Source organism: Streptomyces sp. NPDC051243 (genome assembly GCF_044455405.1).
Taxonomy (GTDB): Bacteria; Actinomycetota; Actinomycetes; order Streptomycetales; family Streptomycetaceae; genus Streptomyces.
Map to the genome: position 1 here is coordinate 1 of NZ_JBITES010000002.1, position 109314 is coordinate 109314.

Annotated in this window: 117 protein-coding genes, 1 rRNA gene and 1 pseudogene (2 of these 119 cut by a window edge); 64 read left to right on the forward strand and 55 right to left on the reverse strand. The window is 69.7% G+C overall.

The window, feature by feature from the left end:
* Positions 1-149 precede the first annotated feature (149 nt).
* Together rrf and ACIBAG_RS03705 are read left to right on the forward strand one after the other, a co-directional pair.
* Positions 150-266: ribosomal RNA gene (gene rrf / locus ACIBAG_RS03700) — 5S ribosomal RNA — on the forward strand.
* Between the two features lie 70 nt (positions 267-336).
* On the forward strand, positions 337-882 hold the full coding sequence (locus tag ACIBAG_RS03705) for a GNAT family N-acetyltransferase (RefSeq protein ID WP_399100592.1): 546 nt from the start codon (positions 337-339) through the stop codon (positions 880-882).
* A 9-nt stretch (positions 883-891) separates the two neighbouring features.
* Here ACIBAG_RS03705 and ACIBAG_RS03710 read toward each other — a convergent pair whose 3' ends face one another.
* From ACIBAG_RS03710 to ACIBAG_RS03735, 6 genes are all read right to left on the reverse strand, one after another.
* Positions 892-2388: a TraM recognition domain-containing protein gene (locus ACIBAG_RS03710; RefSeq protein WP_399100594.1), complete on the reverse strand. Its 1497-nt coding sequence runs from the start codon at positions 2386-2388 to the stop codon at positions 892-894.
* A gap of 18 nt (positions 2389-2406) precedes the next feature.
* On the reverse strand, positions 2407-3816 hold the full coding sequence (locus tag ACIBAG_RS03715) for an ATP-binding protein (RefSeq protein WP_399100596.1): 1410 nt from the start codon (positions 3814-3816) through the stop codon (positions 2407-2409).
* Between the two features lie 6 nt (positions 3817-3822).
* Complete coding sequence (locus ACIBAG_RS03720; RefSeq protein ID WP_399100598.1) at positions 3823-5379, reverse strand: SCO6880 family protein; 1557 nt, start codon at positions 5377-5379, stop codon at positions 3823-3825.
* On the reverse strand, positions 5376-6704 hold the full coding sequence (locus ACIBAG_RS03725) for a hypothetical protein (protein ID WP_399100600.1): 1329 nt from the start codon (positions 6702-6704) through the stop codon (positions 5376-5378). Before ACIBAG_RS03725 ends, ACIBAG_RS03720 begins: the two co-directional genes overlap by 4 nt.
* Positions 6694-7524, reverse strand: a complete 831-nt coding sequence (locus ACIBAG_RS03730; RefSeq protein WP_399100602.1) for a hypothetical protein — start codon at positions 7522-7524, stop codon at positions 6694-6696. Before ACIBAG_RS03730 ends, ACIBAG_RS03725 begins: the two co-directional genes overlap by 11 nt.
* A gap of 209 nt (positions 7525-7733) precedes the next feature.
* On the reverse strand, positions 7734-8042 hold the full coding sequence (locus ACIBAG_RS03735; RefSeq protein WP_004000049.1) for a hypothetical protein: 309 nt from the start codon (positions 8040-8042) through the stop codon (positions 7734-7736).
* Between the two features lie 826 nt (positions 8043-8868).
* Between ACIBAG_RS03735 and ACIBAG_RS03740 the strand changes: the two genes are divergently transcribed.
* The 9 genes and pseudogenes from ACIBAG_RS03740 to ACIBAG_RS03780 all read left to right on the forward strand — a co-directional run.
* A complete protein-coding gene (locus ACIBAG_RS03740) occupies positions 8869-10350 on the forward strand; it encodes a xanthine dehydrogenase small subunit (protein ID WP_399100605.1) in 1482 nt (493 codons plus the stop codon).
* Positions 10347-12734, forward strand: a complete 2388-nt coding sequence (xdhB, locus tag ACIBAG_RS03745; protein WP_399100608.1) for a xanthine dehydrogenase molybdopterin binding subunit — start codon at positions 10347-10349, stop codon at positions 12732-12734. The genes ACIBAG_RS03740 and xdhB overlap by 4 nt, the downstream gene beginning before the upstream one ends.
* 1 nt (position 12735) lies before the next feature.
* Positions 12736-13545 carry a xanthine dehydrogenase accessory protein XdhC gene (gene xdhC, locus ACIBAG_RS03750; RefSeq protein ID WP_399100610.1) on the forward strand — a complete coding sequence of 270 codons (810 nt, stop codon included), beginning with the start codon at positions 12736-12738 and terminating at the stop codon, positions 13543-13545.
* 173 nt (positions 13546-13718) lie between these two features.
* Positions 13719-14222 (forward strand): nucleoside deaminase, encoded by a 504-nt coding sequence (locus tag ACIBAG_RS03755; RefSeq protein ID WP_399100612.1) that lies wholly within the window; start codon positions 13719-13721, stop codon positions 14220-14222.
* 252 nt (positions 14223-14474) lie between these two features.
* Positions 14475-15440, forward strand: coding sequence for a hypothetical protein (locus ACIBAG_RS03760; RefSeq protein ID WP_399100614.1), 966 nt, complete (start codon positions 14475-14477; stop codon positions 15438-15440).
* Positions 15437-16483, forward strand: coding sequence for an NAD(P)/FAD-dependent oxidoreductase (locus ACIBAG_RS03765; protein ID WP_399100616.1), 1047 nt, complete (start codon positions 15437-15439; stop codon positions 16481-16483). Before ACIBAG_RS03760 ends, ACIBAG_RS03765 begins: the two co-directional genes overlap by 4 nt.
* Before the next feature lie 57 nt (positions 16484-16540).
* On the forward strand, positions 16541-18361 hold the full coding sequence (locus ACIBAG_RS03770; protein ID WP_399100618.1) for a carbamoyltransferase: 1821 nt from the start codon (positions 16541-16543) through the stop codon (positions 18359-18361).
* Positions 18362-18370: 9 nt separating this feature from the next.
* Positions 18371-18856 carry an SRPBCC family protein gene (locus ACIBAG_RS03775; protein ID WP_399100620.1) on the forward strand — a complete coding sequence of 162 codons (486 nt, stop codon included), beginning with the start codon at positions 18371-18373 and terminating at the stop codon, positions 18854-18856.
* Between the two features lie 8 nt (positions 18857-18864).
* Positions 18865-19479: pseudogene (locus ACIBAG_RS03780) on the forward strand (histidine phosphatase family protein); the annotation flags it as partial.
* Between the two features lie 69 nt (positions 19480-19548).
* Here the strand turns inward: ACIBAG_RS03780 and ACIBAG_RS03785 are convergent.
* Positions 19549-20160, reverse strand: coding sequence for a TetR/AcrR family transcriptional regulator (locus ACIBAG_RS03785; protein ID WP_399100622.1), 612 nt, complete (start codon positions 20158-20160; stop codon positions 19549-19551).
* A 71-nt stretch (positions 20161-20231) separates the two neighbouring features.
* Here ACIBAG_RS03785 and ACIBAG_RS03790 point away from each other — a divergent pair, with 71 nt between their 5' ends.
* The gene (locus ACIBAG_RS03790; RefSeq protein ID WP_399100624.1) at positions 20232-21170 is read left to right on the forward strand and encodes an oxidoreductase; all 939 of its coding nucleotides are present in this window, start codon (positions 20232-20234) and stop codon (positions 21168-21170) included.
* Between the two features lie 34 nt (positions 21171-21204).
* Here the strand turns inward: ACIBAG_RS03790 and ACIBAG_RS03795 are convergent, their stop codons facing one another.
* Positions 21205-21621, reverse strand: coding sequence for a hypothetical protein (locus ACIBAG_RS03795; protein ID WP_399100626.1), 417 nt, complete (start codon positions 21619-21621; stop codon positions 21205-21207).
* 161 nt (positions 21622-21782) lie between these two features.
* Here ACIBAG_RS03795 and ACIBAG_RS03800 point away from each other — a divergent pair, with 161 nt between their 5' ends.
* On the forward strand, positions 21783-22559 hold the full coding sequence (locus ACIBAG_RS03800) for a PIG-L family deacetylase (RefSeq protein ID WP_399100628.1): 777 nt from the start codon (positions 21783-21785) through the stop codon (positions 22557-22559).
* 40 nt (positions 22560-22599) lie between these two features.
* Here the strand turns inward: ACIBAG_RS03800 and ACIBAG_RS03805 are convergent, their stop codons facing one another.
* Entirely contained in the window at positions 22600-22947 is a 348-nt protein-coding gene (locus ACIBAG_RS03805) for a DUF1330 domain-containing protein (RefSeq protein WP_399100631.1), read from the reverse strand.
* 391 nt (positions 22948-23338) lie between these two features.
* On the opposite strand from ACIBAG_RS03805, the gene ACIBAG_RS03810 reads away from it, so the two are divergent.
* Positions 23339-23566 (forward strand): DUF397 domain-containing protein, encoded by a 228-nt coding sequence (locus tag ACIBAG_RS03810; RefSeq protein WP_399100633.1) that lies wholly within the window; start codon positions 23339-23341, stop codon positions 23564-23566.
* 200 nt (positions 23567-23766) lie between these two features.
* Here the strand turns inward: ACIBAG_RS03810 and ACIBAG_RS03815 are convergent, their stop codons facing one another.
* The 5 genes from ACIBAG_RS03815 to ACIBAG_RS03835 all read right to left on the reverse strand — a co-directional run bounded on the left by ACIBAG_RS03815 (position 23767) and on the right by ACIBAG_RS03835 (position 26697).
* A complete protein-coding gene (locus ACIBAG_RS03815; RefSeq protein ID WP_399100635.1) occupies positions 23767-24114 on the reverse strand; it encodes a hypothetical protein in 348 nt (115 codons plus the stop codon).
* Positions 24115-24254: 140 nt separating this feature from the next.
* Positions 24255-25115 carry a helix-turn-helix domain-containing protein gene (locus ACIBAG_RS03820; RefSeq protein WP_399100637.1) on the reverse strand — a complete coding sequence of 287 codons (861 nt, stop codon included), beginning with the start codon at positions 25113-25115 and terminating at the stop codon, positions 24255-24257.
* A gap of 278 nt (positions 25116-25393) precedes the next feature.
* Positions 25394-25663: a DUF397 domain-containing protein gene (locus tag ACIBAG_RS03825; protein ID WP_399100639.1), complete on the reverse strand. Its 270-nt coding sequence runs from the start codon at positions 25661-25663 to the stop codon at positions 25394-25396.
* Positions 25656-25841 carry a DUF397 domain-containing protein gene (locus ACIBAG_RS03830; protein ID WP_399100641.1) on the reverse strand — a complete coding sequence of 62 codons (186 nt, stop codon included), beginning with the start codon at positions 25839-25841 and terminating at the stop codon, positions 25656-25658. The genes ACIBAG_RS03825 and ACIBAG_RS03830 overlap by 8 nt, the downstream gene beginning before the upstream one ends.
* Positions 25842-25851: 10 nt before the next feature.
* A complete protein-coding gene (locus tag ACIBAG_RS03835; RefSeq protein ID WP_399100643.1) occupies positions 25852-26697 on the reverse strand; it encodes a helix-turn-helix domain-containing protein in 846 nt (281 codons plus the stop codon).
* Between the two features lie 210 nt (positions 26698-26907).
* Here ACIBAG_RS03835 and ACIBAG_RS03840 point away from each other — a divergent pair, with 210 nt between their 5' ends.
* The 6 genes from ACIBAG_RS03840 to ACIBAG_RS03865 all read left to right on the forward strand — a co-directional run bounded on the left by ACIBAG_RS03840 (position 26908) and on the right by ACIBAG_RS03865 (position 32654).
* Entirely contained in the window at positions 26908-27351 is a 444-nt protein-coding gene (locus tag ACIBAG_RS03840; RefSeq protein WP_399100645.1) for an ATP-binding protein, read from the forward strand.
* A gap of 177 nt (positions 27352-27528) precedes the next feature.
* Positions 27529-28164, forward strand: a complete 636-nt coding sequence (locus ACIBAG_RS03845) for a Uma2 family endonuclease (protein WP_399100647.1) — start codon at positions 27529-27531, stop codon at positions 28162-28164.
* Between the two features lie 36 nt (positions 28165-28200).
* Complete coding sequence (locus tag ACIBAG_RS03850; RefSeq protein WP_399100649.1) at positions 28201-28962, forward strand: trypsin-like peptidase domain-containing protein; 762 nt, start codon at positions 28201-28203, stop codon at positions 28960-28962.
* Between the two features lie 22 nt (positions 28963-28984).
* On the forward strand, positions 28985-30682 hold the full coding sequence (locus tag ACIBAG_RS03855; protein ID WP_399100652.1) for a serine/threonine-protein kinase: 1698 nt from the start codon (positions 28985-28987) through the stop codon (positions 30680-30682).
* A 113-nt stretch (positions 30683-30795) separates the two neighbouring features.
* The gene (locus ACIBAG_RS03860; RefSeq protein ID WP_399101915.1) at positions 30796-31740 is read left to right on the forward strand and encodes an NlpC/P60 family protein; all 945 of its coding nucleotides are present in this window, start codon (positions 30796-30798) and stop codon (positions 31738-31740) included.
* Between the two features lie 197 nt (positions 31741-31937).
* A complete protein-coding gene (locus ACIBAG_RS03865; RefSeq protein WP_399100654.1) occupies positions 31938-32654 on the forward strand; it encodes a phosphatase PAP2 family protein in 717 nt (238 codons plus the stop codon).
* Positions 32655-32700: 46 nt separating this feature from the next.
* Here the strand turns inward: ACIBAG_RS03865 and ACIBAG_RS03870 are convergent, their stop codons facing one another.
* Positions 32701-34272: an FAD-binding oxidoreductase gene (locus tag ACIBAG_RS03870; protein WP_399100656.1), complete on the reverse strand. Its 1572-nt coding sequence runs from the start codon at positions 34270-34272 to the stop codon at positions 32701-32703.
* A 262-nt stretch (positions 34273-34534) separates the two neighbouring features.
* Here ACIBAG_RS03870 and ACIBAG_RS03875 point away from each other — a divergent pair, with 262 nt between their 5' ends.
* From ACIBAG_RS03875 to ACIBAG_RS03885, 3 genes are all read left to right on the forward strand, one after another.
* Complete coding sequence (locus ACIBAG_RS03875) at positions 34535-34999, forward strand: SRPBCC domain-containing protein (RefSeq protein WP_399100658.1); 465 nt, start codon at positions 34535-34537, stop codon at positions 34997-34999.
* Positions 34996-35334: an ArsR/SmtB family transcription factor gene (locus ACIBAG_RS03880; RefSeq protein ID WP_399100660.1), complete on the forward strand. Its 339-nt coding sequence runs from the start codon at positions 34996-34998 to the stop codon at positions 35332-35334. The genes ACIBAG_RS03875 and ACIBAG_RS03880 overlap by 4 nt, the downstream gene beginning before the upstream one ends.
* A gap of 77 nt (positions 35335-35411) precedes the next feature.
* Positions 35412-35852 carry an SRPBCC domain-containing protein gene (locus ACIBAG_RS03885; protein ID WP_399100662.1) on the forward strand — a complete coding sequence of 147 codons (441 nt, stop codon included), beginning with the start codon at positions 35412-35414 and terminating at the stop codon, positions 35850-35852.
* A gap of 78 nt (positions 35853-35930) precedes the next feature.
* Here the strand turns inward: ACIBAG_RS03885 and ACIBAG_RS03890 are convergent, their stop codons facing one another.
* Entirely contained in the window at positions 35931-36110 is a 180-nt protein-coding gene (locus tag ACIBAG_RS03890; RefSeq protein WP_399100664.1) for a hypothetical protein, read from the reverse strand.
* A gap of 126 nt (positions 36111-36236) precedes the next feature.
* Between ACIBAG_RS03890 and ACIBAG_RS03895 the strand changes: the two genes are divergently transcribed.
* Entirely contained in the window at positions 36237-37076 is an 840-nt protein-coding gene (locus ACIBAG_RS03895) for a hypothetical protein (RefSeq protein WP_399100666.1), read from the forward strand.
* A 109-nt stretch (positions 37077-37185) separates the two neighbouring features.
* Entirely contained in the window at positions 37186-37377 is a 192-nt protein-coding gene (locus tag ACIBAG_RS03900; RefSeq protein WP_399100668.1) for a hypothetical protein, read from the forward strand.
* Between the two features lie 24 nt (positions 37378-37401).
* On the opposite strand, the gene ACIBAG_RS03905 is transcribed toward ACIBAG_RS03900, so the two are convergent.
* Positions 37402-37758: a metal-sensitive transcriptional regulator gene (locus tag ACIBAG_RS03905; RefSeq protein WP_399100670.1), complete on the reverse strand. Its 357-nt coding sequence runs from the start codon at positions 37756-37758 to the stop codon at positions 37402-37404.
* 236 nt (positions 37759-37994) lie between these two features.
* On the opposite strand from ACIBAG_RS03905, the gene ACIBAG_RS03910 reads away from it, so the two are divergent.
* Entirely contained in the window at positions 37995-38615 is a 621-nt protein-coding gene (locus ACIBAG_RS03910; RefSeq protein ID WP_031479208.1) for a DUF47 domain-containing protein, read from the forward strand.
* A gap of 9 nt (positions 38616-38624) precedes the next feature.
* Positions 38625-39623 carry an anion permease gene (locus ACIBAG_RS03915; protein ID WP_399100672.1) on the forward strand — a complete coding sequence of 333 codons (999 nt, stop codon included), beginning with the start codon at positions 38625-38627 and terminating at the stop codon, positions 39621-39623.
* A gap of 409 nt (positions 39624-40032) precedes the next feature.
* Here the strand turns inward: ACIBAG_RS03915 and pstB are convergent, their stop codons facing one another.
* The 11 genes from pstB to ACIBAG_RS03970 form a co-directional block, all read right to left on the reverse strand.
* Positions 40033-40809 (reverse strand): phosphate ABC transporter ATP-binding protein PstB, encoded by a 777-nt coding sequence (pstB, locus tag ACIBAG_RS03920; RefSeq protein WP_399100674.1) that lies wholly within the window; start codon positions 40807-40809, stop codon positions 40033-40035.
* 44 nt (positions 40810-40853) lie between these two features.
* Entirely contained in the window at positions 40854-41915 is a 1062-nt protein-coding gene (gene pstA, locus ACIBAG_RS03925; RefSeq protein ID WP_399100676.1) for a phosphate ABC transporter permease PstA, read from the reverse strand.
* Positions 41912-42916, reverse strand: a complete 1005-nt coding sequence (pstC, locus tag ACIBAG_RS03930; protein ID WP_399100678.1) for a phosphate ABC transporter permease subunit PstC — start codon at positions 42914-42916, stop codon at positions 41912-41914. Before pstC ends, pstA begins: the two co-directional genes overlap by 4 nt.
* 141 nt (positions 42917-43057) lie before the next feature.
* The gene (pstS, locus tag ACIBAG_RS03935) at positions 43058-44185 is read right to left on the reverse strand and encodes a phosphate ABC transporter substrate-binding protein PstS (protein ID WP_399100680.1); all 1128 of its coding nucleotides are present in this window, start codon (positions 44183-44185) and stop codon (positions 43058-43060) included.
* Between the two features lie 316 nt (positions 44186-44501).
* Positions 44502-44924, reverse strand: coding sequence for an NUDIX hydrolase (locus ACIBAG_RS03940; RefSeq protein WP_399100682.1), 423 nt, complete (start codon positions 44922-44924; stop codon positions 44502-44504).
* 41 nt (positions 44925-44965) lie between these two features.
* Complete coding sequence (locus ACIBAG_RS03945; protein ID WP_399100684.1) at positions 44966-46204, reverse strand: CHAD domain-containing protein; 1239 nt, start codon at positions 46202-46204, stop codon at positions 44966-44968.
* Positions 46185-48425 (reverse strand): RNA degradosome polyphosphate kinase, encoded by a 2241-nt coding sequence (locus ACIBAG_RS03950; protein WP_399100686.1) that lies wholly within the window; start codon positions 48423-48425, stop codon positions 46185-46187. The genes ACIBAG_RS03945 and ACIBAG_RS03950 overlap by 20 nt, the downstream gene beginning before the upstream one ends.
* 338 nt (positions 48426-48763) lie before the next feature.
* Positions 48764-49690, reverse strand: coding sequence for a hypothetical protein (locus ACIBAG_RS03955; RefSeq protein ID WP_399100688.1), 927 nt, complete (start codon positions 49688-49690; stop codon positions 48764-48766).
* Positions 49687-50691: an ABC transporter permease gene (locus ACIBAG_RS03960; protein WP_399100690.1), complete on the reverse strand. Its 1005-nt coding sequence runs from the start codon at positions 50689-50691 to the stop codon at positions 49687-49689. Before ACIBAG_RS03960 ends, ACIBAG_RS03955 begins: the two co-directional genes overlap by 4 nt.
* Positions 50688-51578, reverse strand: coding sequence for an ABC transporter ATP-binding protein (locus tag ACIBAG_RS03965; RefSeq protein WP_399100692.1), 891 nt, complete (start codon positions 51576-51578; stop codon positions 50688-50690). Before ACIBAG_RS03965 ends, ACIBAG_RS03960 begins: the two co-directional genes overlap by 4 nt.
* Entirely contained in the window at positions 51578-51961 is a 384-nt protein-coding gene (locus tag ACIBAG_RS03970) for a GntR family transcriptional regulator (RefSeq protein ID WP_399100695.1), read from the reverse strand. The genes ACIBAG_RS03965 and ACIBAG_RS03970 overlap by 1 nt, the downstream gene beginning before the upstream one ends.
* Before the next feature lie 287 nt (positions 51962-52248).
* On the opposite strand from ACIBAG_RS03970, the gene ACIBAG_RS03975 reads away from it, so the two are divergent.
* The 4 genes from ACIBAG_RS03975 (at position 52249) to ACIBAG_RS03990 (ending at position 58800) form a co-directional block, all read left to right on the forward strand.
* Positions 52249-56919, forward strand: coding sequence for a DUF6531 domain-containing protein (locus tag ACIBAG_RS03975; RefSeq protein ID WP_399100697.1), 4671 nt, complete (start codon positions 52249-52251; stop codon positions 56917-56919).
* 78 nt (positions 56920-56997) lie between these two features.
* Positions 56998-57510 carry a hypothetical protein gene (locus tag ACIBAG_RS03980; protein ID WP_399100699.1) on the forward strand — a complete coding sequence of 171 codons (513 nt, stop codon included), beginning with the start codon at positions 56998-57000 and terminating at the stop codon, positions 57508-57510.
* Between the two features lie 68 nt (positions 57511-57578).
* Positions 57579-58184, forward strand: a complete 606-nt coding sequence (locus ACIBAG_RS03985) for a hypothetical protein (protein WP_399100702.1) — start codon at positions 57579-57581, stop codon at positions 58182-58184.
* Between the two features lie 202 nt (positions 58185-58386).
* Complete coding sequence (locus ACIBAG_RS03990) at positions 58387-58800, forward strand: hypothetical protein (protein WP_399100705.1); 414 nt, start codon at positions 58387-58389, stop codon at positions 58798-58800.
* Positions 58801-58936: 136 nt separating this feature from the next.
* On the opposite strand, the gene ACIBAG_RS03995 is transcribed toward ACIBAG_RS03990, so the two are convergent.
* From ACIBAG_RS03995 to ACIBAG_RS04015, 5 genes are read right to left on the reverse strand one after another with little or no spacing between them, the layout of a single operon-like run.
* Positions 58937-59374 (reverse strand): SMI1/KNR4 family protein, encoded by a 438-nt coding sequence (locus tag ACIBAG_RS03995; RefSeq protein ID WP_399100707.1) that lies wholly within the window; start codon positions 59372-59374, stop codon positions 58937-58939.
* 10 nt (positions 59375-59384) lie between these two features.
* Positions 59385-60221: an IS5 family transposase gene (locus tag ACIBAG_RS04000; protein WP_399100709.1), complete on the reverse strand. Its 837-nt coding sequence runs from the start codon at positions 60219-60221 to the stop codon at positions 59385-59387.
* On the reverse strand, positions 60170-60379 hold the full coding sequence (locus ACIBAG_RS04005; protein WP_399100711.1) for a DUF397 domain-containing protein: 210 nt from the start codon (positions 60377-60379) through the stop codon (positions 60170-60172). The genes ACIBAG_RS04000 and ACIBAG_RS04005 overlap by 52 nt, the downstream gene beginning before the upstream one ends.
* A complete protein-coding gene (locus ACIBAG_RS04010; RefSeq protein WP_399100714.1) occupies positions 60376-60579 on the reverse strand; it encodes a DUF397 domain-containing protein in 204 nt (67 codons plus the stop codon). Before ACIBAG_RS04010 ends, ACIBAG_RS04005 begins: the two co-directional genes overlap by 4 nt.
* The gene (locus tag ACIBAG_RS04015; protein ID WP_399101917.1) at positions 60563-61414 is read right to left on the reverse strand and encodes a helix-turn-helix domain-containing protein; all 852 of its coding nucleotides are present in this window, start codon (positions 61412-61414) and stop codon (positions 60563-60565) included. The genes ACIBAG_RS04010 and ACIBAG_RS04015 overlap by 17 nt, the downstream gene beginning before the upstream one ends.
* A gap of 442 nt (positions 61415-61856) precedes the next feature.
* Here ACIBAG_RS04015 and ACIBAG_RS04020 point away from each other — a divergent pair, with 442 nt between their 5' ends.
* Both ACIBAG_RS04020 and ACIBAG_RS04025 read left to right on the forward strand, forming a co-directional pair.
* A complete protein-coding gene (locus tag ACIBAG_RS04020) occupies positions 61857-62180 on the forward strand; it encodes a hypothetical protein (RefSeq protein ID WP_399100716.1) in 324 nt (107 codons plus the stop codon).
* Positions 62181-62272: 92 nt separating this feature from the next.
* Entirely contained in the window at positions 62273-62968 is a 696-nt protein-coding gene (locus tag ACIBAG_RS04025) for a hypothetical protein (protein ID WP_399100718.1), read from the forward strand.
* 51 nt (positions 62969-63019) lie between these two features.
* On the opposite strand, the gene mshD is transcribed toward ACIBAG_RS04025, so the two are convergent.
* Positions 63020-63946: a mycothiol synthase gene (gene mshD, locus ACIBAG_RS04030; RefSeq protein ID WP_399100720.1), complete on the reverse strand. Its 927-nt coding sequence runs from the start codon at positions 63944-63946 to the stop codon at positions 63020-63022.
* A 225-nt stretch (positions 63947-64171) separates the two neighbouring features.
* On the opposite strand from mshD, the gene ACIBAG_RS04035 reads away from it, so the two are divergent.
* Positions 64172-65995 carry a bifunctional metallophosphatase/5'-nucleotidase gene (locus ACIBAG_RS04035; protein ID WP_399100723.1) on the forward strand — a complete coding sequence of 608 codons (1824 nt, stop codon included), beginning with the start codon at positions 64172-64174 and terminating at the stop codon, positions 65993-65995.
* Between the two features lie 115 nt (positions 65996-66110).
* Positions 66111-67349: a DUF2993 domain-containing protein gene (locus ACIBAG_RS04040; protein WP_399100725.1), complete on the forward strand. Its 1239-nt coding sequence runs from the start codon at positions 66111-66113 to the stop codon at positions 67347-67349.
* A gap of 213 nt (positions 67350-67562) precedes the next feature.
* Here the strand turns inward: ACIBAG_RS04040 and ACIBAG_RS04045 are convergent, their stop codons facing one another.
* Positions 67563-68324 carry a carbonic anhydrase gene (locus ACIBAG_RS04045; RefSeq protein ID WP_399100727.1) on the reverse strand — a complete coding sequence of 254 codons (762 nt, stop codon included), beginning with the start codon at positions 68322-68324 and terminating at the stop codon, positions 67563-67565.
* 291 nt (positions 68325-68615) lie between these two features.
* Between ACIBAG_RS04045 and ACIBAG_RS04050 the strand changes: the two genes are divergently transcribed.
* Positions 68616-70379: an RICIN domain-containing protein gene (locus ACIBAG_RS04050; RefSeq protein ID WP_399100729.1), complete on the forward strand. Its 1764-nt coding sequence runs from the start codon at positions 68616-68618 to the stop codon at positions 70377-70379.
* A 156-nt stretch (positions 70380-70535) separates the two neighbouring features.
* Positions 70536-70850, forward strand: a complete 315-nt coding sequence (locus tag ACIBAG_RS04055; protein WP_399100731.1) for an ABC transporter permease — start codon at positions 70536-70538, stop codon at positions 70848-70850.
* Positions 70851-71016: 166 nt separating this feature from the next.
* Here the strand turns inward: ACIBAG_RS04055 and ACIBAG_RS04060 are convergent, their stop codons facing one another.
* The 9 genes from ACIBAG_RS04060 to ACIBAG_RS04100 all read right to left on the reverse strand — a co-directional run bounded on the left by ACIBAG_RS04060 (position 71017) and on the right by ACIBAG_RS04100 (position 78931).
* The gene (locus ACIBAG_RS04060; RefSeq protein ID WP_399100733.1) at positions 71017-71547 is read right to left on the reverse strand and encodes an SUKH-4 family immunity protein; all 531 of its coding nucleotides are present in this window, start codon (positions 71545-71547) and stop codon (positions 71017-71019) included.
* Positions 71548-71578: 31 nt separating this feature from the next.
* Positions 71579-72133, reverse strand: a complete 555-nt coding sequence (locus tag ACIBAG_RS04065) for a hypothetical protein (protein WP_399100735.1) — start codon at positions 72131-72133, stop codon at positions 71579-71581.
* A 49-nt stretch (positions 72134-72182) separates the two neighbouring features.
* A complete protein-coding gene (locus ACIBAG_RS04070; protein WP_399100737.1) occupies positions 72183-73634 on the reverse strand; it encodes an ATP-binding protein in 1452 nt (483 codons plus the stop codon).
* Positions 73631-74368: a response regulator transcription factor gene (locus tag ACIBAG_RS04075; RefSeq protein WP_399100739.1), complete on the reverse strand. Its 738-nt coding sequence runs from the start codon at positions 74366-74368 to the stop codon at positions 73631-73633. Before ACIBAG_RS04075 ends, ACIBAG_RS04070 begins: the two co-directional genes overlap by 4 nt.
* A gap of 81 nt (positions 74369-74449) precedes the next feature.
* Positions 74450-74638, reverse strand: a complete 189-nt coding sequence (locus ACIBAG_RS04080; RefSeq protein WP_399100741.1) for a hypothetical protein — start codon at positions 74636-74638, stop codon at positions 74450-74452.
* 11 nt (positions 74639-74649) lie between these two features.
* Positions 74650-75717: a S1C family serine protease gene (locus tag ACIBAG_RS04085; RefSeq protein ID WP_399100743.1), complete on the reverse strand. Its 1068-nt coding sequence runs from the start codon at positions 75715-75717 to the stop codon at positions 74650-74652.
* A gap of 156 nt (positions 75718-75873) precedes the next feature.
* On the reverse strand, positions 75874-76833 hold the full coding sequence (locus ACIBAG_RS04090) for a serine hydrolase (protein ID WP_399100745.1): 960 nt from the start codon (positions 76831-76833) through the stop codon (positions 75874-75876).
* 169 nt (positions 76834-77002) lie between these two features.
* On the reverse strand, positions 77003-78025 hold the full coding sequence (locus ACIBAG_RS04095; protein WP_031479129.1) for a LacI family DNA-binding transcriptional regulator: 1023 nt from the start codon (positions 78023-78025) through the stop codon (positions 77003-77005).
* Positions 78026-78151: 126 nt separating this feature from the next.
* Complete coding sequence (locus ACIBAG_RS04100) at positions 78152-78931, reverse strand: winged-helix domain-containing protein (RefSeq protein ID WP_399100748.1); 780 nt, start codon at positions 78929-78931, stop codon at positions 78152-78154.
* 170 nt (positions 78932-79101) lie between these two features.
* Here ACIBAG_RS04100 and ACIBAG_RS04105 point away from each other — a divergent pair, with 170 nt between their 5' ends.
* The 8 genes from ACIBAG_RS04105 to ACIBAG_RS04140 all read left to right on the forward strand — a co-directional run bounded on the left by ACIBAG_RS04105 (position 79102) and on the right by ACIBAG_RS04140 (position 84434).
* On the forward strand, positions 79102-79971 hold the full coding sequence (locus ACIBAG_RS04105) for an alpha/beta hydrolase (protein ID WP_399100750.1): 870 nt from the start codon (positions 79102-79104) through the stop codon (positions 79969-79971).
* A gap of 37 nt (positions 79972-80008) precedes the next feature.
* On the forward strand, positions 80009-80263 hold the full coding sequence (locus ACIBAG_RS04110; protein ID WP_272119498.1) for a MoaD/ThiS family protein: 255 nt from the start codon (positions 80009-80011) through the stop codon (positions 80261-80263).
* 2 nt (positions 80264-80265) lie between these two features.
* Positions 80266-81570, forward strand: coding sequence for a hypothetical protein (locus ACIBAG_RS04115; protein WP_399100752.1), 1305 nt, complete (start codon positions 80266-80268; stop codon positions 81568-81570).
* Between the two features lie 171 nt (positions 81571-81741).
* Positions 81742-82479: a DUF2993 domain-containing protein gene (locus ACIBAG_RS04120; RefSeq protein ID WP_399100754.1), complete on the forward strand. Its 738-nt coding sequence runs from the start codon at positions 81742-81744 to the stop codon at positions 82477-82479.
* A 198-nt stretch (positions 82480-82677) separates the two neighbouring features.
* Positions 82678-82758, forward strand: coding sequence for an Ms5788A family Cys-rich leader peptide (locus tag ACIBAG_RS04125; protein ID WP_350751515.1), 81 nt, complete (start codon positions 82678-82680; stop codon positions 82756-82758).
* Between the two features lie 129 nt (positions 82759-82887).
* Positions 82888-83727, forward strand: coding sequence for a sulfurtransferase (locus ACIBAG_RS04130; RefSeq protein WP_399100756.1), 840 nt, complete (start codon positions 82888-82890; stop codon positions 83725-83727).
* Between the two features lie 60 nt (positions 83728-83787).
* Complete coding sequence (locus tag ACIBAG_RS04135) at positions 83788-84078, forward strand: DUF1416 domain-containing protein (RefSeq protein ID WP_004000115.1); 291 nt, start codon at positions 83788-83790, stop codon at positions 84076-84078.
* Between the two features lie 95 nt (positions 84079-84173).
* Positions 84174-84434: a DUF3099 domain-containing protein gene (locus ACIBAG_RS04140; protein ID WP_399100758.1), complete on the forward strand. Its 261-nt coding sequence runs from the start codon at positions 84174-84176 to the stop codon at positions 84432-84434.
* 19 nt (positions 84435-84453) lie between these two features.
* On the opposite strand, the gene ACIBAG_RS04145 is transcribed toward ACIBAG_RS04140, so the two are convergent.
* The gene (locus ACIBAG_RS04145; protein ID WP_399100760.1) at positions 84454-84816 is read right to left on the reverse strand and encodes a DsrE family protein; all 363 of its coding nucleotides are present in this window, start codon (positions 84814-84816) and stop codon (positions 84454-84456) included.
* 103 nt (positions 84817-84919) lie between these two features.
* Here ACIBAG_RS04145 and ACIBAG_RS04150 point away from each other — a divergent pair, with 103 nt between their 5' ends.
* The 6 genes from ACIBAG_RS04150 to ACIBAG_RS04175 all read left to right on the forward strand — a co-directional run bounded on the left by ACIBAG_RS04150 (position 84920) and on the right by ACIBAG_RS04175 (position 89704).
* The gene (locus ACIBAG_RS04150) at positions 84920-85717 is read left to right on the forward strand and encodes a hypothetical protein (RefSeq protein ID WP_399100762.1); all 798 of its coding nucleotides are present in this window, start codon (positions 84920-84922) and stop codon (positions 85715-85717) included.
* Positions 85714-86577: a hypothetical protein gene (locus ACIBAG_RS04155; protein ID WP_399100764.1), complete on the forward strand. Its 864-nt coding sequence runs from the start codon at positions 85714-85716 to the stop codon at positions 86575-86577. The genes ACIBAG_RS04150 and ACIBAG_RS04155 overlap by 4 nt, the downstream gene beginning before the upstream one ends.
* A complete protein-coding gene (locus ACIBAG_RS04160) occupies positions 86574-87455 on the forward strand; it encodes a hypothetical protein (protein ID WP_399100766.1) in 882 nt (293 codons plus the stop codon). The genes ACIBAG_RS04155 and ACIBAG_RS04160 overlap by 4 nt, the downstream gene beginning before the upstream one ends.
* A 243-nt stretch (positions 87456-87698) precedes the next feature.
* Positions 87699-88274 carry an FABP family protein gene (locus ACIBAG_RS04165; RefSeq protein WP_399100768.1) on the forward strand — a complete coding sequence of 192 codons (576 nt, stop codon included), beginning with the start codon at positions 87699-87701 and terminating at the stop codon, positions 88272-88274.
* A 16-nt stretch (positions 88275-88290) separates the two neighbouring features.
* On the forward strand, positions 88291-88728 hold the full coding sequence (locus ACIBAG_RS04170) for a Fur family transcriptional regulator (RefSeq protein ID WP_399100770.1): 438 nt from the start codon (positions 88291-88293) through the stop codon (positions 88726-88728).
* Between the two features lie 10 nt (positions 88729-88738).
* Complete coding sequence (locus ACIBAG_RS04175) at positions 88739-89704, forward strand: YgfZ/GcvT domain-containing protein (RefSeq protein WP_399100772.1); 966 nt, start codon at positions 88739-88741, stop codon at positions 89702-89704.
* 48 nt (positions 89705-89752) lie between these two features.
* Here ACIBAG_RS04175 and dtd read toward each other — a convergent pair whose 3' ends face one another.
* Complete coding sequence (dtd, locus tag ACIBAG_RS04180) at positions 89753-90178, reverse strand: D-aminoacyl-tRNA deacylase (protein WP_399100774.1); 426 nt, start codon at positions 90176-90178, stop codon at positions 89753-89755.
* A gap of 157 nt (positions 90179-90335) precedes the next feature.
* On the opposite strand from dtd, the gene ACIBAG_RS04185 reads away from it, so the two are divergent.
* Positions 90336-90959: an aerial mycelium formation protein gene (locus tag ACIBAG_RS04185; RefSeq protein ID WP_399100775.1), complete on the forward strand. Its 624-nt coding sequence runs from the start codon at positions 90336-90338 to the stop codon at positions 90957-90959.
* A 17-nt stretch (positions 90960-90976) separates the two neighbouring features.
* Here the strand turns inward: ACIBAG_RS04185 and ACIBAG_RS04190 are convergent, their stop codons facing one another.
* Positions 90977-91159 (reverse strand): hypothetical protein, encoded by a 183-nt coding sequence (locus ACIBAG_RS04190; protein WP_399100779.1) that lies wholly within the window; start codon positions 91157-91159, stop codon positions 90977-90979.
* A gap of 182 nt (positions 91160-91341) precedes the next feature.
* Here ACIBAG_RS04190 and ACIBAG_RS04195 point away from each other — a divergent pair, with 182 nt between their 5' ends.
* Together ACIBAG_RS04195 and ACIBAG_RS04200 are read left to right on the forward strand one after the other, a co-directional pair.
* A complete protein-coding gene (locus ACIBAG_RS04195; protein ID WP_399100781.1) occupies positions 91342-92598 on the forward strand; it encodes a GNAT family N-acetyltransferase in 1257 nt (418 codons plus the stop codon).
* A 275-nt stretch (positions 92599-92873) separates the two neighbouring features.
* Complete coding sequence (locus ACIBAG_RS04200; protein ID WP_399100783.1) at positions 92874-93791, forward strand: winged helix-turn-helix domain-containing protein; 918 nt, start codon at positions 92874-92876, stop codon at positions 93789-93791.
* Between the two features lie 54 nt (positions 93792-93845).
* On the opposite strand, the gene ACIBAG_RS04205 is transcribed toward ACIBAG_RS04200, so the two are convergent.
* On the reverse strand, positions 93846-94034 hold the full coding sequence (locus tag ACIBAG_RS04205) for a hypothetical protein (protein ID WP_399100785.1): 189 nt from the start codon (positions 94032-94034) through the stop codon (positions 93846-93848).
* A 153-nt stretch (positions 94035-94187) separates the two neighbouring features.
* On the opposite strand from ACIBAG_RS04205, the gene ACIBAG_RS04210 reads away from it, so the two are divergent.
* The 6 genes from ACIBAG_RS04210 (at position 94188) to ACIBAG_RS04235 (ending at position 101594) form a co-directional block, all read left to right on the forward strand.
* Positions 94188-95066 carry a winged helix-turn-helix domain-containing protein gene (locus ACIBAG_RS04210; RefSeq protein WP_399100787.1) on the forward strand — a complete coding sequence of 293 codons (879 nt, stop codon included), beginning with the start codon at positions 94188-94190 and terminating at the stop codon, positions 95064-95066.
* Positions 95067-95098: 32 nt separating this feature from the next.
* Positions 95099-95821 (forward strand): HAD family hydrolase, encoded by a 723-nt coding sequence (locus tag ACIBAG_RS04215; RefSeq protein ID WP_399100789.1) that lies wholly within the window; start codon positions 95099-95101, stop codon positions 95819-95821.
* A 319-nt stretch (positions 95822-96140) separates the two neighbouring features.
* A complete protein-coding gene (locus ACIBAG_RS04220) occupies positions 96141-98339 on the forward strand; it encodes a phosphotransferase (protein WP_399100791.1) in 2199 nt (732 codons plus the stop codon).
* Positions 98340-98358: 19 nt separating this feature from the next.
* Positions 98359-98970, forward strand: a complete 612-nt coding sequence (locus tag ACIBAG_RS04225; RefSeq protein ID WP_399100793.1) for a TetR/AcrR family transcriptional regulator — start codon at positions 98359-98361, stop codon at positions 98968-98970.
* 50 nt (positions 98971-99020) lie between these two features.
* Positions 99021-101039, forward strand: a complete 2019-nt coding sequence (locus ACIBAG_RS04230; protein WP_399100795.1) for a HelD family protein — start codon at positions 99021-99023, stop codon at positions 101037-101039.
* A 24-nt stretch (positions 101040-101063) separates the two neighbouring features.
* Positions 101064-101594 (forward strand): HAD domain-containing protein, encoded by a 531-nt coding sequence (locus tag ACIBAG_RS04235; protein WP_399100797.1) that lies wholly within the window; start codon positions 101064-101066, stop codon positions 101592-101594.
* On the opposite strand, the gene ACIBAG_RS04240 is transcribed toward ACIBAG_RS04235, so the two are convergent.
* Entirely contained in the window at positions 101563-102492 is a 930-nt protein-coding gene (locus ACIBAG_RS04240) for an NAD(P)-dependent oxidoreductase (RefSeq protein WP_399100799.1), read from the reverse strand. The two genes, ACIBAG_RS04235 and ACIBAG_RS04240, sit on opposite strands and share 32 nt — an antisense overlap.
* A gap of 51 nt (positions 102493-102543) precedes the next feature.
* Between ACIBAG_RS04240 and ACIBAG_RS04245 the strand changes: the two genes are divergently transcribed.
* Positions 102544-102891, forward strand: coding sequence for a winged helix-turn-helix transcriptional regulator (locus tag ACIBAG_RS04245; RefSeq protein WP_399100801.1), 348 nt, complete (start codon positions 102544-102546; stop codon positions 102889-102891).
* A gap of 205 nt (positions 102892-103096) precedes the next feature.
* Here ACIBAG_RS04245 and ACIBAG_RS04250 read toward each other — a convergent pair whose 3' ends face one another.
* Together ACIBAG_RS04250 and ACIBAG_RS04255 are read right to left on the reverse strand one after the other, a co-directional pair.
* On the reverse strand, positions 103097-104035 hold the full coding sequence (locus ACIBAG_RS04250; RefSeq protein WP_399100803.1) for an NAD-dependent epimerase/dehydratase family protein: 939 nt from the start codon (positions 104033-104035) through the stop codon (positions 103097-103099).
* A 205-nt stretch (positions 104036-104240) separates the two neighbouring features.
* On the reverse strand, positions 104241-105245 hold the full coding sequence (locus ACIBAG_RS04255; RefSeq protein WP_399100805.1) for an esterase/lipase family protein: 1005 nt from the start codon (positions 105243-105245) through the stop codon (positions 104241-104243).
* A 330-nt stretch (positions 105246-105575) separates the two neighbouring features.
* Here ACIBAG_RS04255 and ACIBAG_RS04260 point away from each other — a divergent pair, with 330 nt between their 5' ends.
* Together ACIBAG_RS04260 and ACIBAG_RS04265 are read left to right on the forward strand one after the other, a co-directional pair.
* Positions 105576-106409, forward strand: a complete 834-nt coding sequence (locus ACIBAG_RS04260) for an NAD(P)H-binding protein (protein WP_399100806.1) — start codon at positions 105576-105578, stop codon at positions 106407-106409.
* 62 nt (positions 106410-106471) lie between these two features.
* Positions 106472-106843, forward strand: coding sequence for a VOC family protein (locus tag ACIBAG_RS04265; protein ID WP_399101919.1), 372 nt, complete (start codon positions 106472-106474; stop codon positions 106841-106843).
* A 99-nt stretch (positions 106844-106942) separates the two neighbouring features.
* Here ACIBAG_RS04265 and ACIBAG_RS04270 read toward each other — a convergent pair whose 3' ends face one another.
* From ACIBAG_RS04270 to ACIBAG_RS04285, 4 genes are all read right to left on the reverse strand, one after another.
* The gene (locus ACIBAG_RS04270; protein WP_399100808.1) at positions 106943-107467 is read right to left on the reverse strand and encodes an AAA family ATPase; all 525 of its coding nucleotides are present in this window, start codon (positions 107465-107467) and stop codon (positions 106943-106945) included.
* Between the two features lie 86 nt (positions 107468-107553).
* Entirely contained in the window at positions 107554-108294 is a 741-nt protein-coding gene (locus tag ACIBAG_RS04275) for a VOC family protein (protein WP_399100810.1), read from the reverse strand.
* 240 nt (positions 108295-108534) lie between these two features.
* Positions 108535-108990 carry a DUF6228 family protein gene (locus tag ACIBAG_RS04280; RefSeq protein ID WP_399100812.1) on the reverse strand — a complete coding sequence of 152 codons (456 nt, stop codon included), beginning with the start codon at positions 108988-108990 and terminating at the stop codon, positions 108535-108537.
* A 33-nt stretch (positions 108991-109023) separates the two neighbouring features.
* Positions 109024-109314, reverse strand: partial view of a DUF2199 domain-containing protein gene (locus ACIBAG_RS04285; RefSeq protein ID WP_399100814.1) — the 3' portion only. The gene runs 54 nt beyond the window's last position; only the last 291 of its 345 coding nucleotides appear in the window; its start codon lies beyond the right edge, outside the window; it ends in the stop codon at positions 109024-109026.
* Positions 109286-109314: the start of a hypothetical protein gene (locus ACIBAG_RS04290; protein ID WP_399101978.1), read on the forward strand. Its footprint extends 199 nt past the window's final position; only the first 29 of its 228 coding nucleotides appear in the window; it begins with the start codon at positions 109286-109288; its stop codon lies beyond the right edge, outside the window. The two genes, ACIBAG_RS04285 and ACIBAG_RS04290, sit on opposite strands and share 83 nt — an antisense overlap.

Consider the following 109314-nt stretch of genomic DNA (forward strand, 5'->3'; position numbering starts at 1 on the left):
GCCGGATCTGGAAGCACAGTAATGTGTGGAGGTGACCGGTACTAATAGGCCGAGGGCTTGTCCATAGAGGCTCGCGTCCACTGTGTTGGTTCTGAAACCACGAACAGCCCCGCTGTATAGGCGGTGCGGTGTTCACAGTTTCATAGTGTTTCGGTGGTTATAGCGTGAGGGAAACGCCCGGTTACATTCCGAACCCGGAAGCTAAGCCTTACAGCGCCGATGGTACTGCAGGGGGGACCCTGTGGGAGAGTAGGACGCCGCCGAACAAATTTTGAAGAAAACCCCCGTACCGTAAATCGGTACGGGGGTTTTCTGCGTTCGGCTACGGTGTCTGACATGAGCTACAAGATCCGGTCCATACGTGCGGACGAGTGGCGCGCCGCAAAGGAGTTGCGGCTTGCCGCGTTGCGGGATCCGGTTGCGCCGATCGCCTTTCTCACGACCTATGAGGAGGCCGTGGCGCGGCCGGACTCCTTCTGGCAGGAGCAGGCAGCCGGCGCCTGCGAGGGGGCCGAAGGAGCGCAGCAGATCATCGCCGAGGGGCCGGACGGGGTGTGGGTCGGGACATTGACCGTGCTGGTCGAGGAACCGGGGACGACCGACTGGGCAGGGTTTCCGGTGGAGCGGAAGCAGGGCCATGTCGTCGCTGTGTTCGTACGGCCCGAGGAGCGGGGGAACGGGCTGACCGAGGTGATGTTCGACGCCGCCCTGGAGTGGTCGTGGGCGCGGGGTGCGGAGCGGGTGCGGCTCATCGTGCACGAGGAGAACGGGCGGGCGCAGCGGTTCTATCGCAAGGTCGGGTTCGTGCCGACTGGGGTGACCGTGCCGCTCGGTGAGGGGGCCGGTGAGTCCGAGTTGGAGTTCGTCATCGAGCGGGCCTAGGTGGCCGGGCTACACGGGGAGTTCGTCGTGCGGCCAGCGGGAGCGGGCCTGTTCCCGTGACCGGAGCAGGGCCAGGGTCGGCATACCCCGGTCCGCTCCGGTGGCCAGCAGCTCCGGGAGCTGGGGAAGCGGAGCCACGGCGGCGACGTCGTCCAGGACGAGCGTCAGTGGTGGGTCGAGGCGACCGGAGGATGACCGTTCGGCCATGCGCCGGCCGCGCTCGACCACGCTTGCGGCGAGGGCCGTCAGGAGTGGCATGGCGCCCGGGTTGGCTCGGGGGTCCTCGATGGATTCACCCACCAGATAAAGCGTGCCCGCTTCATGGACGAAGGAATCCAAGGTGAGGGCATCAGTTCGGTTTGGAGTGCAGGCCTCGCGGATGTTGACGGTGCTGAGGGCGGAGAGGGCCCGGGTTGTCAACTCCTGAGCCATGTCGCGGCGTTCCGGGTGGGCGGTCAGGGCGGCTTCGAGTTCGCCTGCCGCGCCCGGGGCCGCCTTCGGGTTCGTACGGAGGGTTCGTACGGCGTCCTGGATTTGGGTGCCCTGGGACCAGCGGTGGACGTGGCGGATGGTGCGGCCGTCGATGGCCGCGGCGTGCAGATAGCTGCGCAGGAGCGTTTCGGCGACCGCCGCGAGAGCCTGGTCCAGTTTGGCGGTCGGGCGGATCGGTGCGAGGAGGGCGGCGGCTCGCTGTGTCGCCGTATCCCTGTCCTCGCAGCCGGCGGTGGGGGACCAGTGGAGGCGGGCCGGGGTGTCGCAGAGGTGGGTCGGGTCGTAGAGGAGTACCGGGCCCAGTTTCGAGCGGGCGTCCTTGGTGTCCTGCCACAGGGCGGGGTTCGATGTGATGACGAGGGCGGGGCCTTCGGCGTCGCGTACTGCTCGGGTGGCCGTTTGCAGGCGGTTGTCCTTCGGGGCCACGAGGACTGGTTCCCACCCGGTCATCGGTTCGGTGAGCAGCGGGCTCTCGGGGTCCGCATCGGTCACCGTGTCCTCGGTGCGTTCCGTCGCCGCCGGCAGCTCAGGCTCCGTCCGCGGTGCGGGCACCTCCGCTTGTGCGGGTGAAGGGGCGGTCTGGGGTCCGTCCGCGGGTCGCTCCGGCTCTGGCGTAGCGGCCGTCTTTCCGGTGTGCCGCCCCGCTCTGACCGCCCGCCACCGTGCCACCGTCCCCATCACGAACACGGTCAGTACGACGATGACCATCAGCTGGCCGATGAACAGGCCCCAGAACAGCCCGTACCCGGAGAGCTGTTCCGCCGGGGTGTCCGGCCAGGCGCCCGTGATGTCGTGCGGTTCGGCGATCAGGGAGCGCATGGCGAGGGGTGTGCGCGTGAAGGTGACGCCGGTCGGCCAGGAGCCGTGTGAGAACAGGGCCGCCAGGCCCGTCGCTGTCCACACCAGCAGGGTCATGCCGAGGAGGAAGGCGAGTATGCCGATCAGCAGGCCGTCGGGGATGCCTCCCTGGCTGTCCCGGTGTTCGCGACGGTCGCGGCGGTCGTCCGGTCTCACGCTGCCCTCTCCTTACGCCTACGCCACCGTCGATTCGGAGTCGCCGAGGTGCTGTTCCACGAAGGCCGCCGCCCGCTCTTCCGCCTCCAGCTCTGCGGCGCGCAGGGCATCGTCGGTGAGGTCGCTGGCGGACTCGGTCATGGCCCGGTCGGTGAAGACGAGGGGGCGTTCGGTCTCGGTGACCAGGTGTTTGACGACCTGGACGTTGCCGTTGACGTCCCACACGGCGATGCCGGGAGTGAGGGTCGGGATGATCTCCACGGCCCAGCGTGGGAGGCCGAGGACCCGGCCTGTCGCCCTCGCCTCGTCCGCTTTCTGGGCGTAGATCGTCCTCGTGGACGCCATCTTGAGGATCGCGGCCGCCTCCTTCGCCGCCGCGCCGTCGACGACGTCCGACAGGTGGTGGACGACGGCGACGAAGGACAGACCGAGGCGGCGGCCGAACTTCAGCAGGCGCTGGAAGAGCTGGGCCACGAACGGGCTGTTGATGATGTGCCAGGCCTCCTCGACCAGGAAGATGCGCTTCTTCCGGTCGGGGCGGATCCAGGTGTGCTCCAGCCAGACGCCGACGATCGCCATCAGGATCGGCATGGCGATGGAGTTGCGGTCGATGTGGGACAAATCGAACACAATGAGGGGCGCGTCGAGGTCGATGCCGACCGTCGTGGGGCCGTCGAACATGCCCCTGAGGTCACCGTCGACCAGACGGTCCAGGACCAGGGCGACGTCCAGGCCCCACGCCCGTACGTCGTCTATGGCGACGTTCATCGCCTCCGCCGACTCCGGCTCGGGGTGCCGTAGCTGTTCGACGATGTCGGTGAGGACCGGCTGACGTTCGATGATCGTCTCGTTGACATAGGCGTGCGCGACCTTCAGGGCGAAGCCGGAGCGTTCGTCCAGGCCGTGGCCCATCGCGACCTCGATGATCGTGCGGAGCAGCGCGAGCTGGCCGGTCGTCGTGATCGACGGGTCGAGGGGGTTGAGGCGGATGCCGTGGTCCAGGGCGGCCGTCGGGTCCAGGCGGATGGGAGTTATCCCCAGCTCCTGCGCGATGAGGTTCCACTCGCCGACGCCGTCCTCGCCCTGGGCGTCCAGGACGACGACCTGGCGGTCTCGGAAGCGCAGCTGGCGCAGGACGTACGTCTTCTCCAGCGCGGACTTGCCGTTGCCGGACTCGCCGAGGACCAGCCAGTGCGGGGCGGGGAGCTGCTGGCCGTACAGCTGGAAGGGGTCGTAGATGTAGCCCTTTCCGGAGTAGACCTCGCGGCCGATGATGACGCCCGAGTCGCCCAGGCCGGGGGCGGCGGTCGGGAGGTAGACCGCCTGCGCCTGGCCCGTGGACGTGCGCACCGGCGGCCGGGTCGTCTCGACCTTCCCGAACAGGAAGGACGTGAAGGCGTCGGTGAGGACGGACAGCGGGTCCCGCATCAGGTCCTACCTCCGAATGCCGGTGGCGAAGGGGAGCGTGTTCACGAATGCCCGGTGGTGCTCCCGGTCGCACCATTCAAGCTTCAGATACGACTTTCCGGCGGACGCCCGGATGGTCCGCTTGTCGCGGGCCAGGGCCTCGGGGGTGCGGGAGGAGACGGTGATGTAGCCGACCAGGTTGACGCCGGCGGCACCGCTCGCGAGGTCCTCGCCGCGCTGGTCGAGGCGGGTGTGGGCGGCGACGTCGCGGGGATCGACGGTGCGGTTCATCTTGGCGGCGCGGCTGGCCTCCGCCTCGTCGTTGGTCTTCTCGGTCAGCATGCGCTCGATGGCGACCTCGGTGGGTTCGAGGTCCATCGTGACGGCGACCGTGCGGATGACGTCCGGGGTGTGGACGAGCAGGGGCGCCAGGAAGTTGACGCCGACCGGGGTCATCGGCCACTCCTTCACCCAGGCTGTGGCGTGGCACCACGGCGCGCGGGTCGACGACTCCCGGGTCTTGGCCTGGAGGAACGTCGGCTCCATGGCGTCCAGCTCGGCCGGCCAGGCGTTGCGCTTCGTCATCGCCTGGATGTGGTCGATGGGGTGGTCCGGGTCGTACATGGAGTGGATGAGGGAGGCGAGGCGGCCCTGGCCGAGGGGCTGCCGTACGCGGATGTCGGCCTCCTGCAGGCGCGAGCAGATGTCGGTCAGCTCGCGGGCCATGACGACCGCGAGACCGGCGTCCCGGTCGACCTTGCCGCCGTGCGGGCGGGCCGCGCGGGCCATCGCCATGGCCTCGGCGGCCAGTTCGCGGGTGTAGTGCATACAGGCGACGAGGTACGCGCGGTGCTGCTCGCTGCTCGTCGACACCATCGACTGGAGTTGGTCGTACGACTGCTGCAGCCAGCCCGGGGCCCGCTCGTCGCCGCGTACGGCGACGTCCTTGGCGTGGGCGTCGGGGTCGGCGGGGAGGGTGCGCGCGAGCATCTGAAGGCGCGTCACGAAGCCGTCGCCGTTGGCGACGTGCTTCAGCAGGGTGCCGAAGCGGTCGACGAGGGCTTCCTGGTCCTCGGAGTCGCGCAGGCCGACGCCCGGTCCCTCGATCTCGATGGCCGCTGTGACGGTTCGGCGGTCGGCGTGCAGGAGTACGGCGATCTCGTCGGGCCCGAAGGGGGCGGCCAGCCAGGTGATGCGGCCGATGCCCGGCGGCGGGCCGACCTCGACCTCGCGGCCGTCGATGCGGGTGCCGGCCTCCATGGCGCCGGAGCGGTAGGCGGTGCCCTGGCGGAGGGTGCGCTTGTAGCTGCGGTTGATCTCGAACCACTTGTAGAACGTCCGCTGCTTGTACGGCACGTAGACCGCGGCGAGCGCGAGCAGCGGGAAGCCCATGAGCAGCACGATGCGCAGGGACAGGACGGGGACGAGGAGCCCGCACATCATGCCGAGGAACGCGCCCGCGATGATCAGCGCGATCTCGCCGGTCTCGCGGTTGCGGCCGACGACCGCGTTCGGCCGGGAGCGGCCGATCAGATACGCACGGCGGGGCGTGACCGGATGGGACACGTGGGACTGCGTCGTCAACGCCCGTCACCTCCTGAACTGTTGCTGTTGCGGGTGTTGCTGGCGTGGGGGGTGTTCACCGGGCTTCCCGAGCGGGGCGCGGGTGCGGCGGAGGGGACAGATCCGCCGCCCCCGTTGGAGGAGCGCGAACTGTGCGCGGCGACTCCGCCGGAGGCGGGGTTCGAGGGGCGGGGCGAGTTCGACTGGCCTGCGCCGCCGTTGTTGTCCGTGCGGGAGCTGTGGGTCTTGATGCCCTGGGCGACGAGGGTCGCCGGGGAACTGATCACGGCGGCGGCCTTGCCCTCGGCGCCGCGCATGATGCGGTTGTTGCGGGAGCCGGCGATCTCGTCGCCGAAGCCCGGGACGAAGCGGTAGATCATCGCGCTGGCGAAGATGGCGAGCAGGATGATGGCGAGGCCCGAGACGACGGCCGAGAAGGCGTTCGGGCCGTCGTCGGAGGAGAGCGCGCCGGCCAGGCCGAGCACGATGACGATGACCGGCTTCACCAGGATGACGGCGATCATGATGCCGGCCCAGCGGCGGACGTGGCCCCACAGGTTCTTGTCGACCAGGCCCGCGTAGACGACGGTGCCGAGGAGGGCGCCGACGTAGAGCAGGGCGGCGCGGATGACGAGCTCCAGCCAGAGGATGCCGGCGGCGAGGATGCTGACCAGGGATACGACGATCAGCATGATCGGACCGCCGCCGATGTCCTCGCCCTTCTCCAGGGCGCCGGCGAAGGTGCCGAAGAACGTGTCCGTCTGGTCGCCGGTCGTCTTCGCCAGGACGTCTGTGATGCCGTCCGTTGCCGATACGACCGTGTAGAGGATCAGCGGCGTGAACGCGGACGCGAGGACTGTCAGCCAGAGGAAGCCGATTGCTTCGCTGATGGCGGTGGTGAGGGGGACGCCTCGGACTGCTCGCTTGGCGACGGCCAGGAGCCAGAGGAGGAGGGTGAGGATCGTCGACGCCGCGAAGACGACCGCGTACTGCTGGAGGAACTTGGGGTTCGTGAAGTCGACGTTCGCGGTGTCTTTTACGGCTTCGCTGAGCTGCTTGATGGTCCAGGAGGCGGCGTCGGCGCAGCCCTTGGCGAGGGAGGAGAGGGGGTCGAGGGTGGAGGTGGGGTCGGTTAGGGAGGGGGTGGAGGTGCCGTTGCGGGAGCCGCCGTTGTCTTGCTCGCAGTACTGCTTGGCGGGGCCGATGAGCAGGTCACAGGGGTCGTTGCTCGGCGTTGGCGTTGGCGTGGGAGCCGCGTAGGCGCGCGTGGCCAGCAGCACGGCACTGGTCTGAACGGCGGCCATCAAGGCCGTGAGCTTGAGTACGCGACGCGGGCTACCGGGCATACGTGAACCCTCCGTACTCTTCGATGGCCTTGCTGATCTCGTCGGAGGTGGCGGCTCTGTCGTCACCGGGCACCGGAGCCGGTCCGTCCTTTTGTGTGTCCGCGGTGATCTTCCAGTCGTTGTTGACCCACTGCAGGTCGAAGGTCCACGTCTTCCAGGTCGAGCTCACGGGATCGGTTGAGCTTTGGCCCGACATCCCGATGAGGCCCATGTACCAGACGGAGACCTTGGCGCTGCTCGTGCTGTACTGCTCGACCTTGGTGCCCACCGGCACGGTGCGCGATACGAACGTGCTGCCCTCGGGGGCGGCGCCGTTCTCGTCGAGGCCGAGCTTGCTGAGGAAGTCCGGCGAGTATGCCTGGTCCATCGCGCTCTGGAGTTTGGCAGCCGCCGTCGGCGTGTAGATGGTGTCGACGATGCTGTGCCGGCTGGCCTGGTTGAACATACCGGTCGAACCCAGCGTCACCGCGTAGTTGGCCGCCGCACTCTGCGCACCCTGCTCATCCTGTGCGAACCCCGCCGGAATCCCCCCGGCCTTCCCGTCCACCGGACGTGCCCCGCTCGCCGCCGTAGCGGAAGATTTCGGCTGGTTCTCGTCCCCGGCCGGGGAATCGGAGTCGTCGCCTCCACGGTTCGCGAAGGCGATCGCTGCGATGAGGAGGACCACCACGCCGACCACGGTGACCAGGCTCCGGGACGACGAACGACCGCCTCGCCGCGCGCCCCCGTACACGTCACCGCCGCTCTCGGGCAGCCGTGTGCGGGTCTGGCCCGTGCCTCCGTAACCTCCGGAGGACTCCCGCTCGTCTCCGAGACTCATGCCGCGTACGCCCCCTCGGCGTCGGACGAAAACACGTTGGAGTACGACGGTAGCCGTGCTGGTTCCCGCATGGGCGCGGTGTGGTGACTCGACATCAGGGAAACGCAACCTCAGCCGGTGAGCACGACGGGTGGGTGGGGGACTAGTGGGGGACTAGGGGGACCGGGCGTGCCCGGAGCGGACGGGGGAGACGGACGGGGAGAGGGACGCTAGACCGCCATGCCGTACACGATGGTGAACAGCGTGCCCAGTGAGCCGATGATGAAGACGCCCGTCAGACCGGCGATGATCAGCCCCTTGCCCTGCTCGGCGCTGAACGTGTCGCGCAGGGCCGTGGCGCCGATACGCTGTTTGGCCGCGCCCCAGATGGCGATGCCGAGGCAGATCAGGATGGCCACCGCCATCACGACCTCGATCATCACCTTCGCCTCGTTGCCCAGGCTGCCGAAGGGGCCCCAGTCCGGAGCGATCCCGCCGATGATGGTGTTGATGTCGCCCTTATCGGCCGCAAAGAGCATGTAAGTCACCGCCCCTGTTGGGTAGTTCCGCAGTCCCCCTGCGTCGCGCAGAGGTCAGGCCTCATTCTCGCCGACATTGTCGCCGTCGTATGTCGACTTGGCGTCATTGATGGGCGGGATTCGTACGAATAGCTCGTATGGTCACTCTGTGTATCACGGCAGGTCACGCCGGGCAACGATGCCTGAGCGGAACCTGTGGTGTGGTTCCGTCGTTGACCCACTTCACGGCCGACTGCCGCTCGTGACGGCTGGCCGGGTGAACTGGTCGGGTGACGGTTCGTGCCGTTGTTCTCCGGGTGAAGGCTACCGGTCGTCGTCGGTGGGACTCACGGCCCCACGTGGGCAGGGGTGGTGACGGAGGGTCAGCCGCCGGTTCGGCCGTACGTCCTCGTATGGGACTGCTTCTCGTGTGCCGGCCCGCCCGCCGGACGGCAGTGCCGTGGCCTCGCCCGTGATCCGGTCGGTCCTCGAGATAGCGGGGGCTACCCCTTGACCTCGGTGGCCCTGGCCACTAATTTGCGGTAAACGTCGACCCATAATCACCGAAAGGAGGCGACCGGCGGATGAACACCAGCTCTGATCTTGGTCGCCTCGCCCAGCGCACGGTCTGGGTTCCGGGTCGTATCGCGCACGGCTGCTGAGCACGCCGTTCTGATGTGCCCGTCCGTGGCACATTCCGAGTTTCCCGTCACCACCTTCCGGTACGTCGCTGTTGCGTGCCGTTTTGCGCCCGCTCCTTTCATGTGGCGCGCCTGAACACAGAAAGCTGCCTGGAATTGGCGAACATGATGAATCGATCTGTCACGCACCGAAACGAAGGCCTGTCATGACAGCGGCGCGGATCACGGTCAACGGGAAAGAAACACCGATTTCACCGGCTGCGCCGCACACCACCGTGCTGGACTTTCTGCGCGAGCGTGGCCTGACCGGTACCAAGGAGGGCTGCGCCGAGGGTGAATGCGGCGCCTGTTCGGTCCTCGTGGCCCGTCCCGGGGTGAACAAGCCCACCGACTGGGTGGCGGTCAACGCCTGCCTGGTCCCGGCCGCGGCGCTCGACGGTCAGGAGATCGTCACCTCCGAAGGTCTCGCCACGGTCGGCGAGCCCGGTACGCCGCCCGTCCTGCACCCGGTGCAGGAGGAGATGGCGGTCCGCGGTGGCTCCCAGTGCGGTTACTGCACGCCGGGGTTCATTTGCAGCATGGCCGCGGAGTACTACCGGCCGGGTCGCTGTGCGCACGCGGAATCCGTCGAGGGCGCGGATGTGGGCGAAAGCGCTGACGCCGAGCACGGTCCGAACGGTTTTGACCTGCACGCGCTGAGCGGAAACCTGTGCCGCTGCACCGGTTATCGTCCGATTCGCGATGCCGCGTTCGCCGTTGGGGAACCCACGGATGAGGATCCGCTGGCGCAGCGCCGCGAACAGTCCCCGCCCGCGCCGGTCGCCACCGAATACGCCCAGGACGGCAGTGCCTTCCTGCGGAAGGACACCCTCGCCGAAACGCTGCAGCTGCTGCGCGAGCGGCCCGACGCGGTGGTGGTCGCCGGCTCCACCGACTGGGGCGTGGAGGTGAATATCCGCTCCCGCCGGGCCGATTGCGTGATCGCCATCGACCGCCTTTCCGAATTGCGGGAGCTGCGTGTCGAGCCCGGTTTCATCGAGATCGGGGCGGCGCTGACGCTCACCGAGATCGAACGCCGCCTCGACGGCAGCGTCCCGCTGCTGGCAGAGCTGTTCCCGCAGTTCGCATCCCGGCTCATCCGCAACGGCGCGACCCTCGGCGGCAACCTGGGTACCGGCTCGCCCATCGGTGACAGCCCGCCGGTGCTGCTCGCCCTCGAGGCCTCGGTGGTGCTGGCCGACGCCAACGGCGAGCGCGATGTTCCGCTGGCCGACTACTTCACCGGCTACCGGCAGAGCGTGCGCCGTCCCGGCGAGCTGATCCGCGCGGTACGCGTCCCGCTGCCGCTGTCGCCGGTCGTGGCCTTCCACAAGATCGCCAAGCGGCGTTTCGACGACATCTCCAGCGTGGCGGTCGCTTTCGCGCTGGACATCGAGGACGGGATCGTCCGCAAGGCACGGATAGGCCTGGGTGGCGTGGCCGCCACCCCGATCCGTGCCCTCGCCACCGAGGCGGCCCTGGAGGGCCGGCCGTGGGCGGCGGAGAGTGTCGAGGCCGCGGCCCGGGTGCTGCGGGGCGAGGGCACGCCGATGGACGACCATCGCGCCAGCTCCCTCTACCGTTCCGCGATGCTCGGCCAGAGCCTGCTGAAGCTGTACGCACAGACCACCGAGGCGGTGTCGTCATGAGTCACCTGTCCGAGCGTCCCGAGAAGCCGGTCGTCGGCGTCTCCATGCCGCACGAGAGTGCCTTCCAGCACGTCACCGGCACCGCGCTCTACACCGACGACCTGATCCACCGCACCAAGGACGTGCTGCACGCCTACCCGGTGCAGGTCATGAAGGCCCACGGCCGGATCACCAAGCTGGACACCAAGCCCGCGCTCGACGTGCCCGGCGTGGTCCGGGTGCTGACCGGTGCCGATGTGCCCGGCGTCAACGACGCCGGCATGAAGCACGACGAGCCGCTCTTCCCCGACGAGGTCATGTTCTACGGCCACGCGGTGGCCTGGGTGCTCGGGGAGACCCTGGAGGCGGCCCGGCTCGGTGCCGCGGCCGTCGAGGTGGAGCTCGACGAGCAGCCCGCGCTGATCACGCTGCAGGACGCGATGGCGGCCGAGAGCTACCACGGTGCCCGGCCGCTGATGGAGACCGGCGACATCGACGCCGGCTTCGCCGACTCCGCGCACGTGTTCACCGGTGAGTTCCAGTTCGCCGGCCAGGAGCACTTCTACCTGGAGACCCACGCGTCCCTCGCCCAGGTCGACGAGAACGGCCAGATCTTCATCCAGAGCAGCACCCAGCACCCGTCGGAGACCCAGGAGATCGTCTCCCACGTCCTCGGTGTGCCCGCTCACGAGGTGACCGTGCAGTGCCTGCGGATGGGCGGCGGCTTCGGCGGCAAGGAGATGCAGCCGCACGGGTTCGCGGCCGTCGCCGCGCTCGGCGCCAAGCTGACCGGCCGCCCGGTGCGCTTCCGGCTCAACCGGACGCAGGACCTGACCATGTCCGGCAAGCGGCACGGCTTCCACGCCTCGTGGAAGATCGGCTTCGACACCGACGGCCGTATCCAGGCGCTCGACGCCACGCTGACCGCGGACGGCGGCTGGAGCCTGGACCTGTCCGAGCCGGTCCTGGCCCGCGCGCTGTGCCACATCGACAACACGTACTGGATCCCCAACGCGCGGGTCGCCGGTCGTATCGCCAAGACCAACACGGTCTCCAACACGGCCTTCCGCGGCTTCGGCGGCCCCCAGGGCATGCTGGTGATCGAGGACATCCTGGGCCGCGTCGCGCCGCGGCTCGGCCTCGACCCCATGGAGCTGCGCGAGCGCAACTTCTACCGGCCGGGCCAGGGCCAGACGACGCCGTACGGCCAGCCGGTCACGCAGGCCGAACGGATCTCCACCGTCTGGCAGCAGGTCCAGGAGAACGGCGGCATCGCCGACCGCAAGCGCGAGATCGCCGCGTTCAACGCCGCGCATCCGCACACCAAGCGGGCGCTCGCGATCACCGGCATCAAGTTCGGTATCTCGTTCAACCTCACCGCCTTCAACCAGGGCGGCGCGCTGGTGCTGATCTACAAGGACGGCTCCGTCCTGATCAACCATGGCGGCACCGAGATGGGCCAGGGCCTGCACACCAAGATGATCCAGGTGGCCGCGACCACCCTGGGCATCCCGGCGCACAAGGTCCGCCTCGCCCCGACGCGTACCGACAAGGTGCCCAACACCTCGGCGACCGCGGCCAGTTCGGGTGCGGACCTCAACGGCGGGGCCATCAAGAACGCCTGCGAGCAGCTGCGCGGGCGGCTGCTGCAGGTGGCCGCCTCCCAGCTGGGCGTCAACGCCTCCGACGTACGCATCGTCGAGGGCGTCGCGCGCGCCCTGGGCAGCGACAAGGAGCTGGCCTGGGACGAGCTGGTGCACACCGCGTACTTCCAGCGGGTGCAGCTGTCGGCGGCCGGTTTCTACCGGACCGAGGGGCTGCACTGGGACGTGAAGTCCTTCCGCGGCACGCCGTTCAAGTACTTCGCCTACGGTGCCGCCGCGACCGAGGTGGAGGTCGACGGGTTCACCGGGGCGTACCGCATCCGGCGCGTGGACATCGTGCACGACGTCGGCGAGAGCCTCTCCCCGATGATCGACATCGGTCAGGTCGAGGGCGGCTTCGTGCAGGGCGCGGGCTGGCTGACGCTGGAGGACCTGCGCTGGGACACCAGCGACGGGCCGCACCGCGGCCGGCTGCAGACCCAGGCGGCGAGCACGTACAAGCTGCCGAGCTTCTCCGAGATGCCGGAGGAGTTCAACGTCACGCTGCTGGAGAACGCCACGGAGGAGGGCGCGGTCTACGGCTCCAAGGCCGTGGGCGAGCCGCCGCTGATGCTCGCCTTCTCGGTGCGCGAGGCGTTGCGGCAGGCCGCCGCCGCGTTCGGGCCGAGCGGGGTCAGTGTCGATCTGGCCTCGCCCGCGACGCCGGAGGCGGTGTACTGGGCGATCCAGGAGGCCCGCAAGGTCTCCGGGCAGGGGGCCGCTGTCGACGGCCACGCCGTGGAAGCGCTGAGCGGTGCCTGACATGACGTGGATCGCCGCGGTCGCACGGTTGCGGGCACGCCGGGAGTTCGGCGTGCTGGTGACCGTCGCGACCGTGCGCGGCCATGCCCCGCGTGATGCCGGTGCGAAGCTCGTCGTGGGGCAGAGCGAGACCTGGGGGTCGATCGGTGGCGGCAACGTCGAGGCCGTCGCGATCGACCGGGCCCGGGAGATGATCGCCGCGTCCAAGCCGGAGCCGGAGCTGATGGACTTCGCCCTGAACGACAAGGTGACCAACCAGCACGGCGTGCAGTGCTGCGGCGGCACGGTCCAGGTGCTGCTCGAACCGCTGCCGGTGGTGAAGGCGGTGGCGATCTTCGGCGTGGGGCACGTCGGGCTGGAACTGGCGCGCATCCTGGCACGTCAGGACCTCGACCTCCATCTGATCGACAGCCGCTCCGACATCCTCACCGAGGAGCGGCTCGGCGTGCTGGCGGACGCGGTGGCGCAGGTGCATGTGCATCACACGCCGCTGCTGCCCGAGGAGGTGCTGGAGGACTTGCCGCGCGGCACCCACATCCTGATCATGACCCATGATCACGCCGAGGACGCCGCTCTGTGCGACGCCGCCCTGCGCACCACCCATCTCGGTTCGATCGGGTTGATCGGTTCGGCGGCGAAGTGGGTGCGGTTCCGCAAACGCCTCGCCACCGAGGGCGGCCACGACGACGCCACCATCGCCCGGATCAAGACCCCGATCGGGCTGGCCGACATCACCGGCAAGGAGCCCGCGACCATTGCCGTGAGCGTCGCCGCGGATCTGCTGCGCACCTTCGAAACCGGGGAGAACTGACCCGCCCGGTGTTCATACGAATCTACAAGCGGCGTCAGCCGACCAGTCAACTCCTTCATGGTTTCGGTGACTGACCCTCCACGGGGCCCGGCGGGTGTACTTGCGCTATTCCGCATTCCTAGTGAACGTCCAGCCGCGCTGATGCCCCCGGTGTCTGCCAAGAAGGAGTGACCGTGACCGCGTACACCCAAGAAAAGAGCATCGAGGAGATCGAGCGCGCCTGGATGGACGAGGCCATCGGCCTTGCCACCACCAGCGTGAAGAACGGCGGCGGTCCGTTCGGCGCACTGATCGCCAAGGACGGCGAGATCGTCGCGATCGGGAACAACAAGGTCACGTCGAACCTGGACCCGACGGCGCATGGCGAGGTGAGCGCGATCCGTGCCGCCTGCCAGAAGCTCGGCACCTTCTCGCTCGAGGGCTGCGTCCTGGTCACGTCGTGTGAGCCGTGCCCGATGTGTCTTTCCTCCGCGCTGTGGGCGCGAGTCGACCGGATCATCTTCGCCGCTGACCGGGACGACGCCGCGGTGGCCGGTTTCGACGACCGCAAGTTCTACGACCTCTTCGAAAAGAGGCCTGCGGAGCTGTGGCCGATGGCGATCGAGCGGGTGGAAATGCCGAACCGTACGGCGCCGTTCGACGCGTGGCTGGCCAAGGCGGACCGCATCGACTACTGAGCGACCGCCATGTGAACGAGGCCCCTGGGCTGCCGTGTTGGGACGACAGATGTCTCAGTACGGCGGCCCGGGGGCCTCGTCGGCTTTCTCCCTTTGTGCGCTTGTCCAACTCGCCCTGAGCTGCGGTTCCGTAGAAACCCACAAAGTCCGTGCCCCGGGTCGATCAAGGTTTCATGCTTTCAACGCCTGCCGAGAACAAGCCAGTTGGCGATGAACTCCTAGGACAAGCCGAACCAACGAACGGGGAAAGCCTTGTCCGAGAAGCAGTCTGCCCGCCAGATCGAGATCTCCTGGCCCGACCTCGGCATCACCGTCACCGCCGACCTCGACGACCGCAACCCGGCACTCGCCGACGCCCTCTGGGAGTCCCTGCCGTACCAGAGCCTCCAGGGACACGCCCTCATCGCGGGCGAACACCTCTACCACGTGGCGCCGATACCCACGCTGCTGCACACCCCCCACGCCACCCGTATCCCCGACCGCCGCGAGGCCCCCAACGGCACCGTGTTCTGCTCCGGCCTGCAGCACCTGGGCATCAAGTACGGCACCCTGACCGAGCCGATGCCCGCCACCCCCGTCGGCCAGGTGCGTGAGGCGGACATGCCCGCCCTGCTGGAGGCCGGGGCCGCGATCTGGGACGCCGTCTACTCGACGAAGAAGCAGATCCTCGCCGAAGTCCGCCGCGCGGGCGAGCCGGGCGGCCACCGCATCCCGATGCTCCACGCCACCAACACGGCCGCCAGCCATCTGATCGCCGACATCTACGCCGAGACCGAGAAGATCTGGCTCGCACCGCCGACCGAGCTGGACGACCTCCACCAGGGCATCATCCCCTCCCGGGCAGGAAACTTCGGCACCGTCCTGCCCACCCTGCTGTTCGTCAACGGCGAGACGCGGCCCCTGGGTTACGCCTCCTACGGCGGGCTCGTCCGCGCCGCCGTCCAGGGCATGCCCATGGACTCCCTCGTCCGCATGACCCGCCTGCTGGTCGGCGTCCCCGCCGAGTTCCTGGGCTACTGCGGTCTGGAGCAGCTGTGGGCGTTCACCCAGCGCTTCCTCGACGTCCTCGACCGCCTCGACCGTGACGACTTCTACGCCGTCACCAGCCAGATGGCGCTGTACATCAACTGCCTCGGCGGCTGGAACCTCCAGCTGTACCCGTGGGCGACCGGGGACCACCTGCGTCAGCAGGGCGCCACGGCGGGCGCGTCGGCGTGAGCGCCCTGCCTGCCCGCGCTGACGCCGTCGTCGTCGGCGGGGGAGTGATCGGAACCTCCGCCGCCTACCACCTCGCCGAAGCCGGCGTGAACACGGTGCTGCTGGAACGCGGAAGCCTCGGCGGCGGGGCGTCCGCGCACACGGCCGGCATGGTCCGCACCTACTTCCCCGGCGATCCCCGCACCGGGCAGCTGGCCGTGCGCAGCCTGAACGCCTATCACGACTTCGCCCGGCACACGGCGGCCCCCCTCGCCCTGAAGCGGCTCGGGTTCATGGTGCTGTTCACCGACGAACAGCAGATCGCCGCATTCGAGGCCGGCCATCAGGCCCAGCAGGCCGCCGGCGTCCAGGTCGGCCTGATCAGTGCCCGCGAGGCGTCCGAACTCAACCCGCTGGTCAACGAGCGCGCCATCCTGGCCGCCGCCTGGTCCCCCGAGGCGTACCACGTGGACGGCCTCGACATCGTCCGCGGCTACGCCGCCGCCGCCCGCAATCACGGCGCCCGCCTGTTCACCCACACCCCCGTCACACGCATCGACGACGACAACACCGTCCACACCCCGCAGGGCAGCATCGAGGCGGACAGCATCGTGTGCACGGCCGGGCCCTGGTCCGGCGAGGTGGCATCCATGGCGTCGGTCGACCTGCCGCTGCGGCCCCACGCGATCGAGATGCTGTTCACCGACATCCCGCCCTCCCCGCAGCGCGATCTGCCCATGACGATGCACGCCGCGTCCGGCCTGCGGATCCGCTCATGGAAGGACCGCATCCTCCTCGCCATGGGCGCACCCAAGCCCGGCGAGACACGCGAAGCCTGGCTCGGCCGCATCGCCGGCCATCTCGGCACCCTGTTCCCCGCCCTGGACGGCACCGGCCTGCATCGCGCGTGGAGCGGCGACTTCGACGCCAGCCCCGACAACACCGCCTTCATCGGCGAACACCCCACCCGCCGCTTCCTGTACGCGGCCGGATTCAGCGGCGCGGGTCTGTGCCAGGCGCCTGCGGCCGGGGAGCAGCTCCGCGACCTGCTGATCGTCAAGTAGCCCGATCCCGGACCCATCACGGACCCCTTCGCAGGTCCCAGCACAGGAAAGAATGCCGTGATTGTTCTCGCGTGTAACGGTTTCAGCCGGGTGTCGGAGTTCTTCTCCGAACGCCTGGGTGCGACCGGCATCAACAAGCACTACCTCTTGGGCCACGACGCCGCCGCCGCGCTCCTGATCGACGGCCGCCTGGTCGCCGCGGTGGAGGAAGAACGCCTCAACCGGGAGAAGAAGACCACCGACTTCCCCGCGAACGCGATCGACTGGTGCCTCAGGGAAGCCGGGATCTCGTTCGACGACGTCGACCTGTTCGCCTTCCCCTGGAACTGGTCCACCCAGGTGCTGAACGAGATCCTGGACGGCATCCGCACCGCGCCGATGCCGCAGGACGCGAAGAGCCGCCTCATGGGCGACATGGCGGACCTGTTCGACCAGGTCGTCAGCCACGAGGCGATGCTCGCGGACTTCGAGGCCCGCACCGGACACCGCCCCGACCCGGCCAAGGTCCGCTTCGTTCCGCACCACCTGGCCCACGCCACGACCGGCTACTACCTCGCCGGCATGACGGACTCCGCGTTCATCGTCAGCGACGGCCGCGCCGAACGCTTCTCGACCCTGACGGGCGAGATCCGCAACGGCCGGATCACCGTCTTCGACGACACCGTCACCGGCGCCCAGCACTCCATCGGCACCCTGTTCTCCGCCATCACCCGCTTCCTCGGCTTCGTCCCCAACAACGACGAGTACAAGGTGATGGGCCTGGCCGGATACGCCGCCCCCCCGACGCCGAACCCCTTCCTCGACAACCTCCTCAGGCTGCACGACGACGGTCGCTACACCTTCACCAAGCCCCTTCGGACCGACGACCTGCACAGTCACGACGCCCTGTTCGAGGAGTACTTCGGACCCTTCGAGGACACCCTCGAATACAAGGCCCGCGTCGCCGCCGCCGCGCAGCAGATGCTGAACGCCGCCACCGCCCACCAGGTCCGCCACCTGGAGCGGAGGACGGATCTCGACCGGCTGTTGTTCGAAGGCGGCGTCGCCCTGAACTGCCTGAACAACACCCCGATGTTCGAGGGCTCCCGGTTCGAGGACATGCAGGTCAGCTTCGGCGCCTCCGACACCGGCATCACCATCGGAGCCGCGGCCCACGCCTGGCTCAACCACCCCGGCACCGGCCCCGCGGACATCCTCGCCGCCTCCGCACCCGTCCCGCCCTATCTGGGTCCGGCCTACGACGACGCCGCGATCGAGGAGGCCCTGGAGGGTTTCACCGGCCGCGTCGTCGTCTCACGCCTGGACGACGACCTGGTCGTCGAGCAGGTGGCGAAGCTGCTGACGAAGAAGGTCGTCATCGGCTGGTTCGAAGGCCGTGTCGAGCACGGGCCGCGCGCGCTGGGGCATCGCAGCATCCTCGCCAATCCCGGCTTCCCCGACATCAAGGACATCATCAACACCCGGGTCAAGCACCGCGAACCCTTCCGCCCGTTCGCTCCCCTCGTCCTCGAGGAGCAGGCGCCGAAGATCTTCGACATGGGGCGCAAGACCAGTTCCCCGTACATGACGTTCGTCTTCCCCGTGCGGGACGAGTACCGGGACCGCATCCCCGGCGCCGTACACGTGGACTGCACCTCCCGGATCCAGACCCTGACGGACGAGGGAACCCCAAGACTTACGGCGCTGCTGCGGAGGTTCATCGAACTGACCGGCACGCCCTGCCTGATCAACACCTCGTTCAACGTCGCCGGCGAACCCATCGTCTGCACCCCTGCCGACGCCCTGAACTGCTTCATGGGCACCGAGATCGACTATCTCGTCCTCGGGAACCACCTCATCGCCAAGAGCCAGAAGAGCCAGAAGAGCCAGAAGAGCTAGGAGCACCCCGTGCCGATCCAGATCCAGCGCAAGCACACCATGTACCACTCCACCGTCCTGGAGGCCGACCCGGACACCGTGTGGGCGACCATCCGCGACGCCATGCAGATCCTGGAGATCGTGTCCCCCGGCGACCTGGACGTCCACCGGGACGTCAGCTGGGTGGAGGGCGGCTCGGTCGAAACCGTCCCGGCCCGCTACGACTTCAGGCTCACGCTCAGCGGCAAGGTCGTCCAGCAGGAGATCGCGGCCCGGGACGAGATCAACAGGACCCAGTCCTACCGGGCCGTCGCCCCCACCAGCGGAGTCGCCGGCTACGAGGCCACCATCCGGGTGTTCCCCATCACCAACGACCCGGCCCGCAGCTTCTTCGACTGGTCGCGCACCCTGGAGATCGCCGAGGACGCCGACCTGAGCGTGGTCGAGGGCATCATCGACATCATGGAGAAGCAGACCGACTGCGTACGGGACCACTTCGCGCAGACCGCGAAGTGAGCGATGTGACGACGCTCGTACTGCTGCGGCACGGCGAAACCCTGCTCACCCCGCAGCGGCGGCTCTCCGGCAGCGGAGGATCCAACCCGGGACTCTCCCCGGTCGGACGCCGCCAAGCCGAGGCGGCAGCGGACGCCCTCGCCCACCGCGGCGACATCGCGGCGGTCGTCACATCACCGATGCGGCGCTGCCAGGAGACCGCTGATGCCGCGGCCGCGCGCCTCGGCCTGAGCGTCCGGGTCGACCGGGATCTGCGGGAAGCGGACTTCGGCGCCTGGGAGGGCCTGACCTTCGGCGAGGTCCGCGAACGCTACCCGGACGACCTGAGCGCATGGCTCGCCTCGCCCGAGAGTCCACCCTCGGGCGCAAGCGAGACCATGCGACAGGTCGCCCGCCGGGTCGCCGCCGTACGAGACGGACTCCTGGCCCAGTACGCCGGCGCCACGGTGCTGGTCGTCTCCCACGTCGTCCCGCTCAGAACCCTGATCCGCCTCGCTCTCCAGGCCCCACCGCCCAGTGTGTTCCGCATGGAAGTCGCAGCGGCCTCCCTGTCGACGGTGACGTACGACGAGGACGGCACCGCCACGGTGCGGGCTCTCAACGACACCCACCACTTGAACTGAACTGCATGCCAAGGGACCGGCACGCGCCACGCGTGTCGGCTCCCTGGTGTGTTTTCAGGAGAGGCGGTGTCAGCGCGGCTTCAAGCCGTGCAGCAAATGGTGGACCAGGCCCTCCACCCCCGCCAGAGCCGCTTCCGGAGTCAGCCAGCCGCCCGCGATGAAGGCGGCCATGCCGTGCAGGGCGGCGCCCGTGACGAGGTTGAGTTCCTCCGGGTCGCCCTCGATGATCTCGCCGCGCTTCTGGGCGTCCGCGAGGACTCGTTCCATGCTCCCGACCGTCCGCTCGACCGCGGCCGCCATCTGCTCCGAGGCGTCGGGATCGTGCTTGCGGGCGTACATCAGCTCCAGCAACTCGGCGTTGTCGACGGCGAAGCCGAGGTAGGCCCGGGCCAGGGCGGTGAGGCGGCGTTCGAGGGGCAGTGCCGGGTCGTCGGCCGAGCCCAGGGTCTTGCCGAGCCGGTCGTACCCGGTCAGCGCCAGGGCGTTGAGCAGGGCCTGCTTGTCCTTGAAATGCCGGCCGGGGGCGGCGTGACTGACGCCGACCTCGCGGGCCAGCTCCCGGAGGGAAAGGGAGCCGGCGCCCTTGTCGCGCAGGGTGCGTTCCGCGGCGGTGAGCAGGGCGGCGCGCAGGTCTCCGTGGTGGTAGGGGCGGCTTTCGGGGCTCTCGGGCATGCGCACCATCGTAGCTTTATGTTGGCGATGCCATCTTTGTTGTCATTGACAGCATTGTTGGCGGCGCCTACATTGGGGTCATGGCTGACAAGACGAACCAGACGGGCAAGCCTTGGGACGCGACCCGCCTCCCCGACCTCACCGGCCGCACGGCCGTCATCACCGGGGCCAACAGCGGCCTCGGCCTCAGGGCGGCGGAGGCGCTGGCCGGGGCAGGGGCGCATGTGGTGTTCGCCGTACGAGACCTGGAGCGGGGTCGGGCAGCGGCGGCGACCGTGCACGGCAGCACGGAGGTACGGCGGCTGGACCTGGCCGACCTGTCCTCGGTGCGGGAGTTCGCGCACGGCTGGGAAGGCCGCCCGCTGGACCTGCTGATCAACAACGCGGGCGTGATGATGCTGCCGGAGCAGCGGACGCGGGACGGCTTCGAGATGCAGTTCGGCACGAACCATCTGGGTCACTTCACGCTGACGAACCTGCTGCTGCCGTACGTCACCGACCGGGTCGTCACACTCTCCTCGTCCGCCCACCGCATGGGCGACCGAAAGATCCACTTCGACGACCTGAACCTGACGGCGAACTACAGCCCGACCCGGGCCTACGCCCAGTCCAAGCTGGCGAACCTGTTGTTCGTGCTGGAACTCCAGCGCCGGCTGGCGGCGGCGGGATCATCCGTCCGGGCGGTGGCGGCGCACCCCGGCTGGGCCGCCACCAACCTCCAGAGCCACCACGGCAATCCGTTGGTGCGGGGGTTCATGCAGGTCGGCAACAAGCTGTTCGCCCAGGACGACCGGGCGGGCGCCTTGCCGACCCTGTTCGCCGCGACGCAGGACATCCCCGGCGCGAGTTACGTCGGCCCGGACGGCCTGGGCGAGTTGCGAGGCGCGCCGACGCTGGTGGGCCGCACCCGGGCGGCGAGCGATGCGGAGGCGGCGCGGCGGCTGTGGACGGTGTCCGAGGAACTCACGGGGGTGAGCTGGCCGTTGGGGAAGGTGGAGCGGGTGGCGGCCGAGCGGTAGTGCGCTCCGCCGCCACGACACGACTTCGGTCAGGTCACGACTCCGGCTGGGTCACCGTCAGAGCCCACCGGATGGTGTCCGACGAAGCGTCGACGCCGATCACGAAGGACCCGGAGCGGACCACGCCCGGGTCCATGGTCACCGAGCCCACCCCGGCCTCCCCGGCCGGGCAGTCGACCGAGAACGCGGCGACCTCCGTCTCCTGGGACATCCTCACCCGCACATCGCCGCCGCCCTCGCAGGCCACCGTGAGCACGGTCGGCAGCCCCTCCCACGCGCCACCGGACGCGACACCGCCGTCTCCGGTCTGCTCCGGCACCCACACCAGGCCCTCCGGCCCGGGATGGGGCAGCAGGACATCGGTCGACGCGGCGGCGGGCGCCGCCCCCAGGCCGGTCAGTCCGCAGGCCGCCAGTGCGGTCATGGCCAGGGCACGGCTGGTTCGTCTCACGTTGGTTCCCCCTCAAGTTGCCTTGGTGCTCGGTCAGTTGGCCAGTTGGTCAATTGGTCAATTGGCCAGTCGTATGGTCGCCGCACATTCTGCCGTGACGGATGACCTTGTGCCTGAGTATTCGTACTCAGGGGTAGGCCGTACTCGGAGGTGGTCGATCAATGCCGACTCCGACGCCGACGACAATGCCGAGCCTGCTCGGGGTGTTCGCGCATCCCGACGACGAGTCTCTGTCCTCCGGGGGAGTCCTCGCCCGGCACGCCGCCTCCGGGGCGCGCACGGCGGTCGTGACAGCGACCTGGACTCCGGGCACGCGGCGCGGTGCCGAACTCGCCGAGGCGGTGCGGATCCTCGGTGCCGGTGAGCCCCGGATGCTGGGCTACGCCGACGCGCGTGTGCCGCATTCCGCCCCGGGCGGTCCGCGGTTCCTCGACGCGCCGCTCGACGAGTCGGTGGGGCGGCTGGTGACTCACATACGGCAGTTCCGCCCGCAGATCGTCGTCACCCACGATGCCTACGGCGGCGTGACCGGCCACCCGGACCATGTGCACACGCACCGAGTGACCACCCTCGCGGTCCAGGCGGCCGGCCTGGAACGCCTCTACCCGGACGCCGGCGACCCCTGGCAGCCGAGCGCCCTGTACCTGGCGACGCACCCGCACTCAGCCCTCGGAGCGCTGGAGGAACTGGCTCGTGCGGGCAAGGGCATGAACACGGTCCCCGACGAGCGGGTCACGGCGACCGTCGACGTGAGTCCCTGGCTGAAGCAGAAGTGGGCGGCCGTACTGGCCCATCGCAGCGAGGTGGAGCGAGGGGCGGCGCCCGGCCTGCTCGCCGGCTTCGCGCCGGACGTCCGGGAGCGGATTCTCTCCACCGAGTGGTACACCCGGCAGGACGCGCTCTCCCCGGTGACCGCCCAGACGGAGCTGACCCCTTGAGCGACGGCTCGCCCACGCGCCCGCCCGACCGGCTTCAGAGCTACTCCGCGGCCAACGCCTCCCGCATGGCCTTCGCCGTGACGGTCGGGTCGTAGCCCTCCGGGACGCCCTCGACGAGGATGATGTCGCCCTCGATGTGCCGCGAGCGCAGGGGCGCGATCTCCTGGTAGGCGGGCGAGTCCCACCACGCCCGCGCCTCGGCGATCCCGGGGAAGCCGATGACCACGACGGCCCCCGGCCAACTGCCCTCCTTCGTCTCGTGCGGCGTGACGTGTACGAGGAATCGGCCGCCGTACGGCTCGAAGGTGGCGGGGATGCGCTCGATGTACTCCGCGACCTCCGGGTGCGGGGCGGCGTCCCGGAGGTGGGCTATGGCGTAGGCGGGCATGGTGGCCTCCCTGTCGGTCGGGCTCGTTCCCTCTGCTGACGATCGTGGCAGGAGGGCCGGCCGGAGGCGATGACCTGGGAGGTAATGCCTGCGGGGATCCGGGGACCCGGGGGCCCGGGTCCCCGGGGGTGTGGGCGTCGCGGGACCGGGTGCCGTTGCGAGCGGCTCGAAGGCGACGTCCAATCCGCGTGTGCGGAAGGGCGGTTGGACGGAGATCAGGGTGGCGCAAAGAGCCCGTGCGCGGGGGTGGGGTCTGTTGAGGGGTGCGCACCATGGGTACAACCTCTGTGCGCGGCGGGCCGCCCGGCGCTTTCCGCTGCCCGGATCGCTCGCCCCTGATCGGCGGGCCGCTTGCGAGTCCGCGCGTCTGGCATGCGGTTGGGAGGAGGCGGTGTTGGCAGAGGAGAATGCCCCTATTGCGTGGCGGAAGAGTAGTTACAGCGCCAACCAGAACCAGGAGGCTTGCTGTGAAGTAGCCCTCTTCCCGGCGGCGGCGTGCGTCCGCGACTCCAAGGTTCCTGATGGGGCGGTGCTCCGTTTCTCCTTCCCCGCCTGGCAGGTCGCGGTAGCGTACTTCGGTCGGGGACCGTCCGCTGGAGGCGTCCATGAGCAACTGTGATCCAGCCGATCGAGGCGGGGGCGTTCCGTACGGCCGGGGCGGGTTCGCGAGCTACTGCCTGGTGACGGGGCTCGTCGCCACGGCGGCGGGTGCGGCGGCGTCCTTGCTGGGTGGGGGGTTCGCCGTCCGGTTCGTCGTATGGGCCCTGGTCCTGCTCCTGGTGGCCGCGGCAGCCGGCTGGTGGTGGGCATGGGCGCCTGCTACCGCTCATCGGTGGACCGTGGGTCTTTTGGTGCGTCCGGCAGCGAGGGACGTACCGACTCGAATGCCTTCGCAAAGGTCCTGACCAAGAAAAAGGCCGCGCTGAAACTGCCCGCCAGGCATGCCTCGGGCGGGATGCCCATCCGGACGCCGGCGTACGCCACCAGGGTCAGGCCGGCCAGGGAGAACACAGCCAGTGCGGTCAGGTTGCGCAGGATCCGTATCAGGTCGTCCGTGTGGGCCCTTCTGCGGCGTATGGCGTTGTCCGTGTCGTCCTGGCGCAGGCGGCGCAGGCGTGCGCAGGTGTCATCGCTGGTGAGGCCCTGCGCGGTGAGGGAGTCAGGCACCGACGGTTCGCGGGTGGGAGCCCGGTTCGTCGGCCGAGTGGTCGTGCCGGGGGAGCGGCCGACGCCTGAGCGCCGGTCCTTTCGCCTCCGTTTCTCGTTCGCCATGGCCTCTTTGTTCCCCCGTCGGTGCCTGGTCGGATTCAGGAGCGGTTCACGTTCAGTTGGCCGAGGAGCTCGTCCAGCATCGAGAGCGACGCGTCCTGGCTCATCGATTTGTCGGTCAGGTCCTCGAAGCACTCCTGGTACCGGGCGACCATCTCGCGGTTGTCCCGGTTGGTGAGCACTCCGCCAGGACCGGAGACATACAGCACGTCCTCGTCGTCGCGGTAGCCGAAGAGGACGAAGCTGTCCTCCAGGCTGTCGTGGGCTCCGGCGCTGAGCGGCAGCACCTGGAGCCTGATCCTCTGGCTTTCCGTCAACTGCTTGATGTGCGCGAGCTGGTTGCGCATGACCCCCGCACCGCCGACCAGGCGGCGTAGCGCGGACTCGTCGACGATCATGGCCACTTCCGGGCCTCCGTCCGCGAAGGTGCGCTCCTGCCGCGCCGTCCTGAGATCGATGCCGCGCTGTACCTGGGTGGCGGTGGGCGAGGCGGCGAAGAGCGCGCCGATGTAGTCCGCGGTCTGGAGCAGACCGGGAATGAGGGTGGGGTGATACGCACGAACGGAGTCGGCGGCGCTCTCGTAGCCCAGGAACTGGGCGAATGGTGGCGAGATGATGTCGTTGTACTCCGACCACCATGACTGGCCCTTGCTGCCGCGCGCCGCCTGTTCCAACTCTTCTACGAGCGCGTCGTCGGTCACCTCGTACAAGCGGAGCATCGCCTGGAGGTCAGTGACGGACAGACTCACCGTGCCTGCCTCGATGCGGATCACTTTTGACAAGGACCAGTCAAGGCGGTCGGCCGCATCGCGTTGCGTCAGGCCTGTCTTGTCGCGCGCGGCCTTGAGCGCGAGACGCAGTTTGCGGCGGTTCAGGCTTGGGTCGGAGGCGGTGGGCATGCTCTTTGCTCCTTCTGGGCGCGCGCTGGACGCGCCTCAGTCAGTGCAAGCTGCCACGCGACCAGCTGCTGGGCAGATGTTGTCGGCGCCACCGTATGCCGACCATACCCTTGAAGCCAGTCGAACGGCTTTGGTCGGTTCGCTGTCAATCTTTTGGCTCAGATCGACATGAATTAACTCGATCGGGCGTAACCGATCTGGTCCCCTCATAACGAGAAGTACCCAAAAGACATGTGTCGAATCGACGGGGGCGACCGCCAGGTGAAGTGTGGTGAACATCACACTATAGGGGTGCTTCCCTTCGGTTCCTCGCCCGCGACCCCCGCCACGAAGTGGTCGAACTCGCCTGCCTGTACGCCGAGTACGAAGGCGTCCCACTTGCGGCGGTTGGTGGTGACCACGTTGTCCGGGGCGCTGGTCTCGCGGATGTAGACGGGGGCGTCACCGTCGTCGCCCTCCCCGAAGGCGATCTCGATCCAGGGGCCCGGGCCGGTGGCGTCGGGTGGGGCGGCGCGTTCCCAGGTGAGGTTCGCGGGGATGTCAGGCATGGGGGGAGACCTTCTTGAGGGTGGTGAGGAGGGCGTGGAAGGCGGTGGGGGTGGGGGTGAGTATCGCGCCGGTGGGGTCGCTGCTTTCGGTCAGGCGAATCGTTCCGGTGCCGCTGGCTATGTGCACGCAGGCCTCGCCTTCGCTGCAGTAGGAGGACTTCTGCCAGTGCCGGTTCATGGGCGTTCCTTCACAGCTCTCGCATCACGTTGTGGATCAGTTCTCGGGTCTTGTCGGGGCTCAGCGCCACGCGCTCGATGCGCTCGAAGAGCGTTCGATACTTGTGCAACTGGGCCTCGGCGTCCAGGAACGCGGAGCCATGGGACTGATCGAGTTGGACCGTGTCCAACTGTGGCACCGGACCGTGCGCGTAGTAGATCGACTGTCCCGATCCTGGGTAGGCGCCGACGTCGAAGGTGATGGCGCGCAGGGTGACGTGGTCGCGCTCGCTCATGTCGAGCAGGTGTTGCAGTTGCTGTCGGGCGACCGTAGGGCCGCCGACCTTCATGCGTAGGGCGGCCTCGTGGATGATCGCCGCGTACGGCGTGGGGTGCTCGCGGAAGAGGACGGCCTGCCGCTTGATGCGGAACGAGAGACGGTGCTCGATGTCGGGCGGTGCGAGTTCGATGACCGCTTGGCGGAAGATCTCGAGGGCGTACTCACGGGTCTGGAGCATGCCGGGGATGCGAGCCGTGGTGGTGCTGCGCAAGGACTGGGCGTGGTGCTCCAGTTCGGCGAGGTCGAGAAGTGTGCTGGGGAGCAACTCGCGGTACTCCTCCCACCAACCCCGCTTGCGGTCCGGAGTCATGGACGCGAGCGCGTCTACGAGGGCCTTGTCCGAGCAGTCGTAATGGCGGGCGATCCCGCGCAATCGGTCCGGGCTCACGCCGTGGCGGCCGGCCTCGATGTTGCTGACCTGGTTCTGCTTGATGCCGAGAAGCTCCGCGGCCTGGGTCGAGGTCAGGCCCGCCCGCTCGCGCATCTTGCGGAGCTCGCCACCCAACCGGAGTTGACGCCCTGTTGGGGTGCCTCTCATGGCCACCGTGCTCTCCTTCGGCAGGCAGTGTCACCCACACGTATGAATGTCGAAGCAGTTCAGGCTTCTCGGTCTAACACCTTACAGATTGGCGCTACCTTCGTTTCAAGGCGCCCCACCGCCCAGAAGCGCACCGCTCGACGGACCGGCAAGCCACTGGGCCACAACCATCGGCAACCCGCCAACTCCCCTCAGTGATCGGAGACTTCCATGGCCACCGTATCCCCGTCCTGGGCCTACACCCTCCAACTCCCGCACGATCCACGCGCACCGGGCATCGCCCGCGCCACCCTCCGCACCGTCCTCGCCGCCCACGGCCTCACCGACGTCACCCCCACCGCCGAACTCCTGGCCGCCGAACTCCTCGCCAACGCCCACCGCCACACCGCCGGCCCGTACGCACTCCGCGTCCGCCCGATGGAACCCGGACGCCTCCGAGTCGCCGTATGGGACAACGATCCACGCGTCCCGCCCGGATTCGCAGCGGGCGGCGACCTGCCTGCCGTGCCGCCCGACGACGCCGAGGGCGGCCGAGGACTGCACCTCATTCGCTCGTGTGCGGACTCCGTCGGGGTCTCCGTGCTGCGGGAGCTGGGGGCGTCCAAGGGCGGGAAGTTGTTGTGGGCCGAGTGTCAGTGGGGTGGCCTAACGTGATGGGGTGTGCTCGGAGCGTGAAGGAGGGCGGCTGTGGCGAAGGTCGAGGAACGGCTAAGAGGAGCCGCGGCTCAGGCCGCACAGTACGGTGGATTCGACGCCGAGCGGGATGTCGGACCTCCCACCGACCCCGTAGCCGAGGGCGCCGACAAGGCGGAGGGACGGAGGCAGCGAGCCATGTCCGTGTCACCGGGCGCCTGGCCCCATCTGCGACCTCGCCCGGGCAATCTGCGTGAGATCGCCGAGAAGATCGAGCAAGCGACGGGTCTGCGGGTGCAGATCTTGGGAGGGAAGCTCGTGATGTCCCCGACTCCGCGTGGCAAGCACGCGGGTGCGGTGAAGCGGCTGCGACGTCAGCTTGAGAGTGGGGTTCTGCCTGAGGGCTTGGACGTGTACGAGGTGTCGTCGATCGCTCTGCCGGACGACCCGGAGGACTATGTGACGCCGGATCTGATCGTTCTGCCCACCGACTGGGAAGAGGACGACGACTGGCTCGCCGCCCCGGAGGACGCCGCGCTCGCCGTCGAAGTCATCTCCCAGTCCGAGAAGTCCCGAGAGATCCGGGACAAGGCCGACTGGTACGCCGTCGCCCACGTCCCCGTCCTCCTCGTCATCGACCCCCGGAACGGCACCTGGGCCCTGCACACCCGCCCGGACAACGGCGCCTACCAGGACGTACTCCCCGGCAAGTTCGGAGAATCCGTACCGCTGCCCGAGCCGCTCGACATTGAGATCGACACCGCCGGCTTCCCTCTCTACGGTGCTTCACCGCGCCGGCGGCGAGGGGACGAAGGCGTCGAGAGCGACCTCTGACGCTCCTCTCACCTTCGTGGGCCACAGTGGCCCACGATGAAGCCCACCTCGCGTCCCTCTCGCCTCTCCCTGTACGCCGCCGGCCTCCTCCTCGCCTTCACCTCGGCCTCCGCGGCGCCTGACGTCGGCACAGGTCCCTTCGGCGTGACCGCCGCGGCCCACGCGCGGGGTGCGCGGGTCGGTGCGCTGTTCGCCGCGGACCGTCGCGACCGCCTGCGCGGTGGTCACTTCTGCACCGCGTCCGTCGTGCACAGTCCACACCGGAACCTCATCGTCACCGCCGCCCACTGTCTGGGCGGAAAGCCGCGCGAACTCGTGTTCGTGCCGGGGTACCGGGACGGCGAGGCGCCGTACGGAGTGTGGAAGGTCGGGAGACGGTTCCTGTCGGAGGCGTGGGAGGAGAGGCGGGACGAGGACAGCGACGTGGCGTTCCTGGAGGTGGGGGATCGGGGCGGGGAAGGCGTCGAGGATGTGGTGGGGGGCAATCGGTTCGCCACGGACACGGCCGCCGGGGCCACGGCGGTGACCGTCACCGCCTACCTCAACTCCCGTGAAGAACCGGTCAGTTGCACCAACAGGCCTCGCCTCCTCAGCCATACGCAGCAGCGCATCGAATGTCCCGGGTTGAGCGGCGGGAGCAGCGGGAGTCCCTGGGTCGACGGGGACGGGGCGGTCGTAGGCGTGCTCGGCGGGCATGACAATGGCGGGGCGTCGGCGGATGCGTCGTACAGCGTGGTGCTGGGGGTGCGGGCGGCGGGGCTGTACCAGGAAGCGGAAAGGGGCTCCGCCTTGAACTGATCTCTGTGGCAAGGTCTGTTCGGTGGACGCACTGAAGGATCGGGACCCCGCGCACATAGGCGCGTACACGCTGCTCGCACGGCTCGGGGCGGGCGGTATGGGACAGGTCTATCTGGCGCGGTCGCCGGGTGGGCGGCTGGTCGCCATCAAGGTGATCCGGGACGAGATCACCGACCATCCGGAGGCGCTGGCCCGGTTCCGGCGTGAGGTGGAGACGGTGCGGGCCGTGCGGAGCGCGTATACGGCGAACCTGATCGATGCTTCGTTGGATACGGCGCCGTATTGGCTGGCCACCGAGTATGTGTCGGGGCCGACTCTGAGCAAGGCGGTGGGGGAGCGGGGGGCCTTGCCGGCCGAGACGTGCCGTGGGGTGCTCGCCGCCCTCGCCGAAGGCCTCGCGGCGGTGCACGCGCACGGCGTCACACACCGGGACCTCAAGCCGCAGAACGTCATCCTCGCCGGCCAGGGGCCCCAGCTCATCGACTTCGGGATCGCACGCGGTGCCGGTCAGACGGCCCTCACCGAGGCCGGGTTCGCGCCGGGCACGCCCGGCTTCGCCGCGCCCGAGGTGCTGCTGCGCAACGAGGTCGGTCCGGCCGCGGACGTGTTCGCCCTGGGTGCGACGCTCGCGTACGCGGCGACGGGGCGGGCGCCGTTCGGCATGGGCGAGCCGGCCGGGGTCAGTTACCGGGCCGTGCACGAGCCCGTCGACCTCGTCGGCGTCGAGCCGGAGTTGGCGGCCCTCGTGGAGGCCTGCGTGGCCAAGGATCCGGCGGCCCGGCCGGGACTGGACGAGGTGATCGCCCGGTGCGGGGTGCGGGCGGCGCTCGTCGAGGACCCGTTCTACGCCGGGTTCGCCCAGTTGGCCGAGGCGGTGCCGCAGACGCCGGCGGGCGGGCAGGCGGGGGCCGTGATGCCGGCGCCTCCGGTGCATCCGCCGCTGGGGGTGCATGACATGCCCACGGCTGGGGCGGCGGACGGCTACGGCTATACGCCCACGCAGGTGAACGGGTCGGCTCCGGCCACCGACCGGCGCCGAGTCACGCCCTGGACGGTCGCCCTGGCGGCCGGGGTCGCGGTCAGCGTGGGAGTGGCCTTCGCACTGCTGGCGCCGGACGACGACAAGGACGGTGGTTCCGCCTCACGGGTCATCAAGTCGCCCAGCGCGTCAGCGTCCTCGGCGGCGTCGAAAGGTGCTCCCGCGTATGCGGCAGACAAGATCGACCGTACGCAATGGCTCTCGGACACCGGTGCGTGCCAACTGCCGCCGGAGGAGCGGGCGGGCAATGGCTTCATGGGCTCCGTCAGCGACGCCGAGAACCCGGGCGCCGTGTCGGAGAGGCTCACTGTCGACGGCAAGGTGCGGATCGGGTTCCGCGACAAGAACGCGACCGAGGACGCGGAGCCCTACTACGTCACCATCAGCGTGAAGCCGCCGCACGACATCGACCCGTCCACCGGTAAGCCCGTCGAGGGGCTGCTGGTCGACAACGTCCGGGTGGGCTACACGAGCAAGCCCATCGACCTGTACGGCGGCAGTGCTCCGGGCGACTGGAAGTACGTCACGTACCCGGACGACTTCAAGTCCTGGGCGAGGGCCGAGCCGTCCCCCGCCATCCCCGTGACCAATGACCCCGGCGACTGGACCGTGCAGTTCCATCACATCCGTACGCCTGACGACTACTCGAGCGTCTTCTGTCTTGGCTTCGCGGTGAAATAACGCCACTCTCACCGGAAACGGTCTTGAACAGCGGCGATATGGGGGAGGGTTGAGCCGTGCGAAAAGTATGGGTGGCCGGTGGTGTCGCGGTCGCGCTCGGCCTGAGCTTTGTGATGCTGCTCGTCGTCGGGGTGTACATCGTCGCCGGAAACCTGGTCAACGGCGTCGGCAAGGGCAGCGTCGGACTGGCCAAGGGTTCCGTGCCCGGCGCGTACAAGGCGCTCGTGCAGAAGTGGGGCAACCTCTGCCCCGCCATCAACCCCGCCCTGCTCGCCGCCCAGCTCTACCAGGAGAGCGGCTGGGACCCGGACGTCGTCAGCCACGCCGACGCCCGCGGCATCGCCCAGTTCATCCCGAGCACCTGGGCCACCCACGGCATCGACGGCGACGGCGACGGCGACCGCGACATCTGGGACCCGAACGACGCGATTCCGTCGGCGGCCTCGTACGACTGTGAACTCGCCAAGTACGTCAAGGACGTCCCCGGCGACACCACGAACAACATGCTCGCCGCCTACAACGCGGGCGCGTACCGCGTCATAAAGGCGGGCGGGGTGCCGTCCATCACCGAGACCCAGAACTACGTCACGAGAATCCGCAGCCTGGAGAAGAGCTTCGCCGCCCCCGTCGGCCGAGTCGACCCCACCAAGCAGGCCGCCGGTGCCATCGACTACGCCCAGAAGAAGCTCGGCACCCCCTACCTCTGGGGCGGTGAGGGCACCGCCGCGGACGGTGGGCGGTTCGACTGCTCGGGGTTGACCCAGGCCTCTTACGCGAGTGTCGGGATCTCGTTGCCGCGCGTCGCCAATGATCAGTACAACGCGGGGCCGCATCCGGCCAGGAACGAGTTGCTCCCCGGCGATCTGGTGTTCTTCTCGAAGGACCCCAACAACTCCCGGGCCATCCACCATGTCGGTATTTATGTGGGTGGCGGGTACATGATCGACGCGCCGAGAACGGGTGCTGTGATCCGGTTCGACCCGATCGACACCCCCGAGTACTTCGGGGCCACACGGGTGACCGCGGATGGCGCGAAAGCGCTGCCCACGGCGGTTTAGACGCAGCGTGAACCCACCCCCTGAGCTGCGGCGATGGGTCTCTCTTCGATAACGTCTGCGTGATCATTCAGTGGAGTGTGGAACGTATCAACAGGGGCCGTGCGTTCCTGGTTTCGTAGCCGGATCTACAACCACGGGGGTGGGCGGGACGGCGTACGCAAGATGCGCCGGAGAGACGACGAAGGGGCCGCGGCATCATGGCTGGACTCGCAGAATCCGGGTCGAACCCCGACGTCGAGCTGCTCTTCGACATCAATGGCCTGGCCAAGGACGCGCCGAGCTGGTTCGACCGGGTCATGGAGTACGTCGGTGAGTACGGGCTGCTGCTCGCCCTGATCCTGCTCGTGGTGTGGTGCTGGTGGTCCGTGCGGCGCAAGAGCGCGGAGGACGCCGCCTCGTCCGTGGCCGCACTCGTGTGGGCGCCGCTGGCCGCCGCGGTCGCGGTGCTCGTGAACGTGCCGATACGGGGATTCGTCGAGCGGCCCCGGCCGTTCAAGGATCATCAGGGGCTTGAAGTCCTGGTCAGCGGGAAGACCGACTACTCGTTCGTGAGTGATCACGCGACGATCGCCATGGCCCTGGGGGTCGGGCTGTTCGTCGCGAACCGGAAGTTCGGGATCGCCGGGATCGGGCTGGCTCTTCTCGAAGGGTTCTGCCGGGTCTACATGGGCGTGCACTATCCGACCGATGTCGTGGGCGGGTTCGCTCTCGGTACGGCCGTCGCGCTGCTCCTTTCGCCGCTCGCCATGGCCTTGCTGACGCCCGTCATGTCCGCCGTCGAGCGGTCGCCGAGAGCGGGGTGGCTGATCAAGTCGCGGGGGCGGTCCCGGGCGGGTGGGCAGGACGCGATGATTCCGGGGGCTCGGAAGGAGACGGCCGGGGCCGGCGCTGAGGAGCGGGATCTGGCCGCCTAGGTACGGCCGCTCTGCAGCATCCTGCGGGGCCACAGCGCCTGCGGGGCTACAGCGCCTGCGGGTACGTGAAGAACCTCTCCGGGTCGTACTGCTTCTTCAGCCTCGTCAGGCGTGTCGCCGCGTCCCCGTAGTACGCCTTGCGCCAGTCGCTCAGGGTCGCGTCGGTGTAGTTCTGGTACGCGGCGCCCGAGGCGTACGGCCGCATCGCGTCGTGGGCCTGCTTCAGCCAGGCCTGGGCCTCGGAGCCCGTCGTGCCGGCGCGCCAGGAGGCGATGTACTGCGCCAGGAAGCGTGAGCGGCGGTGCACGAAGGCCGTCGCCGTGGGGGAGACGCGGTTCACGGCGCCGCCGAGGGCCGTGAGGGCGATGCTGCCGGAGCCGCCGCGGACCGACCGCAGCTGCTTCAGCAGGGTCTGGACGCCCGCCGCGGAGAGGGAGCGGTCGAAGAAGTCCGACTTCCCGGTGTATGTCTCGCGGCCCAGTGCGCCCTGCGGGGAGCGGCCGGGCGTTGAGCCGGGGAGGTGGCACTGGGCGTCCGTGGCGAAGGACGAGCAGCCCGCGTACAGCTCCATGGACTCCTCGTAGGAGCGGCGCCTGAGGGCGACGTTGCTCGCGGGGCCGGGGCCGCCGGGGCGGTCGGCCAGGCGGTCGACCGCGTTCTGGAGTTCGCGGTAGGTGCCCAGGGAGAACGCGGCGACGGAGAGGGTGGGGGTGCCGCCGGCGTGGTTCGAGATGCTCAGCGCCGACCAGATCTCGTCGGGCTGCGACGGGCCCCACTCCTGCCACGCCTTGATCAGCGCGGCCGCCTTCGACCAGGGCCAGGTCATGTACGCCGTTACGGCCTGGGGGGCCGGGTGGGTCTTGAAGTGCAGTTCCGTCACGACGCCGAAGTTGCCGTTGCCGGCGCCGCGCAGGGCCCAGAAGAGGTCCTTGTTGGTGGTGGCGTTGGCGGTGAGCTGCTTGCCGTCGGCGGTGATGAGGGTGGCCTGGGTGAGGCTGTCGCAGGTCAGGCCGTAGGCGCGGGAGGTCACGCCGTGGCCGCCGCCGAGGGTGAGGCCGGAGACGCCGACGGTGGGGCAGGAGCCGGCGGGGATGGTGACGCCCTTCGCGGCGAGGGCGCGGTAGACGTCGATGAGCTTGGAGCCGGCGCCGATCACCGCGGTGTTGCCGCTCGCTCGGATGCGGTTGAGCTTGGAGACGTCGATGATCAGGCGGTTGTTGCCGGAGGACCAGCCGGCGTAGGAGTGACCGCCGTTGCGGATGGCGACGTGGAGGTTGTGGGCTCGGGCGTAGGCGAGGGTGGTGCGGATGTCGTCGGGGTGGGCGACGTAGGCGACCGCGGCGGGCTTCAGGGCGTCGAAACGGGTGTTGTAGAGCTGGTGGGCGGACTTCCAGGAGGCGTCGCCGGGGCGGATGAGGGGGCCGTCGAGGTCGCGGGCGAGGGCGGTCCAGTTGGCGGGGGCGGCGGCGGATTTGCTGGTGGCTGTGGTTTGCGTGCGGGTGGCGGTGCCGGCGCCTGTCTCTGCTCCTGAGGTGGAGCCCGTGCTGCCCTTGCACGCGGTTGTTGCCAGGGCGGTGAGGGCTGCTGCGCCGCCGCCGATGAAGGTACGCCGTTCCATGTCGCCTCCTGGGTGGTTCCGTGGAACGAGACGGGGTGGTGGGGGTCGGGGTTCCATGGCGCGGGGCCTTGCGGTGGGGGCGAGCCGGGAGCCTGGGTGCTGCCGCCCCCAGACCCCCGCTTCGGCCCCTGAAGGGCCTCGTCCTCAAACTCCCCCAGAGGGGCACCCCCAGACAGGCCGCAAAGAGCAACCAACGGTTGCACATACCGCCCGGGCGTTCTACAGTGATGTGCAACCAAAGGTTGCGAGAGGAGCGGTGCCGATGGAGTACGGCAGCATCGAGCGGGAGATCTACATCGACGCCACACCCGAGGTGGTCTACGAGGTCGTCAGCAGGCCCGAACACCTGCGGGAGTGGTGGCCGGACGAGGCGGAGCTCGAGCCGGTGCCCGGTGCCACCGGGGTCATCTCGTTCGGTGACGGCACGGCGCCGGATGTGAAGGTCGTGCCGGTCACGGTGGTGGAGGCCGACCCGCCCCGGCGGTTTTCCTTCCGATGGGTGTACGACGAGGGTGAGGCCGCGACCGCGTCCAACTCGCTCCTCGTGACCTTCGACCTGGTCCCCTCGGGTGCGGGCACGCTGCTGCGCTTCTCCGAGGCGGGGTTCCGGGAGAAGGGCTGGGAGGCGGCCGTGCTCGAGGAGGCGTACCGCGAGCACGTCACCGGATGGGACTACTTCCTGCCGCGCCTCGTCACGTACATCGCCAGGCGGGTGTCGACGTCATGAGTGTCACCGTCGACGACGAGCTCTGGTCGGCGGTGGGGGACCCCATCCGGCGCCGGATGCTCGACCTGCTGTTGACCGGAGGCGGCGGGACGGCGACCACGCTCAGCGAGCAGCTGCCGGTGACCCGGCAGGCGGTCGCCAAGCACCTCGGCGTACTCGGCCGGGTCGGGCTGGTCCATGTCACGCCGTCCGGACGCGAGCGTCTCTACCAGGTCGACGAGGCCCAGCTCGCGCGCGCCGTAGCGCAGCTGTCGTCCGTCGGGGCCGCCTGGGACGCCCGGCTCCAGCGCATCAAGCGGATCGCCGAAGCGATCCAGCGCAGCAAGGAGGACTGACCCGCACGAACGAACCGTTGCCAGGCACCGGTTACCAGGCACCACGAGTCAAGAGAGAGCAAGGGAGAGGTACCGAGATGGTGGACATTCTGCACAGGGTCGGAGCCACAGCGGCCCCGGATGACGTCTACGCGGCCCTGACCACGATCGAAGGGCTGTCGGGCTGGTGGACGCAGGACACGGACGGCGATCCGGACGTCGGAGGAGTGATCCGGTTCCGCTTCGAGCCCGGCGGGTTCGACATGAAGGTGCTGGAGGCCCGGCCCGCCGAGCGGGTGAGCTGGGAGGTCGTCGACGGTCCCGAGGAGTGGATCGGTACGCGGATCCGCTTCGAGCTCAAGCGGGAGGGCGATTTCACGATCGTGCTGTTCCGGCATGAGGGCTGGAAGGAGCCGGTGGAGTTCATGTACCACTGCAGCACGAAGTGGGCGACCTTCCTGATGAGCCTCAAGAAGCTGGTCGAAACGGGCAAGGGCGAGCCCGCGCCGCAGGACGTCAAGATCAGCAACTGGCACTGACCGCAACATCCCGCGCGGCCCGCATGCGCCCTGGCCGTCCTGCATCCCTACCCGCCCCCGCCAGGGCTCGCATGCGCCTCAGTACCCTACGTGCGCCTCCGCGTCCGCCCGCGCCAGGCTGCGCGCGCGTCTTGCCGGGCCGTGCCAGCCGCAGGTGCAGCGGGCTGTGCAGAAAGGGCCCTTTTCCACCGTCGTCGTGCGGTGCTCCTCGGGGTCGCGGTGCTTTGTGGGGGACTTCGTTCCATCCTGAGGCGCCACGCCGACAACGTTACCCAAGGCAAGTAAGCGCAACGCCTCCGGGCGGCGTGACGGGGGCACCTACCCGTCGTTAACCGGAACGACAGGGGGCCCGTGACGGACGTACCGGCTGGGGGTAGGCAGGCGATGACGGAGCGGCAGCAGCACAGGCGGAGGCATGGGGCGGGCGTTGCGGCCGGGGTGCTGTGTCTCTGCCTGGCGGGCAGCGGGTGCGCGGAGCGCGGGGCGGCGGCGGAGGACTCGCGCGGGCGGGACGCCGTGGAGCTCGTGCGGCGTGCCGCCGACGCGCTCGTCGGGGCCGGGACTTCCAAGGCCCGTACGTCCATGGAGATGGCCACCGGCGGCACCCGCGTCACCATCCGCGGCGAGGGCGTGTACGACTTCCACAAGCAGCTGGGGCAGTTGAAGGTGCTGCTGCCCCAGGATCCCGCCGGCACGACCGCCCGCCGGCCGATCATGGAGCTCCTCGCCCCCGGGGCGCTGTTCATGAAGAACCGCGGTGCCGGGGTGCCCGCGAACAAATGGGTGCGTGTCGACACGCGCTCGCTCTCGGACGGGAACCTGGTCACCGGTGGCGCCACCGATCCGTTCGCCGCCGCTGAAGTGCTGCGGGGTGCCCGGAGCGCCACCTATGTGGGGGAAGGGAAGGTCGCGGGTACACCCGTGCGCCACTACCGGGGGACCGCCGACCTCGGTGTCGCGGCACAGGAGGCGTCCGACGGCAACAAGGAATCCCTGACGGCGGCGGCGAAAGGGTTCGCCACGGATCAGGTGCCGTTCGACGTGTATCTCGACGACGACGGCCGGATCCGGAAGGTGCGGCATCGGTTCAGCTTCGTCAACGGGCAGCAGAGCGATGCCGTCGCCGTGGCCTCCACGACCTTGCTCTACGACTTCGGGGCCCCCGTCGACGTACGCCTGCCGGACCGCGAGGACATCTACGCGGGCAAGATCGCCGAGGAGTGAGGCCGGCGTATGCCTGCGTGACGGGCGTCAAGAACTAGCCCGTCCGTGCCATGCGCGGTGTGTAGGCCGCTCCCTACTCTAGGAAGTCGGTAACGGCAGAGAAGAGGTGATGCACGTGGCTCCGGTCGGCGGTACGGCAGTTCAGGACCACGTCGCCCTCGCCGAGATCGAGCTGTGCGGAGAGCTGATCATCGCGGCCTCGGCCGCCCGTGAGGACCGGCTGAGCCTGGAGAGCATCGACGAGGTGCTGCGCGTCGCGGAGGAACGGGCCGGCGAGGGGCGGGGTGCCGAGGGCGCGTGAGGCCGTCCTCGCCGGTCGCGGAACTCAGGTCCGCAGCAGCCTGCCGATCGCCTTCGTCGCCTCCTCCACCTTCGCGTCGATCTCCGCACCACCCTTCAGAGCGGCGTCGGCGACGCAGTGCCGGAGGTGCTCCTCCAGCAACTGGAGGGCGAAGGACTGCAGGGCCTTCGTCGACGCGGACACCTGCGTGAGTATGTCGATGCAGTAGACGTCCTCGTCGACCATGCGCTGCAGGCCGCGGATCTGGCCCTCGATACGGCGCAGGCGCTTGAGGTGTTCGTCCTTCTGCTTGTGGTAGCCGTGGATGCCGTGGTCGTGGTCGGTCACCACGGCCCCGGTCTCCTCGGAGGGCGCCGTCGCGCCGGCCTCGGTGGTCGTCATCGCGTCCTCCAGACGTAAACCACTACACATACCCCTACTGGGTATATCGTACCGAACTTTGCTGGGTATAGGGCCTGTGGCCGATGCCGCGAACGGCCGCTGGACTGGACCACTGGGCAGCCCCCGTGCCGACCACCGTGCCTGATGGGCGACACTGGAGGACGGCCCATTAGCCGTGGCCGGATGATGCGCCTAGCATCAGCCTGACCGAACCGACGCTTCTTGAGGACCCTCACGTGCGCTTTCGTCTGACCCCCCGGGAGACGAGCTTCTACGACATGTTCGCCGCATCCGCGGACAACATCGTCACGGGCTCGAAACTCCTGATGGAACTGCTCGGGGCGGACAACGCCGGCCGGGCCGAGATCGCAGAGCGTATGCGGGCCGCGGAACACGCAGGTGACGACGCCACACACGCGATCTTCCACCAGCTGAACTCCTCGTTCATCACGCCGTTCGACCGCGAGGACATCTACTCCCTCGCATCGTCCCTCGACGACATCATGGACTTCATGGAGGAGGCCGTCGACCTGGTCGTCCTCTACAACGTCGAGGAACTGCCCAAGGGCGTCGAGCAGCAGATCGAGGTGCTGGCGCGTGCGGCCGAGCTGACGGCCGAGGCGATGCCCAACCTGCGCACGATGGACAACCTCACCGAGTACTGGATCGAGGTCAACCGGCTCGAGAACCAGGCCGACCAGATACATCGCAAGCTCCTCGCGCACCTCTTCAACGGCAAGTACGACGCGATCGAGGTCCTCAAGCTCAAGCAGATCGTCGATGTGCTGGAGGAAGCGGCGGACGCCTTCGAGCACGTGGCGAACACGGTGGAGACCATCGCCGTCAAGGAGTCCTGAGACCCGCCCATGGACACCTTCGCGCTGGTCGTGACCATCCTGGTCGCGCTCTTCTTCACGTACACCAACGGCTTCCACGACTCGGCGAACGCGATCGCCACGTCCGTGTCGACGCGGGCGCTGACACCGCGGGCCGCGCTGCTGATGGCCGCGGTGATGAATCTCGGCGGCGCCTTCCTGGGGTCCGGCGTCGCCAAGACCGTCAGTGAGGGCCTGATCCAGACACCCGAGGGGTCGAAGGGGATGGGCATCCTCTTCGCGGCGCTGGTGGGCGCGATCACGTGGAACCTGATCACGTGGTACTTCGGTCTGCCGTCCTCGTCCTCCCACGCCCTGTTCGGCGGCATGGTCGGAGCCGCGCTGGCCGGCGGGACGACGGTGTACTGGGACGGGGTCCTGGAGAAGATCGTCATCCCCATGTTCGTGTCACCGCTGGTCGGCCTGTGCGCGGGCTATCTGGTCATGACGGCGATCATGTGGATCTTCCGGCGCGCCAATCCGCACAAGGCCAAGCGGGGGTTCCGTATCGCGCAGACCGTGTCGGCGGCCGGGATGGCGCTCGGTCATGGTCTGCAGGACGCGCAGAAGACCATGGGCATCGTGGTGATGGCGCTGGTCATCGCCGATGTCGAGGACTACGGCGATCCCATCCCGGTGTGGGTGAAGATCGTGTGCGCCGTGATGCTGTCGCTGGGGACGTACGCCGGTGGGTGGCGGATCATGCGGACGCTGGGCCGGAAGATCATCGAGCTGGATCCGCCGCAGGGGTTCGCCGCGGAGACGACCGGGGCGTCGATCATGTTCACTACGGCGTTTCTGTTCAAGGCGCCGATTTCCACCACGCATGTCATCACCTCCGCGATCATGGGCGTCGGTGCGACGAAGCGGGTGAACGCGGTGCGGTGGGGTGTGGCGAAGAACATCGTGCTGGGCTGGTTCATCACGATGCCGGCGGCGGCGTTGGTGGCGGCGGCCGCGTTCGGGGTTGTGCATCTGGCGTTTCTCTAGGGGCGCCCGGCGTTGTGGCTGGGCGGGGGTGGCCGCGCGGCCCGGCGCCGACGGGGTGCCTCCCGACGGGGTGCCTCCCCCAAGCTCTTCGAGCAGGGGGTACCCCCAGCGCCCACCCGTGCCGCCCATGGGGGTAACTCCCAGGCCCTTTGGGCACTGGGGGAGGCACGACTGCCCGCAGGCTGGGTGGGCCTGCAGTCGCCGTACGGCCCCGACCCACCCACCGCCCCCCAGGCGCTACGCAAACCCCCACCGGACAGCAACGGGCCGCCGCAGGCCCCCCGCGCAACCGCCGGAGGCACCACGCAGACGGGCCCGCCCCCCGGGAGCCAGGGGGCGGGCCCTTTATCTGCCTCGCGGTGGCACCGCCATGCAGCACCGCGAGGGGTCCGTGTCGCCGGGCGTCGGCTCAGCCGAAGCGGCCGGAGATGTAGTCCTCCGTCGCCTGGACCGACGGGTTGGAGAAGATGCGCTCCGTGTCGTCGATCTCGATCAGCTTGCCGGGCTGCCCGACGGCCGCCAGGTTGAAGAAGGCGGTGCGGTCGGAGACGCGCGCGGCCTGCTGCATGTTGTGCGTCACGATGACGATCGTGAAGCGCTCCTTCAGCTCGCCGATCAGGTCCTCGATCGCCAGGGTCGAGATCGGGTCCAGGGCCGAGCAGGGCTCGTCCATGAGCAGGACCTTCGGCTCCACGGCTATCGCGCGGGCGATGCACAGACGCTGCTGCTGACCACCGGACAGCCCCGAGCCGGGCTTGTTCAGGCGGTCCTTGACCTCGTTCCAGAGGTTCGCGCCCTTGAGGGACTTCTCGACGATGTCCTGCAGCTCGCTCTTCTTGTAGCTGCCGTTCAGGCGCAGCCCCGCCGCCACGTTGTCGAAGATCGACATCGTGGGGAACGGGTTCGGGCGCTGGAACACCATGCCGACCTCGCGGCGGACCGACACCGGGTCGATGCCGGCGCCGTACAGGTCCTCGTCGTCCAGGAGGACCTTGCCCTCCACGCGCCCGCCCGGAGTCACCTCGTGCATACGGTTCAGCGTGCGCAGGAACGTCGACTTGCCGCAGCCGGAGGGGCCGATGAAGGCCGTCACCGAGCGGGGCTCGACCGTCATCGAGATGTCTTCGATCGCCTTGTGGGAGCCGTAGTAGGCGGTGAGCCCGCTTACGTCGATTCGCTTGGCCATGACTACTTCACTTCCAGATCTTCGTCGGTCGCTGTGTGGCCGCGTCAGCGACCGGTCTTAGGGGCCTTCCAGCGGGCGATGCCGCGGGCCACCAGGTTGAGGATCATCACGAAGGCGATCAGCGTGAGCGACGCCGCCCAGGCTCGGTCGAACGCCGCTTCCGAACCCGCGCTGTTCTGGTACTGCTGGTAGATGTACAGCGGCAGCGAGGACTGCGCACCCTCGAAGGGGTTGGCGTTGATGAACGAGTTGCCGAACACCAGCAGCAGAACCGGAGCGGTCTCACCGGTGATACGGGCGACCGCCAGCATGATGCCGGTCGTGATGCCGCCGATGGAGGTCGGCACGACCACCTTCAGGATCGTGCGCCACTTCGGGACGCCGAGCGCCAGGGAGGCCTCGCGCAGCTCGTTCGGGACGAGCTTGAGCATCTCCTCCGTGGAGCGCACGACCACCGGCATCATCAGGATCGCCAGGGCCAGCGAGCCGGCGAAGCCGAAGGGCTGCATGTCCAGCATCAGCATGATGCTGAGGATGAACAGACCCGCGACGATCGACGGGATGCCGGTCATGACGTCGACGAAGAAGGTGATGGCCTGGGCGAGCTTCCCGCGGCCGTACTCCACCAGGTAGATCGCGGTGAGCACACCGACGGGCGCGGCGATCAGGGTGGCGAGGCCGACCTGCTCCAGGGTGCCGAGGATGGCGTGGTAGATACCGCCGCCCGGCTCGGAGTCGGCGACCACACCCATGGAGTGGGTCAGGAAGTAGACGTCGAGGACCTTGATGCCGCGCACCACGGTCGACCAGACCAGGGAGGCCAGCGGGACGACGGCGAGCAGGAAGGCGACCCAGACCAGCGAGGTCGCGATGCGGTCCTTGGCCTGGCGGGAACCCTCGACGCGGGCGGCGATGCCGTACGTGCCGACGAGGAAGAGGAGACCGGCGATCAGGCCGATCTGGATCCGGCTGTCGAGGCCGGCGCCCAGGCCGATGCCGACCGCGACGGCGACGGAGCCGGCGGCGATGGCGAACGGGGACCACTTGGGCAGACGGGCGCCGCGCAGGGTGCTGGGGCGCTTGTCGGCGATGGTGGCGTGGCTCATGCGTTGGCCCCCGAGTACTCCTTGCGGCGGGCGATGATCGCGCGGGCCGCGCCGTTGACCAGCAGGGTGATGACGAACAGGACCAGACCGGAGGCGATCAGCGCGTCACGGCCGAACTCGGACGCCTCACCGAACTTGCTGGCGATGTTCTGGGCGAAGGTTCCGCCGCCGGGGTTGAGCAGGCTGGCGTGGATGTCGAAGTCGGGGGAGAGCACCGTGGCCACGGCCATCGTCTCGCCGAGGGCGCGGCCGAGGCCGAGCATCGAGGCGGAGATGACGCCGGAGCGGCCGAAGGGGAGGACCGCCATGCGGATGACCTCCCAGCGGGTGGCGCCGAGCGCCAGGGCCGCCTCCTCGTGCATCTGCGGGACCTGGCGGAAGACCTCGCGGCTCACGTTGGTGATGATCGGCAGGATCATGATCGCGAGCAGGATGCCGACCGTCAGCATCGAGCGGGCGGGACCTTCTTCCCAGGAGAAGATGCCGGTCCAGCCGAAGTAGTCGTTCAGCCAGTGGAAGAGGCCGTCCATCTGCGGTACGAGGATCAGCGCGCCCCACAGGCCGTACACGATGGACGGCACGGCGGCGAGCAGGTCGATCACGTACGCGATGGGGCCGCCGAGCTTGCGCGGGGCGTAGTGCGTGAGGAACAGCGCGATGGCGACGGCGATCGGGACCGCGATGGCCATGGCGATGATCGAGGACACGATCGTGCCGTAGGCGAGGACGGCGATGCCGAAGACCGGCGGGACGGTGCCGGTGTTCCACTCGAAGGTGGTGAGGAAGTTGCCCTCGTCCTTGCTGATGGCAAGGGTCGCGCGGTAGGTGAGGAAGACCGCGATGGCGGCCATGATCACCAGCAGGAAAATGCCGGAACCCCGGGACAGACCGAGGAAGATCCGGTCACCGGGTCGGGTGGCGCCACGGGCCGCGCGCTTCTGCTCGGCCGGGGAGGGCTCTGGAGTTGGGGGTGCTTGTGTGTTCTGTGTCGATATGTCCATCGGGTTCTCCGGTCTGCGGAGCCACACGCGGGTCTACGGCGGCTCGGAGGAGCCGTATGGGACACACGGCTCCGGGCGGCGGTGCACCGGACGGTGCGGTCCGGTCCGGGTTCTCGACGCCCGGACCGGACCGCACTCAGGTCAGCTCAGGCCCTCGATGGTGGTACGGACCTCGGAGATGATCTCCTCGGGCATCGGGGCGTAGTCGTTCTCGGCGAGGACCTTCTGGCCGTCCTCGGAGGCGATGTAGCGCAGGAACGCCTTGGTCGCGGGCAGGGTCTCGGCCTTGTTGCCCTTGTCGCAGACGATCTCGTACGTCACCAGGGTGATCGGGTAGGCGCCCTCGGCCTTGGTGGCGTAGTCGAGCTCGAGCGCCATGTCCTTGCCCTCGCCGACGCGCTTGGCGGCGGCGACCATCTTGGAGGCGTTCTCCGTGGTGGCCTCGACCGGGGCCGCGGCGCCGGTGTTGATCTGGGCCGCCTTGATGGCGTCCTTGGCGTAGGACAGCTCCATGTAGCTGATGGCGCCGGAGGTCTGCTTGACCTGCGCGGCCACACCGGTGGAGCCCGAGGCGGACTGGCCGCCCTTGGCCTGCCAGGCCTTGCCGCCCTCGTACGGCCAGTCGGCCTTGGCGGTGGCGATCAGGTACTTGGTGAAGTTGTCCGTGGTGCCGGACTCGTCCGAGCGGTGGAAGGCCTGGATCTTCAGGTCGGGAAGCTTCGCGTCGGGGTTCAGCTTCGCGATCGCCGGGTCGTTCCAGTTCTTGATCTTGTCGTTGAAGATCTGGGCGATGGTCTTCGCGTCCAGGACGAGCTTGTCGACGCCCGGGACGTTGTAACCGACCGCGATCGGGCCGCCGACCATCGGGAGGTCGATGCCCTGGCCGCCCTTGCAGACCTGCTTGGAGGCGGTGATCTCCTCCTCGTCCAGCGCGGAGTCGGAGCCGGCGAAGGCGACCTGGCCCTGCGTGAACGCGGTGACGCCGGCGCCGGAGCCGCCGCCCTTGTAGTTGATCTGGATGTTCTTGCACGCGGCCGTGAACTGCTTGACCCAGGCGTCGATGGCGTTCTTCTGCGCGGAGGAGCCGTCGGCGAGCAGCTGGCCCGAGGCGTCGTCGCACTTGATGTTGCTGGCGTCGGCGGTGGCGGTGGTGTTGCCGCCGCCGTTGCTGCCGGTGTCGTCGGAGCCGCACGCCGTCAGGGCCAGGGCGCCGGAGACGGCAAAGGCGCCGAGAGCAAGTGCCCGCCGGTTCTTGCGCTGAAGCTTCACTTGAGGGAGTTCCTTCCAGGAGCCGCCGTCCTGAATCGGCGGCGTGCGAAGACTGTTGATGCGGACACGTCCCCCGGGGCGCGGTCCGTCATCGTGCAGGGCCGAAATTAGGCAGATCAGGTGAAGCCGCCGATGGCCGTAAATGAACGGGGGGTGAACCCCTGGGGACGGTGCGGTGAGGTAACGGAACGCTCACGTTGGGGACACGGCGGGATACCAACCGCAACCGTTCTGGTCCGGGCACTCTGCGTAGTGGCGCGCTTCCTGCCCGGGAACTGGAGGGGCTGTTTCCGGACACGGGTTCGACCCTTCTCCGCTAGCTCATGTGCAGGGAGTTGAGGAGGGCGTCGACCAGGGTGCGGTCCCGGGGCTGGGTCAGCCGGGCCCGGGCCGCCGTCGGGGAGAGCCACAGCAGACGGTCCACCTCGGTGTTCGGGGTGAACGTGCCGGGGCCCGCCTCGGCGGCCCAGTAACGGACCTGCTTGGGCCGGCCGTTCGCCAGGTACCGCATCGTCGGCAGTTCGGCGCCCGGCTGAGCGGTGTGGCCGGTCTCCTCGGCCACCTCGCGCAGGGCACCGGCGAGGGGGTCCTCGTCGCGCTTCAGTTTGCCCTTCGGGTGGGACCAGTCGTCGTACTTCGGTCGGTGGACCAGGCATATCTCCAGCTCACCGTCTACCGGCGAACGGCGCCACAGGACGCAGCCGGCCGCGTGGACGGTGAGGTCCTTCGCGTCAGTCACCGGGGGTGTGCCTCCTTCGGGGGCTGGGGTGCCTGGGGTGCCTAGGGAGTGCTCACCGTCTGCTTCTGCCAGGACTGCTGGAACGCGAAGCGTGCCGCCTCCACCTCGTGGCGCTGGTCGGCGTGCAGCACGCCGAGGGCGTACGCCGTCGCCGGGGCGATCCGCGGGGTGCGGGCCGCCTGGGCCGCGGCGGCCGCCGCCTCGGAGGCGTCGCGGTGCCGGTTGAGTGCCTGACCCGCCGCCAGCAGCCGTACGTCCACCGGGGTGTTGTCGCCGTACAGGACCTCGCGGGCGTAGCGGTGCAGGCGCAGCAGCAGGCGGACCTGGTGCCACGGGGCGTCCTGCGGGTGCGGGGCCGGGTCCGGGGACAGGCCGTGGATCAGGGCCTCGGCGTTGTAGGGGTGGCCGGCGGTCAGCAGCGGGAGTGCCGCGACCGCGTCGGTGAGGCGCTCCTCGGCGGCGGCGGCGAGGGGGTGCAGGGTGGCGTTGGGCGCGGTGGGGGTGAGGGGGACCTCGCTGGCCAGTACGGCGATGTTGTCGGCGACGGCGTGAAAGCGGGAGGAACCGAGGGCCTGGAGGGCGGTGCTGTGCGCTCGGGTCCGGGCGAGGGTCAGCTGGCGTTCGAGCAGGGCGCCCGCTTTGGCCGCGCCCACTGTGAGGTTGCCGCGTTCCGGGGTGGGCGACGGGCTAGGGGGGCCCGCGTGGGACGGTGCCGCTTTCTGTGCGACCGGCGCCGCCCCAGCGGCACGACTGCCCGCGGCTACGTTGGCGCGACCGGCCGAGGCTGCGTCGGCACGCGTGCTTGCCGCCGCGTCGGCGAGCTCTGCCGAGCCGCCGCCCCCCGAACCCCCACCGATCGAGCCGCCCGTCGAAGCTGTCCCGGGCGCGTCCGTCGTGCCCAGCTGCGTCGGCAGCGCCGTTGCCCCCGACAGGCGGTGCAGGGCCAGCAGCAGGCGTTCCAGGCGGGCCGCGTACGCGTGTTCCATGGCGAGCGTGCCCGAGAGCCAGGCCAGTTCCGGGCGGATGGCCTCCGACCAGTCGGTGTCCAGCAAAGGGCGGAACGTGTGCAGGCTGGCGCTGATTCGGCGGGCCGAGCGGCGTAGCGCCCGGGCCGCGTCGACGGACTCCTCCGAGCCGTTGGGCGCGTGGCCACCGGTCTCCCGGTGCAGCCGCAGGGCTCGGAGGAACTCCGTGGCCTGGGCACGCAGGTAGCCCGCGAGGGCGTCCCCGGTCACAGCCCCGGCCGTGGGATCCGTCGGGTCAAGGTGTTGCTGTGCCACGCCGGCGCCTCCGGGCGTCAATGAGCATCTCCTGGACGTTGCGCAGTGGCTGGCCGTCCGCGTCCGTCGCATGCCGGGTCCACTCGCCCTCCGGGCCGAGGTGCCAGGACACGGTGGTGTCGGACATACCGGTCTCCAGGAGCCGGTTGAGCGCGGCGCGGTGGGCCGGGTCGGTGACCCTGACCAGGGCTTCGATACGTCGGTCGAGGTTGCGGTGCATCATGTCGGCGCTGCCGATCCACACCTCGGGTTCGCCGCCGTTGCCGAAGGCGAAGACCCGGGAGTGTTCGAGGAAGCGGCCGAGGACGGAGCGGACGCGGATGTTCTCCGACAGCCCCGCCACACCCGGGCGGACCGCGCAGATGCCGCGGACCCAGATGTCGACCGGCACGCCCGCCTGGGACGCGCGGTAGCAGGCGTCGATGACCGCCTCGTCGACTATCGAGTTGACCTTGATGCGGATGTAGGCGGGACGTCCGGCACGGTGGTGCTGGACCTCCTTGTTGATCCGCGAGACCAGGCCGTCACGCAGGGACTTGGGGGCGACCAGCAGCCGCCGGTACGTCTCCCGGCGCGAGTAGCCGGAGAGACGGTTGAACAGGTCGGACAGGTCGGCGCCGACCTGCGGGTCGGCGGTCAGCAGGCCCAGGTCCTCGTAGAGCCGGGCCGTCTTCGGGTGGTAGTTGCCGGTGCCGACATGGCTGTAGCGCCGTAGCGTCTCGCCCTCCTGGCGGACCACCAGCGACAGCTTGCAGTGGGTCTTCAGACCGACGAGGCCGTAGACCACATGGCAGCCGGCCTCCTCCAGCTTGCGCGCCCACTTGATGTTGGCGTGCTCGTCGAAGCGGGCCTTGATCTCGACCAGGACGAGGACCTGCTTGCCGGCCTCGGCGGCGTCGATGAGCGCGTTGACTATGGGGGAGTCGCCGGAGGTGCGGTACAGGGTCTGCTTGATCGCGAGGACGTCCGGGTCGTCGGCCGCCTGCTCCAGGAACGCCTGCACGGAGGTGGAGAAGGAGTCGTACGGGTGGTGCAGGAGCACGTCCCGGTTGCGCAGCGCGGCGAAGATGTCCGGCGCGGACGCCGACTCGACCTCGGCGAGATCGCGATGGGTGCCCGCGACGAACTTCGGGTACTTCAGCTCGGGCCGGTCGATGGAGGCGATGCGGAACAGGCCGGTGAGGTCCAGCGGGCCGGTCAGCGGGTACACCTCGGCCTCGCTGATCTTCAGCTCACGCACCAGCAGGTCCAGAACCTCCTGGTTGATGTTCTCCTCGACCTCCAGGCGCACCGGCGGCCCGAAGCGGCGCCGCATGAGCTCCTTCTCCAGGGCCTGGAGCAGGTTCTCGGCGTCGTCCTCCTCGACCTCCAGGTCCTCGTTGCGGGTGACCCGGAAGGCGTGGTGCTCCAGCACCTCCATGCCCGGGAACAGCTCCTCCAGGTGCGCGGCGATGACGTCCTCGAGCGGGACGAACCGGCCGGGGGAGGCCTCCAGGAAGCGGGAGAGCAGCGGCGGGACCTTGACGCGGGCGAAGTGCGGGGTGCCGGTCACGGGGTTCCGTACGCGCACGGCCAGGTTCAGGGACAGGCCGGAGATGTAAGGGAAGGGGTGCGCCGGGTCGACCGCCAACGGGGTCAGCACGGGGAAGATCTGGTGCCGGAACAGGGTGAACAGGCGGGCCTGCTCCTTCTCCGTCAGCTCGTTCCAGCGGACCAGGTGGATGCCCTCCTCCGCGAGCGCGGGGGCGACGTCCTCGTGGTAGCAGGCGGCGTGCCGGGCCATCAGCTCGCGGGAGCGGGCCCAGATCATCTCCAGGACCTCGCGGGGCTGCAGGCCGGACGCGGACCGGGTGGCGACACCGGTCGCGATACGGCGCTTCAGACCGGCCACCCGGACCATGAAGAACTCGTCCAGGTTGCTGGCGAAGATCGCCAGGAAGTTCGCCCGCTCCAGCAGCGGGGTGTTCGGGTCCTCGGCGAGTTCGAGTACGCGCTCGTTGAACGCGAGCCAGCTGCGCTCCCGGTCGAGGAAGCGGCCCTGGGGCAGCTGGGCCCCCGCGGCCTGGGCCTCCTCGTACGCGTCGAGATCGGCGTCGATGTCCGGTTCCAGCTCGGAGACGACCGCTGCCGAGGCGACCGTGTGCGGGCGGTGCGCCGCGATGGAGCCCACGGAGGGCTGGGCGTGCTGGACCTTGGCCTGGGCGTTTGTGGACTGGCTCATATGCCCATTGTTCCGCGCGTCGAGGCTTATGGGCGCGTCGGAAAGCGCGGGTGGGAGCGGCGCGGGGAGATGTCGGGCGTCCCCGTTCCGCGCGTTCCCGTCCGGGGGCGGCGAAGGCGCTGGCACGGCGGCGGTCATTGGCTAAGGGTCACAAGCCCGTCTGAACCAATGGTTACGGAGACATGGCGTGTGGGATAGCGGGGGGCGGCTCGCGGGCGTCTACGTATCCGGATACGTGTCCGGATACCTGTCCGGGTACGTGTCCGGACGGCTGTCCACGCATATGCCTGAACCGCCGCGCGTCCCTCCCCCCGTGGAGGGACGCGCGGCTCGGAGCCTCACGGGGTGCGGCGGCGCAGCAGCGCGAAGGCGGCGAGCGTCGCGGCGGCGGCCACGGTGAGGAGGAGGCCGGTCTCGACGTACTGGATGGGCCGGAGGTGGGACGGCGGGTGATAGGTGGCAGTGACCACCCGGTGCCCCTCGACGTTCCAGTCCACCGCGAGGGACTCCCGGGGCAGCTGGAACGTAGGGGAGCCGTTCGCCGTGAGGGTGACCGCGGGCCACAGGTGCTCGCGGACGCGGTCCAGGACGGTGTGGAGGAGGAGGCAGGCGGCGAAGGACAGGCCCGCGGCGGGCAGCGCCCGGCCGCACAGCAGGCCGGACAGCGCGCCGAGGGCCAGGCCGGCGAGGGCGAAGCCGACGGCGGTCGGCCCGGTGCTGATGAACGCCTCCGTCTGGTACCAGTTCCCGACCAGGCTCGGGTGGTCGTCGCCGCGCGCCCAGACAATCAGGGCGACGAGCGCGGACGTCCCCACGGTGATCAGTACGGCGGGGACGGCGAGCTTGGCCGCCAGCCAGCGGGCCGGGGTCACCGACTGGGTCCAGGTGAGGCGGGCCGTGCCGCTCTCCAGCTCCCGCCCGACGAGCGCGCCGCCGGCCCAGGCGGCGATCGGGAAGATCAGGTAGGCGATCAGCGCGGTCGCCAGGGAGATGCCGTCGGTGTACCGCTCGTCGGCGGTGATCGAGCCGAGCTCGGCACACGACGGCCTGCCGCCGGTGGGCGGCGAGGCGCACGGGCCGACGGCCAGGCGGGCCTCGTCGCCGATGGCGTGCATCCAGATCAGCAGGGCCGTGGCGGCGGTCAGGGTCAGCCCCCAGAAGACCAGGGCCGTACGGTGCACCAGCAGGACGGCCCGGACCAGTCCGCGCGGGCCCCGCAAGGTGCGGGTGGTCGGGGCCGCCGTGGCGGGGAGTGCGGTGGTCATACGGCGGCTCCGGTACGGCGGCGCAGCAGCGCGAAGGCGGCCAGGACCGTCAGACCGGCGACGCCGAGGACGATGCCCGTCTCCACCAGTTGCAGGGGCCAGAAGTGGGAGGACGGGTGGTAGTCGCGGTAGAAGCCGACGATGTCGTGCTCGGCCATGCACTTGGTGTCGTCGACGCAGATGGGATCCGGGACGCGGGCGCCGGTGGAGGTGAGGGCGCCCTCGCCGACGACCATGCCGATGTACTCGGGGTACTCGTGCTTGTTCGTGAGCGTCTCGACCGGCCACAGGTGCGGGCGCAGGCTGGTGAGCGTGGACATGAGGACCGCCAGGGCGACGACCGCCGTGCCGAGCGCGGGCAGGGCCCGGCGCTGGAGCAGGCCGGCGAGGACGCCGACGGTCAGGCCGAGCAGGGCGTAGGCGGTGGCGAGGGTGCCGTTGGCCTCGAAGGTGGCGCTCGCGTGCCAGTCCCGCGAGCCGCTGGTCAGCCGCAGCGCACCGTCCGCCGAGAACACCAAGCGGTGCAGCAGGGTGAGCAGGAGCGTGCCGGTGACGAGCACGGCGGCCGGGACGGCGAGCTTGGCGGCCAGCCAGCGGGCCGGGGTGACCGACTGCGTCCACGCCCACCGGGCCGTACCGCTTTCCAGCTCCCGCCCGATGAGGGAGGCGCCCGCCCAGGCCGCGGTGACGAAGGGGGCCAGGCCGAGCACTCCGGCGCCGAGGCTCAGGGCAGTGTCGTACCGGCCGAAGGCGGGGCCCGGGTCGTCGCAGCCCGGCAGGGGTTGCGCCGAGTCGCACTTCAGCCCGCGGAACTCGGTCCAGGCGGCGTCCGAGCCCGGTCCGTACGCCCACAGCAGCGCTCCCGCGCCGAAGACCACCAGCAGCACCCAGAACCACAGTGCCGAGCGGTGCACTCGCAGCATCGCCCAGACCAGTCCGCGCGGCCCTCGGGAGGGCGCGATGCCGGTGGACGACGTCTCGACGGTTGCGACGGCGGTCATACGGCGGCCTCCTGCGCGGAGTCGAGGCTGAGGGCCGGCGCCTCGGGGGCGCGCAGGTGGGCGAGGACCAGCTCCTCCAGGGTCGGGGCGGTGGCCTGCCAGCCGTCGCCGAGCGGGCCGTCGGGCCGTACCAGCGCGGTGACCTGACGACCTGTCGTGCGGGACTCGACCACGAGGTGCGGCTCCAGGGACGCGTCGGCCCGCCCGGTCACCAGCCGGTGCGCGGCGAGGAGGTCGTCCAGCGGGCCGGCGAGACGGACACGGCCTGCGCCGAGCAGCAGGAGGTGGTCGCAGGAGCCGTCCAGTTCGGCTACGACGTGCGAGGACATGACAACCGCGGTGCCGTTCTCGGCGGCGTCGGCCATCAGCGCGGCCATCAGCTGGTGCCGGGCGAGTGGGTCGAGGTCGGCCATCGGCTCGTCCAGGAGCAGCAGTTCGGGTCGCTTGCCGAGGGCGAGGGCGAGTGCGACGCGGGTGCGCTGGCCGCCGGAAAGCGTGCGGATCTTGGCGTCCGGGTCGAGGTCGCCCTCGGCGACGATCCGCTCGGCGACGGCGGCGTCCCAGCGGCGAGGGTTGAGTTCCCGCCCCAGACGCAGGGTCTCGGCGACGGTGAGCTGGGGGTGCAGGGGCTTGTCCTGGGCGACGTACGCGATCCGCTCGCGGGCGGCCGCCGGGGCCTGTCCGAGGACGGTGATCGTGCCGTCGGTGGGCCGGTCCAGGCCGGCGGCGAGGGAGAGCAGGGTCGACTTGCCCGCGCCGTTCGGCCCGACGAGCGCGCAGATCCGGCCCGCCGGGAGCCGGAAGGCGCAGCCTTCCAGGGCCTGCTTGCGGCGCCGGCGTCCGAAGCTCTTGCTCAGCGCGGCCGCCTCGATGGCGGTGTCGGTCATCACTCGTCCCCCTTGAAGTGCGTGTCCAGTACGGAAGTGAAGAGAGCGTCCACGTCGTCGCGGTCCAGCCCGGCCTCGCGGGCCCGTACGGCCCAGGCGTCCAGCTCGGCGCGCAGCGGCGAGTCGGCCGGCGCGGTGTTCAGCCCGCGCCGCACGAACGTGCCGAGCCCTCGCCGCGCCTCGACCAGACCTTCGCGTTCCAGTTCGCGATACGCCTTGAGGACGGTGTTGGGGTTGATGGCGGTCGCCTCGACGACCTCACGGGCCGTGGGCAACTTGTCGCCGGGCTCCAACAGGCCCAGGCGCAGGGCCTGTTTGGTCTGCTGGACGATCTGCACGTAGGTGGCGACGCCGGAGCGCCGGTCGATGCGGTACTCGACCATCCGTTCCACCACCCTTTCACTAATTGAGTAGTGAAAGGGTGGTGGAAGGGGGGCTTGGAAGTCAAGTGGGGCTGGTGATTTGCGCGAGCTCCTCGGAGAAGCGATCGAACGCCGGCGGTCGGAGTGGGCTGTTTCGCGCCATCCTCGGAGGCCACCGCAAGTGCTCATGGTCGGCTGTCAGCGTGATCGGTTACGGTCGCATTCGCACACGTAGTGATCGGCGAGCTATGTCGCGGGCACTCTCACGGGGAGGTTGACGGGGGATGGGCTACGTTCTGCCTGGCTGGATGGACGAGATACTCGACTTCATCGGCATCAACTGGCCGAACGTCGACGAGGACGACTACCGCGAAATGGCCGATGCCATGCGGGAGTTCGCGGACACTTTCGAGCACCACGGCGGAGAGGCGCTGGCCGCCGTCAACCGTGTCATCGCCTCCAGCGAGGGCAGTGCCGTAGATCTCCTGTCCGAGCACTGGGGCAAGGTCAGGTCCTCCCATCTGGAGCAAGTCCCGGAGGTCACACGGCTGTTCGCGACGGCCTGCGATGTAGTCGCGGACGTGATCTACGGCATGAAGACCAAGGCCGAGATCGAACTGGGTGTGATGGCTGCCTCGGTGGGCATCTCCATCGGCCTCGCCGTCGTTACGGGCGGGCTTTCCGCTTTGATCGGTGCGGCGGAAACCGCTGCGATGCGGGAGTTGATCCGTCGGATCATCAAGGAGGCCCAGGAGGAGATCATCGATCGGCTCCTGGCGGAGGTGACCGAACCGATCACCGGCAAGCTGGAGCGGATGGCAGAGGACATGGTCCTCGACATCGCCGATGAGGCCTTTTCCCTCCCGCCGAGTGGCGCAGGGGCCGGCAGTGGTGCGGGAGCTGATGGCGGCAGCGGACATGGCGCCATGCGGTTGAACTCCGCCGGTGGCGGTGGCGGTGGCGGTGGCGGTGGCGGCCGGGTGGTGATCGACCACGACGAGTACGAAAGCGGCGCCGAGAGGCTCGCGCTGCGCGGGCGGGACCTGCAATCGGATGGCCTGGGCTCACTGGGCCGCGCCAAGGGCGCCTTCGGCCGCACCAAGGGGCGCGACCCGTTCACACAGGCCTTCGACTCCATCCTCCACGGTGCGCTGGAGGGCACGGAGAAGGCACTGAAGAAGGTCGGAAGGCATCTGGGCGAGAACGTGCCCAACGGGCTCCGCACCACCTCGCGCAACCATCGGCGCAATGAAGAGGGACTGGTCGAGAAGTTCGGCGGTATAGGCGCCTCCGACAAGTCCGGCGGGCGACCTGCCGGAGGATCGGGTAGGCCTTCCGGGAAGCCGGGAGACGGTTCCGGCTCGTCGAACTCGCCGTCTCCGGAGCTGTCTCGCAAGGCCCGCGAGGACAGGGACCGCTGCAAGGGCGGCGACCCGATCGACATGGCCACCGGCGAGGTACTGCTGACCCAGGTCGAGTTGGAACTGCCCGGAGTTCTGCCGCTGGTGATTGAACGCACTCACCTCTCCGGCTACCGCCACGGCCGTTTCTTCGGTCCCTCCTGGGCCTCCACCTTCGACGAACGTCTGGAGCAGGCCGACGCCTCGGGAGAGCTGTGGTGGCACCGCCCGGACGGCTCCTCCAAGCGCTACCCCTCTGCACCGGACCTCGCCGACGAGCAGGTCATGCCGCGCGAGGGTCATCGTTTGCCGCTCACCCGTGTGCAGGGAACGGACGGCTGGGACTTGGCCGTGACCGATCCCGAAACCCGCCTGACCCGTCGCTTCCTGCCGCCGGTCACCGGCCCGGCCGCCGGGGAGCACACCGCCATCTGGTGGCTGGCCGACATCACCGACCGCAACGGCAACACGATCTCCTTCCACCGTGAAGAGGACGGAGCGCCCATCGCGCTCGTGCACAGCGGCGGATATCACGTGCTGGTGGATGTCCACGGGCCAGAACGCGCCGAAGAGCCCGACCAGTTCACATCCCGCCGGGTGGCCCGCCTGGCAGTACGCGACGATGAGGCAGACGGCGGCGTCACGACCGTCACTACCCACACCTACGACGACGCCGGCAACCTGGAAGGCGTTGTCAACAGCTCGGGCCTTCCGCTGCGTTTCGGATACGACGACGAGCACCGGATGACGTCCTGGACCGACCGCAACGGCTTCACGTTCCGATACGAGTACGACGCCGACGGCCGCGTCGCCCGTGCCATCGGTCCCGACGGCTGCCTGTCCGGGAACCTCGTATACGACCCGGCCGGCCGGTGGACCCGCTACACCGACTCCACCGGTGCGACCACGCGGTACGAGATCAATGAGTTGGGGCAGGTCACCGCCGTCACCGATCCACTGGGACACACCTGGCACACCGAGTGGGACCGCTACGACAATGTGTGCTCCCGCACGGATCCGCTCGGAAACACCACCCGTCTCGAGCGCGACGAGTGGGGCGCGATCGTCGTCGTCCACCGCCCGGACGGCACCCGCACCGATATCGTCCACGATCCGCAGCTCCGCCTGCCCGTGGAAATCCGTGAACCCGACGGCGCGGTCTGGCGGCACGAGTACGACGTCCGCGGGAACCTCACCGCCCGTATCGCGCCGGACGGCTCGGCCTACCGTCTCACCCACGGGCCCACCGGAGCGGTCAAGACACTGACCGACCCGCTCGGCCGCACGTCCGCCGTCGAGACCGACCCGGCCGGTCTCGTTGTCTCCGTCACCGACCCGCGCGGCCACCGCACCTCCTGCGTCCGAGATGCCTTCGGCCGCTCCTGCGTTGTCACCGAGGCCACGGGTGACACGACGCGCATGGAGTGGACGGTCGAGGGCCTGCCTAGGCGACGCACAGCGGCCGACGGCACCACCGAATCATGGGAGTGGGACGCCGAGGGCAACTGCCTTGCTCACACGGACCCCTGCGGCAGCCGTACGGAATGGACCTACGGCCCCTTCGACCGGGCAACCGCACGCACCGCGCCGGACGGAGGCCGCCACACCTTCCGGTACGACACCGAGCTGCGGCTAACCGAAGTGACGGCCCCCGGGGACCTGGCGTGGACGTACACCTATGACGCGGCCGGCCAGCAGATATCCGAGACGGACTTCGACGGCCGTACCACGCACTACAACTACGATGCTGCCGGACGCCCGACCGGCCGTACCACGCCCGCCGGCGACACCATCGTCCTCTCCCTCGACTCACTGGGTCGCACGGTTGCCAAGGACGCAGCGGGCGTCGTCACCTCCTACACCTACGACGCCGCCGGCCGTGTGACATCCGCCGTCTCTCCGACCTCCAGCCTGCACATCGCCTACGACAGCCTGGGGCGAGTGGTGTCGGAGACCGTCGAAGGACGTACCACCGCCTTCAGCTACGACGCCGCCGGATGCCGCACCGGACGCACGACACCCTCCGGGGTCGAAACCACCCTCGCCTATGACGAGGTCGGCAACCGCACGGAACTCGCCCTGGGCGGGAGGGCCCTGGCCTTCACGTACGATCCGGTCGGCAGGGAGCTGTCGAGAGCCTTCCCTGGCCGCGCCGGCACCCGTATCACTTCCTCCTGGGACCCGGTCAGCCGACTCGCCCGCCGCACGCTGGCGGCCAACGACCACATCCTGCGCGACCGCAGCCACTCCTACCGCTCCGACGGCTACCTGGAGAAGCTGACCGAGCACGTCTCCAACGACGTCAAGCACGTCTCCCTCGACCCGGTCGGCAGGCCCCTGGAAGTCACCGCACCAGGCCGCCGCGAGACCTATGCCTACGAGCAGAACGGCAACCAGGCCCGCGCCGACTGGTCCGGTATGCCCGCAGACGGAGATGCAGCCGGAGAACGGACCTACTCAGGCACGCAGTTGTTGTCGGCCGGCCGGGTCCACTACACCCACGACGCCGCCGGACGCATCATCGAGCGCCGCAAGACACGAATATCGCGACGCCCGGACATATGGCGATACACCTACGACGCCGAGGACCGCCTCACCTCCTGTACAACCCCCGACGGCACCGTCTGGCGCTACCGATACGACCCGCTCGGCCGCCGCACCGCCAAGCAGCGGATGGCGGCCGACGGGGTGACCGTCGCCGAGGAAACCGTCTTCAGCTGGGACCTGATGCTCCTGGCCGAGCAGAGCAACCCAGCCACCGGTGTCACGATCACCTGGGAACACGAAGGGCATCAGCCTCTCGCTCAGTACGAGCACAAACCCACGCCCGACGACGACATCGACAGCCGCTTCTACGCCATCGTCACCGACCTCGTGGGCACGCCCACCGAGCTCGTGGACGAGAGCGGCACGATCGCATGGGAAACCCGGGCCACCTGCTGGGGCACCACCGCGTGGAACGAGAACGCCACCGCGTACACCCCGCTCCGCTTCCCCGGCCAGTACTACGACCCCGAAACCGGCCTGCACTACAACTGGTTCCGGCATTACGACCCGGAGACTGCCCGCTACACCAGCCCCGACCCGCTGGGCCTGGAGCCCGCGCCGAACCCGTTCGCCTACGTCATCAACCCGATGGCGTGGATCGATCTGCTCGGTCTCCTCACCTGCAAGGAGAACGCCAAGATCCTGCGCCAGAACATGGCGAACGAGGGCCGGGCGCCCGGCCCCGGCCAGGCGGCCGCGCACATCGTGCCCTCGGGTGGCCAGCACGGCCACTGGGCGCCGGGCAAGCGCGCACGTGACCTGCTCCAGCAGTACGGGGTCGACATCAACGATGCCGCGAACGGCATTCCGCTCGATCATCCGACGCCGCACAATTACACGCACCGTGGGGCCTACTTGACGCGCCTCGATGCCCATCTACAGACGGTTGTCAACGACCTCATCACACAGGGCCACAGCACCCAGAGCATCGGAAACGCTCTCCGTAGCGAACTGCGCAGCATCGGCAGTGCAGTCCAGTCGGAACTGGCCACCGGAGCACCAGGACCCTCAGCCATATGGACAGCACCGTGACCGAAGCACCCACCACGCCACTCGCCGTATACCGCGTCATGCCCCCCCTTCCGGGACAACCTGCGCACCATAATCGTCATGAGCGTGCAGCTGATCCGCTGGCAGCTGCACGCAGACCCCGACGACTTCCCCGCACGCGTCACCGCCGAATGGCAGGGCCCGCCGGAGTGGCAGGACATTGACTACCCCTCCAGCAGCAGCTCCGCCACGGTACTGAGCCGGCGCGTCGCCGACCGCGTCCGTGACCGTTTCATCAACGGGGGCACGTTCGTGCCCGTCGATCTCCCGGGCAAGCCTGAGGGCTCCTATGAGCTGTATGTGGCCGAGCATGTGGTGGACTGTCTCGACCACGAGCAGTCGTCCGATCCGCTCATGCCCCTTGGCGAGATTGAACGAGCCGTCTTTCGCCCCGACGCCCTGCCTCTCCACCTGCCTGCCTTCCGTGTCCCCGGAAGCGCCTGGGCGGTGTACTGGAATGGCTGGGCGGCAGATCTGCTGTGCGACCTCATCGGCGAGGACAACCTCGAATTGCGCCTCGTCTGGTCCACCGACCCGGAAGCCAAGCCGCACCGGGCCCCGATGGGCTTCTGATCAGAACAGCCCCGCGACAGCAGTGCAGTACAGTCGGAACTCACCACCGGACAGCAGGCCCTCAGCCTATGGACAGCATAGTGACCGACGGACACAGCAAACCGCTCGCCGTATACCGCATCATGCCCCCCTTCCGGGACAACCTTCGCCTCGTCCTTGTCGAAGGAGCACAGCTGTCTCGCTGGCAGTACAAGGGCGACCCCGCGGACTTTCCCCGGCGCGCGGCCGCGGAGTGGCAGGGCCCACCGGAATGGCGGGAGATGGACTATCCGTCCATCCCCGCTGCAGCCCCCGTCTTCAGCCGGCGCATCGCCGACCAGGTGAGGGAGCGCTTCGCCGACGGCGGTACGTTCGTGCCCGTCGACCTCCCGGGCAAGCCCGAGGGTGCCTACGAGCTGTACGTGGTCGAGCATGTGGTGGACTGTCTCGACCACGAGCAGTCGTCCGAACCACGCATGCCCCGTCGCGAGATCGAACGAGCCGTCTTTCGCTCCGACGCCCTGCCTCTCCACCTGCCTGCCTTCCGCGTCCCCGAAAGCTTTTGGGCGGTGTACTGGAATGGCTGGGCGGCAGATCTGCTGTGCGACCTCATCGGCGAGGACAACCTCGAATTGCGCCTCGTCTGGTCCACCGACCCGGAAGCCAAGCCGCACCGAGCCCCGATGGGCTTCTGACCAGATCAGCCCACGCAAGTACCGTGACCGAAGGACACAGCAAACCGCTCGCCGTATACCGCATCATGCCCCCTTTCGGGACAATCTTCGCCTCGTCCTTGTCGACGGAGCACAGCTGGCCCCCTGGCAGTTCAAGGGTGACCCTGCGGACTTTCCCCAGCGCGCCGCTGCGGACTGGCAGGGCCCACCGGAGTGGCAGGAAATGGACTATCCGTCCATCGCAGCAGCTGCCCCCGTCTTCAGTCGGCGTATCGCCGACCGTGTGAGGGAACGCTTCGCCGATGGCGGCACGTTCGTGCCCGTTGACCTCCCGGGCAAGCCCGAGGGGGCCTACGAGCTGTATGTGGCCGAGCAGGTGGTTGACTGCCTTGACCACGAGCAGTCGTCCGAACCGCGGATGCCCCTTGACGAAATCGAACGAGCCGTCTTCCGCCCCGAGGCCCTGCCTCTCCACCTGCCTGCCTTCCGCGTCCCCGGAAGCGCCTGGTCCGTGTACTGGAATGGCTGGGCGGCAGATCTGCTGCGCGACCTCATTGGCAGGGACAACCTCGAATTGCGCCTCGTCTGGTCTACGGATCCGGAAGCCAAGCCGCACCGGGCTCCGATGGGCTTCTGACCGGATCAGCCCCGCCATGGCAGCCGTCGCCGTCCGACTTGTCGTTCAGCGGCACGATCGGCTGGACTGCCTTTTTGCCAGGCCGGCAGCAGACGATGTCTTGACTGGTGCCTGATACGCGATGGGGGCTGCCGCGTTACAGCTGATACCAGCCGTCGCCGCCGTCTCGTAGCGCGCGACTGAGGTAGTCCTGCAGATTGTTGGCGACCCATCGACGACTGTCGCTCTCGTGTTCCCAGACGAAGATGTCGGGACGCTCGGGCGTCTGCACGAAGGCGAACTGGTCACCGCCCCCGTTGTCTCCGAAGAAGAGGAAGGGGGTGAACGGCATGTAGAGCTGCGCGAACGCCTGGTCGGACCAGAAGTGAAGGTTCGTCTGGACGATCTGATTGATGGGCCAGACGGTGGCCACGTGCGTGTGGCCGATTACCCCGTTGCTCTCGAGGAGCAATTGCCGAAGCTCTGCCGGCAGCGTTCGCCTGAGTTGCTTCTCCGCCGCGGCGAGTTCGGGAGCCTGCGCTGGTTCACGGAAACCCACGCCGGGAAAGACGGCTGTCGCTGCTTCTCTCCACATGATCCGGAGCTTAGCCAACCACCTGCAGGGCGCCTGTACTACACCGGCGGTAGCAGATGAGCGTGCTGGCGATGCCAACGAAGGCCAGGAAGTGCTCGGCCTTGCGTTCGTAGCGGCGGTGCAAGCGACGGCAGCCGTTCAGCCAGGACATCGTGCGCTCAACCACCCAGCGGTGCCGGCCCAGGCGTCCGGACGGCTCGATGCCTCGCCGGGCGATGGGCGGCACGATCTGACGGCGCCGTAGCCATCCGCGCAGGTGGTCGAAGTCGTTTCCCTTGTCCGCGTGCAGCTTGGCCGGGCGGCGACGCCGCGGGCCCGATCGGGAGTGGATCGGCGGGATGCCACGCATCAACGGAACACAGGCTTGACTGTCATGCGGGTTGGCACCCGAGATGCCCACCGAGATCGGCAGGCCGGTACGGTCACAGATGACATGGATCTTCGATCCGAGCTTGCCGCGATCGGTCGGATTCGGCCCGTGGCAGTGGACGAGCCAGTGCGGATCCTGCCAGGCGTGGAAGCCGGGGGTGGGGCGGGTGACCTCGTGCAGGGTCGCCTCGCTGACGCCTTCGAGTCCGTAGGCGTCGGTGAATTCACCTGCGAATCGTTCCGCGGCGCTGCCATCCGCGATGCACCAGGGGCAGAAGCGGCCGTTGACATTCTGGGCGGTGTAGAAGGACCCGGTGTAGATCCATCCCATGGCGCGGTGGCAGCACACGCATGTCTCGGTGCTCTCGCGGATGGACCCGCTGGCGAGCGGGTCGGGGTGGTAGCGGAAGGCTGGTAGGTCGGCGCTCACCGGTGCGTCGAGCTGCCGGCCCGAAGCGTCCTCAGAAATGACGCCCATGGGGCTGACCCGAACACGACGACTGGTCCGTCCGGGAGCTTGCTGTCGCGGACAGGGACGATGCCCAGGTAGGAGTCGGCGACCTCGACGCAGTTCGTGCCGCCCCCGGCGCTGTAGGACGACTTGCGCCACGCAGCGGCGGTGAGGTCGAGGGTCACGCGGGGGCCTTCACGCCTTGCACGAAGGCGGACCAGGAGGACGCCCCGAAGATCAGCGCATGGCCAGCCGGGATCTTGCTGTCTCGGACGGGGACGACGCCGGGGTAGCTGTCGGCGACCTCGACGCAGTCGTTGGCTCCGCCAGCGCTGTAGCTCGACTTGCGCCACACGGCGGCGGTGAGGTCAGGGGTGTGCTTCATGATGCCGGTGCTCCTTCAGTACGGCCCTGATGAACTTCAGCGAGTCCGACGGGGGCAACGCCAGGTCGCGCAGCCGATCGTAGGACAGTCGGTCCCGAAGGACCTGGTCCGGATCCTCGATCAGCCGACTGCATTCGTTGCCTTCCTTGTAGGCAACGGCACTTGCGTCGGGCTGCCACAGCAACGTCAGCGAGCCGGTCATATGGTGGTGCACTCCTGCGGAGAAGGGCAGTACCTGAAGCGTCATGTTGGGCTCCATCGCGGCTTCTTCCAGACGAACCAGCTGATCAAGCCAGGTCTGGTAGCCGGCGGCGGGACGCCGGAGCGCAGTCTCGTCCAGGATGATGCGCACGTCCGGCTGCGGTTCTTGCCGCAGTAGGTACTGCCGCCCCAGGCGCGCCGCTACTTGTTCCTCCACCCACTCGTCGCCGTCCGCCGTTGTCTGGGCCCCAGACAACACCTCTCGCGCGAAGTCCTCGGTCTGCAGCAGCCCGGGCACAACTGGCGTGAACAACCACATGATCCGCGCCGTCGCCTCCAGCTCCATGAACCGCTTGTACTGATCCTGGAACGCGTCCAACCGCGCCGCCCGCCAGTGCCGAACCAGCAGGTCACCGGCCCCGTAATACCCGTCCAGGTCCTCCATGACGGTCACCTTGGACAGCCGCTCACCCGACTCCAGCCGACTCAGATAGCTCTTCTCGTACCTGGTCTCCTCGGCCAACTGCCCCAGCGACTTCCCCGCCTTCTCCCGAAGGAATTTCAGCGTCCGCCCCAGCACAGCCCGCCCCGACTCCCGCTCCACGTCAACCACTTCGCCCGTGTCACCCTTCACCGTTGTCTGGCGCGCCAGACAACACCGAACCTCTTCCGCAGCGTACGCCGCACCTGTGACGATCAGGGCACGAACGGTAATCACCGCTCGTCAGGCCCCTGCCATGCCAAAACCCCCGCGGCCGATGCACCTCGGCCCGGGGGCGTGGCCGACGCTGACAAGGAACCAGGAACGCCGACATGCGCGAACGTACCGCCCGACTCATCGAATCGCTACTGATTGCACTCTTACGAGCGCTGCTGCCGCATCAGGGAGGCCGACACCGAGCCGCCCCGCCCCAACTCCCTACCAGTCACCGGCCGTTGAACCCGTCTCCCCACCGCCCCGCCCGCATCTGCCCTTGCGAGCGCGAACGCATCCTCCAACGCCGCCGCGCCCACTGGATCGCCGCCTACGGCATCGACGCACCCCCGCGCCCTGTCCACGGAGAGAAGACGCCCGCATGAGCCGCCGTACCGAAGAACCACTCGCCGCACCGGACACCTGCGCACTCCGCCTTCTCCCCTGGACCGCCGCCGACGGCAAACCCTGCTACCTCAGCACCGACGGCGACCACAGCAGGCTCTCCCGGCTCGCCGACGACATCGAGGCGGCCCAGCTCCACTCCGGCGAACAGGTCCTGACCGGCTCACGAGCCGTCCTGGCCGACGCCAAGGCGGGCGAGCGTGCGGTGAGGTTCGCGCTCACGCGGGCCACCGAGTCCCTCGCGGACGTACTCCGCATCGCGGTCAGCCGTGGTGAGCGCATCGAGGCAGCGGACAGGTGACGCGGCCATGCATCGTCGCCGGCCCCCTCTCGCGTTCTACCGTGGATCTCCGGCCTTCACGTCTCACCTCAGCCGGAGAAGAGGAGCCGTCCGTGACATCGACCGGACTCCGAGCCCCGCGAGACCTACGAGTGGTCGCCGTCGACATCGGCTCCGTACGAACGGGTTCCTTCGCCTGGGCGGCCGTCGACGTGCCGGGGGACACGGGCCCGTTGCCGGAGGCGCTCGCCGGGTACGGGAGTGACCCGGCGACGGCGGTCGAGGCGGTCGCTGAGGCGTTGGGGAGCGGTGGGCGGGCGGTGCTCGCGCTGGAGGCGCCGATGGCCGTGCCCGTGCCGGGGGACTGGGCGCTGCTGGGCAAGGGGCGTGCCGGGGAGGGGAACCGGCCCTGGTCCGCGAGTGCGGGGGCCAGGGCGCTCGGGACGGGGCTCGTGCAGGGCGCGTGGATGCTCGCCGAGCTGGGGCGGAGGGTGAGCGGGCTGTCGGTCACGACTCAGGTCCCGCGCTGGAGGCGGGGTGCCGCGCGACTGCTCCTCGTGGAGGCCTTCGTGTCAGGGGCCGGGAAGCCGGTGGCCACCGTCCTCGGTCAGCACGCCGCCGATGCCGAGGCGGCCGCCCGGGTGGTGGCGGAGCGACTGGTGAGCGGGGGCGCGACCGATGTGGTGTGCGCGCCGCAGCGGGCGTTCAACCTGCTGGCGGCACAGGCCATGTGGGCGGGGCTGGACATCCGGGATGACGAGCTGGCGTTGGACGTACTGGTCGTACGTGCCCGGCCGGTCGTGCGGTGACGACTCTCACGGCCACGGCTCTCACGTCCCCGACCCTCACGTCCCCGACCCTCACGTCTCCGTCCGGTACATGAGGTCCGTCTCGTACGTCACGAACCCCAGCCGCTCGTACACCGAAACCGCCGCCTTGTTGTCGGCATCGACGTACAGCATCGCCGTCGGCAGCCCCTGTGCCGCAAGATGCCGCAGTCCGATCGTCGTCAGCGCCTTGCCCAGGCCGCCGCCCTGCGCTCCCGGCCGTACGCCGAGGACGTACACCTCGCCGAGTCCCTCCTCCGCGTGGACCTTCGTCCAGTGGAAGCCGATGAGCTCGCCCTCCCGCTCCGCCAGGAAGAAGCCGGCCGGGTCGAACCACGGCTCGGCCTTGCGGTCGTCGAGGTCGCGCTGGGTCAGGGAGCCCTGTTCGGGGTGGTGGGCGAACGCGGCGGCGTTCGCGTCGAGCCAGGCCGCGTCGTCCTGGCCGGGCACGAAGGCGCGGACCGTCACGCCCTGGGGGAGCACCGGGTCCGGCAGGTTGAGGTCCGCCAGCGAGCGGCGCATCTGGCGGAGTTCGCGGAAGAGGGTGAGGCCGAGCACCTGGGAGAGGTGCCGGGCGGCGGCGTGGCCGCCGTGGGCCCACACCCGCAGCCGCTTGCCGGAGGCGGCGAGCAGGGCCGAGCCGAGCGCGCGGCCGTGGCCGTGACCGCGGTGCGCGGGGTGGACGACCAGTTCGGCGGCCGGGGCCTCCACCGGGTCGGTGTCCTCCAGTTGGGCGTAGCCGACGAGTTCGCCGGCGACCGTGAGCAGCAGATGCGACACGCCCTCGCGTTCCCCGCCGCGCAGTTGCAGCCGGCCCTGCTCGGACACCGCCTGCTGCCCGTCGTTCCGGGCGGCCTCCGCCAGCAGCTCCAGTACGGCCTCGGTCCGTTCCGGGGAGAGCGCGGAGCGGGTCTCGATGGAGCGGGTGGGGAGGGGGCGTGCGCTGTCGTCGCTGGTCATGCGTACGAGGGTAAAGGGCGTGCCCGGCAATGTGGCGGCAACGGCTCAGGCGCGGGGGCGGCCACGGCTCAGGCAGGGCGGCCGGCAAAGGTTCAGGCAAGGGACCGGCAAAGGTACAGGCAAAGGGAAACCAGAAAGTAACCATGAACCTCTGTCGCGCTACGCGCGTTGACTCTAGGCTGCGGCCCGACGGGGCCATGTCACTTTCGACCCACAGGGGGGCGTATGCCAGCCGAGTCACGCGCGCACCAGCGCCGTAGACGCCGTACTCACCTTCTCCTCGCCGGAGCCGCCGGTCTCGCCACCGCGGGTGCGCTGGCCGCGGCGCTTCCCGCGACGGCGACGGCGGAGGAGGCCTCCGCCAAGCACGGTGGCGATTACCCGTACAGCCGCTACCAGGACGTCCAGCTGCTGTCCTTCAACGACCTGCACGGCAACCTGGAGCCGCCCGCCGGTTCCTCCGGCCGGCTCACCGAGGTGCAGCCGGACGGCTCGACGAAGACCATCGAGGGGACGGGCGGCGTCGAGTACCTCGCCACGCACCTGCGTAAGGCCCGCGAGGGCAAGAAGTACTCCATCACCGCCGCTGGTGGTGACATGGTGGGCGCCTCCCCGCTCATCTCCGGTCTCTTCCACGACGAGCCCACCATCGAGGCGCTGAACAAGCTCGACCTGGACGTCACCTCGGTCGGCAACCACGAGTTCGACGAGGGCGCCAGGGAACTGGCCCGCCTGCAGAACGGCGGCTGCCACCCGACCGCCGGCTGTTACGTCGAGGGCGAGGAGTTCGAGGGCGCCGACTTCCCGTATCTCGCCGCGAACGTCCTGGACGAGAAGACCGGCAAGCCGATCCTCAAGCCCTACTGGGTGTGGAAGAAGCGGGACGTCAAGATCGGCTTCATCGGCGTCACCCTGGAGGACACTCCGGGCGTCGTCTCCGCCGAGGGCGTCAAGGGCCTGAAGTTCAAGGACGAGGTCGAGACGATCAACAAGTACGCCAAGGCGCTCCAGCGCCAGGGCGTGAAGTCGATCGTGGCCCTCATCCACGAGGGCGGGGCCCCGGCCTCGTCCGCGTACAACTACGACTGCGACGCGCCGGGCGCGGGCGACGGCATCTCCGGCCCGATCGTCGACATCGCCAAGAACATCACCCCGCAGGTCGACGCGCTGGTCACCGGCCACACGCACGCGGCGTACGTCTGCTCGATCGCCGACCCGTCGGGCAAGCCCCGCATGGTCACCTCGGCCGCGTCCTTCGGCCGTCTCTACACGGACACGACGCTCACGTACGACCGCTTCACCGGCGACATCGCCCGTACGTCCGTGAAGTCGGCGAACCGCGTGGTCACCCGGGACGTCCCCAAGGCGCCCGACATGACCGAGCTGATCAGCAAGTGGAACACCCTCGCGGCGCCCATCGGCAACCGCGCCATCGGCTACATATCCGGCGACATCTCCAACACCGGTACCGAGTCCCCGATCGGCGACCTGATCGCGGACGCGCAGCTCGCGCACGGCAAGGAGCTGGACCCGGAGACGGACCTGGCGCTGATGAACCCGGGCGGTATCCGGGCACCGCTGACCTACGCGGCCAAGGGCAGTGAGGGCGACGGTGTGGTGACGTACGCCGAGGGCTTCACGGTGCAGCCGTTCTCCAACACGGTGAACCTCCAGGACTTCACCGGCGCGCAGCTCGTCCAGGTGCTCAAGGAGCAGGTGAGCGGCACGAACGCGGCCTCCCCGAAGATCCTCCAGGTGTCGTCCGGTCTGACCTACACGCTGGACCTGACGAAGACGGGCGCCGACCGGGTCGTCTCCGACTCGATCAAGCTGAACGGCGAGGCCATCAACCCGACGGCCACCTACCGCGTCGCCACCAACAGCTTCCTCGCGGGCGGCGGCGACGGCTTCCCGACGCTGGGCCAGGGCACCAACGACCTGGTCGGCTCGGACGACCTGACGGCGCTGGAGAAGTACCTGACGGCCAACTCCTCGGCCGCCAACCCGATCGCGCCGCCGGCTGCGAACCGGATCACGGTCGTGAAGTAGTCCGATCACGGTCGTGAAGTAGTTCAACGCACTACTTGGTGAAGTGGCGTGAACTAGATCGCAAACCTCCGGTAGAGGTTGCGGGTGGGGGGCGTGCGCATGGTCGGATGGGCCGATGCGTTCCCCCCACCACATAACGACGCATCCCTATACAAACCCGTACGAGGAACTCGGCAGACTGGACGACGTCGGCAGACTGGACGACGGTCCGCTGGAGGAGTTCTTCCACGAGGACCGGCAGGACGAGCGGGAAGAGGCGGAGGCCCAGGACGACCCCTGGGCCCCGCCCAACCACCGCCGTAACGGCCGGCGCAGGCGGAGAGGCCGGTTCGCGGGCCTGCCGCTCGCGCTGAAGGCCGTGGTCGGTCTCGTCGTTCTCGCCGCCTTCCTCGCCCTCGCCGACCGCTGGGCCCTGCTGTACGCCGAGCGCAGAGCGGCGGACACCCTCAAGGACCGCCTGAATCTGGCGGCGGCCCCCGAAGTCGAGATCGGCGGCTTCCCCTTCCTCACCCAACTCGCCGACGAGCGGCTGGACTCGGTCAAGGTGACCGTGCCCGACGTGGCCGCCGACCGGGTCTCCCTCGCCCAGGTGACGGCGACCGCGAGAGGCGTACGACTGGACACCGACGGCCCCGGGTCGGTGCGCGGCGCCGACGTCCCGGAGCTGGAGGGCGACGTCCTGCTCTCCTTCGCCGACCTGAACCGTGAACTCGGCGCGTCCCAGGTCACGTTCACGGGCGAGGGCCGCGACCGGGTCCTGGCGCGCGGCACGCTGCCGGTCGCCGGGCACGATCTGCGGGTGCGTGCGGAGGCCCGCATCCTGCGCGACGGCGACCGCGGCATCGCGACGCACATCGGCGGAATGCGCCTGGAGATAGGTGACCTGGCCACGTACCGGCCCGGCGTCCGCGCCTCGGAGGGCCTGCATCTGAGCCGGCAGTCGGTGACCCGCCTCGCCCACGAGACCCGCAAGGCGAAGGCACTGCTGTCGATCCCGTCGGTCGTCCGGCGGCTCGGGGTCCCCGACTCTGTCGTTCGCGAGGCCCTGCGCAACGAGTCCAAGCTCAGCGAGCTGACCGGCACCCCGCGCTTCGCCCACCGCGCGATGCAGCTCAACCTCGTCGACCTGGCCCTCGAACACCCCGCGCTGCTCAAACGGCTCGGCTTCGACCCCGCCCTCCTCGACGCCCTGCCCCGCCTCACCCGCCCGGTCCTCGCCGACCAGCTGTCCCTGGGCTTCCGGCTGCCCGAGCCGCCCAGCGGGCAACTGCGGCTGCGGGATGTGCGGGTGGAGGAGGACGGGATCAGGGTGCGGTTGGAGGGGGCCGGGCTGACGGTCGGGCGCTCCCGCTGACACCTGTCGCACCCCGGGAAGTCGGTCACCCCGCACAGCATCACCGGCCGGGAACAGAACCACCCTCAGGGGGCCTCTGGGCGTGGTCACCGTCGACATCTGGGCGTGGTCACCGTCGACATCTGGGCGTGGTCACCGTCGACGTCGACTCCCCCGGCATGCTCGGCTTCCACTGGCGCCGGGCATGCCGGGTACTCCCACCGCTCGCGGTCGTCAGACCCGGTGGACGCGCTGAGTCGTCAGCTCGTAGCGGGCGCCGACGATGGCCAGCTTGCCGGAGGCCACCTTCGCGGCGAGGTCCGGCTCCGCTGCGAGGTGGGCGCGGACGGCCCGTACGTTGGCGTCGATCGTGGAGTCGACGCGGGCGTCGCCCTCCACGGTGTGGTCTATGTTCGGCGCTATCTGGTCGGCGATGTACTGGATGTGCGCGGGCAGCCGCTCACCGGACTCCTCCGCGGCGACAGCCGCCTTCACCGCACCGCACGACTGGTGCCCGAGCACCAGGACCAGCGGGATGTCCAGTTCCAGCACGCCGTACGCGACGCTGCCGAGCACGGCCTCGTCCAGGACCTCACCGGCGCTGCGCACGGTCATCAGGTCGCCGAGGCCCTGGTCGAAGACCAGCTCCGGCGGCACCCGGGAGTCGATGCAGCCGAGGACGACGGCGAAGGGGTGCTGACCCGACGTCAGGGCCTGCCGCACGGCGGGCGATTCGTCGGGGTGCCGCTCACAGTAGGTGCGCCAGCGCTGGTTGCCGGCCGCGAGTTCCCGGAGGGCTTCCTCGGGGGTGCTGGGCCGGCGACGGGTGGCGGCGGCCGGAGCAGCGGGAGCCGCCGGAGCGGCGGAGGCGGGGGTCGAGCCGAGGGTGGTCGCGGCGCCCAGGGCCGCCGCCCCCGTCAGCCCGGCGCGAAGGAGTGCGCGCCGGGCGAAGGTGGATATGGCCGGCTTGGTGCCGGCACCTCTGTCGGAGTTCACGCAGAGGAACGTATGCCCGAATTCGGCGGCGAACGTTCGCGTTACTGAATCATGGCCGGGCGCGGGAGATTCCTGGCCGGAGCTTGGTCCGTCCTTGGCGTTCTCCCACGCCTTTCTTGACCTTTCAAGAAGTCGGATCTTCGCGGCAACCTTTTCGGCCTCTCGGACCACTCAGTGGTGTCCGGCCAGGTGGTCCGGTCAGAGCAACGGCTGAAAGAGAGCGCAGGCATGTCCCTTGAACGGGAGCACAGACGTCACCGTACCGACGGCGGCGCCCGCGGTAGAGGCCCGATGCACCGTAGCCGTCGGCTGTTCGCGCGTCGGGGTCTCTGGGCGGGTCTCGCCATGGTGGTCGTGGCCGGCTCTGCTGTCGTGGTCACCCAGGCTTCGGCAGATCAGAAAAAGACCCCGGATCTGAAGAAGTGGTACGTGCTGGTCAACCGCAACAGCGGCAAGGTGCTGGACGACCGCGGCTCCGCCAAGAACGACGGCGCGGCGATGGTGCAGTGGAGCCGTCACGGCGGGGCCAACCAGCAGTGGCGGTTCATCGACTCGGGTGACGGTTACTACCGGCTGCAGAACCGGACCTCGGGCAAGGTGCTGGACGACCTCGGCTGGTCGAAGACCGCCGGCTCCGCCATCGTGCAGTGGAAAGACCTGAACGGCACCAACCAGCAGTTCAAACTGGCCAAGTCGTCGAACGGCTACGTGCGTCTGGTCAATCGCTTCAGCGGCATGGCTGTCGGTGTCAAGGACGCCACCAAGGCCAACGGGGGCGACATCGTCCAGAACCGCGACCGGGGCGGCGCCAACCAGCAATGGAAGCTCGTTCCGGCCGGTAGCGTCGGCGGCACCGGGAACCCGGGGAACTCTGGCAGCACGCCCACGCCCGGCGGCAGCGCTCCGGCGAGCCCGGCTCCGAGCGGCACCCGCCCGGCGTCGCCGTCGGCGTCTCCGGCCCCCACCAACGGCACGTCGACGAAGCGTTTCATGGGCAGTGACACGGTGCTCATCGGCGGCTCGATGACTGACGCCTCGGCGAACGCCGCGCCGTTCGACATGCGCTACGCCTATGTGCACAGCCAGCCCGCGCCCTCGTCGGACTACTACACGGCCGCGCGCTGCAAGGACGAGTGGTCGAGCTGGTGGGGCTGTTGGAACGGCAGCACCACGGCGCCCGGCACTTACGTGACCTGGCGGGACAGGGTGGCGGCCGAGGCGACGTACAAGGGCAGCCCGCGTCCGCAGAAGATGCTCTGGACCTGGTACTCGTTGCGCGACCTCGGGGATGCGGCAGGCGAGGGCGACGGCCCGGGCGAGGTCAAGGCCATCAACCGGCGTGACCTGCTCACCCGGTACCTGAACGACTACCGTTTCTTCCTCCAGAAGATCGGCAAGTCGCACGACGCGATCGACCTTGAGCCCGACTTCTGGGGCTTCGCCCGGACGCTCGGCAATCTGCACCAGGTTCCCGCGCAGGTCTCGAGCGCGAATCCGACGGATTGCGGATCGCAGGAGAACAGCGCCGCCGGACTCGCCCAGTGCCTGATCTCGATGGCGCACAAGTACGCGCCGAACGCCGCCGTGGGGCTGCACCTCTCCTGCTTCGACTGGGAGACCGACGTCCAGAAGTGCGTCAAGGACTACGCGGACCTCGGGGCGAAGAACGCCGACTTCTTGGTCACCGACGTCTCGGACCGCGACGCGGGCTGGTACGCACTGCCGGCCCACGGCAGCCGTGACACCTTCTGGACCGACCAGAAGGCCACCGCCGCGCTGAAGTTCTGGAAGACGATGGCCGAGTCCGTGGGCAAGCCGGTGGTCCTGTGGCAGATCCCCGTGGGCAACATGGCGCAGAACAACACGCCCGACCACTACAAGGACGACAAGGTGGACTGGCTGTTCGCGCACATGGACCAGGTGGCGGACGCCCATGTCGCCGGCCTGCTGTTCGGTGCGGGGTGGACGGAGCAGACGACGCCCGAGACCGACGGCGGAAACCTGATCCGCAAGACGATCGCGTATCACAACTCGGGCCGTACACCGCTCAAGTAGGCGCCAGGCGTGCATGCGGCCCCATCTCTTCGATGGGGCCGTCGCGGCCCGCCTCGCCGTTCAGCAGCGCTCACCGCGGCTGACCGCGATGCGGAGTACGTCCTCCAGGGACTCCGTGGCACGCGTGAGCGCGAAGCGCACGGCACGCTGGCCTTTATGTCCATAGGACTGGTCGTCGGCGCCCGGGCCAAGACCGAGGAGGCCGCCAATGGGATGGCCCAGCTCGTCGTCCTCCCGATGGCCTTCCTCTCCGGCTCCTTCCTCTCCGGCTCCCCGCTCGACTCCGCGCCGCGGTGGCTTCGTACGGTGTCGGAGATCCTGCCGCTCAAGCATCTCGGCGATGCGTTGCAGGGCGTACTGTCCCGAGGCGAAGGCTGGTCCACGGCCCTGCCCGTCATCGCGGGTCTGCTCGCCTTTGCCGCCGTCCTGACACTGATCGCCGCCCCCCTGTTCCGCTGGGACGAGGCGTGACCGGCGTGCCACCGGCGGCGCGGTCCTCTGCTTCCCCTTCGTCGTGCACGCGTCCGTTGCGGCCGTACGGCGGTTCAGTCGGCGCCCAGTTCCAGGGCGCCGATGACCTCGCCGCCCGCGCGGTCGGGGAACGACCGAAGATCCGCAGATCGTGGCGCCGCAGCGCTCAGCCGACCTGCTCGAAGACCATCGACCACCAGCTGTCCGGCTGAGCGAACGCGTAGCGGTCGCGGGCCTGGAGGTATTCGACGAGCTTGTCCGTGTACGGGGCGCGGTCCTGCGGCGCGGCGTTCTCCAGGTGCTCGGTGCGCAGCGCGAAGCGGTACAGGAACTCGACGAAGTCGGCGAGGGTCCGGTTCACGATCTCGGCCTGCGGTTCCTCGCCGAACGACATGAGGATCACGTAGCCGCGCTCCATGTCGAGGCAGTACCGCAGCGCGGGGTCGTCGGTCGGTCCGCCCAGCACGAGGATGCGGGTCTCCTCGCGGCCCGCGGCCACCGGCACCACGGTGAAGGGGTCGAGCCCCTCGTCGGCGGTGTCGAGGGTGAACAGGACGTCGACGAACATGGGCACACCGACGTCGCACAGCACCTCCGCGTCCGCCTCGGACAGCCCGCGCTCCTCGGCGACGGCGCGGTCCAGCGTGACCACGCGGCCCGCGCCGAACAGCTCCGTCATCTCGTCATGGGTGGCCATGCGTCCTCTTCGTCCCCCGTACTTTGTACGTTCAGCCGGTGAGACCGGCCCGTCGCAGCAGCTTCAGCCAATCGCTGTACTCCCACAGCTCGTCGTCGATCGACTCCAGCCGTGCGTACTCGGCGGGAGTGACCAGGCGCTCCAGGAAGTACGCCTCAACACTCGGTGCGAGCGGCTCGAAGCGCTCAGCGTCGACCCACTCCCAATGTTCGTCCGGGATACCGAGGACACCGCCGCCCGCGCGGTCGAGGAAGACCGGTGTGTCGCCGATCAACCCGATGCAGAACAGCTTCTCCGGAGACAGCTCCAGCGGGGAGTCGACCACCGGCCCGCAGTAGAACTGGTGCTCTTCGGCCTCCTCCAGGCCGAAGAGCTGCACATTCGGCCCGCAGCTCACGCCGTCCAGCACCCGGCAGAAGTCCAGGAACTCCCGCGGCACCCCGTCGGCCTCGGCGGCGGCCGCCGTCTCTTCGTCGATCGTCCCGCCGAGCGTGAAGCTGAGCACGTCAGGGCTCTCCGCCAGTGCCAACCGCAGAGCGTCCACCGTCGTGATCAGACGGGACGATGCAGGGCTCGCGCCGGTCATCCGGCCACCCTATAGGCGGCTACGGCATAGGCGGCTACGGCATAGGCGGCTACGGCGTCTCCGGCGGAGGGGTAGCCGCCCCCGGCAGCCGTACCGTCGCCACCGTGCCCCCGCCCTCCGCGCGGGCCAGCGTCACCTGCCCGCCCGCCTGCTCGACCGTACGCGCCACGATCGACAGGCCAAGCCCCGAGCCCGGCAGGGCGCGTGCGCTCGGGGAGCGCCAGAAGCGGTCGAAGACGTGCGGGAGTTCGTCGGCGGGGATGCCGGGGCCGTGGTCGCGGACGGTGAGGACGCCTTCGTGCAGGGCGACCTCGATCGCGCCGCCTTCCGGGCTGAACTTCACCGCGTTGTCGAGGACGTTGACCACCGCGCGCTCCAGCGCCGCCGGTTCCGCGCGGACGTACCAGGGCTGGAGGTCGGCGTTGATCGTCAGCTCCGGGCCCCGGAGACGGGCGCGGCGCAGGGCCGACTCGACCGTGTCCTCCAGGGAGAGCACCTGGACGCGTTCGCCGCGCTGGCCCTCCGAACGGGACAGCTCCTGCAAGTCGCCGATCAGGGCGGCCAGTTCGGTCATCTGCGCCTTCACCGAGGCGAGGAGTGCCTTGCGGTCCGCCTCGGGGATGGGGCGGCCCGTCTCCTCGCTGCGGGTGAGGAGTTCGATGTTGGTGCGGAGGGAGGTCAACGGCGTACGGAGTTCGTGCCCGGCGTCGGCGATGAGCTGCTGTTGGAGCTCGCGCGAGCTGGCCAGGGCCGACGTCATGGAGTTGAAGGAGCGGGAGAGGCGGGCGACCTCGTCCTCGGCCTCGTCTTCCACCGGGATACGGATGTTCAGGTCCTCGGTGCGTGCGACGTGCTCGACCGCCTCTGTGAGCTTGTCCACGGGACGTAGGCCCGCGCGGGCGACTGCGAGTCCGGCGGCTCCGGCGCCGACCACTCCGATGCCGGAGACGAGGAGGAGGATGAGGGCGAGGTCGTTGAGGGTGGACTCGGTCCCCTTCAGCGGGACGGCGATCTGCAGGGCGGCGTTCTTGGCCACATAACGGCCCTCAGCGCCGTCGATGACGAGCGCCGTGGTCAGCACACGGACCGAGTGACCGTCGCTGTCGCTGCCGTTTCGGATGGTCCCGTTGCCGACCACCGGGCTCTTGGCGACGTCCTTGTCGCTGTCGGCGACCTTCACCATGGCGGTGGAGCTGCCGAAGAGGCACGCCTTGCCACTGGTGTCGACGATCTGGGCGTAGCCCTTGACCCGGCCGAAGGGAAACGTCTGCGACGGCGACTGCGCGCAGGTGTCGAGAACGGCCGCCACCTGTGCTTCCGGCAGCGCACGAGGCACTCCGGACTCCAAGTCGTCGTTGAGCTCGCCGTACAGCTTCCCCTGCACGATGAACCAGCACGTCACCGAAACCGCCGCCACCGCGAACGCCACCGCCGCCGCCACCAGCAGCGCCAGCCGCGACCGGATCGGCAGCGACCGGAACCGGCGCAGGACCTTGCTCACTCCGCCCCGCCCTGCCGCAGCACATACCCCACACCCCGGACCGTGTGCACGAGCCGCGGCTCGCCACCGGCCTCGGTCTTGCGGCGCAGGTACATGACGTACACGTCCAGGGAGTTCGACGACGGCTCGAAGTCGAAGCCCCACACCGCCTTCAGGATCTGCTCCCGGGTCAGCACCTGACGCGGATGCGCCATGAACATCTCCAGCAGCGTGAACTCCGTACGGGTCAGCTCCACCGGCCGCCCACCCCGCGTGACCTCCCGCGTCGCGAGGTTCATGCGCAGGTCGGCGAAGGTCAGCGCCTCGTCTTCCTCCGCCGGGCCCGCACCGGCCGCCGCCGCGTAGGAGCTGCGCCGCAGCAGCGCGCGGACCCGGGCGAACAGCTCGTCCAGCTCGAACGGCTTGACCAGGTAGTCGTCGGCCCCGGCGTCCAGTCCCGTCACACGGTCACCGACGGTGTCGCGGGCGGTGAGCATGAGGATCGGCGTCGTGTCGCCGGCGCCGCGGATACGTCGTGCGGCGGTGAGGCCGTCCATGCGGGGCATCTGGATGTCCAGGATCACCAGCTCGGGCCGGTAGGCGGTCGCCTTCTCCAGGGCGTCGGCGCCGTCGACCGCGACCTCCGTGTCGTAGCCCTCGAAGGCGAGGCTGCGCTGGAGTGCTTCACGCACCGCCGGCTCGTCGTCGACGATCAGGATGCGCTGGGGGTCACGGTCGCCATCGGCGGGGCTCATGGGCTCGGGATCCTCGGGTGCGGTGGGAGGGGGCTGGGACGAGGGCTGAGCGGGCTTGAACGCTTTCAGCCTCGCATGCTCTCAGCCTCGTACGGTACGGCGGCGGGAGCGGGTCGCGGTGGTCCTGCGGCCTGCGCCGAGGCCGGCGGTCGCCAGCTCCGGCGCCCGGGACGGGGCCGTCGGCGCGTGCAGGGCGCCGGCGATGGCGAGGGCCAGTGCGACGTCGGCTGCGCCGATACCGGTCATGGTGTGCTCAACCTGCTGGATCATCACGCACTCCTTCAGTTCTGCGAGCCCGAGCGCAGCTTGGCGAGGTCGGACTTGACGGTGTTGATCGGGATGGCGAAGCCGAGGCCCACGCTGCCCGCGTCGGACGAGCTCGAGCCGGAGGCCGAGTACATCGCCGAGTTGATGCCGATGATGTTGCCGTTCATGTCGATCAGCGCGCCGCCGGAGTTGCCGGGGTTGAGGGACGCGTCCGTCTGTATCGCCTTGTACGTCGTCGTCGACGACCCGGTGTCGCCGTTGAACTGCTGACCGCCGAACTCGAACGGCCAACCGCCGCCCCCGCCCTGCTGTTGCTGCTGCCCCTGGCTCTCGTCCGTCGAGACGGTCACGTCACGGTCGAGCGCGGAGACTATGCCGCTGGTGACCGTGCCGGTCAGGCCTTCGGGGGAGCCGATCGCCACGACCTCGTCGCCGACCTGGACGCCGTCGGAGTCGCCGAGCGTGGCCGCCGTCAGGCCGGACGCGTTCCGCAGCTTGATCAGCGCGAGGTCCTTGCTGCTGTCGGTGCCGACGACCTCGGCGGTGTACTCCTTGCCGTCGCTGGTCGTCACCTTGACCTGGGAGGCACCGGAGACGACGTGGTTGTTCGTGATGATCTCGCCGTCACTGGTGATGATCACGCCGGAGCCGGTGGAGGACCCGGCGTTGGACTGGGCGTTGATCTCGACGATGCTCGGGCTGACCGCCTTGGCGACCCCGGAGACCGTGCCCTTCTGGCTGGACGGGACGACGTTGGTGCTGGTGGAGCCGGCCGCGGCGACGGTGTCGTTGCCGGTCAGCTCCTGGATGCCGTACGCCGTGCCGCCGCCGATCGCCGCGGCGACGATCGCGACGGCCGCCAGGAGGGCGACGGGACCGCGGTTGCGGCGCCGCGACTTCGGCGGCCGGGCGACGGGCTCGGTGAGGAGAGCGGTTGGGGCGCCCGCGGCGCCGCCCGGCTGGACCGTCGGCTCGTGCGCCGGCGGGGGCGGCCACTCCGGGTTCACGGGGGAGGAGGCGTGCTGCTGGGCGCCCTGGTACGGGTTGTCGTAGTCGCCGCTGCGGCGGAAGCTCTCGGTCATGGAAAAGAGCTTGTCGACCGACCATGAGAGCTTCCTGAGTGCTGACTGAGAAGCCCGGCAGAAGCTCGTATGCCCGATATAAAGCCCGTACTGGGGGCTGGGCGGGGTCTCTCAGAGGTCTCTCAGAGAAGGCTCGGGGAGACGCCTGACGTCCGCTTACAGCGGCCAGGGGCGGACGTGTGTGCTGGCCGCGCCGACCGCCGCTCTCGCCGCCCGTTCGACCAGTGAGATCCCTCTCTCCATGGTCGGGTTGCCGTCGCTGAGAACCGAGACCAGATACCGGTGTCCGTGCACGGTGACCTGGCCGACGCTGTTGATGATCCACAAGCCGGTCGGCTGCCGCTGCAGCCAGCCGTTCTTGAGGGCCCAACGGGAGCCTGGGGAGCCGGCCGCGGAGATCCCCCAGTCCTGGTCGGGGTCGATCCGGCCCATCAGGCTGCGGATGTAGGCGCGGGACTCCCGGCTGAGCCTTGCGCGCGTGCGGGGGAAGCGCTCCGGTCCTCGGGCGAAGACCGCACGCAGCAGCTGGACCTGGTCCGTGGCCGTGGTGCGGGTGAGGCCCCAGCGGATGCCGGGACCGCCCCGGGTCGAGGAGAGCCCCAGCCGTTCGTTCGCCGCGTCGAGGCCTTCCGCTGCGCCGATCTCCCGCCACAGGACGTTGGTCGCGTCGTTGTCGCTGCTGCGGATCATCTCCGCGGCGTTGCGGCGCTCGGCGGCTGTCAGCTCGCGGTCCTCGTCCGCCGCCTGCAGCAGCAGCGTCGCGAGGATGTCCACCTTGATGATGCTCGCCGTCTCGAACCTCGCGCGCTTGCCGTATGACGCGATCTGCCGGTTGGCGCTGTCGAGGTCGAGCACCGCGACCGCCAGCCGGGTGTCGCCGCCCGGAAGGAGTGGCCTGAGCGCCCGCGCGAGGGTCGCGCCGCGATTCTGGCGCGGCGGTGCCTCCGGTCCGGGGATCGGCGCACTCGCCCGGACCAGGGGCGTCCGCGCCTCGTGGGGCGTGCCGGTGGCGGAGCACGCGGTGAGCGACGCCGCGACCGTGGTGGCGGCGCAGAGCCTCAGCGCGTACGCCCGGAGGCCGCGCGTCGTGTTCGTCCGGTTCGGTCCGTCGGGCATGGCAGGGCAGGCCTCGGTGTGTCCGGGGAGCGGCGATGAGTGGTCAGAGAAAGGCGATCAATCAGGAAAATAGGACAAGCCGGACGTGGAGGCGGTGATTGACACCCGGGACAGCCGGGACAGCCGGGAAAACGGCGGAAATGGAAGAAACGACCGAGACCCCGAAGTCTCAGGCGCACCCACAGGACCGCCGCACGACGAGCCGCGACGGAAACACCTTCAGGCGCTCACGCCGTGACCCCGCCACCCGCAGCCCGTCGTCCAGGACCAGATCCACCGCGGCCCGGGCCATCGCCGACCGGTCCGACGCGATGGTCGTCAGCGGCGGATCCGCGAGCGCCGCTTCCTTGATGTCGTCGAACCCGGCGACCGCGAGCTCCCCCGGCACATCGATCCGCAGCTCCCGCGCAGCCCGCAGCACACCGATGGCCTGGTCGTCGGTGGAGCAGAAGATCGCGGGCGGGCGGTTCGGTCCGGAGAGGATCTCCAGCGCTATGCGATAGGCGTCGTACCGGTTGTACGGCGCCTCGAACAGCCGCCCCTCGGTCGGGATCCGCGCCTCGGCCATCGCCCGCCGCCAGCCCTCGACGTGGTCGGAGACCGGGTCGCCGACCGCCGGGGTCTCCGCGGTGCCGCCCATACAGGCGACGTACTCGTAGCCGTGCTCCAGCAGGTGGCGTACGGCGAGCTGGGCGCCGCCGAGGTCGTCGGTGACGACGGCGACGTCGTCGATGGCCTCGGGCCGCTCGTGGAGGAGCACGACCCGGGCGTCCCACGCCTCGATCTCGGCGGCGGCCAGGTCGTTCAGGGCGTGGGAGACGAGGATGAGCCCCGAGACGCGCATTCCGAGGAATGCCCTCAGGTAGTGGACCTCGCGCTCGCCGACGTAGTCGGAGTTGCCGACGAGGACCATCTTGCCGCGCTCGGCGGCGGCCCACTCGACCGCGTGCGCCATCTCGCCGAAGAAGGGCTGGCGCGCGTCCGGCACGATCAGGCCTATGAGATCCGTGCGCCGCGAGGCCATCGCCTGGGCGACCCGGTCGGGCCGGTAACCCAGCTCCTTGATCGCGGCGAGGACACGCTCGCGCGTGGCCGGGGCGACCGGCCGGGGTCCGTTGTTGATGACGTAGCTGACGACGGCAGTGGAGGTCCCTGCCAGTCGCGCGACGTCATCGCGAGTCACCTTGGCCACGCGCGGAGTCTACGCGGATGGACCCGCTCTGGGCAGGGCGTGAAGGAGCTTCCCTGTCGCCCGGCTGTCACCCCGCTGTGCGACGCGACGCCGGTGACGCCCTGCCCGGGCGTTCCCCGTGCCTTTCTAGGCCTCGGCCGGGACCTCGGCGCCGTCCAGGGCGTCCGCCTCGTCCGCATCCTCCGGCTTTGCGCGGCCGGCCTTGGCCTTCGCCTCCTCGGCGGCCCGGTCGATCTTCTCCGGAGTAACGAATCGATAACCGACGTTCCGTACGGTTCCGATGAGTGACTCGTGCTCGGGTCCGAGCTTGGCGCGCAGTCGTCGTACATGGACGTCGACCGTCCGGGTGCCACCGAAGTAGTCGTAGCCCCAGACCTCCTGCAGCAGCTGCGCGCGCGTGAAGACACGGCCCGGGTGCTGGGCGAGGTACTTCAGGAGCTCGAACTCCTTGAAGGTGAGGTCGAGGACGCGGCCCTTGAGTTTCGCGGAGTAGGTCGCCTCGTCGACCGACAGGTCGCCGTTGCGGATCTCCATGGGCGAGTCGTCGTTGACGATCTGCTGGCGGCCCATCGCGAGCCGGAGCCGGGCCTCCACCTCCGCGGGGCCGGCGGTGTCGAGCAGTACGTCGTCGATGCCCCAGTCGGCGGTGACGGCGGCGAGGCCGCCCTCGGTGACGACGAGGATGAGCGGGCAACCGGGTCCGGTCGAGCGCAGGAGCTGGCACAGGCTGCGGACCTGCGGCAGGTCACGCCGGCCGTCGATGAGGATGACGTCGGCGCCGGGGGTGTCGACGAGGGCGGGTCCCTCCGCCGGCGCCACCCGCACGTTGTGCAGCAGCAGGCCGAGTGCGGGGAGCACCTCCGTCGACGGCTGGAGGGCATTGGTCAGGAGCAGCAGAGAACTCATACGTCTGGTTCCTCCTCGGTCCCTGCGAGGACATGTTCGGTGCGGAACTGCTCTGCGATCCCGAAGGCCCGTACACCTGCGGTTTCCCGCGTCGTATACAACGCTTCCGAAAGCACAAAAGGACCCGGGGGCTACGCTGCCCGAGTCCTCTGCCCAGCAGAATAGCCCACATGAGCATTGGTCCGGCAGGTCATGTGGCACGATCGACGGTTCGTCCGAACTCTGAGACGACCAGACGTACACCTTTGCGGACGTTTCTGCACACCGAAGACGGTGTGACGATCGATTCCGTATACGACCCGGGTCCGGTCGTATACGACTCCTCCCGTCCATCTGCCGGTGACCTGGTGTTCGTCGTCGCCCATGGCTTCACCGGGGACGTCGACAAGCCGCACGTCCGCCGCGTCGCGGAGGCCTTCACCCGGCACGGAGCCGTCGTCACCTTCTCCTTCCGGGGGCACGGCGCGTCGGGCGGGCGGTCGACGGTCGGCGACCGGGAGGTGCTCGACCTGGCGGCCGCGGTGCGATGGGCGCGCGAACTCGGGCACGCGCGCGTGGTGACCGTCGGCTTCTCGATGGGCGGCTCGGTGGTGCTGCGGCACGCGGCGATCCACGGCGACGGCGGTGCCCAGGCCGACGGGATCGGGGCGCGTACGGACGCCGTGGTGTCCGTGAGCGCGCCGGCGCGCTGGTACTACCGGGGCACGCCCCGCATGCGCCGCCTGCACTGGCTGGTCACCCGGCCCGAGGGACGTCTGGTGGGACGCTACGGATTCCGTACCCGGATCCATCACCGCGAGTGGAGTCCGGTACCGATGTCCCCCGTGGAGGCGGTCCCCCGCATCGCCCCGACCCCGCTGCTGATCGTGCACGGCGACCGGGACGGCTACTTCCCCCTCGACCACCCCCGCATGCTGGCCCAGGCGGCCGGTGACCACGGCGAACTCTGGCTGGAGCCGGGCATGGGCCACGCCGAGCACGCGGCCGGCGACGCGCTGCTGCACCGCATCGGGCACTGGGCCGTCTCCCAGGGCGGCTAGCCTGACGGGGTACACAGCCGATCGATTGAGGAACCGGATGCCAAAGGTCACGGTGCGCTACTGGGCCGCAGCGAAGGCCGCGGCCGGGATCGCCGAGGAGCCGTTCGACGCGGCCACCCTCGCCGAGGCGCTCGACGCGGTGCGCGAGCGACACCCCGGGGAACTGACGCGCGTACTGCGGCGATGCTCGTTCCTCGTCGACGGTGACCCCGTGGGCACCCGCGAACATGAGACGGTACGGCTGGCCGACGGCGGCACGGTCGAGGTGCTCCCGCCGTTCGCAGGAGGGTGACGATGAGCGACCAGCCGTATCAGGGAAACCAAGGGCACCAGGGCCACCAGGGCCACCAGGGCCACCAAGGGCAGGGATACGACGGGTACGACCCGTATCAGCAGCCCGCGGCGCAGGCGTGGCCCGGGCAGCAGCAGCCGCACGACGATCCGCAGGCCGCCCAGCAGTACACGCAGCAGTGGCAGGGGCAGACCTGGGAGACGCAGGTGCACACGCCGGTGACGTCGGCACCGGCGGCCGGTGCGGCGTCTGCGGCCCCCGCTGCGGAGACGGCGTATCTGCCGTCGCAGGGGGCCGGGGCGTACCCGGGGTACGGGGAGACGGGCCAGGCCGGCTGGGACGGTGCGCCGCAGGCCCACGCCCAGGCCCAGGCTCAGGCCCGGTACCAGCCCCAGCCCCAGCCCCAGGCCCAGTTCCCGTCCCCCGCGCAGCACCAGAGCGGGACGCGGACCCACGCCCCGGAGCCTGGCAATCCCGGAGCACCCGGCACGGACGCACAGCCCGGCGACGATGACGGCCCCGCCTACGGCCCCGCGACCGTCTCCGGCAACTCCCGCATCACGGACGCCCAGCGCGCCCGCCTCGAGGGCCGTTCGCCGATCATCGAGCCGGGGATGCAGCCGGCCGCGCTCACGGCGCTGCTGGGGCTGCTGCTCTCGGGCGCGGCGGCGATCGGGTCGTACGCCCTCGTGGTCCCCCTCGTCCTCCTGCAGGCGGTGACGGCGGCGGGCTGGTTCCGGCTGAACGGCATGTGGCCCGCCCGGCAGGGCATCGCGCTCGCCTTCGCGGGCGCGCTGACGGCGGACGTGGCGTTGCTCGCGGCCGACCGCGCGCCGGCGGCGATTCTCGGGACGCTGGGTGTGTGGGTGCTGCTGGCGCTGGTGCTGCAGCTCCGTTCGCACGCCGACCCGGACGAGCGGATGTACGGCCTGATGGCGACGGTCGCCTCGGCGGCACTCGCGATCATCGCGGCCGGGTACCTGGCGGCCGAGGGGGACGCGGTGACGGTGGGTGCGATGGCGGTCGCGGTCGCCGTTGTGGCGCGGGCCCTTCCGTTGCCGACACCGGCCTCCGTGGCGGTCTCGCTGCTCGCCGCGGCGGGTGCGGGGGTCGCCGGGGGAGCGATGACGGGGCTGGGTGCGAGCGGGGCGATGCTCGGGGTGGGTGCGGCGGTGTGTGCGCTGATCGGCCATCGGGTGGCCGGCTACGACTACCCGTCGCGCTTCGTGCACTTCACGGCGGGCGTGGCCCTGCCGCTGGCGGCGGCCGCGCCTGCGGTGTACGTGCTGGGGCGGGCGCTGGCCTGAGGGCACCCCCTGTCACAGGTGATCGACAATCCGCCGGTCACCGCCACCTCAGGGTTACCCTCGCGCTGGGCGGCCACCCGGTCGTCCGTAGCCGTCATGACCGCCATGACCCGTCGTCGACGTCGTGACCGTCGTCGTCGACGACCGCCGAGGTGGGGGGAACACCACAACATGCGCGCCCTGCGAATACTGCTGATCGTCGTCGTGATACTCGGCGGTCTCTTCGTGCTGGCCGACCGGCTCGCCGTCGGGTTCGCCGAGGACGAGGCGGCCGGCAGGCTCCAGGCCAGTGAGGACCTCGCCGCCACCCCGGACGTGTCCATCAAGGGCTTCCCGTTCCTGACCCAGGTCGCGAGCGGCACGCTGGACGACGTCGAGGTCGGCATCAAGGACTACGAGGCCGCCACCGGCACCCAGGGCGGGACGATCCGGATCGACGACCTCACGGCCAGCATGAAGGGCGTCGAGTTCTCCGGCGACTACAGCTCCGCCACCGCGGCCACCGCCACCGGCACCGCGTCCGTCACCTACGCCGAGCTGCTGAAGACCGCCAAGTCCGAGCCCACCCAGATCGCCCCCGGCGTCACCGCCAACGTCGTCGGTCTCTCGGACGGCGGCAACGGCAAGATCAAGGTCGCCGTCGAGGCCACCGTCCTCGGCAACAAGCTGCCCGATCCGGTCTACGTCCTCAGCACGGTCACCGCACAGGGCGACACCGTCCGGGTCCACGCGGACGACCTGCCCAGCTTCGGCGGCGTCGACCTCGCCGAGTCCCGGGTCCGCGCGATCACCGACTTCGAGCAGAAGATCGACGGCCTGCCCGGCGGCATCCAGCTCGACAAGGTCCAGGCGGCGAAGAACGGCGTCGAGATCACGGTGAAGGGTTCGAACGTCCGCCTCGCCGGGTAGTACGGCGAGCGGTGAACGTGCCGCGTCCAATTGGCGAGACAGTGTCGTCCGTACCGCAGATGCAACCCGGGACGCCCGCCTCCGCAAGCCCTGCGGCGGCCATTCCGACACTGTCTCCTTCCCACATTCCGGATGATCCTGTCTCAGGATGCGACACAGCGGTGACACGCCCGCATGTCCGTCCCTACGATCGAGCCCATGAAGCGACAGGCGGATCTCACGAAGCGGCGGGCAGTAGACCTGTGCCGCGTTGCCGCCATGCTCTGTCGCCCCTTCTGAGCGGAAGCTCCGACTTCCGCGTTTTCCCTCGCCCTGACCAGGGCACAGGTGCGCCGTCTCGGCACGAGCGCGCGCACCCCACGCACTCGCACGCCCCGCCGCCGCAACTGCCCCGGAGGAGAGAAGAGCATGAGCCGCAGCGACGTCCTCGTCGACGCCGACTGGGTCCAGGAGAACCTGGACAACCCCGACATCGCGATCGTGGAGGTGGACGAAGACACGTCCGCCTACGAGAAGAACCACATCCGCAACGCGATCCGCATCGACTGGACGAAGGACCTGCAGGACCCGGTCCGCCGTGACTTCATCGACCAGGAGGGCTTCGAGAAGCTCCTGTCGGCGAAGGGCATCGCCAACGACACCCTGGTGATCCTCTACGGCGGCAACAACAACTGGTTCGCGTCCTACGCCTACTGGTACTTCAAGCTCTACGGCCACGAGAACGTCAAGCTTCTCGACGGCGGCCGCAAGAAGTGGGAGCTGGACGCCCGCGAGCTGGTCGAGGAGGTGCCCGAGCGTCCGACGACCGAGTACAAGGCCAAGCCGCAGGACACCTCCATCCGCGCGTTCCGCGACGACGTGGTGGCGGCCATCGGCTCGCAGAACCTGGTCGACGTCCGCTCCCCCGACGAGTTCAGCGGCAAGCTGCTCGCCCCGGCCCACCTGCCGCAGGAGCAGTCGCAGCGTCCGGGCCACGTCCCGACCGCCCGCAACATCCCGTGGTCGAAGAACGCCAACGACGACGGCACCTTCAAGTCGGACGACGAGCTCAAGGAGCTCTACGCCGAGGAGCAGGTGGACCTGGCGAAGGACACCATCGCCTACTGCCGTATCGGTGAGCGCTCCGCGCTGACCTGGTTCGTCCTGCACGAGCTGCTCGGTGTGGAGAACGTCAAGAACTACGACGGCTCCTGGACCGAGTACGGCTCCCTGGTCGGCGTTCCGATCGAGCTCGGCGCCAACAAGTAACCCACCCACCCGCAGAACCGACCGGCCTTCCTTCCGGTCAGACCCCTTCTGGAGAAAGACATGTGTGGAGCGAAGGCCGGCGGCCCCGACGCCTCGACGATCAAGCCCGGTGAGACCACGATCCAGGGTCAGGTGACCCGCGACGGCGAGCCGGTGACGGGCTACGTCCGTCTGCTGGACTCGACCGGCGAGTTCACCGCGGAGGTCCCCACCTCCGCCACGGGCCAGTTCCGCTTCTACGCGGCCGAGGGCACCTGGACCGTACGTGCGCTCGTCCCCGGCGCCACGGCCGACCGTACGGTCGTCGTCGCCGAGAAGGGTGCTCTCGCCGAGGTCGCCATCGCGGTCTGAGCGAGCGCAGCAGCCGAAGGGCCGCACCCCGCGGGTTGGACGCCTGGGGTGCGGCCCTTCTGCCTGCCGGTGCCGTACGGGCCTACGCTGGACGTATGTACGCACGGCGACGGCACCAGTACTTCGCCATGATGGGGACCTGCGTCACGCTCTTCGTCCTGGCCTGGGGCGTCGTACGCATCTGGTCGGTTCCGGTGGCCGTGGGCATGTGCCTGGTCGCCATGGTCATCCCGCCGCTCGCCGCGATGGTCGCCAACCGGCGGGGGCCGGAGGACCGCTGGTGGGACGACCCCTCCGGGGACCCTCAGTCCGACGAGTGGTGGGACGAACTGGACGGCAAGAAGCGGCGGCAGTGAGAAGGCGTGCGGACGACTCTCAGTAGACGAGCGCCTGCGTCTCGTCCGCGAGCGCCTCCTGCACGAACACCTGCGCCCCCGCGATCCGTACGCCCTCGATGACGTCCTTCTCGGTGATGTCCCGGCGGGCCGCGCACTGAGTGCACAGGGTGAGCCGGCCGCCCGCGAGGACCGACTCGAGGAGGTCGGGCAGCGGGGCGGCGTGCGGCAGTTCGAACTCGGCGGCACGGCCCGGCAGCGCGAACCAGGCGGACTCACCGGTCAGCCACAACGACACCTCGACCCCACTCGCGACGGCCACCGCCGCCACCGTGAACGCCTGCGAGCAGCGCTCGGGGGCGTCCGCCCCGGCCGTCACCTTGATCACGAGCTTCTTCGCCATGGCCGAATCGTAATCAATCGCCCTGCAACCCGGGCCGTCGATCATGAGTCTCCTGTGCGCACGCATACGGAATGCGGGCTTCACGTTCTGTTGGGGGGACGTCTTGGATGTACCCGAAGAAATAGGAGCGGTGGCGGCGCCGGCCGCGCCGGTCGTGCCCGGGCATGCGGAGGTGCCCGAGGCGCACGCCGCGGCCCGGCCCCGTCGTCGGGGGCGCACGGCGCTGGTGATCGGCGCTGCCGCCGTGATCGGGCTCGTCGGGGGGACCTGCGCCGGTTACCTCGTACAGGCGGACCGTGCGCCGACCAAGCTGCCCCCGCTCTCCCAGCCGACCCTGGAGCAGGCCGCGGGCGAGGCGCCCGAGCCGCTGTCGGCCGCTCGGGACCGCCGGGTGAAGACCGACGGCGACCTGCGCAAGCTGCTGCTGAAGAAGCCGGCCGGGGCGAAGGACGCCCCGTGGCTGGAGGGCCTGGACGGCTGGATGGACCTGGCCGGTTACGCCGGCACCTACGAGGGGGCGGACCTGATTTTCGCCAACCTCGTCAGCGACGAGTTCCGCCGGGCCGCCGTCACGGGCTGGCAGTCCGGCTCGTCCACGGTGGACATCCGCCTGCTGCAGTTCCGGCAGGAGGAGGCCGTCGGCGCCGACGACATCGGCGACAAGAACCTGTACTGGGGGGAGAGCGAGTCGACCGAGAGCTGGCCCGTCCCGGGCACCGGAGACGGCATGGTGCACGTCCACAGCGAGCCCGAGAGGCAGGTCGGCCGTCTGCCGCTGTACAGCGCGGAGGCGTACGCCTGGCGCGGCGACGTCGCCATGGAGATCTGGGTCTACGACTCCAAGCCGATCAGCAAGAAGAGGATCATGGACCTGGCCGAGCGGCAGATGGAGCGGCTGTGAACGAGAACCAGAACGCCGCCGTGCCGATACCGTCCGTCGAGCCTGCCGCGCCTGTCGAGCCTGCCGCGCCTGTCGAGCCCGCCATGACAGTCGAGCCCGCCAAGAAGCCACTCCGCCGTGGCCGTATCGCCGCTGTCGCGGGTTCCGTGCTGCTGGTCGGAGCCCTCGTCGCCGGCGTCGGGTACACCGTCGTGACCGTGCGGGACGCCGATCGGGGCGCCGGGGCGCCGGTGTGGGAGTTCCCGGCGGAGAAGGCAGGCGACGAGAAGGAGCCGGCCGCCTCCGGGCTGGCCGGGATGCTCGTGCCGTACGGCACCGACGGCTGGGTGCGGGGGCCGGACCTCAGGGAGTTCGGGTCGGACGCGCAGCTCAGCGGCGCCCAGGCCATGGCTCTGCAGAAGGAGTCGCTGCGTGATCTGCCGCGCTCCCAGCGGCGCCAGTTGGAGAAGTGGATGGACAAGCAGCGCATCACGGGCATAGCGATGCGCAGCTACTTCAGCGGGGACGGCAGCAACCTCAGCGAGGCGGCCGCCCGGGGCATCTACAACGTCAGCATCGTGCTGAGCCAGATGGAGAGCCAGGCGGCCGTACGGAACCTGTCGACGCTCCAGAACGAGTTCCTCGACGCCCTGGACATCCTCCGCGACGGCCCGGCGATCAAGGGCCACAAGGAGGCCAAGTGCTTCCTGCCGCCCAAGGACGCCGACGAGCCCCTCGACACCATGTACTGCTCCGCCTACGTGGGCGACGTCCTGGTCACCGCGAGCGCGGAGGGCGTCAAGCCACTCGACACCAAGGGGGTCGCGATGCTGCTCAAGACGCAGCTCGACCGCATCGCCGAGCCGGGGGAGGCGGTATGAGCGAGCAGACGGAGCAGAGGGAGCAGACGGAGCAGACGGAGCAGCTCACCCCTGCGGCACCACCCGTACCGCCCCAGGCCCCGGTGCAGCTACCGGCGCCCAAGGACCGCCGGGCGCTGCGTGCCGTCCTGCGCTGGACCTCCGCCGTCGTCGTCTGCGCGGCGGTCGGGGCGGGCGCGGCGTACGGGATCACCGGGATGGAGCGGACGGACGTACCGGGACTGGCGACCGAGTCGGACGGGCGCTGGGACTACCCGACGCTCACCAGGCCGCCCCTGCCGTCGGGCAGCCCGCGGCCCTTCGCCGAGACGAACAAGGCCGGCACCCACCACGCCGACCTGCGTGCCCTCGTCCTGCCCGCGCCGAAGGGGGCGACCGCGGACAAGGCGCTGCGCGGCGACGACGGCTGGCTCGCGACGAAGGACTTCCTGGCGGAGTACGGGCAGCAGGAGGACCGCGACGAGTTCGGGCAGCAGCTCGTCGACCAGGGCCTCCGGCACATCGCGGCACGCGGCTGGACCACCCAGGACGGCACGCACACCAGGATCTACCTGCTCCGTTTCAACACCGCCGCGGTCGTGGACGGGCTGCTCGCCGACGGCCTCGCCCCGATGAGCAGCCCCCGCTACGAGCTGCGGGGCGCCGAGGCCGCCGTCTACGACGAGGACTTCCCGGAGGAGGCCCGGCAGATCGGGGAGATCCGCCCCTCGGTCTACGCCGAGGTCGAGCCGTACGGCGACGAGGAGGTCCGGCAGGCGTACCTCCCGGCCGGTGACGTCCTCGGGGTGATCGTCCAGTCCCGCAAGGGCGGCGAGGGCGGCGTGCGGGCGGTGCCCTTCCAGCAGACGGTCGTACTGCAGAGCCAGCTGCTGGGCTGAGCCCGCCCCCGGGCCTACCTCACACAGAGGGCCGGTCCCCGGCCGCGTAAGCTGGGGCCCGGCCCTGTGTACATGTACCGCACCCCGCGCTCAATCGAGGAGCACCCCGTGGAGATCTTCTTCGAAGCCCTGCTGGTTCTGGTCTGCGTCGGCGTCCTCGCCTTCGCCGGGCTGACCGTGAAGAAGCTGTACCAGGGCCAGCGCTGATCCACCTCACCGACGTACGAGACTTCTGAGCTGCTCATGATCGAGATCCCGTCCGACCTCCACAAGGACCTCGTCCCCCTCGCCTTCCTGCTCGGCAACTGGGCGGGCGCGGGCGTGCACGACTTCCCCGGCGCCGAGAAGTGCAACTTCGGGCAGGAGGTCGCCTTCACGCACGACGGCCGGGACTTCCTGGAGTACCGGTCCCACACCTGGGTGCTGGACAACGACGGCAACAAGGTGAAGCCGCTGGAGTCCGAGCACGGCTTCTGGCGCATCGACGCCGACCGCAAGGTCGAGGTGACGATGGTCCGCAACGACGGGGTCGTCGAGGTCTGGTACGGCGAGCTCGCCGACAAGAAGCCGCAGATCGACCTGGCCACGGACGCGGTGGCCCGCACGGCCGCCTCCGGCCCGTACAGCGGCGGCAAGCGGCTCTACGGCTACGTCAAGAGCGACCTGATGTGGGTCGGCGAGAAGCAGACCCCCGAGGTCGAGCTGCGCCCCTACATGTCCGCGCACCTGAAGAAGGTCGTCACCCCGGAGGAGGTCGAGCGCTGGGCCAAGGCCCTGCCCGACGACATGCCGGACGACGGGATCGCCTTCTTCAAGTAGTTCTAGACTCGTCGGTGTGGTGAGCACCGACTGGAAGAGCGACCTCAGGCAGCGCGGCTACCGGCTGACGCCCCAGCGCCAGCTTGTCCTCGAAGCAGTGGACACCCTGGAGCACGCGACCCCCGACGACATCCTCGTGGAAGTGAGGAAGACGGCGTCGGGGGTCAACATTTCCACGGTCTACCGGACCCTGGAGCTCCTGGAGGAGCTGGGGCTGGTCAGCCATGCGCACCTGGGGCACGGCGCGCCGACGTACCACCTGGCCGACCGTCACCACCACATCCACCTCGTCTGCCGGGACTGCACGAACGTGATCGAGGCCGATGTGTCGGTGGCCGCCGAGTTCACCGCGAAGCTCCGGCAGGAGTTCGGCTTCGACACCGACATGAAGCACTTCGCGATCTTCGGTCGGTGCGAGGACTGCTCGCTCAAGAATTCAACTACCAAGTCGTAGGCTTACGCATATGAAGAGCCCCCTGCTGACCCTGCCCGGCGCCGTGCCCGCCGAGGGCGTGGACGAAGGCGTCGCCGCCCACTACGGCGATCTGTTCCGCGAGCAGCGCGCCCTCGCCGACGGCACCGGTTTCGTCGACCTCTCGCACCGCGGAGTCGTCTCCGTCTCCGGCGAGGACCGGCTGAGCTGGCTGCATCTGCTGCTCACCCAGCACGTCAGCGACCTGCCGACGGGCGAGGCCACCGAGGCGCTGATCCTCTCCGCGCACGGCCACATCGAGCACGCGCTGTATCTCGTGGACGACGGGGCGACGGTCTGGGCTCATGTCGAGCCCGGCACCCAGGACGCGCTGATCGCGTACCTGGAGTCGATGAAGTTCTTCTACCGGGTCGAAGTCGCCGACCGTACCGACGAGTTCGCGCTCGTGCACCTGCCCGCCGGCTCCATCGCCGAGGTGCCGGACGGTGTGGTCGTACGCGAGACGGCGTACGGCCGTGACCTGTTCGTCCCGCGCGCCGATCTGGAGTCGTACGCGGAGAAGGCCGGCCCGGCGGCCGGGATCCTGGCGTACGAGGCCCTGCGCGTCGAGCACCACCGCCCGCGTCTCGGCTTCGAGACCGACCACCGCACCATCCCGCACGAGCTCGGCTGGATCGGCACCGCCGTGCACCTGCAGAAGGGCTGCTACCGGGGCCAGGAGACGGTCGCCCGCGTCCAGAACCTGGGCAAGCCCCCGCGCCGGCTGGTCTTCCTGCACCTGGACGGCAGTGAGGTGCACCTGCCGACGCGCGGTGCGGAGATCCGGCTCGCGGACGACGGGCCCGACGGCCGGAAGATCGGCTTCATCACGACGTCCGTACGGCACCACGAGCTCGGTCCGGTCGCGCTCGCGCTGGTGAAGCGGAACGTGCCGGTGGACGCGCGGTTGGTGGCGGACACGACGGCGGCGGCGCAGGAAGTCGTCGTGGAGCCCTAGACACCGCAGAGCCCGGGACGTCGTAGAGCCCTAGACATCTGTAGAGCCCTAGATCTCCACGAGCACCGTGAACGGGCCGTCGTTCGTGAGGGACACCCGCATCTTCGCGCCGAACCTGCCCGTGGCCACCGTCGCGCCGAGGGTGCGGAGCTGGGCGACGACCTCGTCGACCAGCGGTTCGGCGACATCTCCGGGGGCGGCGGCGTTCCAGGTGGGGCGCCGTCCCTTGCGGGCGTCGCCGTAGAGGGTGAACTGGCTGATGACGAGGAGCGGGGCGTCGATGTCGCTGCAGGACTTCTCGTCGTTCAGCATGCGGATCGACCAGAGCTTGCGGGCGAGTTGGGCCGCCTTCTCCTTGGTGTCCTCGTGGGTGACGCCGACCAGGACGCACAGTCCCTCGCCCACGATCTCCCCGACCGTCTCGCCGTCCACGACGACGCTCGCGCCGTCCACCCTCTGCACCACAGCTCGCATACCGCCATCATGCCGTGCACGGAGAAGTGCCTCGTAAGGGGCCTCTTTATAGCTGCTTACCCCCCATCTGGGGCTGTTCGTGGGCACTCGGTCACATAGCGGCCAGTTGGGATGGCACCATGCTTCCACACGCCGGTCGAGGGGACGGTAGAGGCACATGAGCACACCGAGTACCGGGCAGCCTCCTGGGGCTGTCGTGTTGACCCACGCGGACCAGTCCGCCGCCATCAGGCCGCCCACGCAACGCACCGCCGACGATCCGGGCCCCGGCCCGCACGCGCCGCTGCCCGCAGAACAGCCCGAGCAGGACCTGACCGTGCTCAGCCTGCCCGAACTGCGCACCCTGCGCCGGGACGCCCAGAGCGACGAGGCGGACCTGAGTTATGTACGGCGACTGCTGCAGGGCCGGATCGACATCCTGCGGGCGGAGCTGGCCCGGCGCTCCCCGGCGGGCGCGGCGTCCGTGGTGGACCGCCTCCCGGAGATCCTGACCGACGCCCCGGCCCGCCAGCGCTCCTCGGCCCGCCATGTCACGCTGGGCACGCCGCAGAGCGAGGAGTACCGGCGGCTGGCGGCGGAGATGCTCGCCGAGGTGGAACTCTCGGACCTCGAGGCCCGCACGGAGGCCGAGCTGAACACGGCGATGGGACGCCTCGTCCGGTACGAGCAGCAGGTCTCCCGCCGCCGCCAACGACTCCAGCGGACGGCCGACGAGTGCAGCGCCGAGATCACCCGCCGGTACCGGGAGGGCGAGGCGCAGGTGGACGATCTGCTGACTTAGGTGCGTATGCGCGCCGTCTACATGCCGTTGGGGAAGTTCATGGGTGCCGGCGGCGTCGGAACGTAGTGGTGGGCCAGGTTGGCGTCGCGGTTGTGGGCCTCGTGGCGATGGGCCTCCGGGTGGCCGTACTCCTTTGGATCCCGGCGTCCGGAGACGACGTCCCGAACGCGCATCACGACTCGGTCGAGCAAGGTCTTCATCAGCGTTCCCCCTTGGGTACATGGTCTTGTCGAGGAGGATGCATCTGCGGCCGGGGCGGATTCCAGCGAGTTGAGCCGATCTTGAGCCTCGGCCGGTCCTCAAGAGGACAGGACGCGTAGGGGCGGCGGGGGCGAGGAAAAACGCGGCGACACCTCCCCGCCCACCCACCTACCGTGACCCCATGACCCGTCCCGCACCCCACACCGAGGTCCGCCCGATCACCGAGGCCGACATCCCGGACTGGATCCGGGCCCTGAACACCGGCTTCCTGCGCACCCCCAGCGTCACCGACACAGAGATCGCGGACCGCGCGTCGTACATCATCCCGTCCCGCACCCTCGGCGCCTTCGACGCCGGCCGCTGCGTGGCCACCTTCCGTTCCTTCCCGCAGGAACTCACCACCGTCGGCGGCGCGGCCGTCCCCGCCGACGCCATCTCGAACGTCACCGTCACCCCCACCCACCGCCGCCGCGGCCTGCTCACCCGGATGATGGCCCACGACCTGGCGGCCGCGAAGGCCCGCGGCGACGTCGTCGCCACCCTGATCGCCGCCGAGTACCCGATCTACGGCCGCTACGGCTTCGGCCCCGCGACCTTTACGGTCGAGTGGACCGTCGACGTCCCCCGCACCGGCCTGGACCCCAGATGGTGCGGCCCCGAGGGCGGCGGCCGTATCGACATCGTCGACGGGGCGGACGTCCGCAAGATCGGCCCGGAGCTGCACGAACGGATGCGCCGCGCCCAGCCGGGCGCCATCGACCGGGACGAGCGCTGGTGGCAGGTCAACACCGGTGTACTGCGGCTGGACAGGGACCCGTGGGCCGAGCCCTTCTTCGCGGTGTACCGCTCGGCGGCCGGCGACGTCGAGGGACTGGTGTCGTACAAGGCGGACGATCACTGGGCCGACAACAAGCCGATGAACACGGCCACCGTGAACTGGCTGATCGCGACGACACCGGACGCCGAGCGCGCCCTGTGGCACTACCTGTGTTCGATCGACTGGGTCACCACGGTGAAGAGCGGCTCGCGGTCTCCCGACGACCTGCTGCCCTTCTACCTGCCCGACCCGCGGGCCGCCCGGATGTCGACGCCGGCGGACTGGTTGTGGGTGCGGATCCTGGATGTCGTACGGGCTCTGGAGGCGCGTACGTACGACGGCGAGGGCGCGCTGGTGCTGGAGGTCGTGGACCGGGCCGGGTTGAGCGGCGGGCGGTACCGGCTGGAGGCGTCCCCGGACGGGGCGTCCTGCACGCCGACCACGTCAGCCGCCGAACTCACCCTCGACATCGCCGACTTGGGGCGCCTCTGGCTCGGCGACGAGTCCGCCGTGCGGCTCGCCGCGCTGGGGCTGGTGCGGGAAGAACGAGCGGGCGCCGCCCGGGTGGCCGACGCCCTGCTGCGTACGTCCAGGCGACCTTGGTGCCCGGACATCTTCTGAACCTCCTCTCCGCCGGCGACAGGTCTGCTCATCCGTAGCGAGCTGTTCAGTTGTGGCTGTGCGGTCGATGTTCAGTTGTCGCTGTTCAGTTGTGACTGTGCGGACCGACCGGGCTCCCGGCTCCCCTCCGGAAGGGAGCCCGACCAGCCAACCTTCTTGAAGTTTGACCATGTTGTTGAAGTTGGCAGCCAACTTCACTGTACTTATGACCGTTTGGAAGCGTCTCATAACCACCATCCCGAGAACTGCCTAAAGATGGCGGGAAGTTGTAGTGTTTGGTCGTGGAGCCGAAACACGCCTCCGCCAATGGGCGGAAGAGGTCGCAGCGGCCACAGAAGTCACATCGGGAGGTGGCCGACGAGCTGCGCGCCCGGATCACCTCGGGCGAGTTGCGGCCCGGCCAGCGCATGCCCACGCAGGCCAGGCTGGCCGACGAGTTCGGCGTCGAGCGCGGAGCCGTACGGCAGGCCCTGCGCATCCTGCAGTCGGAGCACCTGCTCACCAACGTGTCCAAAGGGGCGCCGGCGACCGTCGCCCCCGACCTGGGCAAGGCGCTGACCGGCCCCGGAGCCCCGCCGCAGCCCACCATGGTGGCCCTCGCCCCACGGATCGCCGCCGCCTTCGCGGCCCCGCACGTCGAGATCGACGCCCTGTGCCTGACTTCGGTCTCGCTCACGCTCGCCATCGGCGAACCGCTGCGCCAGATCCACGCCGGGCAACTGAAACCGGCCAAGGTCGACGTCCGCGTCCTGCTGCCGAGCCGCGACATTTCGCTCGCCTTCCCGACGCCGGTGGACGCCTCGGCCGACGACGCCGACGAGCAGCTGCGCCTGCGCTGGCTCGCCCAGCGCAACGCCCAGGGTCAGGTGCTCCGGCACAATCTGCAGGCGCTGCGGTCCACGCACGGCATCGACGTGTCGATCAGCTTCCGCGCGCTGCCTTTCACACCGCCGGTCAAGCTGTACCTGCTCAACAGCACGGAGGCGCTCTTCGCCTACTACACGCTGGCGCGCCGCGAGGTGGAGATCGGCCAGCAGCACCTGGAGATGTACGACGCTCCGGGCATCCAGTCGATGCTGTTCGCCTTCGAGCAGGGGGCCGGGCTGCGGGACACGACGTTCGTGGAGCAGTCGCATGTGTGGTTCAACGCGTTGTGGGAGACGATCAGTTCGGAGCTGGTGCTCACGAGCTGATCATCCCCCACAACGTTTGACCTGTGTGTTCGTCGCTGCCGTCATGCGCAGGACTCATAGGGCGGGTCCCGAGACCAGGACGGCGAGGACGACGGCCCCGATCGAACTGATGGCCGGGCTCTTGGCCTTGATGCCTATCGTGAGCAGCAGCAGGCCGATGATGCCGGTGGTGCCGTACTTCCACTGGAGGGTCTGTTCGACGCCGACGACGAGGACGGCGGAGAGGAGTGCGAGGACGGGCATCGGTGTTTCCTCCTTCGGGCTCCTGGGGATGGAAGGATTACTTCCGCCAACTCAACCAACTAGATGCCAACTCTGACTAAGTTGTCCCCACTTGGCCCCTACTTTGAAACAAGTTACAAACAACTCCCGCCAGATGGATGCGAGTTGTAACGTTTGGTCGTGACTCAGGAGAACGTGGCAGTGAACGGCAGCAGGAGACTCTCTCCCCAGGAGATCGCCGACATCCTGCGGGAACGGATCCGCGTCGGGGAGCTCAAGGCGGGCGACCGCCTGCCCACCCAGGCCGAGCTGGCCGAGGAGTTCGGCGTGGAGCGAGGCACCGTACGCCAGGCCCTGCGCGCGCTCCAGGAGGACGGCCTCCTCACCAACGTCAGCAAGGGCAGCCCGCCGCGCATCGCCCTGCCGGCCCCCACCCGGGGTGCGCCCCAGCCGACGATGGTCAGCCTGGCGCCCCGCCTGACGGAGGCCTTCGCCGTGCCGCACGTCCGCGTGGACGTCGTGTGCCACACCTCCGAGACCCTGATGCTGGCCCTCGGCGAACCCCTCCGCCTGATCCACGAGGGCTCGATCCGCCCCGAGTCGATCGACGTACGGCTCCTGCTGCCGTCGCGGGACATCCATCTCGCCTTCCCGGTGCTGGTCGAGGGGCGGGGGGAGGACGACCCCGTCCATCAGCGCTGGCTGGCCATGCGCAACGCGCAGGCGCAGGTGCTCCGCCACAACCTCCAGGCCGTCCGCTCCACCCACGGCGTGGACGTCCATGTCACCTTCCGCGCCCTGCCGTTCACGCCGCCGATGAAGCTCTACCTCCTCAACGGCGACGAGGCGCTCATCGGCTACTACGTCCTCCACGAACGCCAGGAGGAGTACGAGAGCCAGACCCTGGAGATGTACGACGCCCTCGGCTCCCAGTCCCTCCTCTTCTCCTTCGTGCGACAGGCCGGACAGCGCGACGCCGCGTTCGTGGAGGAATCCCAGAAGTGGTTCGACGCCCTCTGGGAAACCATCAGCACTGACCTGACACTCTCCTAGTGACTTCTGAGACGAAGCAGCAGACTGAACCGGTGACCGCTGAGACCGAGAACGACACGGAACAGCTCCGCGAACTGATCACTCACGCCCGCATCGTGCTCTGGGACTTCGACGGCCCGATCTGCCGGCTGTTCGCCGGGCACTCGGCGGAGCGGGTGGCCACCGACCTGGTGGAGTGGCTCGAGGGGCGGGGGTTGCACGGCCTGCTGACGGAGGAGGCACGCGAGTCCCTGGATCCGCACGTCGTGCTGCGCGCCGTGGACCGCCGGCACCCCGGCAGCGACCTGGTCGCGGAGCTGGAGGAACGTCTCACCAAGGAGGAACTGCGGGCGACGTCCTCCGCCATGCCGACGGCGTACGCGGACCCGTTGATACGCACCTGGACCGCGGTCGGCTCCCGGCTCGCCATCACCACCAACAACTCCCCCCGGGTCGTCCGCACCTACCTGGACAGCCGCGGCCTGCTCGCCTGTTTCGCCCCCCACATCTACGGCCGCACCCAGGACCTCCATCACCTGAAGCCGGACCCGCACTGCCTCAACCGGGCCCTGAACGCCATGGGCGCCGCCCCCTCGTCCGCGCTGATGATCGGTGACACCCCGTCGGACCTCGCGGCCGCGAACAGCGCCGGGGTCCCGTTCCTGGGCTACGCGCGTAACCCGCGCAAGGAGAAACTGCTGCGGGAGGCCGGGGCCTCGTCCGTGGTGGCTTCGTTGCGGCCGGTGCTGGAGCTGGTACGCCACGTTCAGCCCTGAATCATCGACCCGTGCAAGGTGGCGGCGCTCCCCGCCTGTCGAACGAGAAGCCCGGCGCCGGGCGCGCCATCGGGTTCGCCGTAGCGGAGTACCGGGGTTCCTGTAGCATGCCCGCACCGACTGAGCAATCGCTCGCCTTTATTTCGTATGTACTCCCGTGCAGCGGCCAACAGGCCGCATGTGGACGACCTCGAGCGACACCGCGCAGAAGAGTGGGAAACGCCTGTCGCGGCCTACGTGAGCGTCACTCTTGGCATGCAGGGTTCCGCCCTCGTGCTTACCGTTTGCCTACCATCCCTCCTCCTGTACGGAGCAGCCAGTGGCCGCACCTCCTGATCCCCGTATCGCCGTCGGGGGGCGCGCCACGCGACACGGCATCGACGGCGTCTGCGCGGCGTTCGTGGAGGCCGCCAGAGAGGGCCGGGCCAGCAGGGGGCACCACAACGAGAACTACGCGGTGCCCCTGACGGAACCGCTGGCGCAACTGCTCGGCCGTCCGGCCGGTACGACCGTCACCGTGCGGACGCGCCGTACCGAGGCCCTGCCCGTGGTGATCAGGACATGGCGCAACGAGGCGCAGATCCTCGACGCCATCAAGGGGGTCCTGCCCCACGCACCCGAGTGCCTGTACCGCGGCGGCCATTACGCGATCCACAGCTATGTGGACGGCGTACCCCTGTCCAGCGTGTGCGCGAACGGCAAGCCCGTCGACGCCCTGCTCGTCGAGGCGATGGCCGATCTGCTCGCCCAGATGACCCGGGTGCGGCGCGGCGCGCTGCCCCCGCTGCCCGCCGTCTGGCCGCACGGCAACAACGACAGCCAGGGGTTCCTGCGGGCCTTGGCGCAGCTCGCGGACGAGCAGATCAGAAAGCCCAACTGGGCGGTCTTCGGCGGTCTGTTCGCGGCGCTGGGCATTCCCGAGGACGCCCTGGTGCGGTTCGCCGAACGCGTCCCCGCGATGACCCGGCGGCCGTACAGCCTGCTCCACTCCGACCTGCACCGCGACAACCTGATCCTGTCGTACGAGCCCGGAGTGCCGCCCCTCATCTGCGTGGACTGGGAGCTGGCGACCTACGGCGATCCCCTGCACGATCTGGCGACCCACCTGGTGCGCATGCGGTACCCGTCCCACCAGTGGCCCGAGGTGATCGACGCGTGGGCGAAGGCCATGCGCAAGGTCCGCCCCGCCGCCGTGGTCGGCCTGGCCAAGGACCTGCCGCACTACCTCGCCTTCGAGCGGGCGCAGTCCGTCTTCCCCGACGTGATGCGCGCCGCCGGTTCCCTGATCGGCTCCTTCACCCAGAAGAGCCTGGACGAGGCGACCCGGGCGGTCCGCCGGGCGCTGGAGGCGGCGGCGGAGCCGCTGCGGCTGAGGAACGTGCCGGGCGAGCGGGAGACCGAGCTGGCCCTGTTCCGCTGGTGGGCGTCGCGCAGGGACCGGGTCGGGGCCAGCCTCGACTGGGCGGTCAAGGCGTTCGAGTGGCAGCCGGACTCGCGGCTCCCCGAGCATCCGGACTTCCCCGCAGGCGCGGTGCGCGAGGCCCTGGTGGCCGAGGGCGAGGCCCCGGCCGACCGGGTGTTCAAGGGAACCGCGCACCTCAACACGGTGGTCATGGTGCCCGGCGTCGACTTTCCCGTCGTCGTACGGCGCAGGGTGCCCGACTTCTGCCGCCGGGAGCCGTGCTTCCTCAGCGAGCACGCCGTGCTGCGCGCCATCGAGGAGTTCTCCGCGGAGGTGGCGGCGCCCCGTGTCCTCGCGCTGGGGGAGAGCTATCCGAAGGACAGTTTCACCATCCACACCTACGTCGGCCCGCGGGACATCGGCCGGCCCCCGAGCCATCCGGTCAACGGCCTGCTGCCGCATGAGGCGGACGCGCTGGTCGACCAGCTCTGCGCCCTGACCCGGGTGAAGTACGACCGCGTCGACCCGGCCGCCGGCGAGGGCCGTTTCCACAGCTGGTTGAGAGACCAACTCGTGCTGATGGTCCGGGAGTTGCCGAAGAAGTCGCAGCAGCTGGCCAGGCAGCTCGGGTTGCCCGACGCGGACAATCTGCGGCAGATCCTGGCCCGCCACGAGGTGCTGGAACGGAAGCCGGCCCTGCTGCACGGCGACCTGAACCCGTGGAACCTCGTCCGCCGGGACGACGAGCTCGCGCTGACCATCATCGACTGGGAGATGGCCGTGGTGGGCGATCCCCTCTACGACCTGGTCCGGCACATGCATCTCACGCCCACCCGGCCGGAGATCCGGGACCGGATGTTCCGCCGCTGGGAGGCGAAGCTGGACCCCCGGTACACCCACGGCTGGCGCCAGGACTGGCGGGTCTACCGCTGGATCGAGATCGTCCGGTCCGCGTACATCGACCTCGACCGGCTGGTGACCGGCGCGAGCCTCGACGTCCCGAACGTCCGCCGGGCCGTGGACTCGTACGCCATGACCCTCGCCGCCGCGACCTCCGCCCTCGGCGTCCCGAGCCGCCCCGCGGCCAACCCGTATCTGGCGAGGGCGCTGGCCTGACCCCCGTAGGCTCGACGCCATGAGCGAGATCGGCCTGCGCGAGCGCAAGAAGCGGCGGATGTACCAGACGGTGTCCGACACCGCCGTCCGCCTCTTCCTGGAGAAAGGGTTCGACGCCGTCTCCGTGGCCGAGGTGGCCGCCGCCGCCGAGATCTCCAAGCCGACGCTCTTCCGGTACTTCCCGACGAAGGAGGACCTCGTCCTGTACCGGTTCGCCGACCATGAGGACGAGGCCGCGCGGGTGGTGCGGGCGGGGCCCTCGCCAGTCGAGGCGTTGCGGCGGCACTTCCTGGACGGCCTTGAGCGGTGTGACCCGATCACCGGGCTCAACGACGATCCGCACGTCCTCGCCTACCAGTCGATGCTGTACGGGACCCCCGCGCTGGCCGCCCGCCTGCACGCCTACCTCGAACGCTCCGAGGCCGCGCTCGCCGAGGCGCTCGGCGGAGGGCTGGACGCGCGGGTGGCCGCCGCGCAGATCGTCGCCGTACAGCGGGTCCTCGCGCTGGAGAACTGGCGGCGGATGGCGGCGGGGGAGCGGGCGGCCGAGGTGCGCGGGGACGCGGTGGCGGCGGCGGAGCGGGCGTTCGGGCGGTTGGCGGCGGGGTTGCCGGGGCTGACCGCACACTGAGGCTCGGTAAAAAATTTAACTCGGTTACGAGTTTTGGTAGGCTTCGTGGAATGACGTCGACCGACCCTGCCCTGCGCCACGCCCTCCGCGAGGAACGCGCCCACCACGACCGCTGCCGCGCCGCCCTCGCCGCCATGGTCGACGGCGCCCAGGAACACGTCGTCACCGGCGAGGACGTCTCCGCCTCCGGTGCCGACGCGGAGGTGCTGGGATACCGGCTGCGCAGCCGTGCGAAGGAGATGCGTGAGCTGCCCGAAGGGCCGCTGTTCTTCGGGCGGCTGGAGACCGACCGGCAGAGCCTGCACATCGGGCGGCTGCGGATCACCGAGCGCCCGGCCGACCCGCCCCTGGTCGTCGACTGGCGGGCCCCCGTCTCCCGGGCCTTCTACCAGGCCTCCGCCCGTGACCCGCAGGGCGTGGCCGTACGGCGCCGGTTCGGCTGGGCGCCCGGCAGCCGCGGTGACTCCGCCGACCTCACCGGGCTTGAGGACGAGCACCTGGACCGGGGCGAGTCCCGGGCCAGCGAGATCGTCGCCCGGGAGATCGAGCGGCCTCGCGTCGGGCCGATGCGGGACATCGCGGCCACCATCCAGCCCGAGCAGGACGATCTCGTACGAGGAGACCTCGCCGTGTCGGTGTGCGTGCAGGGCGCGCCCGGCACCGGCAAGACCGCCGTCGGCCTGCACCGCGCCGCCTACCTGCTCTACACCCACCCGCAGCGCATCCGCCGCGGCGGCCTGCTGATCCTCGGCCCCAACCGGACCTTCCTGACGTACATCTCCCAGGTCCTCCCGGCCCTCGGCGAGACGGGCGTCCGGCAGTCGACGCTGGGGGAGGAGATCGCCCGGTACCCGGCGCGTGGTGTGGACAGTGAGCGGGCGGCCGTCGTCAAGCACGACGTCCGGATGGCGGAGGTACTGCGGCGGGCGCTGTACGCGCGCGTGGCCGGCGGTGCCGGGGTGGTCGACTCCCTTACCGTGCCCGACGGTTCGTATCGGTGGCGGGTCCCGGCCGAGGAGCTGGTGCGGATCGTCGCGGGGGTGCGGGACGAGGAGCCGCCCTATGCCGTCGGGCGGGAGCGGGTGCGGACGCGGGTGGTGCGGCGGGTGCGGCAGCAGGCCGAGCGGCGGGCCGGGCCGCGGAGCGGCACGTGGGTGCGGAAGGTGTCCGGGGCGCGGGCGGTCAGGGAGTACGTCGACGCCGTATGGCCGCGGGTCCGGCCCGAGGAGGTCGTGGCCCGACTGCTCGGCGACCCGGAGGCGCTGGCGGCCGCCGCCGACGGGGTGCTGGACGCCGACGAGCAGAAGGCCCTGCTGTGGCCGAAGCCGCCGCGGTCGTGGAAGTCGGCGCGCTGGTCGGCCGCCGACCTGGTGCTGCTCGACGAGGTGGCCGGGCTCATCGAGCATCCGCAGGGGTACGGCCATGTCGTCGTCGACGAGGCGCAGGACCTGTCGCCGATGGAGTGCCGGGCGATCGCACGACGGGCGGCCTTCGGCTCGGTCACCGTGCTCGGGGACCTCGCCCAGGCGACGACTCCCTGGGCCGCGCGGTCGTGGCAGACGGTGCTGGGCCACCTGGGCAAGCCGGACGCCATGCTCGTGCCCCTCACGACGGGGTTCCGGGTGCCCGGGGCCGTGCTGGAGCTCGCCAACCGGCTGCTGGAGCGGCTGGACGTGGCGGTGCCGCCGGCCCGTTCGCTGCGCGGCGACGGGGAGCTGCGGTTCCGCGAGGCCGGCGGCGATCTGCCGGGGGCGGTCGTGGACGCCGTACGGGACGCGCTGGGCCGGGAGGGGTCCGTGGGGGTCGTCGCCGCCGACGGGGACGTGAACCGGATACGGGAGGCGCTGGTGGCCGCCGGGATCGAGGCGGGGAGTGCGGACGAGCTGGGGGCGCGGGTCGCGGTCGTACCGGCGAGTGTGGTGAAGGGGCTGGAGTACGACCATGTGGTCGCCGTGGAGCCGGCCGCGATCGTGGCGGCGGAGGAGCGGGGGTTGCACCGGCTGTATGTGGTGGTGACGCGGGCGGTGGCGGGGCTGGAGGTGGTGCACGGGAGGCCGTTGCCGTTCTGAGGGGCGGGCGAGATCCTCTTACCGATGCCTCCCACCGCCCTCCTCTTCCTCGATGTCGACGGACCGCTGATCCCCTTCGGGGCGGACCGGCCGTACCCCCTGTACGAGCCGCCCCACCCCCTGCCCGACACGGCCGCCCACCCCCTCCTCACCCGCATCGACCCCGCACTGGGCACCCGACTGCGCCGGCTCGCCCAACTCGGCTGCGACCCCGTGTGGGCCACGACCTGGACGGCGGACGCGAACGCGGTCATCGCTCCCTGGCTCGGCCTGCCCCCGTGGCCCGTGGTGGGCTGGCCGGACGAGGACGAGGAACCCCGGCTCGGGCCCCGTGGCCTGCACTGGAAGACGCGGCCCCTCGTGGCGTGGGCCGCCGGCCGCCCCTTCCTCTGGGTCGACGACGAGATCTCCGACGCCGACCGTGCCTGGGTGGCCGGTTCACACCCCGCGCCCGCCCTCCTCCACCGCGTCGATCACCGCGAGGGCCTGACCGCCCGGGACTTCGCCGTTCTGGAGGAGTGGATCACCGGCGGTGGCCGCCCAGCAGTTCGGTGACCCGCATGAAGCCGTCCGCGCCGTGGCCGAGGGCGACGACCCGGCGGGCCTGGCCCTCGACGGCGCGCATCACGCCGGCGTCGATGCCGTGGGCCTCGGAGGCCTCGATGATGTGGGCCATGGAGGAGACGGCGGAGGTGATCGGGTTGAGCTCGCCGGAGTAGGTGCCGTCGTCGACGTCGGCCGCGAACTCCTCGAGGAGCGGTGGCAGGATCGCGGCGATGCCCTGCGCGAAGGGGGCCAGTTCACGCGCGGTGATGCCCTCCGCCCGGGCCAGGGCCACGGCGTGCGCATAGCCGGCCATCGCCGTCCAGAAGATGTCCAGCAGGGCGACGTCGTAGGCGGCGGCCCGGCCGATCTCCTCGCCCAGGTGGGTGTGCGTGCCGCCCAGCGCGTCGAGGACGGGCCGGTGCTCGCGGTAGAGCTCCTCGGGGCCGCTGTGGATGAACACCGCGTCGGCCGTCCCGATCGTGGTGGTCGGCGTCATGATCGCGCCGTCCAGGTAGCGGATGCCGTGCGCGGCCGCCCATTCCGCCGCCTCCCGCGCCCGGGCCGGGGTGTCGGCGGTCAGGTTCACGACCGTACGGCCCTTGAGCGCGTCGGTGACGGCATCCGGGCGAAGGATCGCGTCGGCGGCGTCGTAGTTCACCACGCAGACGACGGTCAGCGGACTGGCGGCCACCGCCTCCGCCGGGGACGCCGCCGCCGCGGCACCGCGGTCGATCAGCTCCCGGTCCCGCCCCGGCGTGCGGTTCCAGACGGTGACCCGCAGCCCCGCGTCCAGGAACGCGCCCGCCAGCGCACGGCCCATCGGGCCGAGTCCGAGGACGGTGACGGCGGAATCGTGGTCGTGGGCGGAATCGTGGTCGTGGGGGGAATGGTGGGCATGGGCGGACATGCTTCAACTCCTTGTAGGGTGGCAACAATTGATGACAAAAGGGGTGGGGATATGACGCGTCGGCGCCATGACCCGAACGTCTGCGGAGTGACCGCCGCGATCACGGTGATCGAGGGCAAGTGGAAGACGTCGCTGCTCTGGTTGCTGGAGTCCGGCCCGTACCGGCCGGCGGAGCTGCGCCGCCGGCTGCCGGGCCTCAGCGAGAAGGTGCTGACCCAGGCGCTGCGTGAGATGGAGTCGGACGGTCTGGTGCACCGTGAGGTGTACGACGAACTGCCGTTGAAGACCGTCTACTCCCTGACCGGCTTCGGCCGCGACCTGGCCGCCGCTCTCGGCCCGCTCTCCGACTGGGGCCATCGCCGCCTGGAGCGCATGACCGGGGTCCAGCCGGCCTCCTGACCTGTACGCCACCTCCGTCCGCCGCGTCGTCGATCACCCGCAGATCAAGGGTGCGACGGCGGCGGATCGCTGCCAAGTACGCACAAATAAGTGGGTACGGCGGGGAGGGGCAGGGGTGCCGACGCCCTGGCGGTCACCGGCAGTACCGGCGACGGTCCGCTGTGCGGCGATGGCCCGCTGTACTGGCGACAGCCCCCGGCGACGGCTACGACCGCCGTGCCAGCTCCTCCCGGAATCCCTCCCGCCACGACGGATACCGCGGCTCCCAGCCCAGCTCCCGCCTGGCCTTGGCGTTGGAGAACCCCCGCCCCTCGGTCATCATCGTCACCACGACCTCCCCGGCCAGCAGCCGGGCCAGCCACCTGGGGACCCGCAGCGGAGGCTTCGCCCCCGCGCACTCGGCCAGATACGGCAGCCACTCACTGGCCGGCGCCGGTTCGTCGTCGACGATGTTGAAAACGCCCCGCGCCCGCTGCTCGACGGCCAGCACGGTGGCGCTCGCCGCGTCGTCGAGATGCACCCAGGAGAAGTAGCCGGTACCGCCCCCGACCAGCGGGAACTGCCGTTTGCGGACCAGCTCGACCTGGTCGTCGGTGGCGCCCGGCCCGTAGAACCCGCCGTAGCGCAGGACCGTTCCGTCGGCCTTGAGGACCACGTCCTGGATGTGCCGGATCGCCTCCCCCAGCGCGCGCAGCTTCCCCGTCTCCACGGGCAGCGGATCCTCCTCGGTCTTCACCCAGCCGCCTTCCCGGACGCCGTTCCAGATGGCGGCGCTCTGCGCTACGACATGGGGGACGCCGGTCGCTTCCGCGGCGGCCAGCAGATGGTCGGTCCCCTCGATGCGCAGCCGGTTGGTGGTGGCGAACCAGCGGTCGAAGTGCTTGATGTCGGGCTTGCCGGAGTGCGGTGCGGAGATCGCCGTCATCTGGTGCACGATCGCGTCCGGCCGGGCCGCGGCCACCGCCGCGGTGACGGACCTGGGGTCGAGCCCGTCCATCACGACGCCCTCGGCGCCCATCCGCTGCACCAGGTCGAGCTTGGCCGCGCTGGTCGTCGTGGCCGTCACCTGGTGCCCGCGCTCCACCAGCCGCGGCACGAGCCGCCGCCCGATGACGCCGGTCCCACCTGCGACGAACACCCGCATGACACTCACCGTCCCGATTCCGGAGTACGTCTGTGAAACCTAGGACGAGCCGACTCGCCCGTTTTGTGACATGGCGGAGTGGTGGAGGAGGCGGTGACGGGGAGGGCGGGGCGTGGGCCTGGGCCTGGGCCGGGGGAGCAGGCGGCGGTCGCCTGCTCCCCCGGCCCTGCCGGTTTCCTGCTCGTCGGATGATGTGCGTCCGGCCTCAGCCGCCGAGGACGGGCAGGGAGAGGCCGCACCGGACGGGCTTGGCGTGGGCGGGGTCGAGGGCGTTGCGCACGAGTTGGGCGGCGTTGGTGTCGTAGGCGATCGACACGTGTTCCGAGAGGTCCTGGGGGCAGACGTCCTGGATCGTGATGTTCCGTACGGACGCGCCCGGCCCCGCGGTCAGAAACTGCTGCGTGTAGGGGGTTACGACCTCGTCGAGCCTGGTGGCGATGACCGTGTACTGGACCCCTGGCTGGGTGTCCCCGTCCCGGTCCAGCCTCCGGTTCACCTCCGAGCCGACCATCTGGTCCGACCATGCCTGGCCGACGACGGCGGACACGGCCGGGTTGAGGCCCAGCTCGGTGGTCAGTGTGCCGAGGCCCAGGGCGGTCGTGCCGTGGTTGGACGGGGCCAGGCCGATGAGGCGGCGCACCTTGTTCCGTTTCGGCTGCGCGGGATCCGTGCCGCCTTCGAACCGCAGATACCAGCGGGGCGTCACACCGCCGCCCTGGGAGTGCCCGACGAGGTCGACCTGGCGGGCGCCGGTGGCTTTGAGCACGCGGTCGACATAGTCGGCGATCTGCCGCGCGGAGACCGGGATCGGCCCGCTGGCCTTGAACGGACTCCCCGGCACGCCACCGTAGTTGGGGGCGAAGACGCAGTAGCCCTGCTCCTTCAGCCACGGGGCCAGCATGCTCCAGTTGGAGAAGGCGTTCGTCCAGGTCGCGTGCACCAGTACGACCGGGCGCGGATGCTCACGTGTGGGCCGGCAACTCCAGTCGTTGGCCCCGGCGGGCGACGCCTCCGGGTCGACGGCGCCTCCGAGGAGCGCCGCCGGGCCGGCCAGGAGCCGCCCCGGAGGTCGCGGCGGCTCAGGGGTGTCGGCCGCGGCCGCCCCGCCCTGCAGCCCTCCGGTCAGCGCCAGGGCGAGCCCCGCGCAGACCGCGGCCCACCTGGCGCGCAGCTGGTTCGACCGTCTCCGGGAAACATTCCGATCCGACACGCGCCACTCCTCGCCTCAGGCCGGCCGAGCGCCGACGCGAAGATGATCGAGGAGCGGATCCGCGCAGTGACCAACAGCCGCTCGCGGCACCACTTATGGAGCAGACCGCTTTCATCCGTCCAGCCCACGGCACACGTACGGGACAAGAGGGGCGCGGAAACCGCCTCCGTGCGCGGGAGCGGGCCCTGCGGGGGGTGAGGCCGGTTCATGCGTCAGGCGTGCTGAGGCGTGCGCTGGGGGAGCCTCGATTCACTTCCTTGACCTCGAGCGAAGTTGAGGTCCTAGCGTGCCGTGGAGGTGATCATCGGCTGACGACAGGAGGAGGGGACGTTGATCCTGGTGACCGGCGCGACCGGAAACATCGGAAGCGCTCTGTTGACGGAGCTGAAACTGGCCGGTGCCGCACCCGTGCGAGGTCTGACCCGTGATGCGGCACGCGCATCGTTCCCCGAGGGGATCGAAGCCGTCGAGGGCGATCTCACGCGGGCGGACTCTCTGACGGCCGCGCTGGAGGGAGCGCGCTCGCTTTTCCTGCTGTCGGGCATGGGTGCGGAAGCGGAGATCCTGTCGGCCGCCCGGCGGGCGGGTGTGGAGCACGTGGTGCTCGTGTCGTCGATCACGGTGGAGACCCATCCGCATCTGCCCGCGGCCGGCGAGAACCTCGCCGTTGAGCGGCTGCTCAAGGACAGCGGCATGGCCTGGACCGTCCTGCGGCCGACGCAGTTCGCCTCGAACACCCTGTGGTGGGCTCGGGAGATCCGCGAGGGGGGCGTGGTCCGAGCGCCGTACGCGGACATCGGGCTCCCCGCCATCCACCCCGCGGACATCGCGGCGGTTGCCCGTGCGGCGCTCACCGGGCCGGGTCACCGGGGGCGGACGTACGTACTGACCGGGCCGGAACGCGTCACGGTCCGAGAGCAAGTCGCCGCCATCGGCGCGGTGCTGGGGCGGGAGGTGCCCTTCGTCGAGATCGGCCGGCAGGAAGCCCACCGGCAGCTGGCTTCCCTCATGGGAGACGAGACCGCGGACGCGGTCCTCGACCTGATGGGCGGGGACGTCAACGACGAACTGCTGACGGTGCACGACACCGTGTTCCGGGTCACCGGGTCGGTGGCCAGATCGTTCCGGCAATGGGCCTCGGACAATGGCGCCGCCTTCCGCTGAGGTGCCTCTAGGGTGGCGTCGTCAAGATCCCCCAGCGACCCGGAGGTGCCAGGCCCGTGCGGATGAAGCTGAGCGCCATAACCCTCGACTGCCCTGACCCGCCGGCTCTGGCGGCGTTCTACCAGCAGGCCACCGGCCTCGAAACCCACCCGAAGTCGAACGCGGACTTCGCCGGCCTCGAGCGTCCGGACGGAATCCTCATCGGGTTCCAACGGGTCGACGACCACCGGGCTCCGAGCTGGCCCGACCAGACCGTTCCCCAGCAGCTGCACCTCTGCTTCGAGGTCGAGGACGACCTGGACGAGGCGGAGGCCCGGCTGCTGGAGCTGGGTGCGGGCAAGCCGGATCACCAGCCGCACGAGGGCAGGTGGCGGGTCCTCACGGATCCGGCCGGGCATCCCTTCTGCATCGTCAGGGCTGACAGGGGGGAGTGACCGCCGTACTCCCGGCGGCCGTACTTGCAACGGCCGTACCGGCAACGGCCGTACCAGCAGCGGCCGTACCCGCAATTGCCCTACCAGGGTGGCCGCACCTCAGCTCTTGACGGCCTCTGCGATCCGCAGGGCTGCCTGGGCGGGTGTGAGGTGCGTGGTGTCGACGACCTCGGCCTCGTCGTGCAGCCATGTGCGGGCCGCCTCGGCGTAGGACTCGAGGTACCTGAGACGGAAGGGGGAGGGTACGGGCCAGGTGGTGTCCCCCTCGATGCGCCGGCGGAGCGTGTCCTGGTCGGCGTGGAGGACGAAGTGCCGTACCGGAATGGCATGTTGGGCGAGGCCGGTGCTGATCTCGCGCCAGTACTGCTCGACCAGGACAGTCATGGGAATCACCAGAACGCCGCTGGTGTAGTCGAGTACGCGGCGGGCGGTCTCGACCACGAGCTGGCGCCACGGCGGCCAGTGCTGGAAGTTGTCCGTGCTGGGCAGCCCCGGCGTGATGTCCATGAGTGTCTCGCCGACCTTCTCGGCGTCGAACACCCGTGAATCCGGGACCAGCTGCTGCACGAGTGGGCTGGTCGTCGTCTTGCCCGCGCCATGGGTGCCGTTGATCCATACGATCATGGGTCCCACGCTAGCGCCGTGCGGGCCGCGGGCCTCGGGCCGCGGGAACGGGCACAGGCGAATTCCGGTACGGCTTCGGCACCGCGTCAGGACGGAGCGAGGACGCAGAACTCGTGGCCCTCCGGGTCGGCCAGGCACGTCCACGGGACGTCGCCCTGGCCGACGTCGAGGTCGGTGGCGCCGAGGGCCCGCAGCCGGGTCACCTCCGCCGCTTTGTCGTCACCGGGGTACGGCAGCAGGTCGAGATGGACGCGGTCCGGCACGGTCTTCACACCGGGGGTGCGGACGAACTCCAGATACGGGCCGACACCCTTCGCGGAACGCAGCACCGCGTGGTCGTCGGTCACCTCGTGCAGGGTCCAGTCCGTCGCCTCGCCCCAGAACCGGGCCATGGCCCGCGGGTCCTCGCAGTCGACCACCACCGCGGCGATCGGCCCGGTGTCCCGGTGGATCTCCCGGGGCTCCAGCACGCAGAACTCGTTGCCCTCCGGATCGGCGAGGACCGTCCAGGGCACGTCGCCCTGGCCCACGTGGGCGGGCGTCGCACCGAGAGCTCGCAGGCGGGCGACCAACTCCGTCTGATGGGCCGCGGAGGTGGTGGCGAGATCGAGGTGCACACGGTTCTTCGTCGTCGTCTTGGCTTCCGGGACGGGGACGAAGTCGATGCCGACGGCGACCGGGTCCGGCCAGACGAGGCCGCCGGGAGGTCCGACGTAGGTGGTCACACCGGGGCTGTAAGCACTCCACCCGAGCGCCTCCGCCCAGAACCGGCCGACCGCCAACCCGTCAAGAGCCTTGATGTTCACGTGAACAGGTCGCAGTGCCATGCCGGCGATCCTACGCAGCCGACCTGCAACGACATCCGAACCGTCGGCAAGGAGAGATCGACTTGCTCAGCGGCGGCGACGAGGACGCCCCGCGGTGTGGGTGGCGGCGGCCGCGGGGCCATCCGGCGGGTGCGTTGCTGATGCAGGACGCGGTCAGTTCCGCTTTCGCCTGGTGGTCCTCGACGACGCAGTCGGCCCACCCATGTGCCCCCAGCGCCCAGGTGATTCGTATGCCGGCTGTCACCGCGGCTCCCCGGCGAGGAAGTGCCGGACATCGGCCGCCAGGGAAGCCATCTGCTCACCGGCCTCCAGCCAGGTGGTCACCGAGGCGCTCCAGCCGCCGGCGGCCCTCGGCCATGGCCGCGATGTCCAGGTCAGTCCGACGTGGCCGCCGGACCGGAAGACGGCTGACACTGCGAGGTCACGGTCGTTGGTCTGCCAGCTCCGTTCTCCATCCCATCCCCGGTAGTCGGCGGCGAGCTCTTCCAGGAACGGGACCAGATCGCTGTCCCAGATCCAGGCGACGACCTCATTGACTCGGGCGGCCAAGCCTGGAGCCTGCAGTTCGACGGCGTAGTGCACGGAGTCTTCGTCGAAGCTGAACCGATCGCAGAACCTCACACTGACAGACGAGTTGTCCTGACAGCGGATCGTCACGCTGGCGTCGTCGTCGGTGCTGGTATCCGGGGTGGTCATGGGCGGAACGCTAGGTCAGCAGCACGTTCGACGTCACTTGGATTCGCTGTTGGTGGGGTGGTGGAGAACGGCTTCGGCGATTTCACGGACGCGCTCCATCGTGACGCCGGTCCGCTGTTCGACTGCGAGAGGGCGGTCGGTCGGCTCCAGCTCGATGAAGGGACGCTGTCCGATGGGGCGGGTGTGGACGTGGGTCTTGAGGTTGATGGTGCTGGGTGAGCAGAGGAACAGGTCGGTGGACAGCCACCCGAAGTACGGCTTCTCGGTTTCACGTCCCGGGGCGTCCCAGAAATCCATGACTCGGGCGAAGTCGTTCCGGCTGAG

Coding starts and splice junctions, on each gene's coding strand:
- ACIBAG_RS03705 (WP_399100592.1), top strand. CDS start 337: ATGAGCTACAAGATCCGGTCCATACGTGCGGACGAGTGGCGCGCCGCA.
- ACIBAG_RS03715 (WP_399100596.1), bottom strand. CDS start 3,816: ATGCGGGACCCGCTGTCCGTCCTCACCGACGCCTTCACGTCCTTCCTG.
- ACIBAG_RS03725 (WP_399100600.1), bottom strand. CDS start 6,704: ATGCCCGGTAGCCCGCGTCGCGTACTCAAGCTCACGGCCTTGATGGCC.
- ACIBAG_RS03730 (WP_399100602.1), bottom strand. CDS start 7,524: ATGAGTCTCGGAGACGAGCGGGAGTCCTCCGGAGGTTACGGAGGCACG.
- ACIBAG_RS03735 (WP_004000049.1), bottom strand. CDS start 8,042: ATGCTCTTTGCGGCCGATAAGGGCGACATCAACACCATCATCGGCGGG.
- ACIBAG_RS03740 (WP_399100605.1), top strand. CDS start 8,869: ATGACAGCGGCGCGGATCACGGTCAACGGGAAAGAAACACCGATTTCA.
- xdhB (WP_399100608.1), top strand. CDS start 10,347: ATGAGTCACCTGTCCGAGCGTCCCGAGAAGCCGGTCGTCGGCGTCTCC.
- xdhC (WP_399100610.1), top strand. CDS start 12,736: ATGACGTGGATCGCCGCGGTCGCACGGTTGCGGGCACGCCGGGAGTTC.
- ACIBAG_RS03785 (WP_399100622.1), bottom strand. CDS start 20,160: ATGGTGCGCATGCCCGAGAGCCCCGAAAGCCGCCCCTACCACCACGGA.
- ACIBAG_RS03790 (WP_399100624.1), top strand. CDS start 20,232: ATGGCTGACAAGACGAACCAGACGGGCAAGCCTTGGGACGCGACCCGC.
- ACIBAG_RS03800 (WP_399100628.1), top strand. CDS start 21,783: ATGCCGACTCCGACGCCGACGACAATGCCGAGCCTGCTCGGGGTGTTC.
- ACIBAG_RS03805 (WP_399100631.1), bottom strand. CDS start 22,947: ATGCCCGCCTACGCCATAGCCCACCTCCGGGACGCCGCCCCGCACCCG.
- ACIBAG_RS03820 (WP_399100637.1), bottom strand. CDS start 25,115: ATGCCCACCGCCTCCGACCCAAGCCTGAACCGCCGCAAACTGCGTCTC.
- ACIBAG_RS03825 (WP_399100639.1), bottom strand. CDS start 25,663: ATGCCTGACATCCCCGCGAACCTCACCTGGGAACGCGCCGCCCCACCC.
- ACIBAG_RS03830 (WP_399100641.1), bottom strand. CDS start 25,841: ATGAACCGGCACTGGCAGAAGTCCTCCTACTGCAGCGAAGGCGAGGCC.
- ACIBAG_RS03835 (WP_399100643.1), bottom strand. CDS start 26,697: ATGAGAGGCACCCCAACAGGGCGTCAACTCCGGTTGGGTGGCGAGCTC.
- ACIBAG_RS03840 (WP_399100645.1), top strand. CDS start 26,908: ATGGCCACCGTATCCCCGTCCTGGGCCTACACCCTCCAACTCCCGCAC.
- ACIBAG_RS03845 (WP_399100647.1), top strand. CDS start 27,529: ATGTCCGTGTCACCGGGCGCCTGGCCCCATCTGCGACCTCGCCCGGGC.
- ACIBAG_RS03850 (WP_399100649.1), top strand. CDS start 28,201: ATGAAGCCCACCTCGCGTCCCTCTCGCCTCTCCCTGTACGCCGCCGGC.
- ACIBAG_RS03860 (WP_399101915.1), top strand. CDS start 30,796: ATGCTGCTCGTCGTCGGGGTGTACATCGTCGCCGGAAACCTGGTCAAC.
- ACIBAG_RS03865 (WP_399100654.1), top strand. CDS start 31,938: ATGGCTGGACTCGCAGAATCCGGGTCGAACCCCGACGTCGAGCTGCTC.
- ACIBAG_RS03870 (WP_399100656.1), bottom strand. CDS start 34,272: ATGGAACGGCGTACCTTCATCGGCGGCGGCGCAGCAGCCCTCACCGCC.
- ACIBAG_RS03875 (WP_399100658.1), top strand. CDS start 34,535: ATGGAGTACGGCAGCATCGAGCGGGAGATCTACATCGACGCCACACCC.
- ACIBAG_RS03880 (WP_399100660.1), top strand. CDS start 34,996: ATGAGTGTCACCGTCGACGACGAGCTCTGGTCGGCGGTGGGGGACCCC.
- ACIBAG_RS03885 (WP_399100662.1), top strand. CDS start 35,412: ATGGTGGACATTCTGCACAGGGTCGGAGCCACAGCGGCCCCGGATGAC.
- ACIBAG_RS03895 (WP_399100666.1), top strand. CDS start 36,237: ATGACGGAGCGGCAGCAGCACAGGCGGAGGCATGGGGCGGGCGTTGCG.
- ACIBAG_RS03900 (WP_399100668.1), top strand. CDS start 37,186: ATGCACGTGGCTCCGGTCGGCGGTACGGCAGTTCAGGACCACGTCGCC.
- ACIBAG_RS03905 (WP_399100670.1), bottom strand. CDS start 37,758: ATGACGACCACCGAGGCCGGCGCGACGGCGCCCTCCGAGGAGACCGGG.
- ACIBAG_RS03915 (WP_399100672.1), top strand. CDS start 38,625: ATGGACACCTTCGCGCTGGTCGTGACCATCCTGGTCGCGCTCTTCTTC.
- pstB (WP_399100674.1), bottom strand. CDS start 40,809: ATGGCCAAGCGAATCGACGTAAGCGGGCTCACCGCCTACTACGGCTCC.
- pstA (WP_399100676.1), bottom strand. CDS start 41,915: ATGAGCCACGCCACCATCGCCGACAAGCGCCCCAGCACCCTGCGCGGC.
- pstC (WP_399100678.1), bottom strand. CDS start 42,916: ATGGACATATCGACACAGAACACACAAGCACCCCCAACTCCAGAGCCC.
- ACIBAG_RS03950 (WP_399100686.1), bottom strand. CDS start 48,425: ATGAGCCAGTCCACAAACGCCCAGGCCAAGGTCCAGCACGCCCAGCCC.
- ACIBAG_RS03955 (WP_399100688.1), bottom strand. CDS start 49,690: ATGACCACCGCACTCCCCGCCACGGCGGCCCCGACCACCCGCACCTTG.
- ACIBAG_RS03960 (WP_399100690.1), bottom strand. CDS start 50,691: ATGACCGCCGTCGCAACCGTCGAGACGTCGTCCACCGGCATCGCGCCC.
- ACIBAG_RS03965 (WP_399100692.1), bottom strand. CDS start 51,578: ATGACCGACACCGCCATCGAGGCGGCCGCGCTGAGCAAGAGCTTCGGA.
- ACIBAG_RS03970 (WP_399100695.1), bottom strand. CDS start 51,961: ATGGTCGAGTACCGCATCGACCGGCGCTCCGGCGTCGCCACCTACGTG.
- ACIBAG_RS03975 (WP_399100697.1), top strand. CDS start 52,249: ATGGACGAGATACTCGACTTCATCGGCATCAACTGGCCGAACGTCGAC.
- ACIBAG_RS03980 (WP_399100699.1), top strand. CDS start 56,998: ATGAGCGTGCAGCTGATCCGCTGGCAGCTGCACGCAGACCCCGACGAC.
- ACIBAG_RS03985 (WP_399100702.1), top strand. CDS start 57,579: ATGGACAGCATAGTGACCGACGGACACAGCAAACCGCTCGCCGTATAC.
- ACIBAG_RS03990 (WP_399100705.1), top strand. CDS start 58,387: ATGGACTATCCGTCCATCGCAGCAGCTGCCCCCGTCTTCAGTCGGCGT.
- ACIBAG_RS03995 (WP_399100707.1), bottom strand. CDS start 59,374: ATGTGGAGAGAAGCAGCGACAGCCGTCTTTCCCGGCGTGGGTTTCCGT.
- ACIBAG_RS04000 (WP_399100709.1), bottom strand. CDS start 60,221: ATGGGCGTCATTTCTGAGGACGCTTCGGGCCGGCAGCTCGACGCACCG.
- ACIBAG_RS04010 (WP_399100714.1), bottom strand. CDS start 60,579: ATGAAGCACACCCCTGACCTCACCGCCGCCGTGTGGCGCAAGTCGAGC.
- ACIBAG_RS04020 (WP_399100716.1), top strand. CDS start 61,857: ATGAGCCGCCGTACCGAAGAACCACTCGCCGCACCGGACACCTGCGCA.
- mshD (WP_399100720.1), bottom strand. CDS start 63,946: ATGACCAGCGACGACAGCGCACGCCCCCTCCCCACCCGCTCCATCGAG.
- ACIBAG_RS04035 (WP_399100723.1), top strand. CDS start 64,172: ATGCCAGCCGAGTCACGCGCGCACCAGCGCCGTAGACGCCGTACTCAC.
- ACIBAG_RS04040 (WP_399100725.1), top strand. CDS start 66,111: ATGCGTTCCCCCCACCACATAACGACGCATCCCTATACAAACCCGTAC.
- ACIBAG_RS04050 (WP_399100729.1), top strand. CDS start 68,616: ATGCACCGTAGCCGTCGGCTGTTCGCGCGTCGGGGTCTCTGGGCGGGT.
- ACIBAG_RS04055 (WP_399100731.1), top strand. CDS start 70,536: ATGTCCATAGGACTGGTCGTCGGCGCCCGGGCCAAGACCGAGGAGGCC.
- ACIBAG_RS04060 (WP_399100733.1), bottom strand. CDS start 71,547: ATGGCCACCCATGACGAGATGACGGAGCTGTTCGGCGCGGGCCGCGTG.
- ACIBAG_RS04065 (WP_399100735.1), bottom strand. CDS start 72,133: ATGACCGGCGCGAGCCCTGCATCGTCCCGTCTGATCACGACGGTGGAC.
- ACIBAG_RS04075 (WP_399100739.1), bottom strand. CDS start 74,368: ATGAGCCCCGCCGATGGCGACCGTGACCCCCAGCGCATCCTGATCGTC.
- ACIBAG_RS04080 (WP_399100741.1), bottom strand. CDS start 74,638: ATGATCCAGCAGGTTGAGCACACCATGACCGGTATCGGCGCAGCCGAC.
- ACIBAG_RS04085 (WP_399100743.1), bottom strand. CDS start 75,717: ATGACCGAGAGCTTCCGCCGCAGCGGCGACTACGACAACCCGTACCAG.
- ACIBAG_RS04090 (WP_399100745.1), bottom strand. CDS start 76,833: ATGCCCGACGGACCGAACCGGACGAACACGACGCGCGGCCTCCGGGCG.
- ACIBAG_RS04100 (WP_399100748.1), bottom strand. CDS start 78,931: ATGAGTTCTCTGCTGCTCCTGACCAATGCCCTCCAGCCGTCGACGGAG.
- ACIBAG_RS04105 (WP_399100750.1), top strand. CDS start 79,102: ATGAGCATTGGTCCGGCAGGTCATGTGGCACGATCGACGGTTCGTCCG.
- ACIBAG_RS04110 (WP_272119498.1), top strand. CDS start 80,009: ATGCCAAAGGTCACGGTGCGCTACTGGGCCGCAGCGAAGGCCGCGGCC.
- ACIBAG_RS04115 (WP_399100752.1), top strand. CDS start 80,266: ATGAGCGACCAGCCGTATCAGGGAAACCAAGGGCACCAGGGCCACCAG.
- ACIBAG_RS04120 (WP_399100754.1), top strand. CDS start 81,742: ATGCGCGCCCTGCGAATACTGCTGATCGTCGTCGTGATACTCGGCGGT.
- ACIBAG_RS04125 (WP_350751515.1), top strand. CDS start 82,678: ATGAAGCGACAGGCGGATCTCACGAAGCGGCGGGCAGTAGACCTGTGC.
- ACIBAG_RS04130 (WP_399100756.1), top strand. CDS start 82,888: ATGAGCCGCAGCGACGTCCTCGTCGACGCCGACTGGGTCCAGGAGAAC.
- ACIBAG_RS04135 (WP_004000115.1), top strand. CDS start 83,788: ATGTGTGGAGCGAAGGCCGGCGGCCCCGACGCCTCGACGATCAAGCCC.
- ACIBAG_RS04140 (WP_399100758.1), top strand. CDS start 84,174: ATGTACGCACGGCGACGGCACCAGTACTTCGCCATGATGGGGACCTGC.
- ACIBAG_RS04145 (WP_399100760.1), bottom strand. CDS start 84,816: ATGGCGAAGAAGCTCGTGATCAAGGTGACGGCCGGGGCGGACGCCCCC.
- ACIBAG_RS04160 (WP_399100766.1), top strand. CDS start 86,574: ATGAGCGAGCAGACGGAGCAGAGGGAGCAGACGGAGCAGACGGAGCAG.
- ACIBAG_RS04165 (WP_399100768.1), top strand. CDS start 87,699: ATGATCGAGATCCCGTCCGACCTCCACAAGGACCTCGTCCCCCTCGCC.
- ACIBAG_RS04175 (WP_399100772.1), top strand. CDS start 88,739: ATGAAGAGCCCCCTGCTGACCCTGCCCGGCGCCGTGCCCGCCGAGGGC.
- dtd (WP_399100774.1), bottom strand. CDS start 90,178: ATGCGAGCTGTGGTGCAGAGGGTGGACGGCGCGAGCGTCGTCGTGGAC.
- ACIBAG_RS04185 (WP_399100775.1), top strand. CDS start 90,336: ATGAGCACACCGAGTACCGGGCAGCCTCCTGGGGCTGTCGTGTTGACC.
- ACIBAG_RS04190 (WP_399100779.1), bottom strand. CDS start 91,159: ATGAAGACCTTGCTCGACCGAGTCGTGATGCGCGTTCGGGACGTCGTC.
- ACIBAG_RS04195 (WP_399100781.1), top strand. CDS start 91,342: ATGACCCGTCCCGCACCCCACACCGAGGTCCGCCCGATCACCGAGGCC.
- ACIBAG_RS04205 (WP_399100785.1), bottom strand. CDS start 94,034: ATGCCCGTCCTCGCACTCCTCTCCGCCGTCCTCGTCGTCGGCGTCGAA.
- ACIBAG_RS04225 (WP_399100793.1), top strand. CDS start 98,359: ATGAGCGAGATCGGCCTGCGCGAGCGCAAGAAGCGGCGGATGTACCAG.
- ACIBAG_RS04230 (WP_399100795.1), top strand. CDS start 99,021: ATGACGTCGACCGACCCTGCCCTGCGCCACGCCCTCCGCGAGGAACGC.
- ACIBAG_RS04235 (WP_399100797.1), top strand. CDS start 101,064: ATGCCTCCCACCGCCCTCCTCTTCCTCGATGTCGACGGACCGCTGATC.
- ACIBAG_RS04240 (WP_399100799.1), bottom strand. CDS start 102,492: ATGTCCGCCCATGCCCACCATTCCCCCCACGACCACGATTCCGCCCAC.
- ACIBAG_RS04245 (WP_399100801.1), top strand. CDS start 102,544: ATGACGCGTCGGCGCCATGACCCGAACGTCTGCGGAGTGACCGCCGCG.
- ACIBAG_RS04250 (WP_399100803.1), bottom strand. CDS start 104,035: ATGCGGGTGTTCGTCGCAGGTGGGACCGGCGTCATCGGGCGGCGGCTC.
- ACIBAG_RS04265 (WP_399101919.1), top strand. CDS start 106,472: ATGAAGCTGAGCGCCATAACCCTCGACTGCCCTGACCCGCCGGCTCTG.
- ACIBAG_RS04270 (WP_399100808.1), bottom strand. CDS start 107,467: ATGATCGTATGGATCAACGGCACCCATGGCGCGGGCAAGACGACGACC.
- ACIBAG_RS04275 (WP_399100810.1), bottom strand. CDS start 108,294: ATGGCACTGCGACCTGTTCACGTGAACATCAAGGCTCTTGACGGGTTG.
- ACIBAG_RS04280 (WP_399100812.1), bottom strand. CDS start 108,990: ATGACCACCCCGGATACCAGCACCGACGACGACGCCAGCGTGACGATC.